The organism is Prosthecodimorpha staleyi (genome assembly GCF_018729455.1).
GTDB lineage: Bacteria > Pseudomonadota > Alphaproteobacteria > Rhizobiales > Ancalomicrobiaceae > Prosthecodimorpha > Prosthecodimorpha staleyi.
In genome coordinates, this window is the sequence record NZ_JAHHZF010000007.1 from 283,447 (window position 1) to 379,258 (window position 95,812).

The 95,812-nt window shown below is 67.3% G+C and carries 84 protein-coding genes and 2 pseudogenes (1 of these 86 cut by a window edge); 46 read left to right on the plus strand and 40 right to left on the minus strand.

The window, feature by feature from the left end:
* The 10 genes and pseudogenes from KL771_RS15915 to argH all read right to left on the minus strand — a co-directional run.
* Positions 1–175, minus strand: the beginning of a protein-coding gene (locus KL771_RS15915; protein WP_261969523.1) for an IS5 family transposase. 650 nt of this gene lie to the left of the window's left edge; only the first 175 of its 825 coding nucleotides appear in the window; it begins with the start codon at positions 173–175; its stop codon lies off the left edge, out of view.
* Positions 176–273: 98 nt separating this feature from the next.
* A complete protein-coding gene (locus KL771_RS15920) occupies positions 274–789 on the minus strand; it encodes a hypothetical protein (RefSeq protein WP_261969524.1) in 516 nt (171 codons plus the stop codon).
* A 138-nt stretch (positions 790–927) separates the two neighbouring features.
* Positions 928–1,936: pseudogene (locus KL771_RS15925) on the minus strand (IS630 family transposase).
* A 58-nt stretch (positions 1,937–1,994) separates the two neighbouring features.
* Positions 1,995–3,131 (minus strand): RHS repeat-associated core domain-containing protein, encoded by a 1,137-nt coding sequence (locus KL771_RS15930; RefSeq protein ID WP_261969525.1) that lies wholly within the window; start codon positions 3,129–3,131, stop codon positions 1,995–1,997.
* Positions 3,038–3,937, minus strand: coding sequence for a polysaccharide deacetylase family protein (locus tag KL771_RS15935; RefSeq protein WP_261969526.1), 900 nt, complete (start codon positions 3,935–3,937; stop codon positions 3,038–3,040). Before KL771_RS15935 ends, KL771_RS15930 begins: the two co-directional genes overlap by 94 nt.
* Positions 3,938–3,958: 21 nt before the next feature.
* Complete coding sequence (locus KL771_RS15940; protein ID WP_261969527.1) at positions 3,959–5,371, minus strand: MmgE/PrpD family protein; 1,413 nt, start codon at positions 5,369–5,371, stop codon at positions 3,959–3,961.
* A gap of 103 nt (positions 5,372–5,474) precedes the next feature.
* Positions 5,475–6,311, minus strand: a complete 837-nt coding sequence (locus KL771_RS15945) for an ABC transporter substrate-binding protein (RefSeq protein ID WP_261969528.1) — start codon at positions 6,309–6,311, stop codon at positions 5,475–5,477.
* A 26-nt stretch (positions 6,312–6,337) separates the two neighbouring features.
* Positions 6,338–7,108 carry an amino acid ABC transporter ATP-binding protein gene (locus tag KL771_RS15950; protein ID WP_315901505.1) on the minus strand — a complete coding sequence of 257 codons (771 nt, stop codon included), beginning with the start codon at positions 7,106–7,108 and terminating at the stop codon, positions 6,338–6,340.
* 11 nt (positions 7,109–7,119) lie between these two features.
* Positions 7,120–7,971, minus strand: coding sequence for an amino acid ABC transporter permease (locus KL771_RS15955; protein WP_261969530.1), 852 nt, complete (start codon positions 7,969–7,971; stop codon positions 7,120–7,122).
* Between the two features lie 49 nt (positions 7,972–8,020).
* Entirely contained in the window at positions 8,021–9,427 is a 1,407-nt protein-coding gene (argH, locus tag KL771_RS15960) for an argininosuccinate lyase (protein ID WP_261969531.1), read from the minus strand.
* Between the two features lie 109 nt (positions 9,428–9,536).
* Here argH and KL771_RS15965 point away from each other — a divergent pair, with 109 nt between their 5' ends.
* Positions 9,537–10,445: a LysR substrate-binding domain-containing protein gene (locus tag KL771_RS15965; protein WP_261969532.1), complete on the plus strand. Its 909-nt coding sequence runs from the start codon at positions 9,537–9,539 to the stop codon at positions 10,443–10,445.
* A gap of 16 nt (positions 10,446–10,461) precedes the next feature.
* On the opposite strand, the gene KL771_RS15970 is transcribed toward KL771_RS15965, so the two are convergent.
* On the minus strand, positions 10,462–10,938 hold the full coding sequence (locus KL771_RS15970; protein ID WP_261969533.1) for a GNAT family N-acetyltransferase: 477 nt from the start codon (positions 10,936–10,938) through the stop codon (positions 10,462–10,464).
* Positions 10,939–10,995: 57 nt separating this feature from the next.
* A pseudogene (locus KL771_RS15975) lies at positions 10,996–12,137 on the minus strand (IS256 family transposase); the annotation flags it as partial.
* 223 nt (positions 12,138–12,360) lie between these two features.
* Here KL771_RS15975 and KL771_RS15980 point away from each other — a divergent pair.
* From KL771_RS15980 to KL771_RS15990, 3 genes are all read left to right on the plus strand, one after another.
* The gene (locus tag KL771_RS15980) at positions 12,361–13,770 is read left to right on the plus strand and encodes an RHS repeat-associated core domain-containing protein (protein WP_261969534.1); all 1,410 of its coding nucleotides are present in this window, start codon (positions 12,361–12,363) and stop codon (positions 13,768–13,770) included.
* Positions 13,771–13,773: 3 nt separating this feature from the next.
* Positions 13,774–14,178: an SMI1/KNR4 family protein gene (locus KL771_RS15985; protein WP_261969535.1), complete on the plus strand. Its 405-nt coding sequence runs from the start codon at positions 13,774–13,776 to the stop codon at positions 14,176–14,178.
* A 352-nt stretch (positions 14,179–14,530) separates the two neighbouring features.
* The gene (locus KL771_RS15990; protein WP_261969536.1) at positions 14,531–15,796 is read left to right on the plus strand and encodes a GspE/PulE family protein; all 1,266 of its coding nucleotides are present in this window, start codon (positions 14,531–14,533) and stop codon (positions 15,794–15,796) included.
* Here KL771_RS15990 and KL771_RS15995 read toward each other — a convergent pair.
* From KL771_RS15995 to KL771_RS16015, 5 genes are read right to left on the minus strand one after another with little or no spacing between them, the layout of a single operon-like run.
* Positions 15,730–16,443, minus strand: a complete 714-nt coding sequence (locus KL771_RS15995; RefSeq protein ID WP_261969537.1) for a ribonuclease activity regulator RraA — start codon at positions 16,441–16,443, stop codon at positions 15,730–15,732. The genes KL771_RS15990 and KL771_RS15995 overlap by 67 nt on opposite strands.
* A gap of 15 nt (positions 16,444–16,458) precedes the next feature.
* Positions 16,459–18,189 carry an L-arabinonate dehydratase gene (gene araD, locus KL771_RS16000; RefSeq protein WP_261969538.1) on the minus strand — a complete coding sequence of 577 codons (1,731 nt, stop codon included), beginning with the start codon at positions 18,187–18,189 and terminating at the stop codon, positions 16,459–16,461.
* 31 nt (positions 18,190–18,220) lie between these two features.
* On the minus strand, positions 18,221–19,075 hold the full coding sequence (locus tag KL771_RS16005) for an ABC transporter permease (protein ID WP_261969539.1): 855 nt from the start codon (positions 19,073–19,075) through the stop codon (positions 18,221–18,223).
* A gap of 4 nt (positions 19,076–19,079) precedes the next feature.
* Positions 19,080–19,892, minus strand: coding sequence for an ABC transporter ATP-binding protein (locus KL771_RS16010; protein WP_390866940.1), 813 nt, complete (start codon positions 19,890–19,892; stop codon positions 19,080–19,082).
* 46 nt (positions 19,893–19,938) lie between these two features.
* On the minus strand, positions 19,939–20,946 hold the full coding sequence (locus KL771_RS16015; RefSeq protein WP_261969541.1) for an ABC transporter substrate-binding protein: 1,008 nt from the start codon (positions 20,944–20,946) through the stop codon (positions 19,939–19,941).
* A gap of 251 nt (positions 20,947–21,197) precedes the next feature.
* Here KL771_RS16015 and KL771_RS16020 point away from each other — a divergent pair, with 251 nt between their 5' ends.
* Positions 21,198–21,893, plus strand: coding sequence for a GntR family transcriptional regulator (locus KL771_RS16020; RefSeq protein WP_261969542.1), 696 nt, complete (start codon positions 21,198–21,200; stop codon positions 21,891–21,893).
* Positions 21,894–22,299: 406 nt separating this feature from the next.
* Here the strand turns inward: KL771_RS16020 and KL771_RS16025 are convergent, their stop codons facing one another.
* From KL771_RS16025 to KL771_RS16050, 6 genes are read right to left on the minus strand one after another with little or no spacing between them, the layout of a single operon-like run.
* Positions 22,300–23,589: an ABC transporter substrate-binding protein gene (locus KL771_RS16025; RefSeq protein ID WP_261969543.1), complete on the minus strand. Its 1,290-nt coding sequence runs from the start codon at positions 23,587–23,589 to the stop codon at positions 22,300–22,302.
* 19 nt (positions 23,590–23,608) lie between these two features.
* A complete protein-coding gene (locus KL771_RS16030) occupies positions 23,609–25,003 on the minus strand; it encodes an FAD-dependent oxidoreductase (protein WP_261969544.1) in 1,395 nt (464 codons plus the stop codon).
* Entirely contained in the window at positions 25,003–26,406 is a 1,404-nt protein-coding gene (locus KL771_RS16035; protein ID WP_261969545.1) for an FAD-dependent oxidoreductase, read from the minus strand. The genes KL771_RS16030 and KL771_RS16035 overlap by 1 nt, the downstream gene beginning before the upstream one ends.
* Before the next feature lie 3 nt (positions 26,407–26,409).
* Positions 26,410–27,510: an ABC transporter ATP-binding protein gene (locus KL771_RS16040; protein WP_261969546.1), complete on the minus strand. Its 1,101-nt coding sequence runs from the start codon at positions 27,508–27,510 to the stop codon at positions 26,410–26,412.
* A 3-nt stretch (positions 27,511–27,513) separates the two neighbouring features.
* A complete protein-coding gene (locus tag KL771_RS16045) occupies positions 27,514–28,407 on the minus strand; it encodes a carbohydrate ABC transporter permease (RefSeq protein ID WP_261969547.1) in 894 nt (297 codons plus the stop codon).
* Positions 28,404–29,339, minus strand: coding sequence for a carbohydrate ABC transporter permease (locus KL771_RS16050; RefSeq protein WP_261969548.1), 936 nt, complete (start codon positions 29,337–29,339; stop codon positions 28,404–28,406). Before KL771_RS16050 ends, KL771_RS16045 begins: the two co-directional genes overlap by 4 nt.
* A gap of 179 nt (positions 29,340–29,518) precedes the next feature.
* On the opposite strand from KL771_RS16050, the gene KL771_RS16055 reads away from it, so the two are divergent.
* On the plus strand, positions 29,519–29,899 hold the full coding sequence (locus KL771_RS16055; RefSeq protein WP_261969549.1) for a hypothetical protein: 381 nt from the start codon (positions 29,519–29,521) through the stop codon (positions 29,897–29,899).
* Here KL771_RS16055 and KL771_RS16060 read toward each other — a convergent pair.
* Positions 29,811–30,410 (minus strand): helix-turn-helix domain-containing protein, encoded by a 600-nt coding sequence (locus KL771_RS16060; RefSeq protein ID WP_261969550.1) that lies wholly within the window; start codon positions 30,408–30,410, stop codon positions 29,811–29,813. The genes KL771_RS16055 and KL771_RS16060 overlap by 89 nt on opposite strands.
* A 307-nt stretch (positions 30,411–30,717) precedes the next feature.
* Between KL771_RS16060 and KL771_RS16065 the strand changes: the two genes are divergently transcribed.
* The 28 genes from KL771_RS16065 to KL771_RS16200 all read left to right on the plus strand — a co-directional run bounded on the left by KL771_RS16065 (position 30,718) and on the right by KL771_RS16200 (position 64,000).
* Entirely contained in the window at positions 30,718–31,818 is a 1,101-nt protein-coding gene (locus tag KL771_RS16065; protein WP_261969551.1) for a mandelate racemase/muconate lactonizing enzyme family protein, read from the plus strand.
* Between the two features lie 97 nt (positions 31,819–31,915).
* Positions 31,916–32,995 carry an extracellular solute-binding protein gene (locus KL771_RS16070; RefSeq protein WP_261969552.1) on the plus strand — a complete coding sequence of 360 codons (1,080 nt, stop codon included), beginning with the start codon at positions 31,916–31,918 and terminating at the stop codon, positions 32,993–32,995.
* Positions 32,996–33,109: 114 nt separating this feature from the next.
* A complete protein-coding gene (locus KL771_RS16075) occupies positions 33,110–34,225 on the plus strand; it encodes an ABC transporter ATP-binding protein (protein WP_261969553.1) in 1,116 nt (371 codons plus the stop codon).
* Positions 34,222–35,091: an ABC transporter permease gene (locus KL771_RS16080; protein WP_261969554.1), complete on the plus strand. Its 870-nt coding sequence runs from the start codon at positions 34,222–34,224 to the stop codon at positions 35,089–35,091. Before KL771_RS16075 ends, KL771_RS16080 begins: the two co-directional genes overlap by 4 nt.
* A gap of 7 nt (positions 35,092–35,098) precedes the next feature.
* Complete coding sequence (locus tag KL771_RS16085) at positions 35,099–35,983, plus strand: ABC transporter permease (RefSeq protein ID WP_261969555.1); 885 nt, start codon at positions 35,099–35,101, stop codon at positions 35,981–35,983.
* Between the two features lie 489 nt (positions 35,984–36,472).
* Complete coding sequence (locus KL771_RS16090; RefSeq protein ID WP_261969556.1) at positions 36,473–38,188, plus strand: OFA family MFS transporter; 1,716 nt, start codon at positions 36,473–36,475, stop codon at positions 38,186–38,188.
* Between the two features lie 108 nt (positions 38,189–38,296).
* Positions 38,297–39,685 (plus strand): sigma-54-dependent transcriptional regulator, encoded by a 1,389-nt coding sequence (locus KL771_RS16095; protein ID WP_261969557.1) that lies wholly within the window; start codon positions 38,297–38,299, stop codon positions 39,683–39,685.
* 19 nt (positions 39,686–39,704) lie between these two features.
* Complete coding sequence (locus KL771_RS16100; protein ID WP_390866946.1) at positions 39,705–41,738, plus strand: sensor histidine kinase; 2,034 nt, start codon at positions 39,705–39,707, stop codon at positions 41,736–41,738.
* A 678-nt stretch (positions 41,739–42,416) separates the two neighbouring features.
* Complete coding sequence (locus KL771_RS16105) at positions 42,417–44,510, plus strand: hydantoinase/oxoprolinase family protein (protein ID WP_261969559.1); 2,094 nt, start codon at positions 42,417–42,419, stop codon at positions 44,508–44,510.
* Complete coding sequence (locus KL771_RS16110) at positions 44,507–46,087, plus strand: hydantoinase B/oxoprolinase family protein (RefSeq protein ID WP_261969560.1); 1,581 nt, start codon at positions 44,507–44,509, stop codon at positions 46,085–46,087. Before KL771_RS16105 ends, KL771_RS16110 begins: the two co-directional genes overlap by 4 nt.
* 258 nt (positions 46,088–46,345) lie before the next feature.
* Entirely contained in the window at positions 46,346–46,996 is a 651-nt protein-coding gene (locus KL771_RS16115) for a TetR/AcrR family transcriptional regulator (RefSeq protein WP_261969561.1), read from the plus strand.
* A gap of 542 nt (positions 46,997–47,538) precedes the next feature.
* Entirely contained in the window at positions 47,539–48,021 is a 483-nt protein-coding gene (locus tag KL771_RS16120; RefSeq protein ID WP_261969562.1) for a thioesterase family protein, read from the plus strand.
* Between the two features lie 51 nt (positions 48,022–48,072).
* On the plus strand, positions 48,073–48,756 hold the full coding sequence (locus tag KL771_RS16125) for a TetR/AcrR family transcriptional regulator (protein ID WP_261969563.1): 684 nt from the start codon (positions 48,073–48,075) through the stop codon (positions 48,754–48,756).
* 88 nt (positions 48,757–48,844) lie between these two features.
* Entirely contained in the window at positions 48,845–49,630 is a 786-nt protein-coding gene (locus KL771_RS16130) for an enoyl-CoA hydratase (protein WP_261969564.1), read from the plus strand.
* 334 nt (positions 49,631–49,964) lie between these two features.
* Positions 49,965–51,224: an ABC transporter substrate-binding protein gene (locus KL771_RS16135; protein ID WP_261969565.1), complete on the plus strand. Its 1,260-nt coding sequence runs from the start codon at positions 49,965–49,967 to the stop codon at positions 51,222–51,224.
* A gap of 55 nt (positions 51,225–51,279) precedes the next feature.
* Positions 51,280–52,035, plus strand: coding sequence for an SDR family NAD(P)-dependent oxidoreductase (locus tag KL771_RS16140; protein ID WP_261969566.1), 756 nt, complete (start codon positions 51,280–51,282; stop codon positions 52,033–52,035).
* Positions 52,036–52,052: 17 nt separating this feature from the next.
* Positions 52,053–52,823, plus strand: a complete 771-nt coding sequence (locus KL771_RS16145; protein ID WP_261969567.1) for an SDR family NAD(P)-dependent oxidoreductase — start codon at positions 52,053–52,055, stop codon at positions 52,821–52,823.
* 44 nt (positions 52,824–52,867) lie between these two features.
* Complete coding sequence (locus tag KL771_RS16150) at positions 52,868–54,133, plus strand: ABC transporter substrate-binding protein (RefSeq protein ID WP_261969568.1); 1,266 nt, start codon at positions 52,868–52,870, stop codon at positions 54,131–54,133.
* Between the two features lie 17 nt (positions 54,134–54,150).
* Positions 54,151–55,797, plus strand: a complete 1,647-nt coding sequence (locus KL771_RS16155; protein ID WP_261969569.1) for an AMP-binding protein — start codon at positions 54,151–54,153, stop codon at positions 55,795–55,797.
* A complete protein-coding gene (locus tag KL771_RS16160) occupies positions 55,794–56,537 on the plus strand; it encodes an SDR family NAD(P)-dependent oxidoreductase (protein WP_261969570.1) in 744 nt (247 codons plus the stop codon). Before KL771_RS16155 ends, KL771_RS16160 begins: the two co-directional genes overlap by 4 nt.
* A 153-nt stretch (positions 56,538–56,690) precedes the next feature.
* Positions 56,691–57,893, plus strand: a complete 1,203-nt coding sequence (locus KL771_RS16165; RefSeq protein WP_261969571.1) for an acyl-CoA dehydrogenase family protein — start codon at positions 56,691–56,693, stop codon at positions 57,891–57,893.
* An 18-nt stretch (positions 57,894–57,911) separates the two neighbouring features.
* Positions 57,912–59,042: an acyl-CoA dehydrogenase family protein gene (locus KL771_RS16170; RefSeq protein WP_261969572.1), complete on the plus strand. Its 1,131-nt coding sequence runs from the start codon at positions 57,912–57,914 to the stop codon at positions 59,040–59,042.
* Positions 59,039–59,833: an enoyl-CoA hydratase/isomerase family protein gene (locus KL771_RS16175; protein ID WP_261969573.1), complete on the plus strand. Its 795-nt coding sequence runs from the start codon at positions 59,039–59,041 to the stop codon at positions 59,831–59,833. The genes KL771_RS16170 and KL771_RS16175 overlap by 4 nt, the downstream gene beginning before the upstream one ends.
* Positions 59,834–59,835: 2 nt before the next feature.
* Positions 59,836–60,663 (plus strand): VOC family protein, encoded by an 828-nt coding sequence (locus KL771_RS16180; protein ID WP_261969574.1) that lies wholly within the window; start codon positions 59,836–59,838, stop codon positions 60,661–60,663.
* Entirely contained in the window at positions 60,654–61,535 is an 882-nt protein-coding gene (locus tag KL771_RS16185) for a branched-chain amino acid ABC transporter permease (protein WP_261969575.1), read from the plus strand. The genes KL771_RS16180 and KL771_RS16185 overlap by 10 nt, the downstream gene beginning before the upstream one ends.
* Positions 61,535–62,536, plus strand: a complete 1,002-nt coding sequence (locus KL771_RS16190; protein WP_261969576.1) for a branched-chain amino acid ABC transporter permease — start codon at positions 61,535–61,537, stop codon at positions 62,534–62,536. Before KL771_RS16185 ends, KL771_RS16190 begins: the two co-directional genes overlap by 1 nt.
* Positions 62,533–63,309: an ABC transporter ATP-binding protein gene (locus KL771_RS16195; protein ID WP_261969577.1), complete on the plus strand. Its 777-nt coding sequence runs from the start codon at positions 62,533–62,535 to the stop codon at positions 63,307–63,309. Before KL771_RS16190 ends, KL771_RS16195 begins: the two co-directional genes overlap by 4 nt.
* Positions 63,296–64,000, plus strand: coding sequence for an ABC transporter ATP-binding protein (locus KL771_RS16200; RefSeq protein ID WP_054359506.1), 705 nt, complete (start codon positions 63,296–63,298; stop codon positions 63,998–64,000). The genes KL771_RS16195 and KL771_RS16200 overlap by 14 nt, the downstream gene beginning before the upstream one ends.
* A 45-nt stretch (positions 64,001–64,045) precedes the next feature.
* On the opposite strand, the gene KL771_RS16205 is transcribed toward KL771_RS16200, so the two are convergent.
* Positions 64,046–64,720 (minus strand): trimeric intracellular cation channel family protein, encoded by a 675-nt coding sequence (locus KL771_RS16205; protein ID WP_261969578.1) that lies wholly within the window; start codon positions 64,718–64,720, stop codon positions 64,046–64,048.
* A gap of 734 nt (positions 64,721–65,454) precedes the next feature.
* Here KL771_RS16205 and KL771_RS16210 point away from each other — a divergent pair.
* Complete coding sequence (locus tag KL771_RS16210) at positions 65,455–67,443, plus strand: heavy metal translocating P-type ATPase (RefSeq protein ID WP_261969579.1); 1,989 nt, start codon at positions 65,455–65,457, stop codon at positions 67,441–67,443.
* Here KL771_RS16210 and KL771_RS16215 read toward each other — a convergent pair.
* The 14 genes from KL771_RS16215 to KL771_RS16280 all read right to left on the minus strand — a co-directional run bounded on the left by KL771_RS16215 (position 67,404) and on the right by KL771_RS16280 (position 83,905).
* Positions 67,404–67,889, minus strand: coding sequence for a RidA family protein (locus KL771_RS16215; protein ID WP_261969580.1), 486 nt, complete (start codon positions 67,887–67,889; stop codon positions 67,404–67,406). The two genes, KL771_RS16210 and KL771_RS16215, sit on opposite strands and share 40 nt — an antisense overlap.
* Before the next feature lie 87 nt (positions 67,890–67,976).
* Positions 67,977–69,533, minus strand: a complete 1,557-nt coding sequence (locus tag KL771_RS16220) for a gamma-glutamyltransferase family protein (protein ID WP_261969581.1) — start codon at positions 69,531–69,533, stop codon at positions 67,977–67,979.
* A 173-nt stretch (positions 69,534–69,706) separates the two neighbouring features.
* Positions 69,707–70,438: an ABC transporter ATP-binding protein gene (locus KL771_RS16225; RefSeq protein ID WP_261969610.1), complete on the minus strand. Its 732-nt coding sequence runs from the start codon at positions 70,436–70,438 to the stop codon at positions 69,707–69,709.
* A 17-nt stretch (positions 70,439–70,455) separates the two neighbouring features.
* Positions 70,456–71,283 carry an ABC transporter ATP-binding protein gene (locus KL771_RS16230; RefSeq protein ID WP_261969582.1) on the minus strand — a complete coding sequence of 276 codons (828 nt, stop codon included), beginning with the start codon at positions 71,281–71,283 and terminating at the stop codon, positions 70,456–70,458.
* 11 nt (positions 71,284–71,294) lie between these two features.
* Entirely contained in the window at positions 71,295–72,200 is a 906-nt protein-coding gene (locus KL771_RS16235; RefSeq protein ID WP_261969583.1) for an ABC transporter permease, read from the minus strand.
* On the minus strand, positions 72,197–73,207 hold the full coding sequence (locus tag KL771_RS16240; protein ID WP_261969611.1) for an ABC transporter permease: 1,011 nt from the start codon (positions 73,205–73,207) through the stop codon (positions 72,197–72,199). The genes KL771_RS16235 and KL771_RS16240 overlap by 4 nt, the downstream gene beginning before the upstream one ends.
* Before the next feature lie 25 nt (positions 73,208–73,232).
* Positions 73,233–74,840, minus strand: a complete 1,608-nt coding sequence (locus KL771_RS16245) for an ABC transporter substrate-binding protein (RefSeq protein WP_261969584.1) — start codon at positions 74,838–74,840, stop codon at positions 73,233–73,235.
* Between the two features lie 286 nt (positions 74,841–75,126).
* The gene (locus KL771_RS16250; protein ID WP_261969585.1) at positions 75,127–76,488 is read right to left on the minus strand and encodes an aminotransferase family protein; all 1,362 of its coding nucleotides are present in this window, start codon (positions 76,486–76,488) and stop codon (positions 75,127–75,129) included.
* A gap of 12 nt (positions 76,489–76,500) precedes the next feature.
* On the minus strand, positions 76,501–77,025 hold the full coding sequence (locus KL771_RS16255; protein ID WP_261969586.1) for a sarcosine oxidase subunit gamma family protein: 525 nt from the start codon (positions 77,023–77,025) through the stop codon (positions 76,501–76,503).
* Positions 77,018–79,945 (minus strand): sarcosine oxidase subunit alpha family protein, encoded by a 2,928-nt coding sequence (locus KL771_RS16260; protein WP_261969587.1) that lies wholly within the window; start codon positions 79,943–79,945, stop codon positions 77,018–77,020. Before KL771_RS16260 ends, KL771_RS16255 begins: the two co-directional genes overlap by 8 nt.
* A complete protein-coding gene (locus KL771_RS16265; RefSeq protein WP_261969588.1) occupies positions 79,942–80,205 on the minus strand; it encodes a sarcosine oxidase subunit delta in 264 nt (87 codons plus the stop codon). The genes KL771_RS16260 and KL771_RS16265 overlap by 4 nt, the downstream gene beginning before the upstream one ends.
* A gap of 3 nt (positions 80,206–80,208) precedes the next feature.
* Positions 80,209–81,465 (minus strand): sarcosine oxidase subunit beta family protein, encoded by a 1,257-nt coding sequence (locus tag KL771_RS16270; RefSeq protein WP_261969589.1) that lies wholly within the window; start codon positions 81,463–81,465, stop codon positions 80,209–80,211.
* Positions 81,462–82,499, minus strand: coding sequence for a D-cysteine desulfhydrase family protein (locus KL771_RS16275; protein WP_261969590.1), 1,038 nt, complete (start codon positions 82,497–82,499; stop codon positions 81,462–81,464). The genes KL771_RS16270 and KL771_RS16275 overlap by 4 nt, the downstream gene beginning before the upstream one ends.
* Positions 82,500–82,501: 2 nt before the next feature.
* Entirely contained in the window at positions 82,502–83,905 is a 1,404-nt protein-coding gene (locus KL771_RS16280; RefSeq protein ID WP_261969591.1) for an aldehyde dehydrogenase family protein, read from the minus strand.
* A gap of 500 nt (positions 83,906–84,405) precedes the next feature.
* On the opposite strand from KL771_RS16280, the gene KL771_RS16285 reads away from it, so the two are divergent.
* The 3 genes from KL771_RS16285 to KL771_RS16295 all read left to right on the plus strand — a co-directional run bounded on the left by KL771_RS16285 (position 84,406) and on the right by KL771_RS16295 (position 88,264).
* A complete protein-coding gene (locus KL771_RS16285; RefSeq protein ID WP_261969592.1) occupies positions 84,406–85,767 on the plus strand; it encodes an aromatic ring-hydroxylating dioxygenase subunit alpha in 1,362 nt (453 codons plus the stop codon).
* A gap of 60 nt (positions 85,768–85,827) precedes the next feature.
* Positions 85,828–87,264, plus strand: a complete 1,437-nt coding sequence (locus KL771_RS16290) for a glutamine synthetase family protein (protein ID WP_261969593.1) — start codon at positions 85,828–85,830, stop codon at positions 87,262–87,264.
* 193 nt (positions 87,265–87,457) lie between these two features.
* Positions 87,458–88,264: an IclR family transcriptional regulator domain-containing protein gene (locus KL771_RS16295; RefSeq protein WP_261969594.1), complete on the plus strand. Its 807-nt coding sequence runs from the start codon at positions 87,458–87,460 to the stop codon at positions 88,262–88,264.
* A 107-nt stretch (positions 88,265–88,371) separates the two neighbouring features.
* On the opposite strand, the gene KL771_RS16300 is transcribed toward KL771_RS16295, so the two are convergent.
* Positions 88,372–88,680: a PepSY domain-containing protein gene (locus KL771_RS16300; protein ID WP_315901503.1), complete on the minus strand. Its 309-nt coding sequence runs from the start codon at positions 88,678–88,680 to the stop codon at positions 88,372–88,374.
* A gap of 138 nt (positions 88,681–88,818) precedes the next feature.
* Here KL771_RS16300 and KL771_RS16305 point away from each other — a divergent pair, with 138 nt between their 5' ends.
* The 8 genes from KL771_RS16305 to KL771_RS16340 all read left to right on the plus strand — a co-directional run.
* On the plus strand, positions 88,819–89,490 hold the full coding sequence (locus KL771_RS16305) for a response regulator (RefSeq protein ID WP_261969595.1): 672 nt from the start codon (positions 88,819–88,821) through the stop codon (positions 89,488–89,490).
* A gap of 65 nt (positions 89,491–89,555) precedes the next feature.
* Positions 89,556–90,854, plus strand: coding sequence for a HAMP domain-containing sensor histidine kinase (locus KL771_RS16310; protein ID WP_261969613.1), 1,299 nt, complete (start codon positions 89,556–89,558; stop codon positions 90,852–90,854).
* A gap of 92 nt (positions 90,855–90,946) precedes the next feature.
* Positions 90,947–91,363 carry a hypothetical protein gene (locus KL771_RS16315; protein WP_261969596.1) on the plus strand — a complete coding sequence of 139 codons (417 nt, stop codon included), beginning with the start codon at positions 90,947–90,949 and terminating at the stop codon, positions 91,361–91,363.
* A gap of 29 nt (positions 91,364–91,392) precedes the next feature.
* A complete protein-coding gene (locus tag KL771_RS16320) occupies positions 91,393–91,863 on the plus strand; it encodes a DUF2271 domain-containing protein (RefSeq protein ID WP_261969597.1) in 471 nt (156 codons plus the stop codon).
* Between the two features lie 17 nt (positions 91,864–91,880).
* Positions 91,881–94,064: a PepSY domain-containing protein gene (locus KL771_RS16325; RefSeq protein ID WP_261969598.1), complete on the plus strand. Its 2,184-nt coding sequence runs from the start codon at positions 91,881–91,883 to the stop codon at positions 94,062–94,064.
* A gap of 8 nt (positions 94,065–94,072) precedes the next feature.
* Complete coding sequence (locus KL771_RS16330; protein WP_261969599.1) at positions 94,073–95,065, plus strand: FAD:protein FMN transferase; 993 nt, start codon at positions 94,073–94,075, stop codon at positions 95,063–95,065.
* A gap of 198 nt (positions 95,066–95,263) precedes the next feature.
* Positions 95,264–95,617 (plus strand): ArsR/SmtB family transcription factor, encoded by a 354-nt coding sequence (locus KL771_RS16335; RefSeq protein ID WP_261969600.1) that lies wholly within the window; start codon positions 95,264–95,266, stop codon positions 95,615–95,617.
* On the plus strand, positions 95,610–95,812 hold a 203-nt coding region (locus KL771_RS16340; protein ID WP_390866963.1), incomplete at its 3' end, for an arsenate-mycothiol transferase ArsC. The genes KL771_RS16335 and KL771_RS16340, both read left to right, overlap by 8 nt.

Consider the following 95,812-nt stretch of genomic DNA (forward strand, 5'->3'; position numbering starts at 1 on the left):
AGCGCACCGCGTTGATAACCTCCCGAAACTCCACCTCGCGCGGACGCCCGGTGCGACCGGGCTTCGGCATCAACGGTGCGATCCGCTCCCACTCCTCGTCCGTCAGATCGGACGGGTAGCGCTTCGTCTTCTTGGCGATCTTGGCCATCCGGCCTCTGGTCTCGGGCGTCCACATCCCTATCGTGAATCACATCCCGACTTCTCTGCAAAGCCGCAACGTCTGTTTCCAAACAACCTTTGAGGATGCTGCGAGAATGGGCCAATGTATAAAAATCACGAATTATATATCATTCCCCTCTTTCGGGTGCGTAAAACTATTCGAGGAACTCCTGGTGTGCGGTCATCATGACTTTCTCCGAGCAAAATTAAATCAAACGTCCATTCTAGCCTATCAGCCATTCCATTAATTACATCTCTTTCCTTCTCTATATATTTCGATTCGGCTCTCATAATTTTTGCAGCTGCTCTTATTTCCCATAGTACAGCCTTGGGGACAAAAGGTTGACTCTTCAACTCGTAAGCCAATTTCTTGCAATCGACGTCCAACCGCTCAAATCCTTGGACATCCAGTGTGCGAGCAGTCTGAATCTGTAGAAGAAAGTTCCCGAGCTCCTTCTTAAATCGCTCAAAAGTCACCCCTGAATCATACATCATGGCCATATTATCCCCTCTCGCGGAATCTTCTGAAGGATCGTTACTTCTTGCGCCCAAAGAGACCGCTGATAGGCCAAACCCGCCACGCCGGATCGTGTCCCGCGATGTGGTATATCTGACGAGAACGGTGGTCATCGGCGGAACGTCGGTATGGTCGGATTTCCGAATCTCAACCCTATCGAGGAACCACCGATGACCGAGATGATGATGAGCCTTCGTTCGCTCGTGGAGAAGAGCCCCGACGCGGATGCGCTGCGGGAGATGATACCAACCTCATAAAATTCTGACCTTTCGGAGGTATGGGTAGTTTGTGAGGGATACGATCCTTCCGGGCTCGGCTGTGAGGTCGTTCCAGGCCTTTGCGCAGGCGTCGACGATGGCGGTGGTATCCGTGAAGACGCGGTGGGAGAGGAAGCGCTCCTTGAGGTAAAGCCAGACGCGTTCGACCGGGTTCAACTCGGGCGAGTAGGATGGCAGGTGGGCGAGGCTGACGTTGGGCGGGATGGCGATCGGCCGGTGACGTGCCAGCCGGCCCTGTCGAGCACCAGAACGGCATGGACCCTTGCGGGCAGGCTCGCGGCGAAGGCGTCGTCGGTGCCGGGGCGGACGGCGCCGTAGAGGTAGGCAGACTTGAAGCGCTTGTCGGTCTTGGCGGTCGGCCGGACAGCTTTCTCGTACCAGACGTGCGCATTGCGGCCCTTCTGGCCCACGCGCGCTTCATCCTGGAACCAGAGCTGGACATCGTCCTCGCGATGGCGGCGCACGATCCGCCTCACGGCCTCGGCCAGCCCCCCTTTTTGAAGGCCTTCTGCGCCTTCGGGTCAGACTGTGGGTGCCGCGCCCGGGTCTTCTGCCAGGACAGGCCGAGCCCGTGCAGCACCTGCAGCATGCCGTTCTCCGAGTAGACGACGCCGAACCGCTCCTCGCAGAGCCGGCAGATGTCGATCACTCGCCAGGTCGAGACGCCGTCCTTCTCCCGATCCGGCCCGCGCAGGACCATGGCCTTCAGCACCGCCTGGCCACCCTCGTCGAGCAGTGGCGGCTGGCCGGAGCGGGGGCGGTCGGACAGTCCGCCGATGCCTTCCGCATTGTAGCGCACCACCCAATCGCGCAGCGTCTGGCGATCCATCCCGGCCGCACGCGCCGCAGCCGCCCGGCTCATCCCCGCCAATGCGTTGGCGGTCGCCAAAAGCCGCGCCGCAACGCGGCCGTCCGCCTCTTCACGGGCCAAGCGCCGCAGCGTCGCCACCTCAATGTCTGTCCTGATGCTGAGAGCTGCCATCGCCGATCCCTCCCCACAAGAGGGAAGCAGCCATCACCTGATTTGGGAATCCCAAGAGTCAGGAATTCACCAGCTCGATATTACTTGAGATTGCTGAATATGATGGCATCAAAATGCTGACCGGATCGATTATCGAAAGTGTTTGAACCTGATGGCCGGCTGCGACAAACTTTGATGCGGTATCTCCACCATAACTATGTGCTATGATGTTAGCTTGGCCATCTTGTGAATCAATCCATTTCCCGAGTGCCTCAGAATGATCCCAGGTGAAATAAGTCGCGTGTTGTCCTCCGGCGCTCATTCCTAAAAATGTAGAATAGGCTGGCCCATTGATAGTTTTGTCAAAAAACAACCTAAAACTGCATTGATTCCACCGTTTCCGCAAAAACCGTAGATGTTTTGGAAGCAAAGGCGCTCTGGATATGCGAGTGATCAATAGGGAACCAACTTGAGTTGCCGCTCCGATCGCTGCAGACGTTATATAAGATTGAAGTGGGCTCAAATTCCCTGCAACCGCATCATGAATTCCCTGTGTGACGACACCGGCGGCAGCAACGGTTAGAGCTGCAATTGCAATATCATCGATAACAAAAATATGCCCTTTCGGATCGCTCTTGTTGATCGGATCATTGTCCGCATAGGCATAGCGATTGGTTCCGACGCCTTCCTTGAGCGGATCCCAGGTGTCGGGTGAGACGAAGCGGCCGATGGCCGGGTCGTAGTAGCGGGCGTGCAGATACATGAGCCCCGTTTCGGGATCGTGCCGCTCGCCGATATAGCCCTTGTCTTCCTCGTGGCCGGTCGACTGTGCGCGCGTGCCATAGGGCGTGAAGGTCTGGCTCTGGGCGAGCGCGCCGGTCGCGTCGGTGACCTGGCGGACGCTCGACAGGTGGTCGCGGTGCAGGAAGTGGGCGGCCGCGCCGGAGCCGTTGCCGACCCGCTTCACGTCCGACTGGACATATTTGGTCCAGGTCGAGGCCGAGACCAAGCTGCCGCTCGAACAGGTCCACTTGGTGTTGCGTTCGAGGTCGGCGCCGAGCGTCAGCGTCACGTCCGTGCGGGTGCCGGTGCAGCCGGCGTCCGAGACCGACTTCGGCTTGGTCAGGCGCTCGCCGTCGGGACCATAAGTGAAGGCGACGGTGACGCCTCGCAGGCAGCGTAGTGGCTGGCGATCTCGGCGCCGGTCGCGATCCACACGTCGTCGCGGGCGGCGACATGGCGCAGGAAGTCGCGCAGCAGATGCCAGCGCATCGGCCGCCCGGACACCTGCGGGTGCAGCACCATGGTGGTGACGCCGCCCCAGCTGTGCGTCGCCTCGAACTCGTCGATCCACAGGTTCAGCACCGCCTCGCGGCCGAAGATCGGGCGCGGATCGACCCGGCTGGTCATCCCGAAATTCCAGTCGTCGAAGGCATAGTTGACCGGGATCTCGATCGGTCCGGGGCGGTCGTCGTGCAGCCGATGGCGATAGGGGCGGATGTCGTCCCGGAAGGAACTCGAATAGGTCAGCCCGCTGTCGGCCAGATAGGCGAGGAGTTCCGGGAAATTCTCGCCCGACGGCGCCCGGTAGCCGATGGGGCGCACGCCAAGTGCCCGGTCGAGCGCCTCGAAGCCCCGGTCGATCTCCTCGCGCGCCGCCTCGAAGGCGCCGCGTTCGGGCCGGCGATGCAGGTAGCCGTGATGGCCGATCTCGTGCCCGGCGTCGACGATCGCCGCACACTGGGGCTGATGGGCGAGTGCGGTCCAGCCGGGAATGAAGAAGGTCGCCTTCAGCTTGAGCTCGTCGAGCAGCATCAGGATGCGCTCGATGCCGACGCGGCCGTCGTAGCCGCCATGCGAGACGGTGACGAGCCGGTCGCCATTGGCCGGCGTGTTGCCGATCCAGGCGGTCTCGCCGTCGACGTCAAAGCCGATGAAGAGCGCGCTGCGGGCGCCGTTCGGCCAGGGAAAGCGCGGCGCCGGGGCGGCGCGGTTGAAGGCGATCGGCGGAAAATCGGTCATCGACACGAACCTTGGGAACGATCAGCGGAAGGGATCGGCGGCAGGGCCCGTTCCGGCCAGGCAGGCGAGCAGCGGTTCGACATCCCGGCTCTCCGGCAGGGCGGCGACGAGGCCGGCGATCTCGGCAACCGCCTCGGGGGAGAGCGCGAGCCCGGCCAGTTCGGCGAATTTCGCATCGATCGCCGCCGGCGTCATCGGCCGTTCCACCGAGCCGGTCGGTCGCGGCACGCGCTTTTCGGCCTGCGTACCGTCCCCGAACCGGAGGGTGACAATCGGCTCGTCGAGCGGGGCGAAGCCGGCGTCGACGGCGAGCGTGATGCGGTCCAGCATCGCGGCGACGCGGGGATCGTGGCGCCGAGCCTGCGCATAGGCCGACAATCCGGGCTCGCCGTGGACGAGCCGCAGGGCCAGCGCCAGCGGCAGGCTCATCTGGGCGGCGGCGAGCGGTTCGACCTCCCGCCGGCCGCACATGCCCATCAGCAGACCGCTGACGCGGACCTCGACCCCGTCAACCGCCTCGGCCGTCCGGCCGGTCTCGGCGAGGAGGTCGCCGACCGCATCGATCGCCGAATGGGTGCCGCGGCAGGCGGCGTAGGGCTTCAGCGAGACGCGCGACAGCTTGTAGACCGCGCCGAGATCGGCGGTGAACCGGCTCGGATCGCCGGCGCCGTGGCCGAAGCTGCGGAAGAAGCCGCCCCACACGTCGTCGAAGACCTGCGCGGGCCCGCGAAAGCCGGCGCGCGCCAACTGGGCGGCAAAGAGCCCCCCCTCCGCGGCGCGGCCCGCATGCACCTTCTTGGTCTGGGCGCCATCGTGGATGAAGGCCCACAGTCCGGAGGAGAAGCTGGTCGCCGCCGTGATGGCATGGGCGGTCGCCGCGGCATCGAGCTGCCACAGGCGGGCGACCGCGGCGGCGGCGCCGACCGTGCCGCAGGTGCCGGTCGAATGCCAGCCGTCGCCGTTGTGGCGATCGTAGCCGCCGGCGGCCTCCAACAGGCGGCGGCCGACCTCGTAGCCGACGACGATCGCAGTCAGGAGCTCGGGCCCGGAGACGCTCCGGCCTTCCGCGGCGGCGAGCACCGCGGGCACCACCACCGCGCCCGAATGGTCGCAGCCGCCGGTGTCGTCGAGTTCGAAGACATGTGCGGCGACGCCGTTGACGAGCGCGGCGTCGCGGGCGCCGGCACGTCGGTCGGTGCCCCAAATGCGCGCGCCGGTGCTGCCGCCCGGCTCGATCGTCCCGAGCACCAGGGCGAATTCCTGCGAGCGGGTGCCGGCGAGGGCCGCGCCGAGGGTGTCGAGAAGATGCACCTTCACCTTGGCGGCGACATCGGCCGGCACCGCGTCCCAGCGCAGCGCCGACGCGAAGGCGGCGAGGCGCGCGAGTTCCGTCGCGCCGGTCGCCGGCGCGTCATCCCGTGGATCGGTGGCCATGATCATTCCTGTCTCGATGCGGCGACGGGACCGCGCCTCAAACGCGATCCCGCAGGCGCTTGGCGTCAACGGCCCGATGCGTCCGCATCCCGGTCCGGCGGCTTCACTTCACCGCTTCGCCGTTGATCAGCACGGTGTCCAGCATGGTGATGCCGAGGCCGTAGCTGTCGAAGATCTTCTTGTATTCGCCCGACGCGATCAGCCGCTTCAGCGCACCCGCATAGGCGTCGCGCAGGCCGGTCTCGGCCTTCGGGAAGGCGATGCCCTGCAGCACGGCCGTGAAAGGCGCGCCGACGATCTGGTAGGTGTCCTTCTCCAGGCCGATCAAATAGGGCAGCGTCTCGGAGCCCTGGACGGCGCCGTCGACGCGGCCCTGCTTGAGCTGCGCGCGGGCATCGGCAGAGCCTTCCGAGCCGACCACCTGGATCGGCGGCTTGCCGTTGGCCTCGCAATTGTTCTTGCTCCAGGTCGCGGTCTCGTCCGGGAAGGACGTACGCCGGCTCATGGCGACCTTCTTGCCGCACAGATCGGTCGGGACCTTGAATTCGTCCTTGCGCTCGTAGGACGTGTAGAACTGCGCGCCGGATTTCATGTAGTCGACGAAATCGAGCGTCTCGCGGCGCTTCGGCAGATCGCTCATGCCGGAGTGGATGAGATCGACGCGGCCGGTGGTCAGCGACGAGATCATCTGCTCGAAACCGATATCGGACCACTCGACCTTGACGCCGAGTTCCTTGGCGAGCGCCAGCCCGAGGTCGATGTCGAGACCCTTGAGCTGGTTGGTCGCCGGGTCCTTGTATTCCATCGGCGGATAGTTCGGCTGGTTGGCGACGATCACCTTGCCGGCCGTCTTGATGCGGGCCGGCAGATCCTGCGCGGCGGCCGGCGTGACGGCCGCACAGGCGAGACCGATGGCAAGGATGGCAAGCTTCGGCGTCATTGGCTTTCTCCCGGGATCGAGATCGTTCACTTGTGGACGGCGCGGATGAACGCCGCGCAGCGGGCATTGTCCGGTTCGGACAACACTTTCTGGGCCGGGCCGACCTCTTCGATCCGGCCGGCTTCCATGAAGGCGACGGTGTCGGCCACCCCGCGGGCGAAGCCCATTTCGTGGGTGACCACCACCATGGTCATGCCGGACTCGGCGAGATCCTTCATCACATCGAGAACCTCGGAGACCAATTCCGGATCGAGCGCCGAGGTCGGCTCGTCGAACAGGATGAGCTCGGGCCGCATGCCCATGGCGCGCGCGATGGCGACGCGCTGCTGCTGGCCGCCGGAGAGTTCGGAAGGATAGTGGTTCATCTTGTCGGAGAGGCCGACCCGGTCGAGCAGTTCGCGCGCATGCTCCGCCGCGGCCTTGCGATCCTCGCCGAGGACGTGGATGGGGCCCTCGGTCACGTTCTGCAGCGCCGTGAGATGGGGAAACAGGTTGAAGCGCTGGAACACCATGCCGGTGCGGCGGCGCTGGCGCGCGATCTCGCTGTCGCGCATCTCATAAAGACGGTCTCCCTCGCGCCGGTAGCCGAGCAGTTCGCCGCCGATCCAGATGGCGCCGCCGTCGATGCGCTCCAGCATGTTGATGCAGCGCAGGAAGGTACTCTTGCCCGAACCGGACGGACCGATGATGCAGCAGACCTCACCCTTGCGGATGTCGAGGCTGGCGCGGTCGAGCGCGGTGAAGCCGGTGAAGCGCTTGGTGACGTCGATCGCCTTGACGAGGATTTCCGACATGATCCGCCTCCCCGTCAGCCCGTCGCTTTCAGACGCTGGATCCCGCGTGCGAAGTAGCGTTCCACATACATCTGCCCGATGGAAAGCACCGTCACGGCCGACAGGTACCAGAAGCTCGCCACCAGCAGCAGTTCCAGGACGCGCGTGTTGGCGTAGTAGATGATCTGGGCGTTGTGCAGGATCTCGGAATACTGGATGACGCTGGCAAGCGAGGTGGTCTTGACCATGCCGATCAGTTCGTTGCCGATCGGCGGTAGGATTACCCGCATCGCCTGCGGCAGGATGATCCGGCGCAGCATCAGCAACTGGCCCATGCCGATCGAACGTGCCGCCTCATACTGGCCGGCATCGACCGAAAGGAGCCCGCCGCGAACCACCTCCGACGTATAGGCGCCCTGCTGGATGCCGAGCGCCAGCATGGCGGCGACGAAGGGCGTCATCACGTCGACCGTGCGCCATTCGAACAGGCCCGGAATGCCGATCTTGGGGAAGACCAGCGCCAGGTTGAACCACAACAGCAGCTGCAACAACGCTGGAGCGCCACGGAAAATCCAGACATAGCCGGTCGCGATGGTCGACAGCACGGGATTCTCGGAGATGCGCATGATCGCGAAGATCACGCCGAGCGTGATCCCGACCGCCATGGCGGCGAAGGTCATCAGGATCGTGTTGACGAGGCCTTCGAGAATGCTCTGCGAGAACAGGAACTGGCCGACATAGCTCCACTCGATCTTGCCGTTGATGAAGGCCCGGACCAGAGCGGCCAGCAGCAGGCAGACCACACCGGCCGCGATCCAACGCCCCCAATGCCGCCGCGGCACGATCCGCAGATGGCTGGTCTGGTACATGTCGCGTTCGTCGGTCATCGCGATCCCTCCCGTCGTGGCATCGAGGCGCTGCGCCGGTTCGATGGCGCTATGCGATCGTCCAGGCCCGCTGACGGGCGAGCGTCGCCGCCAGGCGTTCGATCTGCCCGCGGATGCTGGCCGGGGCCGTGCCGTTGTGGCCCGACCGCGCCGCCACCGCCGCCTCCGGGGTCAGCCGGGTCAGCACGTCGGCGGTCAGTCGCGGGTCGACCGCGGCGAGATCGGCGGCCGACAGTTCGGATAGGTCGCAGCCGCGCGCCTCGCAATGGCGCACCAGCGCGCCCGTGATCTCGTGCGCCTCGCTGAACGGAATGCCGCGCCGGGCCAGCCAGTCGGCAACCTCCGTCGCCAGGGTGAAACCGAGAGTCGCCTGGGCTTTCAGGCGATCCCGGTCGACCGACATGGTGGCGATCATACCGGTCATCGCCGGGAGCACCAGTTCGAGCGTGTCGAGCGCCTCGAAGGCGGCCCATTTATCCTCGGCAAGATCGCGATTGTAGGCGAAGGGGATGCCCTTCAGCGCGATCAGGACGCCCTGCAGCACCGCGATCAGGCGGGACGCCCGGCCGCGCGTCAGTTCGGCGATGTCCGGGTTTTTCTTCTGCGGCATGATCGAGGAGCCGGTCGCATAGCCGTCGTCCAGCTCGACCCAGGCGAACTGCTTGGAGTTCCAGATGAACACCTCCTCGGCCAAGCGCGAGAGGTTGACGCCGATCATGGCGGTGACGAACAGGAACTCGGCGACATGGTCGCGCGCGCCGACGGCATCGATCGAATTCTCGCAGGGGCCGTCATAGCCGAGTTCGACGGCGGAGAGTTCGGGATGGAGCGCGATCGCCGAGCCGGCGAGCGCAGCGGCACCGAGCGGCGACAAGGCCGCGCGGCGATCCCAGTCCATCATCCGGTCGACATCGCGAGCGAGGCCCTGCGCATGGGCCAGCAATTGATGGGCGAAGGACACCGGCTGCGCCGGCTGCAAATGGGTGAAGCCGGGCGCGATGGTGTCGACATGCGCCGTTGCCTGGGCGACGATCGCGTCCTGCAGCGCCAACAGATCGACCGCAACGGCACGGGCCTTGGTCCGGAGATGCAGCTTGAGATCGTTGGCCGCCTGATCGTTGCGCGACCGGCCGGCGCGAAGCTTGCCGCCGAGCGGGCCGAGCCGGTCCTTGAGGACCCGCTCCAGGAAGGTGTGGACATCCTCGTCGGCCGGGATCGGCGCGACCTCGCCACGGGCGAAGGCCTCGGCGACATCCGCAAGTGCGGCCTCGACGGTGGCGCATTCCTCAGCGGTCAGAATGCCGGCCCGAACCAGTTCGCGCGCATGGGCGGCCGAGGATTGCAGGTCTTCCGGCGCCAGGCGGAAATAGTTCGCCGGCGCCCGCGACAGATCGACCAGCGCCCGCGACGGCGCCTTGCTGAACCGGGCGCCCCACAACCCACCTGCGCTCTTCATGTGCAACCACTCCTCTTGCCCATGCATTGGGCATCAGGGTGTTGCCCTCGACAAATGAAATGAAGTCAAGCATACTATTCCATATCGGAATATCCGAGGATCGACGGCCTTGCACCTGCCCTCCACCACCGCGCTGAGGGTGATCGCCGCCCTCGCCCAACACGGCACGGTATCGGCGGCGGCGGTCGCGCTGAACCTGACGCAGAGCGCGGTGAGCAAGCAGTTGAAGGCCGTGGAGGCCCTGATCGGGCTGACCCTGTTCGACCGGGCGCGGCACGGCCTGGTCCCGACCGAGGCGGGCATCGTCTATATCGAACAGGCACGCATCGCGCTCGGCGCACTGGAGACGGCGGCCGTCCGCACGGCGCGGCTGCGCGGCAGCCGGCCGGTCCTGCGCCTGCATGTCCTGCCGATCCTGGGCGACCGCTGGTTCATGCAGCGCCTGATCGGTTTCACGGACCGGCACCCGGATGTCGATGTGCAGTTCGTCACCTATGCGTCGCGGGAGGCGCATCGCGATGTCGATGTGGTCTTCCGGTTCGGCGAGGGGCAGTGGCCCGGTTGGAACGCCGACTACTTTCTCGGCCGCGACGTCGTGCTGGTCGGCTCGCCGATGACGCTCGACCGCGGCGGCGGCATCGCGGACTGGCGCGACATCGCCAGGTTCCGCCTTCTGGTCCATCCGCAGACCCCGCTGCACTGGAACCGGCTGTTCGCGCAGTATGGCGGCCTCGACATCCCGCCCGAGCGGACGATCACCCTGTCCTACTATGCCCTGGTCATCCGGGGCGCGATCGGCGGGCAGGGTCTGGCGCTGGTCCCCAGGACCCTGATCGCGCGCGAGCTTGCCGCCGGCGAACTGGTCAACCCGCTCGGCATCGGCTTCGAGAGCCAGAACTGCTACTGGCTGACGACACCGAACGAACGGCCGCGCGAAGGCGTGCTGAAGCTCTTCTGTGACTGGGCGCTTGCGGAAGCGGCGCGCTCAGAGGTGCCGCAAGACGCCGTCAACGCCTGAGCGGACGCGCAGCGCGTCACCGAGCCCGGCCGGCGGTCTCGGCCAGCGGGGCGCCGGTCAGGCGGTAGAAGAGCTTGCCGGTCTCGCGCCGCGCCCCGAGCGAATCGTAGAAGGCGAGCAGCGCCTCGTCGTCGCGATCGGCGGTCCAGTCGATGCGGCCATAGCCCTCGGCCCGGGCGAGGTCAGCGAGCGCCGCGATCAGCCCGCGGCCGAGACCGTGGCCGCGCCGGGCCTCGGCGACGTAGAGCTCCTTGAGGAACAGCCCCTTGCGCAGACCGGGCCCCGGATAGAGCGCGGCGAAGGCGGCAAAGCCGTCGATCCCATCGCCGGTCTCGGCGACCAGGATGCGGTTGCCCGGCGGCAGGTCCGCCAGATCGGCCAGGATCGTCGCGCGCGGCGGACAGGGCACGCCATAGTGGGCCTGCATCTGCTCGAACAGCGTCGCGAGCGCCTCGCTGTCGCGCGGCTCGCACAGCCTGAACACTGTGGTCATCGAATTTCCCCTGGGACTGTCAGGAATTTCGTGTGTGGGCGTGCGGTTGAACATCACTTACGCCCTTGCGGCCTGGAATCGGTCCGCGAAGAGAATGGCGAACTGGCTCTTGGCCATGGCCCATTCTCTTGGTGGCATCTTCCACTCCTTCTCCGACCTGTTCAAGACGAGGAACAGGAGCTTCATCACTGCTTCGTCGGTCGGGAAGTGGCCCCTGGCCCGGACGGCCCGCCGGAGCTTCGAGTTCAAGGCCTCAATGGCATTGGTGGTGTAGATGATTCGCCGAACGTCCTTCGGGAAGGCAAAGAACGGGATGATTTCCTGCCAGGCGCGGCGCCAGATCTGGCCGATGGCGGGGTATTTCCGGCCCCAGGGCCCGTCTTCGAAGGCCGCCATATCGTAGAGTGCCGCGTAGATCGCCTTCGGGCCGGCGGCCAGCTCCTTGCGGTCCTTCCAGGAGGCGAAGTCGAGCGCGTTTCGCATCAGGTGGACGATGCAGCTTTGCACCGTCGTTTCCGGGAAGACGGCGTTGATCGCGTCCGGAAAGCCCTTCAGTCCGTCGATGACGGCGATCAGGATGTCCTCCATGCCACGGTTCTTCAGCTCGTTCATGACGCGCAGCCAGAACTTTGCGCCCTCGTTCGTTTCGATCCAGAGCCCGAAGATCTCCTTGGCGCCGTCGCCGCGCACGCCGAGCGCCACGTGCACCGCCTTGTTCCGGACATGACCCTCGTCACGGATCTTCACCCGGAGAGCGTCAAAAAGTGAGGAGGATCAGAAAGCGATCCAGTGGATCGCTTTCCCGACGAACAAGGGGATAGACCGATTCCAGCGGTCGGTTCTGCCAGGCGGCGATCTCCTCCAGGACGGCGTCCGTCACCGCCGAGATCAGGTCCGGCGATACGTCGATACCGTAGAGCTCCTGGACATGGCCGACGATCTCGCGCGTCGTCATCTCGCGCGCGTACATCGAGATGATCTTGTCGTCAAAGCCCGGGAAGCGGCGCTGATACTTGGCCAGAAGCTGCGGATCGAAGCTCGATTGCCGATCGCGCGGGATAGGCAGCTCCACCGAGCCGTTCTCCGTCAACACCGTCTTCTTGCCATAGCCGTTGAGCGTGTCGCCCGCGCCCCCCGTCGCCGGCCAGATGATGGTCCATCTCGGCGTTCAACGCCCGCTCGGCCAGCGCCTTCTTCAGCTGGCTGAACGGCCTGACGGTCGTCAAGAGCGGCACCACAATCGAGAACAAGACCTACACGCGCGAGGCCAACGGACGGATCACTCAGGCGCGTTCCAGCGTCACCAACGAGGACTGGAACTACGGCTACGACGCGCTCGACCGTCTGACCTCGGCCGACAATCTCGATACCGACGCGCTCGACCAGAGCTTCGGCTATGACCTCGGCGGCAACGTCACGTCGATGACCGGCCAGGGCAGCTATGTCTATCCGTCGCCGAGCGCGGCCCGGCCGCATGCGCCGACCTCCGTCGGCGGCCAGTCGATCACCTATGACGCCGCCGGCAACACGCTGACCGGGCTCGGTCGCAGCTTCGTCTGGGACGGCGAGAACCGCCCCTCCAGCATCACCAAGGCCGGCGTCACCGTCGCCTTCACCTACGGTCCCGACGGCGAGCGCCTGACCAAGCAGAAGTCGGTCTCGGACGCCGGCTGCACCGGCAGCCGGACAGACGTGACGCTGACGCTCGGCGCCGACCTCGAGCGGGACACCAAGTGGACCTGTTCGAGCGGCAGCTGGGTCTCGACCTCGACCTGGACCAAATATGTCCAGTCAGACGTGAAGCGGGTCGGCAACGGCTCCGGCGCGGCCGCCCACTTCCTGCACCGCGACCACCTGTCGAGCGTCCGCCAGGTCACCGACGCGACCGGCGCGCTCGCCCAGAGCCAGACCTTCACGCCCTATGGCACGCGCGCGCAGTCGACCGGCCACGAGGAGGCCAAGGGCTATATCGGCGAGCGGCACGATCCCGAAACCGGGCTCATCTATCTGCACGCCCGCTACTACGACCCGGCCATCGGCCGCTTCGTCTCACCCGACAGCTGGGACCCGCTGAAAGAAGGTGTTGGCACCAATCGCTACGCCTATGCGGATAACGATCCGATTAACAAGAGTGATCCGAATGGGCATTTTATAAATTTTCTTATCAGCGGGGTAATGAGCGGTGGTATGGAGCTTGCCTCCAAGCTCTATTCCGGAAATCCAGTTAACTGGAGCTTGGTCGCATCTGAAGCAGCAATAGGAGTCGCAACTGGCGGCGTGGGGCCTATATTTAATGCCGCAAAAATTGGTATTGGCGCAGCGAGGACTGCAGTTGCAGTAAAGACGACTGTAACACTTATTGAGGAGGCCGGTGAGGCTGGACTAAGGAGCGGTGTTAAAAGTGCTGTTGAAAAGGAGGCAGCCGAAAGTCTAACTACTGTCGGTGCCAAAATCGCCCCGGGAGTTTCTAGCGAGGCTACCAATGCTGCAAAATTGGCGGCCGGTGAAGCCAAGGATGCAATTCCGCGAGGTGAATTCTCCATTATTGATTGGTCCGGATATCCGCAAGGACTTGCTAAGCCTGAAGGTCCGTTTAGATTGCTAACTGGTTCGGAATATGCGTCTGCGCGATCGGCTGCTAACAACGCAAACAGGGCTATTCGGGAGGCGCAGGGGCTGGTAGGGAAACCGCTTAATATCCACGAACTCAATCCTGTAAAGTTTGGCGGGTCGCCGATTGACATGGCAAACAAGGTGGTCCTGGATCGTGGCTTTCATAGGGGCGTCGTGACGCCATGGTGGAGTCAGCTTGCAAGAGATTTGGCGAGGTAAAAGATGTATCCGTATCCTGATCTTTTGCGAGAATGGCATGGAAATCCGGGGGCCAGCCCAGAAATAATTGATCACGAGATAGAGATTTTAAAATACCCCCTTCCTGATGATTATATTTTATTTATTTCCCGAACAAATGGCGGAATGGGTTATGTTGGAAATGCTTATGTTGATTTCTGGAAAATTGATGAACTCGATGAATTCAACAAGCAATGTGAGACCAGTATATACGCTCCAGGCTTTCTTTTGTTCGGCACCAACGGCGGTAATGATGGGTTTGGATTTGACTTCAGAGGGTCAGAATTGCAGATACTAAGAATGCCGCTGATCGGGATGTCTTATGAGTTGACCGAGCTCCTTGGTCAATCATTCGATCAGTTTATGTATAAAATTGCGGAAGGAGAATGAATCGGTGCTTAAGGAGCGTCCCCGCGATCTTTATGGAAAGATCATCCACCATGTAACGCCTATAATTTTGGGCGGCGATCCTACATCAATGGATAATGTTACCATAATTAGTCGCGATGAGCATTTCCAGCTTATTCGATATTGGAATTCAGTAATTAGAAACATTCGAGTACGCGATTGATTTTGCTCAAACATCTATGTGCTCCTGTTTTTCTTCATGCGATAACAAAATGAGCTATATAATCGTAAGTAGAAATTTCGCGAAGTCCGCTTAGGGGTACTGAATTGGTCTTAGCTTCTCATATCGCGGGGGCATTTGGTTTTTTGAAAGTGAGTTGAGAAGAACTTGTTCGTGTTGGCGACGATTAAGCCGGAGCTTATCGACCGCGCGCGACGCGCTGCCGAGGCGAGCGGCATGCGTCTCGATCAGGTCGTCGTACAGCTTGGCCTGATCTCCGAGGATGCCCTGCGCAGCGCCGCTGCGACGGAGATGGGGCTGGCCGAGGCGGGACCCGACAGCTTTCCCGTTGAGCCGCTCTTCTCCGGGCTGCTCGCCCCCGCCTTTCTGCGCCATGCCGGTCTGGTTCCTCTCATCGATCAGCCGGACTTCGTTGAACTTGCCATCAGCGATCCCTTCGACAGCTTCTCCCCGGGCCTCGTCGCGGCCAAGCTCGGCAAGCCGGTCAGGCTTCGCCTGGCCAAGAAGCGCGACATCGAGCAGGCGATCGACGACCTCTATGGCGGCAAGGAGACCGCGCCCGGTCAGACTCCGGCAGCCGAGCTATCGGCCACCGACCTGGATCGCCTGCGCGACCTCGCCGGCGACGCGCCGACCGTGCAGTTCGTCGACCGGATGATCGACAGCGCGATCGAGCTTGGCGCCTCGGACATCCATCTCAGCCATACGGCGCGCGGGCCGCGACTGCGCTACCGGGTCGACGGCCTCCTGCGCGAGGGCGACGCGCCGCCGGAGAGCCTCTATTCCGGCACGGTCTCGAGGCTGAAGATCATGGCCGGCCTCGACATCGCCGAGCGCCGCCTGCCGCAGGACGGCCATATCGCCGTCGTCTCGCGCGGCCGCGCCGCGGACCTGCGGGGCGCCAAGCAAGTAGAAGATGGCGTTCATGGACGCCCGCGTGTCGGTCTTGCGCGGGCGACCGCCCGGCGAGGCCGGCGGGATCCGCGGGCGGGCTGCTCCCACTCCGCATCTGTCAGAGTGCTCGCGAAGCGCCGGCTCTCCCGCCGATGGATCGATGACTGTTCCTCCGCCCACATCCCAAGTCACCGCTCCGATAGCTTCGGGATCGGTGACTCACGCCACCACGCCGAGCGCAACGATCTGTTGGGTCAGGCTTCTGCGCCACATCGGCGTCTGGGTCCGGCGCCAGACATGAATCCCGGTGGCCACTCCGTCGCGTTCAAGCGCCAAGTCGTCCAGGGGTCTTTGGGCGTCGCGCCGCCTGGACGATCATTCGCGATGAGCCAAAAGAGCCGCTCGACGGTTCTGGACATGCGAGCGCCAGGGAGAGCGCGCGCCGCGATCGATCCTGCTCAGCGACCGTTGCGGGCCCGCCAGTCCGCGAAGTCAATCTTCGATTGTTCGTCGGTCGGTGGGTAGAGACCGAGAATCGAGCGGCCCTCCCGTACCTTTTCGGTGACGAAGTCCTCGAAGGCGGTCATTTCCGTCGCCTCGTCGGCGATTTCGTCGGCCAGATGAGCCGGGACGACGATGACGCCTTCTCCGTCGCCGACGATGATGTCGCCCGGAAACACCGGCGCGTCGCCGCAGCCGATCGGCACGTTGATGTCGATCGCCTGGTGGACGGTCAGGTTCGTCGGCGCCGAGGGACGGTGATGGTAGGACGGCAGCGCCAGATCGGCGATTTCGGGGCTGTCGCGGAATCCGCCATCCGTGACGATGCCGGCGCAGCCGCGAACCATCAGACGCGTGACCAGGATCGAGCCCGCCGAAGCCGCACGCGCGTCGCGGCGGCTGTCGATCACCATCACGGCGCCGGGCGGGCACTCCTCGATCGCCTTCCGTTGCGGGTGCGCGCGATCCTGAAACACCGAGATGGGGTTCAGGTCCTCCCGTGCCGGCATGTAGCGGAGCGTGTAGGCGGGGCCCACCATGTTGTCGCCCTTGAACCTCAGCGGATGGACATCCTGCACATACTGTCGGCGCAGGCCGCGCTTGAAGAGGGCGGTGGCAAGCGTGGCGGTGCTGACATGCTTCAGCTTCTCGCGGGTCGCATCGGACAACATGGCGGTTCCTCGGGATCAGAAGATGACGGGTTCGGTGACGGGCGCGCCGAAATCGGTGCGCAGGAAATCGAAGTCGCAGCCTGCGTCGGCCTGACCGATATGGCGGGAGAACATCCAGCCATAGCCACGCTCGTAACGGGGCGGCGGCGCCGGCAGCGCGGCGCGGCGGCGCGCGAGTTCATCCTCCGGCACGTCGAGCGAAATGCTGCGCGCCGGCACGTCGATCGAGATCACGTCCCCGGTCCGCACCAGCGCGAGCGGGCCGCCGACATAGGATTCGGGCGAGACGTGCAGGATGCAGGCGCCGTAGCTCGTGCCTGACATGCGCGCGTCGGAGATGCGCACCATGTCGCGAACGCCCTGGCGGACGAGCTTTTTCGGGATCGGCAGCATGCCCCATTCGGGCATGCCCGGGCCGCCGAGCGGGCCGGCATTGCGCAGCACCAGCACCGTATCGGGCGTGACATCGAGGTCGTCGCGGTCGATGCCGGCCTTGAGGGCCGGGTAGTCGTCGAACACCAGCGCCGGCCCGGCATGGCGCAACAGGCGCGGATCGGCGGCCGAGGGCTTCATCACGCAGCCGTTCGGCGCGAGATTGCCCTTGAGCAGCGCCAGCGCCCCCTCGGCATAGATCGGCCGGTCGAGCGGCCGGATCACATCATCGTCGTACACGGCCGCACCCTCCAGGCTCTCCGCCCAGGTCTTGCCCGAGGCGTTGATCTGGTCGAGATCGAGATGCGGGGCCAGCCGGGTCAGGAGCCCGAGCAACCCGCCCGCATAGTAGAAATCCTCCATCAGGTAGCGGTCGCCGCTCGGCCGGATGTTGGCGATGACCGGCACCTTTCGGCTCGCGGCGTCGAAATCCTCGAGTCCGATCGGATGGCCCGCGCGGCGTGCCATCGCGATGACGTGGATGACCGCATTGGTCGAACACCCCATCGCCATCGCGACGCTGATCGCGTTGCGGAATGCCGCCTCGGTCTGGATGCGGGCCGGGGTCAGGTCCTCCCAAACCATGTCGACGATCCGGCGCCCGGCGGCGGCACACATGCGGATGTGGTTGGCGTCGGCGGCCGGGATCGACGAGGCTCCCGGCAGCGACATGCCGATCACGTCGGCCAGTGCCGTCATGGTCGATGCGGTGCCCATGGTCATGCAGACGCCGTAGGACCGCGCGATGCCGACCTCCATTTCCGACCAGTCCTTGTCGGAGATGTTGCCCGCTCTGCGTTCGTCCCAGTATTTGAACGCGTCCGAGCCCGAACCCAGCACCTTGCCGTGCCAGTTTCCGCGCAGCATCGGGCCGGCCGGCACGAAGACCGCGGGCACGCCCGCCGAGGTCGCACCGAGCAGGAGACCGGGGGTGGTCTTGTCGCAGCCGCCCATCAGGACCGCGCCGTCGACCGGATGCGAGCGGATCAGTTCCTCGGTCTCCATGGCCAGGAAGTTGCGGTAGAGCATCGTGGTCGGCTTGACCTTGCTCTCCGAGAGGGAGATGGCCGGCAGCTCGACCGGGAAGCCGCCGGCCTGCAGGATGCCGCGCTTCACGTCCTCCACGCGCTGCTTGAAATGGGCATGGCACTGGTTCAGATCCGACCAGGTATTGACGATCGCGATCACCGGCTTGCCGCGATAGTCCTCCGCCGCATAGCCCATCTGGTTCATGCGCGAGCGATGGCCGAAGGAGCGGAAGTCGTCCGGCTCGAACCAACGGGCGCTGCGCAGCTGGTCGGGGGTCTTGGTCACGGGGGCGATCCGGTTGGACGGGGCGGCAGGGTCAATGCTGCAGACCCCACTTGAGGACGGTGCGGCGTTCGACGGTGCGGAACACGAGGTTCTCCACGACGAGGCCGATGACGATCACGGTCAGGAGACCGGCGAAGACGGCCGGGATCTCCAGGAGGTTGCGGTTCTCGAAGATGAACCAGCCGAGCCCGCCCTGGCCGGACGAGACGCCGAACACGAGTTCGGCGGCGACGAGGGTGCGCCAGGCGAAGGCCCAGCCGATCTTGAGGCCGGTCAGGATGGACGGAAACGCGGCCGGGATCAGGATCTTGCGGATATAGGCGAAGCCCCGCAGCCCGTAGTTCCGGCCGACCATCCGGAGTGTCTCCGAGACCGCCCGGAAGCCCGAATGGGTGTTGAGGGCGACCGGCCAGAGCACCGAGTGGACCAGAATGAAGACCAGACTGCCGTTGCCGAGGCCGAACCAGATGAGTGCGAGCGGCAGGAGAGCGATGGCCGGCAGCGGGCTGAGCATTGCCGTAACGGTCTCCAGGAAGTCGGAGCCGATCCGGGTATTGATGGCGAGCACCGTCAGCAGCCCGGCCAGCGTGACGCCGACCCCGTAACCCATCAGCAGAACCTTGATGGACGACCATGCCCGCGCCGGCAGAATGCCGGTCCTGACATTCTCGATCAGCGCCTGCACGGTTTCCGACAAGGTCGGAAACAGGAGCGGATTGTCCAGGATGCGGCCATAGGCTTCCCAGACGAGCGCCAGGACGATCAGGATGACGGCCTTGCGCAAGGCCGGGATGTCCCAGGCGCGTTCCGCAAGGCCGATCTTCCGCTCGACCTCGGTCGAGGCGGTGCCGGCGGCGTCGCGCCGGACGATGCGGGCGGTGCTCATGGGGTTACTCCGCGTGGGCCGGTTCGGCGAAGAGGAGATCGTGGATTTCCCTCTCGAGCCGCCCGGCGCTGCCGTCCGTGATGCTCGCGGTGTCGACGTCGACCACCTCCGCCTTGACCCTGCCGGGATGCGGCGAGAGCAGGAGAATCCGGTTGCCGATCTTGATCGCCTCGGCGATCGAGTGGGTGACGAACAGGACCGTGAAGCGCGTCTCGTCCCACAATTGCAGGAGCTCATCCTGGCAGGTGCGCCGGGTCAGCGCATCGAGTGCGGCGAAGGGCTCGTCCATCAGCAGGATGTCGGGCTCCATCGCCATGCCGCGGGCGATGGCGACGCGCTGCTTCATGCCGCCCGAAAGCGTGTGCGGGTAGCTGTCGAGGGCACGGGTCAGGTTGACCTTTTCGATGTAGTGGCGCGCTTTTTCTTCCGCCTCCCGGCGGCCGAGACGACGGGCGTCGACGAGCGGGAAGGTCACGTTCTCAAGGACGGTCTTCCAGGGTAGGAGCTGGTCGAACTCCTGGAAGACCATCATGCGGTCGGCGCCGGGCTCGGTCACGGTCCGGCCCTTGATGGTGATCGAACCCTCGCTCGGCCGGATGTAGCCACCCACCGCCTTGAGCAGGGTCGACTTGCCGCAGCCCGAAGGCCCGAGCAGGACGAAGCGATCGGAGGTGTCGACCTGGAACGAAACCCGCTCGGTCGCGGTGATCACGACGCCGGGCGTCTTGTAGCGCAACGTGACGCCGGCCACGTCGAGAAGCGGGGTCGCCGCTGTGCGGTGCGCCACGCTCGCCGGCCCGGAGGCTTGGCCGCGCATGGCGGCTGGGGGAGGGGCCCCGCCGTCGCGTTCACCGCCGTCGCGTTCAATTGCCGGGAAGGTCATGGGCCACCGGAAGATAATAGTCCTTCCAGGATGCGGGCTGATTCTTGATCGCGCCGATCTTGGCGAGGTGGGTGGCGAACTTCATCGTACCCTGCGGATAGATGTTCCACTCCATCATGCCGGGCTCTTTCAAAACATCGAGAAGATCGGCCGTCGAGGTCTTGTCGCCGGTCACCTCGCGGTAGATTTCGAGCGCCTCGGCGGTATTCATCTCGACGAAGGCCTTGGCCTCCTCGGCGGCAGCGCGCAGCGCCTGCACGATCTTCGGATTGGCCTCGGCGAAGCCGGTCGTGGTCATGAATTGGCCCTGGCTCAACGGCGAGCCGATGATTTCGGCCGAGCTGGCGACCACATGCGCACCCGGGACCTGCTTCAGGCCATAGGCCTGGAAGGGCGGCGCGGCGAAGTGGCTTTTTACCTCATGGGTCGGATTCTTCAGGGCCACGAAGGCGTCCGGATGGCCGAGCTGGACCGTCATGGCGTCGAAGTGGTTCCACTTGTCCGGCCCGAACATCTGGCTTGCCGCCAGTTGCAGCAGGATCGCCTGCGTGGAGACCCGGACCGTCGGAACCGCGATCTTGTCGCCCTCGCCGAAGTCGGCCAGCGACTTGATGCGCGGATCGCGGCTGATCAGCAGGAGCGGCTGGGCGGAACTGGCGCAGATCCCCTTCACACGGCCCCGGGTCTTGTCCCACAGGACGAGGAGTGGCCCGGTGCCGGTGTTGATGATGTCGACGCTGCCGGACAGCAGCGCGTCCTGCTGGGCGCCGCCGTTGGAGAAGGAGATCCATTTCGTGGACACGCCCGGTATGCCGAGCCGCTCGGCATGCTTCTCCAGGAGCTTCTTCTTCTCGATCACATGCGTCGGCAGATAGAGGATGCCAGGCTGGCGACTGATCGCGATATCCGTCTTGGCCTGTGCGAAGGCACCCCTTGGCGCAGCCACGAGGGCGGCGCCGAGCGCAAGGACATTGCGGCGTGTGAACATCAAGCGTCTCCTCCTGGCCGATCCGGTTTTCGATCGGCCGACAATCTCGTTGTTTTCGCCGCGGTTCTTCCGCGGTCACGGCCTCGCCGACAGGGCTGATCCGCGGACACGAGCCGGCTTTCGCCCTGCCCACGCCGTTTGTGCCTTCAATTCTCGTCGAGTGCCTGGATTGGACTAAAGCACTAATGCATTAGTGCGTCAAGCGCGGTGCCGTGCTATAGACGGAGCGTGTTCGGAAGGAGATCGATTGGATGGTCGATTTGGTTGCGGCGCCGAGCCGAGGCCGGGGGCCGCGCAGCGGGGCGGGGCAGGTCTTCAGCATTCTGCGCGACGAAATCATCACCCTCGCGCTCGCACCGGGGCGCGTGCTGTCCCGGCAAGAGCTTCAGGAGCGTTTCGGCTACTCGTCGACGCCGATCCGTGACGCTTTGATGCGCCTCGAGGAGGAGGGTCTCGTCGAGATCTTCCCGCAGCACGCCACCGTGGTGAGCCCGATCGATCTCGGACGGGCGCGGCAGGGCCAGTTCTTGCGCCGGTCGATCGAACTGGAGATCGTTCGGACGCTCGCCTTCGCGCCCGAGCCGGGACTGGTCGCGCGCTTGCGCAGCCTGATCCGGCAGCAGAAGGCTTTTGCGGAAGTGGGCGAGCACGGCGCCTTCGTGGAGGCCGACCAGGCGTTCCATCGCGCCACCTACGAGGCGGCCGGCGTCCTCGAACTTTGGCATCTCGTGCGCCGGCAAAGCGGCCACATCGACCGCCTGCGCCGGCTACACCTGCCGAAAGCCGGCAAGATCACGGAGATCCTGGAAGCCCACACGGCCATCGTGGACGCCATCGAGGCCGGCAACCCCGACGCGGCCCAGACCGCCCTGCGGGATCACCTGTCCCGCTCGCTGGACTTCGCCGAGTCCCTGAAGGCATCCCACCCGGAGTATTTTCGTGGCTGAGGGTTTGGCCTGATCCTCGCGGATGGACGTGCCGCCTGATGAGCGGCTCGTCCCCGGCGGCGTGGATCATGGCGATGGGCACGTCGAAGCCGTGCGCATCGTCCCGGGCGAGGCGCCTCACACGGATCGTCGACGGAGCGCGGGCCGACGACAACACCCTTCGCCACCCTTCGTGCCGCGGCGGCCTCCCGCTGACTGAGTTCGCCGGCCGGTCCGATCCTGACCCGGTCTCCGCCCGGTCGGGCTTATTGACCCTCGGCAAACGGGACGCACGCCACCCGGCTTGGAGGCGGAGCTGCGACCGTCGCCGGTCGGGACCCCGCCCGTTCGCCATGGCGCGCTCGTGTGATCCGGGCCCCCTTCATCCCCCGGGGAAGGTGGCTCGTGGCCCGGCGCGCCGACCCCCCTACTGGGCGCCGGTGAATTTCTGTTCCGCTTCCGTAAGCGCGTCCTTCGGGGCGATCTTGTCCTGGATCACGCGGGCCAGCGCCTCGTTCAGCCCGGCCTGGAGCGTCCGCGTGTTGCACTCGGTCGGCTCCATCCAACTCGACGCACTCCAGGCGCCGATCATGGTCTTCACCCAGGCCGCCTCCGGCTTGGCGAAGAAGGCATCCGACATCAGCGACTTGCGCGTCGGGACCTGGCCACCGACCGTGGCCCACAGCTTGCCGCCCTCCGAACTCACCATGTATTCGGCGAACCTGGCCGCCTCGGCGAGCCGCGGCGACTTCGCCCAGGCGGCGACCCACCAGCCGGAGACCGGCATGGCGCCGGGCTTCTCGCCGCTCCACGATGGCCAAGGCAGGATGCCGATCTGGTCGGCGCCGAACTTGGCGTTCTTGGCGATCACGCTGTAGCGGAGGTTGGACGAGATCGCCATGGCGTAGCGGCCGGCGATGAACTGATCGGTGACGTCGTCGACATTGGAGACCAAGGCCTCGGTCGGGGTCACCTTGGCGTCGGTGATCATGGCGGCCGTGAAGGTGAGCGCGCGGATCCCGACCTCGTTGGCGTAGTTGGCCTTGCAGTTCTGGAAGACCGGGACGGCCTGATCGAGAAGGCCGATCAGCATCGGTGTGCTTTCGGTCTTGATCGGTGCGAGCGGCATGCCGAAACCCCAGGTCTCGGTGCGTCCGTCCTTGACCACCGTGGTCTTCTTCGCGGCCTCCATCAGCTTCGACCAGCTCGTCAACGAGGCCGGGTCGATGCCGGCGGCGGCGAGCAGGTCCTTGCGATAGTAGATCACGCTGGCGCCATGAAAGAGCGGCAGGGCGACAAGCTTGCCGCCGGCGATGCCGGCATCCCAGCCGGCCTTGACGAAGAAGTCGTCCTTGGCGCCGGCCGGCCATTTCGACACCAGCGCCGCATCGAGATCCGCGCCGGCGCCCGACTTGGCGAGGCCGCCGAGATTCTTGGCGTCGATCCAGACCAGATCGGGATTGCCGCCGGTGCGGTGACCGAGGAAGAATTTCGGCGGCATCTGGGCGAAGTCCTGCGGCTCCACCCGGACCTTGATGGCCGGATTCTGCGCCTCGAACGCCGCGATCATTTGCTTCAGCGCCACCTCGCGCGGCGACGCCTTGTTGGGATCCAGAAAGGTCCACATCGTGATGGTGGTCTCGGCCGCGGCCGTGCCGCCGAGCGCGAGCAGGAGCGGCAGTCCGATTGCGAGGCGTCTGTTCAGGAATGCTGACATCGCTTCCTCCATGGTCGCCTCAGTGATCCGTCTCCAGGATGGCACCCTGTTCGCGGAGGCGGTCGCGAAGGGCTTGGACGGAAAGCTGGCGGATTGAGGTGCCTGATTCGGCTGCAAACGCGGCGGCGGTGCCGGCGGCCTGGCCCATGGCCATGCAGGTGCCCATGACGCGCGCCGAGCCGTGCGCCTCCCGCGTTGCGGAGAGGCAGCGGCCGGCGACGAGCAGGTTCAGGACTTCGCGTGGCACCAGGCAGCCGAACGGGATGTCGTAGGAGCCGCCGGCGCGGATCATCTCGCGCCGGTGCTCTCGGCCGCCGCCGTGGACGTCGAGCTCATGGGCGCCCTTGCCGATCCCGTCGTCGCGCTTGCGGCCGGTTAGCACGTCCTCGCCGGTGAGGACTTCCAACCCCATGATCCGGCGTGTCTCGCGGATGCCGATGCGCGGGGCGAGGCCGGAGAAGACAGCCTGTTCGAAGCCCGGCACGTGGCGCTGCAGGAAGCCGACGCAGGTCCAGACCTGATCGATCAGCCGCGGAAGCGCCCCGCTGAGCGCCGCGGGATCGGTGGCATCGAGATCGGCGAGCCGCGTCGTGTTGAGGCTCACCTCCTGGCGCGCCGGAGAAACCGGACAGATCGCCAGGATTCCGCAAGGGTGCAGTTCGCCGCGCGCGATCGCCTCCGACAGGAAAGGCTTGCGGCCGTCGAAGAAGACGGAGGGCACCGCCTGCTCGCGCAGGCGCCGCGCGCACTCGCGCTTGTCCAGGAGCAGGAGGTCGGGCCGCTCGCCGAGGCCGACATGCTCGGGATGGGCGACCACGAAATCGAGCAGCGGCGCGGTCTCCACCCCTTGCATGCGGAACATCATGGTGACCGGCTGGAAGGCGCCGTCGTCGCCGCCCTTCTCGGACGGTGCTCCGGCCCGCACCGCAATGTCGCCGTCTCCCGAGCAGTCGATGAAGACGTCCGCGGTGACGAGGGTCCGCCCGGACTTGTTGGCGATCACCAGCCCGGTGATCCTGCCGTCCTCGACGGCGACGTCTTCCGCGAAGGTGTTGAGCAGGAGATCGATACCCGCTTCCGCGACCATCAAGGTGCAGGCGATTTTCATGATCTCCGGATCGACGCAGACCAGCCACAGCGAGCGCCAGTCGAAATAGGGGGGCAAAAGGCCGCCCATGGCATCGCAGCGGTCGAGCAGGTCGCGCAGGACGCCACCAACCACCCATTCGCCGCGGGCGCTGAGGCAGGCGTTGAGCGGCAGCCCGCTCAGGAGTTCGCCGCCGACCGATGGACCGGCATCGACGAGCAGCGTGCGCGCTCCGTTGCGGGCGGCCGAGATCGAGGCAGCGAGTCCGGCGCTGCCCGAACCGATCACGACCACGTCATAGGTGCGGGACTGCAGGCGCTGGGCCATCAGGCGGTTCCCTCCAGGATGGCGCCCTGGGCGGCGAGGCGCGCGCGCAGGCGGTCGACCGGCAGAGCACGCAGGTCGTTGAGCGGGTCGTTGTCCTCGCGCAGCATGGCGGCGGCGGTGCCCGCGGCTTGGCCCATGGCGAGGCAGGTGCCCATCACGCGCGCCGAGGAATGGGCAATGCGGGTCGCCGACATGCAGCGGCCGACGACCATCAGGTTGGCGACGCCACGGGCGATAAGCATGCCGAACGGGATGTCGTAAGACCCGCCTCCCTGGATCGGCCGACGGTGGTGGCCCGTACCGGCGAGATGCACGTCGATCTCGTGGGCCCCCTTGGCGATCCCATCGGGTCGCTTGCGGGCGAGCGCAACATCGTCGTCCCCGAGCACCACGTCGCACAGGATGCGCCGCGTCTCGCGGATGCCGATCCGCGGGGCAAGGCCCGAGAAGACGGCTCGCTCGAAACCCGGCACGCAGGCCTTCAGGAAGCCGGCGCAGTCCCAGACCTGGCGCACCAGGTCGGCGAAGGCGGAGCTGAGGCGCGCCGTGTCGGTCGCGTCCAGATGACCGACGCGGGTGGTGTTGACGCTGACTTCGCGGCGGGCGAGCGAGGTCGGGGTGATGCCCATCATGCTCGACCGGTGCAGCAGCCCGCGCGCAATGGCGTCGCGCATCAGGGGACCGTCGCCGACCAGGAAGACCTTCGGCAGGCCCTGTCGGTAGAGCGCCTCGGCGCATTGGCGGCGATCGAGGCCCAGGCCCTCGAACTCGCCGAGGCCGGCATTTTCAGGGTGGTCGCGTACGAAGCGCAGAAGCCGTTCGCCGTCGACGCCGATCATGCGGAACATCAGGGTCACCGGCTGCAATTCGCCGAGCGCGGCATCGCCGATCTCGTGAGGCACACCGGCCGCCACCGCGACGTCCCCGTCGCCGGAGGCGTCGATCACGGTCGCCGCCTCCACCAGCACGCGCCGGCCCTTGGTGACCACGATGACGCCGCGCAGCCGGTCGCCGTCCATCACCACGCCGTCGGCGTAGCTGTAGAGCCGCAGCGCGACGCCGGCCGCCGAGAGCAGATTGACCACCGCCACCTTCATGATCTCGGGATCGACCGCGACGACATGCAGCGACCGGTAGTCGTTGATCGGGCCGATATAGCCGCCGAGCCGTTCGCATTCGGCGAAGAGTTCGCGGCAGACGCCACCGACCACCCATTCGCCGCGGCTCGACAGGCAGCCGTCGACCGGGATGCCGGAGACCAGTTCGCCACCGACCATCGGCCCGGCATCGACCAGCAGGACCCGGGCTCCGTTGCGCGCCGCTGCGATCGCGGCGCCGATCCCGGCTGCACCGGCGCCGACCACCAGCACGTCCCATTTCTCCAGATTGAGTGTCTCGGACATGATCTACGCTCCGGCGCCGAGCGCCGCTCCCGTGGCCGGATCGAACGCGGTCAGGCGCGCGGCGTCGGCACGCAGGCCGATGCGGTCGCCCTTGGCGAAGCCGTCGGACGGGTCGGCGCGGGCGACCACCTCGGCGCCGCCGTCGAGCCGGCAGTAGAGGATCGCGTCGGGGCCGGAGAGCTCGACCTGCGCGACGACGGCCCCATCGGCACCATCCGCCACCCGGGACGGACGCAGCGCCTCGGCCCGGATGCAGAGGACGACGGGCCGGCCGGAGAAGGGTGCGAGGTGGCGGGCGGCGGCGGCGTCGAGCGCGAGCCGGCCGTCGGGGGCCACGAAGGCGAGGCCGCCGCCCGTCTCGAGCCGCCCGGTCATCAGCACCGGCTCGCGTTCGCCGAGGAACCCGGCGACGAACAGGTTGGCCGGCCGGGCATAGATTTCGGCGGGGCTCGCGAACTGCTGCAGGCGCCCCTCGGCGAAGACCGCGATCCGCGTTGCCAGCGTCATCGCCTCGGCCTGATCGTGGGTGACGTAGACGATGGTCGAGCCGATCGCCTCATGAAGCGCCTTGATGTCTCGGCGCATGCGAATCCGAAGGCGGGCGTCCAGGTTGGACAGCGGCTCGTCGAGCAGAAATACCTTCGGATCGCGGATCATCGCGCGGCCGAGCGCGACGCGCTGCTGCTGGCCGCCGGAGAGTTCCTTGGGGTATCGGTGCAGCAGGTCGCCGAGGCCGAGCGTGCCGGCGACGCGGTCGACTTTCGCCTCCACCACCGCAGCGGCGACGCGGCGGTCGCGCGCCCTGAGCGGGAATTCGAGATTTTCGAAGACGGTGAGGTGGGGGTAGAGGGCGTAGTTCTGGAAGACCATGGCGATGTCGCGCCGGTCGGGCGTCACGTCGTTGACGATCCGACCGCCGATCCGGATCTCTCCGTCGTCGGCGTCGATCAGGCCGGCGAGGAGATTGAGGGTGGTGGTCTTGCCGGAGCCGGAGGGTCCGAGCAGGGCGACGAACTCGCCCGGTTCTATGGCGAGATCGAGGCCGGCAAGCGCCACGGCATCGCCGTAGGTCTTGCGCACGCCGGCGAAGGTGACGCTGGTCATGGTTCAGCCCTTGATGCTGCCGCCGGTCATGCCGGACAGGAAATAGCGCTGGAACAGGAGGAAGACGGCGATGACGGGCAGGATGGAGAGCATCGCCGAGGCGGTGAGCGGCCCCCAGTCGCGGCCGTAGAAGCCCAGATAGCCGTAGATGGCGACCGGCAGGGTTTTCACGCTCTCCGACGACACCATCACGACCGCAACGACGAAGTCGTTCCACGCGAAGGTGAGGACGAAGAGGCCGGCCGCCACCAAGCCAGGCCCGGAGAGCGGCAATACGACCTTGCGCAGGGTCTCGATCCGCGAGCAGCCGTCGATGCGGGCGGCCTGCTCCAGTTCGATCGGTAGCGAGCCGAAATATCCGTAGAGCAGCCAAACCACGATCGGCAGCTGATAGGCGGTGTAGAGGAGCGCGAGCCCGGTCAGGCTGTCGGCGAGGCCGACGGAGGTGAGAAGCGTGAAGGTCGGCACCAGGACCGAGGGCAGCGGGATGCTCATCAGCGCCACGACGCCGAAGAGGAGCGCGGTCTTGCCGCGGAAGCGCAGCCGGGCGAGGGCGTAGGCCGCGAGGCTGCCGATCGCCAGCGACAGGAGTACCGCGACGACGGAGACGACGGCGCTGTTCAGCACGAAGCGATGGATGCCGGTGGTGAAGAGGAGCGCGTAATGCTCGAGCGTCGGACGCGACGGAACCAGTTCAGGCGGATAGGCGAGGATCTCGGAGGCCGGCTTCAGCGAGGTGGACAAGCCCCAAAGGATCGGCCCGAGCGCGACCGCGGCGATCAGGAGGTCGGCGGCGAGACCGCCGAGCCTGCGGCCGGCACGCCGGCGGCGCCAGGACCTGGTCCGGTGGGCGGGCGGGGCCGCGGCGGGGCGCGGCGTCGTGCCGGGACGGGTCATGGCGAGAGGCTCCGGCCGCGGCGGAACAGGACGAGGTTCGCGCCGATCATGATGAGATTGAAGACGAAGACCAGGAGCGCCAGCGCATTGGCCTCGCCGATGCGGAAGTCGACGAAACCGAGCCGGTACATGGCGAGGCCGGTCGTCTGGGTGGCATTGTTGGGCCCGCCGCCGGTGAGCACCAAAGCGAAGGTCAGCACATTGACGAAGTGGATCAGGAGCCGGACGACGGCGATCAGGATCGGCACGCGCAGAAGCGGCAGCGTGATGCGTGTGAAACGCATCCATGGTCCGGCGCCGTCCACCCGGGCCGCCGCGTAGAGCTGACCCGGGATCGCCTTCAGGCCGGCGAGCAGGACGATCATCGCGAAGGCGCTGTCGCGCCAGACGGCATTGGAGACGAGCGCCGCCATGGCGGTCGCCGGGTCGGCGAGGAGCGAGAAATCGGCCAGCCCGAAGGGGCCGAGAAGCAAGCCGGAGAGGCCGGCATCGCGGGAATAAATCCAGCGCAGCAGGAGCGAGCCGACCAGCATGCTGATCACGTAGGGCACCAGCACGATCGCCCGCATCCAGGTATTGGTCCGCGTGTCCGCCTCCAGGCGCAGCGCCAGCGCCATTCCGAGACCGACGGTGAACAGCAGCGAGAAGGCGGAGAACAGGAGGGTCGCGACGAGCGACTGCTGCACCATCGTCGAGGTCAGGACGGTCCAGTAGTTGCCGAGGCCGCGAAACTGGGTGAGCTCGAAGTAGTCGACCCGGAACAGGCTGTACCAGGCGCCGAGCGCGAGCGGCGCCGCGACGAAGGCCAATTCGGCGACGACCAGCGGCAGCACAAAGCCCCAGGCCGTGGCGGCCTCCGGCGACCGGCGCGCCTTCGGCGGCCGCCGGAGGCCTTGCCGTTCCTTCGTTTCGATCGCACGCTCGCCGGACACGATGCCCTCCCGCTTTTTCCGGAGTGGACGACGGACGACGCCTCGATTCAATGACGATTTCCCGCAAAACGTTCGCCTGTTGGCCATAACCCTTTGTTGATACGGATTAATCGGCTATACTTGTCGACAAAGCAGTTTTGAAGGAGGGTGCCGTGGGGCAGCGGCCGGACGGGGACGCATTGGACGTCTCAAACATCACCACAGCGGAGGTGACCCGGCGGCTTTCGCTCCAGCTGCGCAAGATGATCGGCCCCGGCCGGCGCTGGTCCTATCGCGGCGTGGCCGACCTGACCGGCATCGACGAACGCTCGCTCAAGGCCTATGCGGCCGGCACGGCCTGTCCCAACCTCGCCAAGTTCAAGCGGCTCCTCCTGGTGCTCGGCCCCGAGCTCGGCCGGGATATTGACCGGATGTACGGCTGGATGCCGCGCAGCGAGAGCAGCCAGCCGGGCGCGATCGACCTCGCCGCCTTCAGGAGCGAGCTGGTCGAGCGGCTGCGGCTGCTCGACCGGATGCTTGCCGAGCCGCGTCCGGCGTCGGAGACGGATCGGACAGGCTGACGCCGTGCGAGAGCGCCCGGTCGATGGCCCCTATGGTCTGGGCGGTGACATCGCGCACGGCGCGGAGATCCTCTGTGACCGGCAGCCGGGAATTGGAGGCGCGCGGCTCCCAGCCGATCATCATGGCAAGCTCCATGCCGACCTCCGGACCAAACACCCTGAGAAGCCGGCCGTAGCGCGCGAGGTTCGGGCAGGCACGCCCCTCGACATAGGCCTTCAGCGTCGTCTCGGAAATGTCGGTGGCTTTCGCGGCCTCCGCGAGTGTCATGCGCCCGCCCGGTCCGATCAGCTTGCGCAGCCGGAACGACAGCCGCTCGCGAACGGCCAGCGGCGTGATCTGGTCCATCGGCAAAGCCGCACGGAAATCGACCGTCCCGTGACCTCGCTTCGTAGCCCTTGGCTTCACGACCGGGAACCTCTTCTTGGCCAGCGCAAAGGCTTGCGTCTGGAGATCGCGCAATCGAGCAACCGAGGGACGCATCCGGACCGCGAAACCGGCCGACTGCAGCATCAAGCCCGAGCAACCTGGTTATAGACCCAGAAAAGGTTGGATCTCAGCTCATTTCCCTCCGGCGGCCGTTCCCAGAAAATTGCCTCCGTTGCTGCTGACATGGCCGCGTTCGTCGGCGACCGGCGTGCCCCCCACCCGGCACCGTCCGTTGCGTCAGGGCCGCCACCCGCCAGCAACTTGAGGATGTTCGGCCGCCGGCTCCGGCGGAGTGGTCTGCCAAAAGGCTTTGGAATGGCCCTCCTCACAAGACCAATGTTGGCCTAGCCCTAGGAACCTGTCCGCATCCTGGTCAGGAAATTCTGCCGCCATGAAGATCGCCCGCATCGAGACCTTCGCCGACCATTTCGTCGGCTTCGTCAAGGTGACTGCCGACACGGGCGATGTCGGCTGGGGCCAGGTCTCCACCTACAATGCCGACATTACCTGCCAGATCGTCCACCGACAGGTGGCGCCCTGGACCCTCGGTCATGACGCCACCGCCATCGAGGCGATCGTCGACATGATCCCGGAGAAGGAACACAAGTTCCCCGGCTCCTATCTCTGCCGCGCCACCTGCGGCCTGGAGACCGCGCTCTGGGATCTGGCCGGCAAGGTCGCCGGCAAAAGCGTCTGCGAGCTGCTCGGCGGTACGCCCGGCCGGCTCAGGACCTATGCGTCCTCGATGAAGCGCGACATCACGCCCGAAGCCGAGGCCGAGCGCTTCCTGCGGCTGCGCGACGCCCATGGCTTCGACGCCTTCAAGTTCCGCGTCGGTGCCGAGTACGGCCACGACCAGGACGAATGGCCCGGCCGTACCGAAGAAATCGTGCCCGCGGTCCGCCGTGCCCTCGGCGACGGCGCCACCCTCCTGGTCGATGCCAACAGCTGCTATTCGCCCCGCCGCGCCATCGAAGTCGGGCGCATGCTGGAGGATCACGGCGTCGTCCATTTCGAGGAGCCCTGCCCCTACTGGGAGCTCGAGCAGACCAAGGAGGTCCGCGACGCGCTCGATCTCGATGTCACCGGCGGCGAGCAGGACTGCTTCATGCCGGTCTGGAAGCAGATGATCGGCATGCGCGCGGTCGACATCGTCCAGCCCGATGTCTGCTACATCGGCGGCATCGTCCGTACCCTGCGGGTCGCCCGCATGGCTGCCGCGGCCGGCCTCCCCTGCACGCCGCACAGCGCCAATCTCGGCATGGTGACGCTGTTCACCATGCATCTTCTCGGCGCTCTCGAGAATGCCGGGGCCTATCTCGAATTCTCCATCGAGGAGGCCGACTACTATCCCTGGCAGTACGGCCTCTACCGCAACGACCCCTACCGGGTCGTCGACGGCCACGTGACCATTCCGGCCGAGCCCGGTTGGGGCGTCGAGATCGCCCCCGAATGGCTCGCCCGCTCCACCCATCAGGTCAGCATGCTCTAAACGAACCTCGGGCTGCGGTCGTCCCGGCGTCGAGCTGCCGGGCCGCCGGGTCCCGATCCACCGGCCGGGAGGCCGCCGACAGACAGGAGACGAAGTCATGAAACGGCATCTCTTCATCCTCGCCGCGACCACCGCCCTCTCGGTCGTCTCGGCCGCGCTGCCGGCCGGCGCCGAGACGTTGCGCCTCCTTACCTGGGGCGGCTACGCCTCCGACGAGGTGATCAAGGCCTTCGAGAAGGAGTATTCCGACATCAAGGTCGAGGTGACCCTCTCCAACAATGAGGAGATGATCGCCAAGCTGCGTGCGACCGGCGGCAGCGGCTTCGATCTCGCCCAGCCGGGCTTCAACCGCATCAAGGCGGCTCATGTCGAGTTCGACATCTACAAGCCGCTCGACCTGTCGAAGATCGAGACCGGCCGGTTCGACCCGATCATGCTCAACCGTGTGGTCGCCTCGACCAGCATCGACGGCAAGGTCTATGCGGTGCCGCATCTTTGGGGTACCTCCGGCATCATGGTCGACAAGACCAAGGCTCCGGACCTGAAGGACTGGCTTGATCTGTGCGACCCGAAATACAAGGGCCGCACCTCGATGCGCCTCGCCCGCACCATCCTGGTCGGCAGCGCCTTCGCGATGGGCGAGGACCCCTACGCGGCCTACGGCGACCTGAAAAAGTATCAGGAGATCATGAGCAAGGTCGCCGACCGGCTGATCGCCTGCAAGGACAACGTCAAGGCCTATTGGCGCGGCGGCGACGACCTGTCCGCCATGATGCTCTCCGGCGAGGCGGTCGCCTCCGATACCTGGGACTCCACCACCTTCAAGATCTTCGCCCAGAACAAGAACATCGTCTACGTGCCGCCGAAGAGCGGCGCTGTCGGCTGGATCGACAGCTTCGCCCTGCCCAAGAAGGGCCGCGCCGACGACGCCGCCTACAAGTGGATCAACTTCGTCACCCGCCCCGAGATCGCGGCCCTGATGGGCGCCAAGACCGGCGCCGTAACGGCCGTCAAGGGGGGCATCGACGTCATGCCGGCCGACAAGAAGGAAGCCATCAAGGCGGCGTTCACGGATGCCGACATCGCCAACATCAAGTGGGCGGCGGTGATCCAGCCCGGCGTCGAGGACATCGAGGGCAAGACCCTGGAGCGCATCAAGGCCGCCACCGCGAAGTGATCCGGCCCGTCGGGGCCCGGCCGATGCCGTGACGTGCGACATCGGCCGCCCCCTCCACCGATACGTCGAGCCAGGGTCGCGGCGATGCCGCCACGACCGAAACCGGGGAGCCCGATGCCTTCAGACCTCGCCTGCCAGGACGTGTCCAAGCGCTTCGGTCGCTTCCTCGCCGTCGACGGGGTGTCCTTCTCGGTGCCGGGCGGATCCTTCTTCTCGATCCTCGGCCCGTCGGGCTGCGGCAAGACCACACTGATGCGGATGATCGCCGGCTTCGAGGAGCCGAGCGGCGGCGATATCCTGATCGACGGCCGCTCGGTGGTCGACACGCCGCCGAACCGCCGTAACGTCAAGATGGTGTTCCAGCACCTCGCCCTGTTCCCGATGATGAATGTCGGTGAGAACATCGCCTACGGCCTGCGCTGCCGCGGCATGGGTCGGGAGGAGATCCGGCGCCGCGTCACGGCGGTGCTCGATCGTATCGGTCTGCCCGGCGTCGCCGAGAAGCAGATTCACCAGCTTTCGGGCGGCCAGAAGCAGCGCATCGCGATCGCACGCTGCATGGTTCTGGAGCCGGACGTGCTGCTGCTCGACGAGCCGCTCGGCGCCCTGGATCTGAAGCTGCGCGAACGGATGAAGATCGAGCTGAAGCTCCTGCAGCATCAGTTCACCACCACCTTCCTCTACATCACCCACGACCAGTCGGAGGCGCTGGTCATGTCCGATCGCGTAGCGGTGATGAATCACGGCCGCTTCGAGCAGATCGGCACGCCACAGGAACTCTATCATGCGCCTGCCACCGCCTTCGTGGCGGGCTTCGTCGGCGATTCCAACCGCTGGGACGCCGCCGTGGTGCGGACCGACGGCGACCGGATCGCCTTCGCCACGACCTCCGGCGAGGGCATGATCGGCCACTGGGCCGAGCGTTCGCGCCGTCCCGCGATCGGCGACCGCATTGCGGTCTTCGTCCGGCCGGAGGCGATCGAGGTCCGGCGCAGCTCGGCCGAACCCGTCGACGGCGGCGAGGTCAACCGCCTCTCGGGCACCGTGGAGAGCATCCTGTTCAACGGCGCAGCGAGCCGCCTTCTGGTCCGCACCGCCAACGGCCAGATCGTCGAGGCCGATCTGCCGCAATCCGGCGCCGCCGCCGGCATCGCGCAGGGCGAGGCCGTCGAGGTCGCCTGGCCGGCCGAACGCGCCCGCTGCTTCCTTGCCGAGGGGCGGGCGCCATGAGGACACGAGACGCCGACCGCCTGGCGCTGTTCCTCCTGCTGACGCCCTTCGTGCTGTGGATCGGGCTGCTGATCGTGCTGCCCCATGTCGGCGTCGTGCTCCTGTCGCTGCGCGAGAAGATCGCGCCGCGCGTATTCGAATACGGCCTCGGCAACTACGTCGCCTTCCTGAAGGAGCCCATCTATCTCAACACGCTGCTGCGCACGGCGGTGATGTCGCTTCTGGTCACCGCGCTGGCGTTGCTGGTCGCCTTCCCGGTCGCCTTCTACATCGCCAAGGTGGCGCGCGCCCGCTCCCGGGCGGCCCTGCTGCTGCTCTGCCTGGTTCCCCTGTGGGTCAGCGACCTCGTGCGCGCCTTCGGCTGGATCGTTCTCCTGCGCGAGACCGGCATCGTCTCCGGAGCCCTGCAGGCGCTGGGCCTCGTCGCCGGGCCAGTCGAACTGCTCTACAACGACGCGACCGTGGTGGTGGGCCTCGTCTACACGGTCGTGCTGTTCATGATCGTGCCGCTGGTCTCCACCCTCGACGGCATGGACGACAGCCTGATCGAGGCCGGCTTCAACCTCGGCGGCTCGCGCCTGACGGTCCTGCGCCGCATCGTGGTGCCCTACGCGATGCCCGGCATCGTGTCCGGCTCGATCATCGTCTTCATGCTGACGGCGGGCAGCTACCTCACCCCCGTCCTGCTCGGTGGCAAGACCAGCATGTGGTTCACCGAGCAGATCTACGACCAGTTCATCACCCGGTTCAACTGGGAGTCCGGTGCCGCCTTCGGCGTCTCGCTCCTGATCTTCACATCCCTCGTGGTGTGGATCGGTCTGCGCCTGACCGGCCAGCAACTGGCCACCACCGTGGCCCGGAGGTGATCGCCCCATGAACGCCGCCGAACCCCGCTCCGCTCTGCTCCGCGTCTGCTATGGCGGCTACGTGGTGCTGTTCTTCGTCTATCTGGTCGCCCCGCTGGCCGCCGCCGGCGTCTTCGCCTTCCACGATTCCGAATTCGCCGCGTTGCCCTGGCGTGGCTTCACGCTCGACTGGTTCTTCGGCACCGCCGAACCCAGGCTCGGCATGTTCCACGACCGACGGCTCCTGGTCGGTCTGGCGAATTCCCTCGTCGTCGGTCTGATCGTCGCCACTGCGGCGACCGCGATCGGCACCACCAACGCCTTCCTGTTCGAGCGCAAGGACTTCCCCGGCAAGCGCATCCTCTTCGTCCTGATGGTGATCCCGCTGGTCATCCCCGGCGTCATCCTGGGCATCTCGATCCTGGTCTTCGCCAGCTCGATCGCCAATGCGCTGGAAGACCGGCTCGATCTCGAGCTGACCTTCCTCAGGCCCGGCCTTGTTCTGGTGGTGCTCGGTCAGCTCTCCTTCCTGACCACCATCACCACGCTGGTCGTCGCCGCCCGCCTGCGCAAGCTCGACGGCGCGCTGGAGGAGGCGGCGCTCAATCTCGGCGCCGGTCGGGCCCGGGTGCTCGCCACGGTGACGCTGCCCTTCCTGCGCCCGGCCCTCGTCGCCGGCTTCCTGGTCGCCTTCCTGGTCTCCTTCGAGAATTTCAACACCACGCTGATGCTGGTCGGCTCCGACGCGCCGCTGACAATCACCATGTACGACCGCATGGTGAAGGGCGGCTCGACTCCAGTCCTGAACGCCGTCTCGCTGTTCCTGATCCTCGGCTCCGGCCTGCTCGCCCTGGCCAGCATCCTGCTCCAGCGCGAGCCGACCCGTCCTGCCGCAACGACGAACGAGGCCTGAACCTCACCCCAATCCGCCGGACGTGCAGCGGCTGCAGACGACCGGGAACCCTTCGCGCCGCCTGGTGGTCGTGACGGGCCAGGGACCGGCGGCACGGATCGTGTGATCGTGTCCCATCGCGTGATGTAGCTGGACGGCAGCAAAGTCGGTCGAACTCTCCTGCATGACGCGACCGTATCGGCGCGCCGTATGGCCTCTCCGGTATGCAGAACCATCGTCCCGAGGCATCCGGCTTCTGATGGGGGCGCCGGGCGCGAGGCTTTCGGACCGGCCGATCGGACTCCGGCCGAGCGCTCACCCCTGCAACGGGCCAAAATGTCTCGGCACGTCGGACCGGGCCTCTTCACCTGGACAAAATGTCTCTCCTCCGCCGCGCTCTACCGAGGGAAATCCTGCCGAATACCCTTGGCCTGCGGTTTGCTCCGTGCGATCGGGGCCCGGCGTTCGACGATCCGGGCCAACCAAGAAAAAAGCTCGGAGGAAACATCGATGTCCGTCGCTGCGGTCTATTCGCCGTCCTTTCTCAGCCGGGAGCGCACCGTCGCGCGATCCGGCTTCAACCGTTGGCTCGTGCCGCCGGCCGCGCTCGCCATCCATTTGTGCATCGGCATGGCCTACGGCTTCTCGGTGTTCTGGCTGCCGCTGTCGCGCGCGGTCGGGGTGACGGCGCCGGTCGCCTGCCCGGCCGACATGAGCTTCGTGCAGACGATCTTCGCCACCGGCTGCGATTGGCAGATTTCCATGCTGGGGTGGATGTACACCCTGTTCTTCGTCTTTCTCGGCTGCTCGGCAGCCGTGTTCGGCGGATGGCTGGAAACGGCCGGGCCGCGCAAGGCGGGTCTGGTCTCCGCGCTCTGCTGGTGCGGCGGACTGGTCATCTCGGCGCTCGGCGTCAAGCTGCACCAGATCTGGATGCTGTGGATCGGCTCGGGCGTGATCGGCGGCATCGGCCTCGGGCTCGGCTACATCTCGCCGGTCTCGACCCTGATCAAGTGGTTCCCGGATCGTCGCGGCATGGCCACCGGCATGGCCATCATGGGCTTCGGTGGCGGCGCGATGATCGGTGCGCCGCTCGCCGACATGCTGATGAAGCACTTCGCCACACCGACCTCGGTCGGCGTCTACGAGACGTTTCTGGCCATGGCGGCGATCTATTTCGTGTTCATGATCGGCGGCGCGCTCGGCTACCGCGTGCCGCGCGAGGGCTGGAAGCCGGCCGGCTGGACCCAACCGGCAGCCAGCACCAATGCGATGGTCACCAGCCGCCACGTCCATCTCGACATCGCCTGGAAGACCCCGCAATTCTGGCTGATCTGGGCGGTGCTGTGCCTCAACGTGTCGGCCGGAATCGGCGTCATCGGCATGGCCTCGCCGATGCTGCAGGAGGTATTCGGCGGCAAGCTGATCGGCGTCGACGTGAAGTTCGCCGAACTGTCGGCCGTACAGAAGGGCCAGATCGCCGCCATCGCGGCCGGATTCACCGGTCTGCTCAGCCTGTGCAACATCGCCGGCCGCTTCCTGTGGGCGTCCTTCTCGGACAAGATCGGCCGCAAGGCGACCTATTCGGTCTTCTTTATCCTGGGCCTGGTGCTCTATGCCTCGGTCCCGACCATCGCCCATCAGGGCAGCGTGCTGCTGTTCGTGCTCTTCTTTTGCATCATCCTGTCGATGTATGGCGGCGGCTTCGCGACCGTGCCGGCCTATCTGGCCGACATGTTCGGAACCCACATGGTCGGCGCAATCCACGGCCGGCTGCTGACCGCCTGGGCCACCGCCGGGGTACTCGGCCCGGTGCTGGTCAACTACCTGCGCGAATACCAGCTCGCGGCCGGCATCCCGCGCGAGGCGGCCTATGACCAGACCATGTACATCATGGCCGGCCTGCTCGTCCTCGGCCTCGTCTGCAACCTGCTGGTCCGGGCGGTCGCCGAGCGGCACTACATGACGGATGCGGACGTGGCGCGCCTGCGCAAGACCTCCGCCGCCGCGATCGCGGCCCGCGAATCCGGCGTCCATGCCGATTTCGAGGACTTCCTGGAGGAAGGCAAGGCCGGCGCCGCCGGCGGCACCCGCCGCGATCCGTCTGTCGCCGGAATGAGGTCGGCCTCTCTGGTCGTGGTCGGCCTCGCCTGGGCGGCGGTCGGTCTGCCGCTCCTGTGGGGCGTGTGGATCACCTTGCAGAAGGCGGTCGTTCTGTTCCATTGAGGGTTGTCGGTCCGGCGGGAGGCGGTCCGGCACGGCTGAGTCCGTCCCGGGTGTCGCCCTTCCGCCGGACGATGCGGCCCGTCCGCGGGCTGCCAGCCAGGGACCGGCATGGACAGATCGACCGCCAGTGAACCCGCCGGGAAGGCTGACGAGGCTTTCAGCCCGCTGCTCGCCGCGGCCAGCATCCTGATCGTCGACGACGAGCCGGGCATGCGCAATTTCATGATGCGCATGCTGGCGCCGCGCTGCCGCCGGGTCGAGGAGGCGGCCGACACGGTCGCGGCCCAGCGGCTGATCGATGCCGCGCCTTTCGATCTCGTGATTCTCGACAACGTGATGGCCGGGCGGACCGGGATCGAATGGCTGGGGGAACTGCGCCAGGGCGGCTTCTTCGGCGAGGTCGTGCTGATCACCGCCTTCGCGGATCTCGAGACGGCCATCCAGGCCCTGCGCGCCGGCGCCAGCGACTTCGTCCTGAAGCCGGCCCGCGCCAACCAGATCCTCAATGCGGTCGCCCGCGCGCTCGATCGCGCCCGGCTGCGCCGCGAGAATTTCGTCCTGCGCCGGCAACTGGCCGCCCAGCCGGTCAGCTCGGCCGGCACCGGCGGCATCGTCGGATGCTCGGCGGCGATCGAGCGGTTACGCGCGGTGGTCGCCCGCGCCGCGCCGCTGCCGACGACGGTCCTGATCACCGGCGAATCCGGCACCGGCAAGGAGGTCACCGCGCGCGCCCTGCATTTCGGCTCGCCGCGTGCCGAAAAGCCCTTCGTGCCGGTCAATTGCGCCGCGATCCCACCCGACATGCTGGAGAGCGAACTGTTCGGCCACCTGAAGGGTGCCTTCACGGGCGCGGCGGCGGCGCGCGAGGGCCTGTTCTCCTATGCCCAGGGCGGCACGCTGTTCCTGGATGAGATCGGCGAACTGCCGCTCGCCATGCAGTCGAAGCTGTTGCGCGTCATCGAGGACAAGCGCGTTCGCCCGGTCGGTGCAGAGCGCGAGGTGCCGATCGACATCCGCCTGGTCGCCGCGACCAATGCCGATCTGCCCGCCACGGTTGCGGCCGGCCGCTTCCGCCAGGATCTGTTCTATCGGCTCAACGTGCTCTCGATCCCGATCCCGCCGCTGCGCGACAGGATCGAAGATATCGAGCCGCTGGCGCGCCTGTTCATGTCGGATCTGTCCGAGCGGCTGGGCATGCCGCCGTTGGCCCTGACCCCGGATGTGCTGGCCGACCTGGAAACTTACCGCTGGCCTGGCAATGCGCGCGAGCTGCGCAGCGTGATCGAGCGGTCGCTGATCATCGGCAGCTTTCCCGGCGACCTCGTGGCCGGTGCGACCCGCCGCCGGCCGGCCAGCGAGGAGACGCTGGAGGCAATCGAGAAGAACCACGTCCTGGCGGTGCTCGATGCGGCGGGCGGCAACAAGGCCGAGGCTGCCCGTCGTCTCGGCGTCTCGCGCAAGACCCTGGACCGGAAAGTGGCCGTCTGGAATGCGTGACCGGGAGCCCGGGCCGATAGTGGCGGCGCGCCGCGGCCTCTCGGTACGGATCCGGCTGATCGCCATCGCCCTGCTGCCGACGGTCCTGGTGCTGCCGCTCCTGCTCCTGCTCGTGGTCGGATGGTGGGCGTCCGGGTTCGACCGCCTCCTGATCGTCAAGGTCAACGGCGACCTGACCATCGCACGGCAATATCTGGAGCGCCTCAAGGAGCGCAGCGACGAGACCCTGCATGCGCTCGGCGACAGCATCGCCTTCGCGCGCATTCTGGAAGCCGGGGATGGGGCAGCGACGCGCCGGTTCCTGGCCGGGCGGCGGGCGGAACTCGGCTTCGACTTCCTGCATCTGGTCGGGGAGGGTGGCCGGCTCGCCGTCGGCGACGAGGACGAACCGGGCCTGACCCTGCCGCCGCACCGGGTCGTGGCCGGCGCGCTGGCGGGGCGTGCCGGCACCGAGATCGACATCATGGCGGCGGACGAACTGGCGCGGGTTGCGCCGGGCAGCGAGGAGCGGGCACGCATCGATCTGGTCGACACGCCGAATGCGGTCCCGACGGACCGGGTGGCGGAGACCCGCGGGATGGTCATCCTGTCGGCGGTTCCGGTGCGGCTGCCGGGCGGCACGCCGGGTGCCCTGGCCGGCGGGCGGCTTCTCAATCAGAATCTCGACTTCATCGATACGATGAACGATCTCGTCTACAAGGATGCCAGCCTTCCGGAGGGGAGCCGCGGTACGGCCACCCTGTTTCTCGACGACGTGCGCATCTCGACCAATGTCCGGCTGTTCGAAGGGCAGCGCGCGCTCGGCACCCGCGTCTCCGCCGCGGTGCGACGGGCGGTGCTGGACGAAGGCCGCATCTGGCTCGACCGTGCCTTCGTGGTCAACGACTGGTACATCTCCGCCTACGAGCCGATTGCCGACGGAGGCGGCCGGCGGATCGGCATGCTCTATGTCGGCTTTCTCGAAAAGCCGTTTCGCCTGCAGAAGCTCGCCTTCGTGGCGGCCGTCGTCGCGGCCTTCCTGGTCGTCGCCGCCCTGTCGATCCCGGTCTTCCTGCGCTGGGCGCGCGCCATCTTCAGCCCGATCGAGCGGATGGACGCGACCATCGAGCAGGTCGAGGCCGGGGATCTCGGAGCCCGCACGGGGCATGTCGCCAACCGCGACGAGATCGGCCGGCTCGCGCATCACTTCGACGGGCTGCTCGACAGCCTCCAGGCGCGCGACCGCGAGTTGCGCGAATGGGCCGAGGAGCTCGATCGCCGCGTCGACCTGCGCACCCGCGAACTGCGCGCGGCCAATCAACGGCTCGCAGAGACTCAACAGCAGCTTGTCATGTCGGAGAAACTGGCGGCGATCGGCGAGATCACGGCCGGGGTCGCGCACGAGATCAACAATCCGGTCGCGGTGATCCAAGGCAATTTGGACGTCGCCCGGGAAATCCTCGGTGCCGCCGCCGATCCGGTCGGTACGGAGTTCGCGCTGATCGACGAGCAGGTCCACCGGATCGACCTGATCGTCGGCAAGCTCCTGCAATTCGCCCGTCCGGCGGAATTCGCCGAAAGTTCGGGCGCCTACCGGCCGGCCGATGTGATCACCGACAGCCTCTTGCTGGTCCGACACAGTTTCGCGCGGGCGGAGGTCGAAATTCGCCGCCGCGACCTGGCCGCCGGTTGGATCGCCATGAACCGGACCGACCTTCAGCAGGTGCTGATCAACCTGTTCGTCAACGCGATTCATGCCATGCCCGACGGCGGCACCCTGTCGATCGCCACCCAGGATACGACCGGGCGCGACGGACCGGCAGTGTCGATCACGGTGTCAGATACCGGCCTTGGCATCGAACCGGACACGCTGCCGCGCATCTTCGATGCCTTCTTCACCACCAAGGCCCGGCAGGGAACCGGCTTGGGTCTGTCCATCTCCTATTCGCTGGTCAGCCAGGCCGGAGGAACGATCACGGCCACATCGTCGCTCGGCTTCGGTTCGGTCTTCACCGTACAACTGCCGTCCGAGGATCCGGTCCGGTCTGCCTTGGGAGCAATTGCCGATATATAGCAAAGCGGAGGCTTGGCGATGCTGATCAAGCCCAAGATTCCGGGCACCCATCCAGATGAGTATATTGAGGCCTGTTCATCGTTGCAGGCATCACGGGATTGAATCGGGCTGCTTCGACGATTGCGATGTGCAGGACTGCATCATTCAATCCTCGGCATTCGATCCCCGACACAGAATTGGGTGTCGCATTCGAAAGTCGCTGGCCGCGACAGAAACACGATTGCGGCCCGTGCCGCTTCGCGTCGCGAACGCGCCTGCCCGTTCGGATCCGCTGCGGTCACGGCCAATCTGTTCGCGATGCTGCTTCTCGCTGCTCATCGCGTCCGGGCCAATGGAAGATGTGTGCAGACGGGACGGCCATCGATCCCGCCGGGGCGGTTGAAGGCGCCCTGCTGCCACCAGGCTTCGCTTCCCTCGGAACGACGGCGGATGGAGCGGCTCGCCGTCGCTCCCCTTCGGCGGGGGTGCCGGCTCGGGATCGTCGGCCCCGTGGGGACGGCTCCACCCGTTCCAGGAGCCCGACGACCGCCGGAGGCGATGGTCTGCCCGACCCCTGACGCGCGCCAGCCGGGCGCTCGGGGATTGCGTTTCGGCCCGGCGTCGTTGCGCCCCTTTACCGGCCGCGGCCCTTGTGGCTATCTGTAACGATAACGTTATAGTTATAGCGAAGGATGCGACATGGCCGGTCGACTGCGGGTGGCGTCTGATGTCGGAGGAACATTCACCGACAGCATCGCTTATGACGAAAGCACCGGAACCATCACGGTTTCGAAGGTCTCGACGACTCCGAAGAACCGTGCCCGCGGCACCGTCGACGGACTGCGTCGCGCCATTGCGCTGGCCGGCGCGGACGGACGCGATGTGGGCTATGTCGGCCACGGGACGACGACGACCACAAATGCGGTAATCCAGCGCAAGGGCGCGCTCACCGCCTTCGTCACCAATCGCGGCTTTCGCGACCTCCTTCTGATCGGCCGCCAGAACCGACCGACACTGTTCGATCTCTCCGTGGTGCGTCCCGCCCAACTCGTGCCGCAGGAGCTGTGCTTCACCGTGGGCGGCCGCCTCGGCCCCGGCGGGGTCGAGATCGATCCCCTCGACGAGGAGGATGTCCGCGCCGTCGCCAAGGACCTGGCGGCCCGGAATGTCGAAGCGGTCGCGATCCTGTTCCTGCATTCCTATGCCAATCCGGCGCACGAAAGACGCACCCAAGCGCTTCTGGAGGCGCTTCTGCCCGGCGTGCCGGTCTGCATATCGACCGAGGTCAATGGCGAATTCCGGGAGTATGAGCGGGCCAGCACCACGGTCCTGAATGCCTATCTGCGCCCCGTGATGCACGACTATCTCGCCTCGCTCGGCACGCTCCTGGCCGATGCCGAGGACGGCCTCGGTCTGGCCGGCGACCGCCCGGTCATGGTGATGGATGCGGCCGGCGGTCTGATGAGCGTCGAAAGCGCCCGGCTGAAGCCGGTCCATACCGTTCTCTCCGGCCCGGCCGGAGGTGTGGTGGCGAGCGCCCATGTCGCTGGCCTCGCCGGTATCGACGACATCGTCACGATGGATATCGGCGGCACCAGCACGGATATCAGCCTGATCCGGAAGGGCCGACCGGAGATCACCCGCACGAATACGCTCGAGACCGTGCCGATCCGCCTGCCCGTCATCGACATCAACGCGATCGGGGCGGGCGGCGGTTCGATCGCCTGGATCGATGAGGGCGGCGCCCTCCGGGTGGGACCGATGAGCGCGGAAGCCGTCCCGGGTCCGGTCTGCTACGGTCGCGGCGGCGACCGTCCGACCGTGACCGACGCCAATCTGGTGCTTGGTCGCTTCGACGGCGAGTCCCGCCTGGGCGGCGATCTCGGTCTCGACGTGGCGGCTGCCCGCACCGCCATCGCTCGCACCATCGCCGAGCCGCTCGGCCTCGACCTCGTCGCGGCGGCGGCCGGCATCCTGCGCGTCGCCCATGCCAACATCGTGCGCGGCATTCGCGTCGTCTCGGTGGAACGGGGCTACGATCCTCGCGACTTCACGCTGGTGCCGTTCGGCGGGGCCGGTCCCATGCACGGCAGCCCGGTTGCGCGCGAGCTGAGAATGCCGCGCGTCATGGTGCCGCCGACGCCCGGCATTCTCTGCGCCCTCGGACAATTGATCTCCGACCTGCACCACACCTTTGCCGAAACCCGTATCGCCCGGTGGCGTGCGGACGGGGTTTCCGATGCCCTGCCGGCGATCCGCGCCCAGGTCGATCGCGCGGTGCATCATCTGGATGCCGACGGCGTTCCGGCGCACCGGCGCCGGATCGAGGTCAAGATCGATGTCCGCTATGTGGGCCAGAGCTACGACCTGCCCATTCCGGTCGACATCGAGACAGCGGATTTCTGGACGGGCCTGCCCGAACGGTTTCATGCGGCGCACCGCGCCCGCTTCGGCCACGCCGACCCGTCGGCACCGATCGAGATCGTCGGCTTCGTGGTGACCGGCATCGGCCGGATCGACAAGCCGGTCCTGCCGACGCTGGCGGCTGGCACCGGGACACCGGCGGAAGCGGCCATCAAGGGGATGAGGGCCATTCATTTCGAGCCCTTCGACCCGACCGCGCCGGTCACGCTGCACGAGGCCGTGGTCTATCACCGCGACGGGCTGAAGGCCGGCGACGTGATCCGGGGACCTGCCGTGATCGAGGAAATATCAGCCACCACGGTCGTCTATCCCGGCGATACCCTCACCGTGCACCCATCCGGCAGTCTTATCGTGGAGGTCGCCCAATGACCGACTTCGACCCGATCCGCCTGGAAGTTCTCAAGAACGCGCTGGAAGCGACCGCCCAGGAAATGGGAGTGGTGCTGAAGCTCACGTCCTTCTCCCCCAACATCAAGGAGCGCATGGACGCCTCCTGCGCCATCTTCGATGCGCGGGCGCAACTGGTCGCCCAGGCCGAGCATGTGCCGGTCCATTTGGGCTCCATGCTGAAGGCGGTGGGGCCGACCCTGGCGCTGATCGAGCCGCTCCAGGACGGCGACGTGGTGATCGTCAACGATCCCTATCTGGCCGGCGCCCATCTGCCCGACATCACCCTGATCGCCCCCGTCTTCGTCGCGGGCCGCGCAGTCGCCTATGTGGCGAGCCGGGCGCATCATTCCGACGTGGGCGGCATGGAGCCGGGCTCGATGCCCGGCCGCTCGACCGAAATCTACCAGGAAGGCCTGATCATCCCACCGGTGCTCCTGTATCGGCGGAGCGTCGAACAGCGCGATATCATGGCGATGGTCCTCGCCAACGTGCGGACACCCGAGGAGCGTAGGGGCGATATCAATGCGCAGTTGGCGGCCTTGCGCATCGGCATAAGGCGGGTCGAAGAAATGGCCGACCGCTTCGGTGCCGACGGGCTCGAGGCCGGCATGAACGCCATCCTGGACTATACCGAGCGGCGCATGCTGAAGCGGCTCGCGGAGTTCCCGACCGGAAGCTGGTCGGCGGAGGATTGTCTGGACGACGACGGAGCCGATCCCGATCCGGTCCCGATCCGGCTGAAAGTCGAGCTTCGGCCCGATCGCATGATCTTCGATTTCGACGGCTCGGCCCCGCTCCGGCGCGGCAACATCAACGCCGTGCAGGCGATGGTGCATTCCGCCGTCTTCTATTCGATCAAGATTCTGATGGACCCGACCTTGCCGCCCAATGCCGGGGTGATGCGGCCGGTGGAGATCCGCGTGCCCGAGGGCTCCTTCCTGGACGCGCGCCGCCCGGCTGCCGTCTGTGCCGCCAACACCGAGACGACGCAGCGACTTGCCGACACGGTACTGAAGGTCTTCGCCCAGTTCGCGCCCGACCGGATCGCGGCCGCCAGCCAGGGCACTATGAACCTCATCGGCATCGGCGGACGCGACCCGCGCAACGGCAAGCCCTACACCTATATCGAGACGATCGGCGGCGGCCAGGGCGGGCGGCCGATGGGGCCGGGCATGAGCGGTGTCCATGCCAACATGTCCAACACCCTCAACACGCCCATCGAGGCCTTGGAGATTAGCTATCCATTCCGGGTCGAGCGCTACGAACTGCGCGAAGGATCCGCCGGTCCGGGCCGCCATCCCGGCGGCGAAGGCATTGTGCGCGCCTTGCGCATCCTCGACCACGAGGCGCGCGTCTCGCTGCAGACCGACCGGCGCATCTTCGCCCCCTACGGCCTTCATGGCGGGAGCGACGGGTCGACCGGCCTCAACTGGATGGAGGACGCGGCCGGAAACCGGCGTGCTCTGCCCGGCAAAGGGTCGCTGACGCTGAAGCCCGGCGAGGTGGTGGCGGTCGAGACGCCGGGCGGCGGCGGCTGGGGCGCGAAGGAAAGCTGAAGGGGGCGGTCCGTCCGGCCGGCCGACGACTTCAGAAGGCCGATCGGGCCTGTCGGCGGTCAAAATCTGACATTCGCATCCTGCAAATGTCAGATTGAATGGGCCGTGCAGAAAAAGAGCTTGTGGTTCGGATTCGCGAGACGGATGGGTAGCATCCATCTCGATCGAACCACTGGCGCCCGTTCGGTGTGGATGAGGACATCCGGCCGGACCGTTTCCGCCCAAGATCGCGCGACGATCGTCTCGAACGGAGAACCGGTGACCGCGTCAGAGAAGCGTACGGCGAGTTACGAGGAGCGGACCGGCCGGACCCGCGAGGCGATCCTGGCTGCGGCGGAGGCTGAATTCGTCGCCAACGGTCTTGCCGGCGCCACCATGGAGAACATCGCCAAGGCGGCGGGCGTCAACAAGGCGCTGGTCTACCGGCATTTCGAGCGCAAGGAACTGCTCTTCCGCCAGGTTCTTGTCCAGGCCTACCGGCGCCTGCGCCGCCTGGAGGCGGAGTTTTGCTTCCCCGACGATCCCGTTGCGGCCTTGGACGAAATGTGCGGCTTCACGCTGCGCTACTACTTGAACAATCCGGATTTCCTGGTGCTGGTCGGGATCGAGAACCTGCATCGCGGCGAGAACCTGCGGGCCGTCTCGCGCGAGGAACTCGGCGTCGCCACGTTGATCGAGATCGTCACCAATCTTCTGGAGCGCGGCGAAAAGGCCGGCGTGTTCCGTGCCGGCCTCGATCCGGTCGATGTCTGGCATTCACTCTCCAGCCTCTGCTGGTTCAGCGTCGCCGGCGCCTATACGGTTGCCATCACCTTCGGCCGCGACATTCATCGGCCCGAGGAAGCCGAGGCACGGCTTGCCGTGATCCGCGACGTGATGCGCCGTTATGTCATGCGGGCCGACATCTGACGGCGGCCGCCGAGGCAAGCCTGCCGCCATGCAATCGGCTTCGGCCCGACCTCGGACGGCGACCGGTTCCGTCTGGCCGGACACCGCTCCGGCGGACCGTCCCGATGTCGGAGGGTATCCCGAATCGCCCCGACACGGCGAGCCCCGCGGCGTCCGCGCGCTCCTGCTCGCCGGCACGGCGCGGCTCGCCCAGACACATTCCGCCCGAACCTCACCCTCGAATCCGGAGGCCGAAGCGGACGGCGGGGCGCCGTCGTCGTCCGCGGGCCGTCGATGCAACATCCCGCTTATCGAAAATGAATTCAGAATCTAATTTATTGACCGGCGCCATTTGGCGGTCTACCGAATTCTCGGTTCGGCAGGGGAGCGCGCTGAGCCCGGGCCCGCGAGGGACAAGAAGGTCCGACGGAGACTCGGTTGGTTTTCAGGCCGGCCGGGCCGTCCGCGCGATCCTGCCCTTCCTATCCCGGCCCCGGCCCGCGCATTCCCTTCGGCAGCCCCTTGCGAAAGACACGGAGTCGGTCGTGCACATAGAGACTGGGATGCCGCGCTCCTATTTGACTGTCGGACCGGATTGGATCGACGGCAACGATCACATGAACGCGTGCTACTATCTTCTGGCCGTTAAGAATGCAGCGCTCGAAGCCCATGATCTGTGGGACTATGGCGTAGCCTTTCGCGAGCGGACCGGGGAATCAAACTTCGTTCTCGAGTCCCATATCCGCCACTTCCGCGAGTTGAAGCTTGGCACTCGGCTCCTGGTGACGACGCGCGTGGCCGATCTGGATGACAAGCGACTGCATCTCGCCTTCGAAATCCACGATGCCGATCGAGATTTCCTCGCGGCCATTGCCGAATTCGTGACCATCCACGTGCGCATGGCGCCGCCCTCGGCCAAACCGATGCCCGATGACCTTCGCGCCCGACTGGCCGCCGTGAAGGCCGTGCATGATGGCATTCCGCTACCGCCGCAAGCCGGCGGATGTCACGCTTTGAACATTCACAGGAGGCCGGCTCGGCAATAGCATGGGCTGCTTTCACCAGTGGATTGGCCCGAAACGGTTGGAAATCGTCCTATGACTCTCGATAGTGCACCGGTCCGCGAGCCGCGTCCCCGAAAAGCAAAGTCGCCCGCGAAACCCGCGCTGAAGAAATCCGAAGCCACGCGCCAGCGCATCCTGGATGCGGCCGCTTTTGTCTTTCGCCGAAAAGGTTACGCTCATGCAAGACTGAGCGATATCGCCCGCAAGTCGCGTACGCAGACAAGCAGCATCTATTATTATTTCGACTCGCGCGAAGCCATTGTCTTTGAAGTCTTGCGCATCGCCAACGAAAAGACGGCGCTCTACGTAACCAATGCCATGGCCGAACTTCCCAGCGGGGCCTCGGCACGCGACCGAATCAGCGCTGCGATTCACGGTCATTTCAGAATTGTCCTCTCGGACAACGATTATACGTCCGCCCACATGAAAATTTTCGACCAGTTGCCCGACAAGGTGCAGCGTCATTTCCTGGAAGTGCTCGATCGCAACGCCGGCTTGTGGCGCGAACTTTTCGAGGCGGCCCGGTCCGAAGGCGTGATCGGGGCCGATGTCGATCTGTCCGTTCTGCGGCTTCTTCTGCTCGGCATGATGAATTGGTCGATCGAATGGTTCAAACCCGGCCGCATGTCGGTCGACCAGATTGCCGATCAGGCGGTCCGGATGCTTTTTGACGGCGTCGGTCCGCGACCGGCGACGGAGCTCGCGGACCGGGCGTGAACTCGAAAAAGAATTCAATTTCGAAAATTGACCTGCTGCCTCTTGGCGCCTTATCGTTCCCGGCCATCGCGCAGGAGGGGACGACACCATGACCGACTTCATTCGGACAGAGCGCCATGATGCCGTTCTGCGCATCGTTCTGAACCGGCCGGAGGCACGCAACGCCCAGAATCGTGAGATGCTGGCGGCCCTCGACGCCGCCTTTGCGGCGGCCGCGGACGATGACGCGGTCCGGGTGGTCATTCTGGCCGGGGCCGGCGCGCATTTCTCGGCCGGCCACGATCTGAAGCAGGCTCAGGCCGAGCGGGCTGATTTCACCGTCGAGCAACGGTGGGATTTCGAATCCCGATACTATTACGATTACTGCCTGCGCATCTTCGACCATCCCAAGCCGGTCATTGCGGAAATCCGCGGCGCCTGTATCGCCGCCGGCTTCATGGTCGCCAATATGTGCGACCTGATCGTCGCCAGCGAAACCGCCTTCTTCGCCGATCCGGTTTGCCATTCGCTCGGCGCGGCCGCCGTGGAGGTGCTGGTGCATCCCTGGGTGCTGGGCTCGCGCAAGGCACGCGAATTTCTCTATACCGGCTCGCGCCTGACCGCGCATGCCGCCGAGGCCGCCGGCATGGTCAATCTGGTGGTGCCCGACACCGAATTGGAGACGCGGACGTTGGATTTCGCCGCGCGGATCGCTGCCGCCCCGCCATTCGCGCTGCGCCTGGTCAAACGCTCCATCAACCGGACGCTCGACGCCCAGGGCTTCCGCACCGCGCTGGCCGCGCATTTCGACACCCACCAACTGTCCCATGTCGGCGAGGCGTTTCGGGCCGCCCGCGAGTCCGGCCTCGCCGGGTCGATCCGCCGGGATGCCTGAATGGCCCGCGCCACCCGCGTCGCGCAAAGCTGGGTTGCCGGGCCGCCAGCGCCCCGGTCCTGCCGCTGGAGAGATGGCCAGGCCATCCCCGGAACCGCTTGTCACTGAAAGCATTCCCGCCAAGGGCGGTCACCCGTGCGCGCCGTTCGCGGCGCCGAAATCGGGGGTATCCAGCCGGACGGCCGGCACAAATTATATTTCGAAATCGAATTCAAAAAAATTGACAGCCCGGCCATGCTGTGATGGAGTTTCGGTCGAGGGCGTCGGCTCAAGAACGGCCCCTTGAGGAAACCACCCCCGCGGTGCCGATGAGCGCCCGACATGAGGGTCGACCATGTCCGCAACCATTTCCCGCCGCGGCCTTCTGGCCGGTGCCGCCGGTCTCGGTGCCGCCGCGCTCGGCGCGCCCGGCCGCGTTCTCGCTCAAGGCAGCGGCCCGATCCGCATCGGCGTCCTTCTGCCGTTGACCGGGTCTCAGGCCACCTACGCGCCGGATTGCCAGCTCTCCGCCCAGATCGCCGCCGATCAGATCAATGCGGCGGGCGGGCTTCTCGGCCGCAAGCTCGAGATCGTCTTCCGGGACGACAAGGCGAACCCGAACGCCGCCATCGCCGCCGCCAAGGAATTGATGGGCGAAGGCATCAATCTCTTCGTCGGCGGCCTCAACACCCCGTCGGCCCTGGCGATTGCCGGCATCATGCCGGACTCCAAGTCGGTGCTGATCACCATCGGCTCGGTGGCGGATTCGCTGACGCACGAATCCTTCAACCGGAATTTCTTCCGCATCACCGACAGCGCCTATACGCGCGCCCAGGCCCAGGCCCGGCTGGCGGCGGAACAATATCCCGATCTGACCCAATGGGGCGGGATGCTGCCGGACGTCGAGTTCGGTCACGCCTTGTGGCGCTCCTATTCGGCCGGGCTGAAGACCTTCTATCCGGCGCTTGCCAAGAAGCCGCCGCAGATTTCCGAGCCGGTGCTGTTCAAGTTCGGGGCGATCGACTTCAAGAACCAGATTTCGGCCGTCATGCGCCAGCCGGTCGAGGGCATCTATCAGTCCCTGACCGGCGAAGATTTCCTGACCATGATCACGCAGGCGCGGCCGCTCGGCTTCACCCGCAAGATCAAGGTGTTCATGGATCTGAGCGGCGAACTGGTCTTCGCTCGGGTGCTGAAGCAGAACCTGCCCGACAATTTCTGGTCCGGCACCCACTGGTACTATGACGCCTATATGGACGTGAAGGCGAGCCGCGACCTCTACGAAGAGTATGTGAAACGGACCGGCGACAAGATGCCGAGCGGCTATGTCGGCCCTGCCCACATGGCGTTGAACGCCTTCGCCAACGCCATCAAGGCGGCCGGGCAGACCGGCACCGATGCTGTGATCGGCGCGCTCGAATCGATCGAGTTCGAAAGCGCGAAGGGTCGGATCAAGTTCCGCAAGGAAGACCATCAGGTCGTGGCCGACGTGAACGTGATCAAACTCGGTCCGAAGGACGGCGAACCGGGCTGGCAGGTTTCGGCCCACGCCAAGGTGCCGGGTGCGGATCTGCTCGGGCGCCCGACGCCCGGCAAGGCCCTCGTGATCGAATGATCGCGGATCGGGGCGGCAGGCGCGGCCGCCGCACCGCAACCGGAGTGGAAGCGCTATGGCCTTGAAGGGTTTGTCGGGACGCGTCGCCCTTGTGACGGGCGGCGCCGGAGCGCTCGGCGTCGCGGTGGTGGATCGGCTCCTGGCGGAGGGGTGCCGGGTGGTGGCGGTCGATCGCGACGCGGCCGCGCTTGCCGATCTCCTGGCCGGCCGCGATGGCGGAAACCTGCACACCATCGCGGCCGATCTCGCCGAGGAGGCGGAGGTCGCGGACTGTGTCGCGGGGGCCGTTTCGCGCTTCGGCCGGGTCGATCTGTTGGCCAACGCGGTCGGCATTCTGGGCCGGTCCGGCCGCATCGTCGATCTCGACGTTGCGGATTTCGATGCCGTCTATCGCGTCAATGTCCGCGCCGTGTTCCTGGTCATGAAACATGTCCTGCGGCGGATGATCGAGCAGGGCGAGGGCGGTTCCCTGGTCAATTTCGCCTCGGTCGCCGCCCTGAAAGGACGGGCCGATCGGTCGCTCTACGGGGCTTCGAAACGTGCGGTCGTGGCCCTGACCGCATCGGCCGCGGCCGAATATGGCGAGCTTGGCATTCGGGTCAATGCGGTCGCTCCCGGGGCGATCGAAAGCCCCATGTTCCACACTCTGGCCGGGACGGCGGGCGCCGGTCCATGGGGCGCGTCCGGCCGGCCGATCGCCAGAACGGGACGGCCGGACGAGGTCGCGGCCCTCGTCGCCTTCCTGCTCAGCGACGAGGCGTCCTACTGCACCGGCGCAGTCCACACCGTCGACGGCGGGTTGCTGGGTTGAAGGGAGACGACACGGGCATGATCGCACCGGCGGCAACGCATACGGATCTGAGCGGCCGGCTGGCCGTGGTGACGGGGGCTGCCAACGGCATCGGCCGGGCCTCCGCCCTTCATCTGGCCCGCAACGGGGCCGACCTGGTTCTGATCGACATCCAGGAGGCGGCGCTGGCCGAGGTCGCCGACGCCATTCTGGGTTTCGGACGCAAGGCCCATCCGATGACGGTCGACTGCCTGCAGCGACCGGCCATCCAGGAGGCCTTCGCCCAGATCGATCGCGATCTCGGAGCGGTCGACATCCTGCTCAACAATGTCGGGCAGAGCGCGCGCGAGCGGGCTTCGGAATTCTGGTGCTCCGAGCCGGAGACCTGGGATTTCATCCTGCAGCTCAACCTCGCCGCGACGATGACCTGCTGCCGGGCCGTGGTTCCGGGCATGCGCGAACGCGGACGCGGCAAGATCGTCTCCATCGCGTCGGAAGCGGCCTATATGGGCTCGCTCGGTGTCGCCGACTATGCCGCCGCCAAGGCGGGGGTCATCGGCCTGACCCGGGCGCTCGCCCGCGAACTGGCGCCGTTTCACGTCAACGTCAACGCCATCTGCCCCGGACCGATCCGAACCGCCGCGGCCGACCGGTTGCCGATCTGGGAGCAGTATCTGAAAGAAACGCCCATGGCCTTTGCGGGTGAACCGCAGGACATCGCCAATGCGGTGGTTTTCTTTGCCAGCGATCAAAGTCGCTACATCACCGGCCAATCCCTGATCGTCAATGGCGGCCGTTGGTGGAGCTGAACGGAATACAGAAGCAGACAACGACGTATCTGGGAGGAGTTTCGATGCAGGGTCTCAATCGCCGGCAGTTGCTGTCGGGCATATCGGGCCTCGCCGTGGCGGGCGTTGCGGGCGCACCCTTCATGCCGGTTTGGGCGCAAGGCGCGCCGATCCGGCTCGGCTTCGTCGGGCCGTTGAGCGGCGCGCAGGAAATTCTCGGCGCGCCGATGCTGCTCGGCGCCCAGATCGCGGCCGAGCAGATCAACGCGGCCGGCGGCGTTCTGGGCCGGCGCCTTGAAATCGTGGCCCGCGACGACAAGGCGGCGGGGCCGGAAGCCGTGAAACAGGCGCAGGGTCTGGTCGGCGAAGGCGTGACGCTGATGTTCGGCGCCATCCAGACCGCCGTGGCCCTGGCCATCATGCCCATGCTGCAGCAAAGCAACGCCTCGCTGATTTCCTGCGCGGCCATTGCGGACAGCCTCACCCACGAAGCGTTCGTTCCGCATTACTTCCGCATCAGCGACAATTCCTACATGCGCTACCGGGCGCTCGCCCATGTGATGGCGCAGAAATATCCGACCGTCACCAAATGGACCGGCATCTTCCCGGATGCGGCCTATGGGCATCAGTCCTGGGACGGCTTCGTCGATGGTCTGAAGCAATATTATCCGGAGATCGCGAAGACGAAAGTCGAGATCGCAGAACCGGTCCTGACCAAGTTCGGCGCCACCGACTTCAAGACGCAGCTGACCAGCCTTGCCCGAACCCCCTCGGAGGGTCTGTTCAACAATACCAACGGGGCGGATGCGGTCACGCTGCTGTCTCAGTATGCTGGCATGGGCCTCGACCGGAAGTTCAAGGTGATCGCCGACGGGGCCAACGAGTTCAACGTTCCCAAGGCGCTCGGCAAGCGGATGGTGCCGAATTTCTGGACCGCCATGCACTGGTACTTCGGCGGCTACCAGGACAGCCCGCTTGGCCGCCAGCTCTATGAGGCCTATGTGTCCAAGACGGGGGACAAGTTCCCGCTCGGCTATGTCGAGCAGGGCCACGCTGCGGTCATCGCCTACGCCAAGGGAATCGAGAAGGCCGGCGGAGCCGATGCGTCCGCGGTGGTGAAGGCGCTGGAAGGCCTGTCGTTCGACACCGCCAAGGGCCGCCGCACCTTCCGGGCCGAGGATCATCAGGCGGTCCTGGACGTGAACTTCGTCAAGTTTGATCTGGACGGCTCGGATGCCGGATGGAAGGTCGGCGATTTCGTCCGGGTCGCGGGAGCGGATGTGATCGAAGCGCCGACGCCGGGCAAGGCCGTCGAGTTCAAGTTCAAGTAAGGCGGAGACTGCAGGCGATGCGTCAGGACGTAAGCGGTTGGTCGGTCCGGTGGGATTCCGAAAGGGCGTCCCAGCTCAAGGCGGAGGGCGCCTGGGCCGACAAGACCATCGCCGACTATGCCGAGGCGATGATGGCGAGCGATCCGGACAGGGTCCTCGTCATCGAGCGGGAGCGCACCTTCACGGTGCGCATGCTTTACACGGAGGCGCAGCGCCTCGCCCGCGCCCTGATCCAGCGCGGCTATCGGCCCGGTGATACGGTCTCGTTCCAGTTGCCCAACTGGTACGAGACGGTGGTGATCAGCCTTGCGGCCGCCATGGCCGGGCTGGTCGTGCATCCGCTGGTGCCGATCTACCGGGACCTCGAAGTCGGCTTCATGCTCGGCGATTCGCGCAGCCGGCTCATCTTCATTCCGGGCTCGTTTCGCAATTTCGACTACAAGGACATGATGCGCCGCCTGGGATCGCGCCTGCCGCGGCCGGTCGACGTGGTGGTCCTGCGCGACGACGAAGACGAATTCATCGGCTATGAAGGCTTGCTGGCCGAGGCCGATCCGGCCACGCCGCTGCCGGGCGCCGATCCGGATGCGGTGAAGATCATCATGTACACGTCCGGCACCACCGGACGCGCCAAGGGCGTCCTGCACAGCCACAATTCCCTGCAGGCCGAGAACCGGATGCGGCTGACGCATCTTTCTTTGACCCCGCGCGACGTGATGTTCAATCCCTCGCCCGTGACCCATGTCACCGGCGCGCTCTACTCGCTCTGTCTGCCTTTCACGGTCGGCGTCACCACGGTCATGCTCGACATTTGGGACATCCCGCTGGCGCTCGACATGATGCGCCGGCGCCAGGTAAACGGCATCGTGGCGGCGACGATCTTTCTGCAAGGGCTGGTGGATGAGGCCAAGCGGCAAGGCGAGAGCCTGCCGCATCTGCGCTTCTTCCTGTGCGGCGGCGCGCAGGTGCCGCCCGACCTCGTCCGCGAAGCGGCGCAGGTCTTCCCCAACTGCATTCCTTCGCGCATCTACGGGTCGACCGAGGTCCCCTGCATCACCGCCGGGGTCAACAGCCGCAGTATGATCGAACAGGGCGCGACAACCGACGGCGAGATATGGCTGGCCGAGGCGCGCATCGTCGATCCGCAATCGGGTGCGCCGGTCGAGGCCGGACAGGAAGGGGAAATCATCGCGCGCGCGCCGCAGATGTTCCTCGGCTATGCGCGCACCGAGGACAACGCCGATGCCTTCGACCCGGACGGCTTCTTCAAGATGGGCGATCTCGGCCGCATCTCCGAGGGTCGCTTCGTTACGGTGACGGGCCGCAAGAAGGACCTGATCATTCGCGCCGGCGAGAATATCAGCCCCAAGGAAATCGAAGACATCCTGTTCAATCATCCGGCCATCGAGGACATCGCCATCGTGGCCATGCCGAACGAGCGGACCGGCGAGGCTGCCTGCGCCTTCGTGATCCCCCGCGAGGGGCAGCGGGTCGATCTGCAGACCCTGAAAAGCTACCTGGTCGAAGCCGGCACGGCGATGCAGAAGATCCCGGAGAGGATCGAGATCGTCACGGAATTTCCACGCACCAGCGTCGGCAAGGTGCGCAAGGATGTCCTCAGGACGATCATCCGCGACAAGCTCCAGGCGGAGACGGCACGATGAGCGGGCGTCTCGCCGGGCGGCGCATCCTGATCACCGGCGCCGCCTCGGGAATCGGACGGGCGACCGCCGAACTGTTCGCCGCCGAGGGCGCGGCCCTTGCGCTGATCGACCGGGACGCGCCACCCGCGCTGGAGACGGTCGCGACGGCCGTCGAACCCGTGCTCCTCGGCGCCGACGTCTCGGACGAGAACTCTGTTCAGGTCGCCGTGGCGGCGGCCGCAGCGGCGCTGGGTGGGCTGGACGGGATCGTCAATGCCGCCGGCATCTTTCCGGTCGCCAAGCTCGAGGACACCACGCTCGAGCTCTGGAACCGGACGCTGGCGGTCAACCTCACCGGACCGTTTCTGGTGATCCGGGCGGCCTTGCCGCATCTGAAGGCGGCCCGTTCGGCGACCATCGTCAATGTGAGTTCCGGCTCGGCCATCGTGCCCTATCCGGATCTGGGCGCCTATGGGGCGAGCAAGGGCGGATTGGCCGTGGCCTCCAAGGTCTGGGCCGCGGAACTGGGCCCCACGATCCGGGTGAATGTGGTGGCGCCCGGCATGACGCGCACCCGGATGGTGACCGACTGGCACCCGGAGCCGGACCGGCTCGCGGACCGCGCCAAGGCGCTCTACGCCCTGCAGCGCATCGCGGAACCGGCGGAGATCGCCGCAGCCATTCTGTTCCTGACCGGCGACGAATCCAGCGTGGTGACCGGCGCCACCTTGGTTGCCGATGGGGGCCGCACCTTCCACTGACGCCTCGCGCCAGAGCGCCGGAGGCGGCGGCGCGTGCATAAAATCGAAATCGAATTAAAATTCGAAAACTGTTGACGGACCGATCCTGTCGCCATACCGTCGGCGACAAGCGAGGGATGCGCGGTCCGCTCCTCCAAATCGTGGGAACGCAAGATGGAGTTCGAGTTCACGGATCAGGACAAGGCCTTCCGCGCGGAGGTGCAGGCCTTTCTGCGCGATGCCGTGCCGGCCGACATCGCGCGCCGCACCCGCAGCCTCGTCCACACGCCGAAGGACGATCTGGTGCGCTGGAACCGCATCCTGTTCGAAAAGGGCTGGGTCGCCCCGCACTGGCCCAAGGCCTTCGGCGGCACCGGCTGGACGCCGATGCAGATCTATATTTTCGAGGAAGAATGCGCGGCGGCGGACGCCCCGTTTCTCAGCTATTTCGGCCTGCGTCTGATCGGACCCCTGCTTTACACCTTCGGCTCGGAGGCCCACCGCGCCGAGCATATTCCGGGCATCCTGTCGGGCGACGTGTTCTGGTGTCAGGGGTTCTCGGAACCGTCATCCGGGTCCGATCTCGCCTCGCTCAAGACCCGCGCGGTCCGCGACGGCGACAGCTGGGTGATCACCGGCCAGAAGCTCTGGACCACCGAGGCTCACTTCGCCGACAAGATGTTCTGCCTCGCCCGCACCGACCCGGATCTGCGGCCGCAGAAGGGCGGTCTGTCGATCCTTTTCCTCGACATGAACCAGCCCGGCGTGACCGTCCGCCCCATCGTGACCATCGATGGCGGCCACAGCGTCAACGAGGTTTTCCTGGACGAGGTCCGGGTGCCGGCCAGCGATGTACTCGGCCGCGTCGGCCAGGGCTGGGACCAGGCGAAGTTCCTGCTCGGCCACGAGCGGGTCACAAACGCTCAGGTGCCCCGCTCCAAGCGTGAACTGGCCCTGCTGCGCACCATCGCCCTGAAGGAAACCCGCGGCGGCATTGCTTTGGCCGAAATGCGGACCGTCCGCGAGCGGATCGCGGAAATCGAGATCGATCTGGCCGCATTGGAATGGTCGGTGCTGCGCGAACTCTTCGCGACCCCCGGCGGCGCGAAGAGCCAGGGCACGGCCTCGGCCCTCAAGATCGTCGGCAGCGAAATTCAGCAACGCATCGCGGATCTCACCGCGGATCTGCTCGGCGCGAAAGCCATGGCGGCCATCGCCGCCGCCTCCGATCGGCCCAACGAACGACCCGGCGATGCCGCCGACCATGCGGTCGGCGTGGTGGAGCGGCAGTTGTTCTTCCGGGCAACCACAATCTACGCCGGCACCAACGAGATTCAGCGCGAGATCATCGCGCGCGAACTCTTTGCCGGCCGCTGAAGGAAAGGTGGGAGGTCCGTGAACTTTGCACTGACCGAAGAGCAGGCCCTGCTGCGCGACAGCATCGGGCGCTATCTGGCGGAGACGCAGGATTTCGAAGCGGCGCGCCGGATCATGCGCATGCCGAACGGCTTCTCGCGATCGCTTTGGCAGGGCCTCGCGGAACTGGGCCTGCCGGGACTTCTCGTTGCCGAGGCCGACGGCGGGCTGGGGGGCAGCCTGACCGACGCTGCGCTCGCCGCCGAGGAACTCGGGCGCCATCTCGCCGCCATTCCCTTCGCCACCTCCGCCGTGCTGGCCGCCCGGCTGCTGTCCGCGGCGCCGTCTGGCTCCGCGGCGCGCAGCCTGCTTGCCCGGATCGCCACCGGCGAAAGGATCGCCGCCGTGGCGCTCGACGAACCCGGCGGCGTCACCGGTCTTCCGCCCGTCGCCACGCGCGCGGTGCGGGTCTCCGGCGGGTACCGGCTGTCGGGGCGCAAGATCGTGGTCATCGACGGCGCCATCGCGGACGATTTGCTCGTCTCCGCCGATCTCGACGGCACCACCGCCCTGTTCCATGTCACCGCGGATGGCTCCGGAAGCGCGCTCAATCGATATGCGACCGTCGACGGTCGCAGCGCGGCGGATCTCGCCATCGATGGCGCCGTTCTGTCGGAGGATGCGCTGGTTTTGGGAATCGGGGCGGCGGTCGCCCTGGACGACGGTCTCGATGCGGCCCGTCTGATGCTCGCCGCCGAGGCGCTGGGTCTGATGGAACGGGCCCTTGAGCTGACGATCGAGCAGCTCAAGACGCGGATGCAGTTCGGCCGGCGCTTGTCGGACTTCCAGGTCCTGACCCATCGGGTTTCCGAAATGGTGGTTCGGCGGGAAAGTGCCCGCTCGATCCTCTACCGCGGTCTCTCCCTGGCGAATGCGGACCCGCTGGACCGCGGACGGGCGATTTCGGCCACCATGGTTCGGGTGCTGCAGAGCGCCGAATTCATCGGCAGTCAGGCCATCCAGCTCCATGGCGGCATGGGCATGAGCGACGAAGGCATGGTCGGCCACATCTACAAGCGGCTGCGGGTGATCGGCAAAACCCACGGCGACCTGATCTGGCACATGGATCGGTTCATCGCAAACACAGCCGACGGGAGGGCGGTGGCATGACGCAGACGACCTATCAATCGGTGACGATCGAGGTTGCGAACCGGATCGCGACGGTCACGCTGAACCGGCCCGAAGTCCTCAACGCGGTCGGGGCGGTGATGCATGCAGAGCTGCGCCATGTATTTCGCGATCTGGCCGAGCGGGAAGATTGCGACGTCGTGGTGCTGACCGGCGCCGGACGGGCCTTTTGTGCCGGGGGCGACCTCGCCTGGCTCCAATCGATGATTGACGAACCCGATCGCTTCCTCGCCATTCTGGAGGAGGCGAAGGGGATCGTCTTCTCCATGCTGGAACTGCCCAAGCCGATGATCTGCCGCATGAACGGCGATGCGATCGGCCTCGGCGCGACCTTGGCGCTGTGTTGCGACATGGTGGTGGCGTCCGAGACGGCCCGGTTCGGCGATACCCATGTCAGGGCCGGCCTCGTGGCCGGTGACGGCGCCGCCGTGATCCTCCCCTATGTGGTCGGCTACATGCGGGCGAAGGAAATGCTGCTGACCGGCGCGCTGATTTCGGCGCAGGAAGGCCGCGAGATGGGGCTGATCAACCACGTGGTTCCGGCCGCGGAGCTCGATGCCAAGGTGGCTCTGCTCGCCGGCCGCCTGGTCGGCGGTGCGACACGCGCCATTCGCTACACCAAGATCGCCCTGAACAGGAAGCTCCGCGCCTATGCGCAAGAGCAGATGGACATGCTCATGGCCTATGAGGCGCTGAGCAGCCGGTCGTCCGACCATGCCGAGGCGATCGACGCCATCCGGTCCGGCCGCAAGCCCGTCTTCAGCGGGCGATGACCATGATGCCACCCGTTCGTCTGCGGCAAATCTGCATGGTCGTCGAGACGCTGGAGCCGGTTCTCGACCGCCTGATCGAGGTCTTCGGTCTGACCGTCTGCCATGGCAAGGGCGATCTCTCCCACTACGGCGTGCCCTATCACGAGCCGCCGGCCTATCAGGCCGCCTTCTTCAAGCAGCATGGCGTGACCGGCGCGCTGCTCCCCATCGGCGACGACTTTCTGGAACTGATCGCGCCCCTGCGTGCCGATACGCCGGCCGCGCGCTACCTCGCCCGTCGCGGGGAGGGCGGCTACATGGTCATCACCGAGACCGACGATACAGGGACGTTTCAGGCGCGGGCGACCCGCGAAGGCCTGCGCCTGGCCGGTATGGCCGATTACCCGACCTACCATGAGGTCCAGATGGATCCCCGCGATATCGGCGGTGCCATCCTGTCCTTTTCGATGCAGCGCGAGGGCCGCCCCTTCGACGGCGGCTGGTTTCCGGCCGGGGCGGATTGGCAGGCACGCCGGGCGCCGGGTTGGGAGGCGATCGCCACCGCGACCCTGACGGTCGCCGACACTGACCGGACCGCAGCCCGCTGGTCGTCGCTGATCGGCGCGCCGGTCGAACCGGATACCGGTCACGGCGCCGCCATCCGGCTCGACAAGGGGCTGATCCGGTTCAGGCCCGGGCACGGGGCGGGCGGGCGGCTGACCGCCATCGGCCTTGCCGGACCCGCCTTCGGGGCCGCCTATGATCGGGCGAAACCGAACGAGCGCGTCGAGAATGGCCGCGCGATCCGGATTGCCGGCCTGACTTTCGAGGAGGCATCCTCATGGCGCTGACCGACATCCTGTTCGCTCTCATCAACGGAGCGGCGACCGGATCGGCCGTCTTCCTGGTCGCAGCCGGGCTGACGCTGATCTTCGGCATCCTGAAGATCCTGAATTTCGCCCATGGCGCCTTCTTCATGATCGGCGCCTATGTGGCCTACACCATCATCGGCAGCAATCCGGGCTCGCTCCATGTCTTCATCGCAGCGGCCTTCGCTGCGGCGGCGGCCGTGGCGGCGCTCGGCTTCGTGGCCGACCGGCTGGTCCTGCGGCGGCTGCGCCATGTCGACGAAGCCTATATGCTCATCGCGACCTTTGCGGTGCTGCTGGTCTGCACGGGCGTGGTGAAACTGATCTGGGGCGTGAACTACGCCTCCATCAACCCGCCGCCCCTGCTCGATGGGGCGGTGACGGCCGGGTCACTGTTCGTTCCGAGCTATTCGCTGTTCGTGATCGCTGCGGGGCTGTTCGTCTTTCTCGGCCTCGAACTGGTCATCCATCGGACCTGGATCGGCAAGCTGCTGCAGGCGGTCGCGTCCGACAGCTGGATGTCGGGCGTGCTGGGCATCAATGTCCCGGCCGCCCTGACCATCACGGTGATCGCCAGTTTCGCGCTGGCCGGACTGGCCGGCGGGCTTCTCCTCGCCAACCAGACGCTGTCCCCGATCCTGGGCGAAAGCTACCTGCTGCTGGCGTTCATGGCCGTCATCATCGGCGGACTTGGCAATGTCCGCGGTGCCTTCATCGCCTCGCTGCTGCTCGGCACGATCGAGAGCGGCAGTTCCCTGGTGATTCCGAACATGCCCGGCATGGCCACCTATGTCTTCGTCATCCTGTTCCTGCTCGCCAAGCCGCAAGGCCTGATCGGAGGGAGGCACATATGATGGCTCTTCGACTTGGCGGCATCCTGTTCGGCGCGGCCCTGTTCCTGGCCCTCCCGACCGTGACCGATCAGGGTATCGTGTTCCTCGCCGGGCTGGTGGTGATCGAGGCCATCTTCGCCCTGTCCTGGAACCTTCTCTTCGGTTTCACCGGACTGGCCAGCTTCGGCCATGCCGCCTTCTTCGCCATCGGCGCCTATCTGACCGGCTACGGCCTGAAGGCCGGGCTCGGCGTGCCGTTTCTCGGGCTGATCGCCGCCTCGGGCCTGTTGGGTGCGCTCGTGGCGGCTCTGACCGGGCTGGTGCTCCTGCGCCGGACGACCGGCATCCATCTCGCCATCTTCACCCTGGCCCTGGCCGAGGTGCTGCGCATCGTGATCGGCTACAGCACCCTGCTCGGTCGCGAGGACGGCCTGGCGTCCATCCCCAAGCCGACGCTCGAACTCGGCTTCGCGACCATTCCGCTGACCAGCGGCACCGCATACTACTACTTCATGTGCGTCGCCGGCCTCGTTATCGGCGCCGTGCTGTGGGTGGTCTGTCACGGTCCCTATGGGCGGCTTCTCGTCAGCATCCGGCAGGATCCCCAGCGCGTGGCCTTCCTGGGCGTGAATGTCGGACGCAAGCGCCTGCAGGCCTTCATCCTGTCCGGCGCCGTCGCCGCCGTCGCGGGCGCGCTCTATGCGCCCTGGGCGCAGATCGTGACCCCGGAATCGGCGCATTGGATCCATTCGACCCAGCCGATGCTGGCATCCCTGCTTGGCGGCGCCCATTCGTTCTGGGGGCCGGTGGTCGGAACGGTGCTGTTCTCGATCATCAACTACCTGACCCGCAACCTGGTCGGTCTTTCCGAACTGGTCATCGGCGCCACCCTGCTGATCATCGTGCTGGCAGCCCCGAGCGGGGTCATCGGCCTCGTCAGGACCGCGCAGCAACGCTGGTCCCGGCGTCGGAAGCGCGGCGCCGGCCCGGACGGCGACGAAGGGGGGAGCTTGCGGTCATGACGGCCATTCTCAGCGTCGAGGGCGTGGACAAGAGCTACGGCACCCATCACATCCTCAAATCCGTATCCCTGACCGTCGCGGATGGCGAAACCTTCGCGGTGATCGGCCCGAACGGTGCCGGCAAGACCACCCTGTTCAAGGTCATGACCGGCGAGATCGGCTTCGAGCGCGGCCGCATCGTCTATGACGGACGGGACGTGAGCCGGGCCCCCGCCCACGAGCGGGCGCGGCTCGGCATGGGCCGGACCTTCCAGGTCGCGCGGATTTTTCCCGACGTGACCGTCGCCGACAATCTCACGGTGGCCGTCGAGGCACGCCGGCGCAGCCACGGCGAGAGCGCCCCGGCCTGGTACCGTGTGGCGACCCGCGCCGACATTCGGGCGGAAGTGGAGGCGCGGCTTCTCGATGTCGGCCTGGCCGACAAGGCGGCCGTGGAGGCGAAATTCCTCTCCCACGGCGACAAGAAGCGTCTCGAATTCGGCATCGCCCTGGCGGGCCGGCCGCGCATCCTCATGCTCGACGAACCCACCGCCGGCATGTCGCCGACGGATCGCATCGCGACCGCCGACCTGATCGCCCGATTGCGGGCCGAGACTGGCATGACCGTGGTGATGACCGAACACGACATGGACGTGATCTTCGGCCTCGCCGATCGGATCCTGGTGATGAACTACGGCGAGATCATCGCGGTCGGATCGATCGAAGAGGTGCGTGCAAATCCGTTGGTGCGTGAAGTCTATCTGGGGCAGGAAATCTACCATGCTGAGCGTTGACCGGATCGACGCCTTCTACGGCGACAGCCAGATCCTGCATGGCGTGAGCCTGACGGTCGGCGAGAAGGAACGCGTCGCGGTCGTCGGCCGCAATGGGGCGGGCAAATCCACCCTGTTCAAGAGCATCCTGAATGCCGGCCCGCGCGTAAGGGGCCGCATCGCCTGGGAAGGCAAGGATCTGGGCGCGATGCCGACCTTCCGGCGCGCCCGGCTCGGCCTCTCCCTGGTGCCCGAGGATCGACGCATCTTCGACCACGTCACGGTGCTCGAAAACATTGCCATGGCCCGGTACGCCGCGCGGCCCGGCGTCGAACTGGAAGCCCCGGAAGCCGTCCTGGCGCGGTTTCCCATGCTGGTGCCTCTGAAGGACCGGATGGGCGGGCGCCTATCGGGCGGCCAGCAGCAGATGGTCGCGGTTGCGCGCGCCATCGCCGGCCGGCCCCGGCTCATGCTGCTCGACGAACCGACAGAAGGCCTGGCCCCGGTCATCGTCGAGCAACTGGCGCGCGACGTGAATACGGTCTGTCGGGAAACCGGTTCGGGCCTTCTCCTCAGCGAACAGAATCTCTGGTTCGCCCGCCAGTGTACCGACCGGCTGTTCCTGATCGATACCGGCCGTATCGTCTTCGACGGCCTTTGGCAGGACCTCGACGACAATCCGGACCTCAAACGCCGGTATCTTGCGCTTTAATTACCGTCCTGTCCGGTTCGAAGCGATCCGTATGCCGGGATCGGCTCAGGGCAGCGTCGCGCCGGACCTCCGGCGGAGCGTTTCGACCTCCTCGGGCGTCCGGCCGCGGCGCGACCGGTAGCGGGGCAGGCTCCAGCCGCGCACCATGGCGGCGGCGCGCAGGAGGAAGGCCACTGCGAAGCCGAAGACGGCGGCAATCGGGGTCGTCGCGCCGAGCGCATCAATCCCGACATAGAGGCCGGCCCCGCACAGCGCCGCCGTGGCGTAGATCTCGCGGCTGAGGATCACCGGCACTTCGCCGCCCAGCACATCCCGGATGATGCCGCCGAAGGTCGCCGTCGCCACCCCCATCGCGACCGCGATGACCGGCCCGGCCCGGGCGGCGAGGGCGATCTCGGCGCCGGTGACCGCGAAGACCGCCATGCCGATCGCGTCGAGCCAGAGCAGGATCCGGTAGCGCGATTGCGGCAGATGCGCCGTGAAGAAGACTGCCGCGGCGACGCCGACGCAGACGAGCAGATAGGCCGGCTGTCGCACCCAGAAGACCGGGGTGAGGCCGAGAACCAGGTCGCGCAGGGTGCCGCCGCCGATCCCGGTTACGGTCGCCAGAAGGGCAAAGCCGACGATGTCCATCTGCTTGCGGGAAGCGACCAGCGCCCCCGTCACCGCGAAGACGACCAGTCCGGCCCAGTCCAGGATGGCGGCGAAAGTGGCGATCATGGCGACCAGACGTGATTGGGCAAGCGGCCGATCCGCCCCCCGACGGGACGCATCCAAACACGGTTTCGGCGCGGGATCTGCCTCGACGATCGGAACGAAACCGTCGCCCTTTGGATCGTCCGGCCGTCCGCGGGACCGGAGGGGAGCTCCTATCGGGTGTCGGATGCGGGCAGCGTCCTATGATACGGGCGCGCCGCGAAGGCGGAACCTGGCGGGATTTTCGGTCAGGCCGGGTCGGCGATCCCGCAATCGGGACCATCTGGCGGTCGAAGTCGCCGGCTGGCGGGCGTCCCGACGGGCGCCGCCGACAGCTCCGAGCCTCGACACGTCCCCGACACCGGACGCGAAGGCCGCCGCAGCGGCCGGCATGCCGAAGGCGGGTTGGCGATCGACTGTCGTTTCATGCCACCAGGCGCATCCCGGCGGTGCTGAAAATATGAATCGCCATCCGACCGGCCGTCGAAGCCGAAAAGGCTGGATCTGCGTCACCAACCGCGGCCAGCCCTTTCGGGAAGCGTTTCCCGGTCTGAAGCGAAGCGCCATATGTGCGCTCGCTTCAAAGGGTATCGACGAAGGCTGCACGGCGGCCGCCTCGCCAATCAAAGTCTCATGCTTCCGTGAGAGAACCTATTCCTCTGGGCCTGCGAATCGGGAGACTTCCGTCCCCTGACCGGGGAATGGCTCGGGTCGCCCGACCGAGAGAACGGCGGGCTGAGGAAGGATGCCGATTCGAAATGACCGAGGAGCGGGTCGAACTGATCCTGGCCGTGCTGTGCGGCCTGTTCCTCGTGACCGGGTTCGCGATCGAGGTCGGCACGGGTGCACCCCGATGGGTATCGCTCGGGCTCTATGCCACAGCCTTCGTCTGCGGCGGGCTCCATCCGCTGCGCGAGGCGATCGACGCACTTGGCCTCGGCCGTTTCGAGATCGACGTCCTGATGCTGGTCGCCGCCGCAGGGGCCGCTTCCTTGGACAAATGGGCCGAGGGCGCGCTGCTCCTGTTCCTGTTCAGCCTCGGCCACGCGCTCGAACACTACGCCATGGGGCGCGCGCGACGGGCCATTGCGGCGCTTGCCGACCTCGCGCCGCCGACCGCAGAGGTGCGGCGCGACGGAATCGTGACCGAGATCCCCGTGGCCGGCCTGGTGCCCGGCGACATGGTCGTGGTGCGCCCCAACACACGCATTCCGGCCGACGGCTTCGTCCGTCTCGGCACCAGCAGCGTCGACCAGGCCCCGGTCACGGGCGAAAGCGTGCCAGTCGATAAGCAGCCCGTCGACGATGCCACGCGCGCCGCCGAGCGTCCGGACGGCATTGCGGCCGCCCATCGCGTCTATGCCGGTACGATCAACGGCAGCGGCGCGCTGGAAATCCAGGTTCTCCGGCTGGCGTCTGACAGCACATTGGCGCGCCTTGTCCGGATGGTCGGCGAGGCGGAGTCCCAGAAATCGCCGACGCAGCGCTTCACCGACCGGTTCGAGCGCATCTTCGTGCCGGTCGTGCTGGCCGGCGTCGGCGTGCTTCTGTTCGCCTGGACGGTGATCGATGAGCCGTTCGGCGCCAGCTTCTACCGCGCCATGGCGGTGCTGGTCGCCGCCAGCCCCTGTGCGCTGGCCATCTCCACACCGAGCGCCGTGCTGTCGGGCATCGCGCGGGCCGCCCGCGGCGGCGTTCTGGTCAAGGGCGGCGGCCCGCTCGAGCGCCTCGGCACCCTGGGCGCCATGGCGTTTGACAAGACCGGGACGCTGACCGAGGGAAAGCCTCGCCTCACCGATGTCAGGACCGAGCCCGGCGTCGCCGAAGGCGACCTCTTGGCCGTGGCCGTCGCGGTCGAGGCCCTGAGCGACCATCCGCTGGCGGCCGCGGTTGCGCGCGACGGGCGCACGCGGCTCGGCGACGGGGTGGCGGTGCCGGCCGCCGACGACCTGCGCAGCCTGACCGGCCGGGGGCTCGAGGCCCGCATCGGCGGCGAGATCGTCCTGGTCGGCAAGGCCGCACTCTTTTCCGAGGCCCCCGGACCGGCCTTGCCGGATACGCTTCGGGCATCCGTCCGCGCGCTGGAGGCCGCCGGACGCACCACCATGATCGTGCGCCGCGGCGACCGGTATCTCGGCGTGCTCGGCCTGATGGACACCCCGCGGGCCGAGGCCGCCGGCGTGATCAAGGCGCTGCGCGCGCTCGGCATCGTCCGGCTGATCATGATCTCGGGCGACAACGGACGCGTCGCCGACGCGGTCGCGCGCGAGGTCGGGCTCGACGAGGCCTGGGGCGACCTGATGCCGGAGGACAAGGTCGCGGCGATCAAGCGGCTGCGGGCGGAACGGGAGGTCGCGATGGTCGGCGACGGCGTCAACGACGCCCCCGCCATGGCGCATGCGACCGTCGGCATCGCGATGGGGGCCGCCGGATCCGACGTGGCGCTGGAGACGGCCGATGTCGCGCTGATGGGCGACGAGCTCGCCCACCTGCCCTTCGTGATCGGCCTCAGCCGGAGCACCAGCCGGATCATCCGGCAGAATCTCTGGATCAGCCTCGGCATGGTCGCCGTGCTGGTGCCCGCGACCCTGCTCGGCCTCCAGCTCGGCGCCGCGGTGATCTTTCACGAGGGCTCGACCCTGCTGGTCGTCGCCAACGCGCTGCGCCTGCTCGCCTATCCGGCCCCCGGCGCGCGCCGGCCCGCCGATCAGTCGATCTCGACGATCAGCGAGGTCTCGAAGCAGTAGTTGTCGGAGAGCGATGGGGCGCCGTAGGTCGCCCGCGCGCCGAGACCGATCTCGGGGCCGAACACCGCGTCGAAGAGGTCGCTCATGCCGTTGGCGACCTTGTAGTGCTCGAAGAAGTCCGGCGTGCAGGCGACGAAGTTGATCGCACTGACCACGGCGGTGACGCGGTCGAGATCGCCGAGCGCGCGCTTGATCGTCGAGATGCAGTTGATGCCGGTCTGCCGGGCGGCCAGATAGCCCTGCTCGATGGTCACGTCATGGCCGAGCCGGCCAGGATAGCGCACCACGCCATTCTCCATGCCGGGGGAATGGCCGCCGAGATGCAGCACCCGTCCGGTGATCACGAAGGGCTTCATCTTGCCGTAGCGCTTGCCGTATTGCCCGGGGCCGGCCATCGGGACCGTGAGGGCGATGCCGAGCTCTTCGAGGCGCTGTTCGATCTTCATGGGTGGGACCTTGCTGGTTGAAGCTGTCGTAGGGCGTGCGGTCGGCGCCGGCCGGAGGCTGCCGCGCGCCTCCGGAGACCCGCGCCGTCACAGGCCGAGCGCGCAGCCGTCCTTGCGCGGGTCGGAGGCCGCGGCCAGAACGCCGCTCACCGGATCGCGCCAGATGATCTGGCCGCCGCCGATCATGGTCGGCGACCAGCGCGCGTCATGGCCGCGCGCGCGCAGGGCCTCGATGAGGCCGGCATCCGGTTGCCGCTCGACATTGAGGACGCCGCGATAGGCGAAGCTGCGCGGCGCATCGAGCGCCTGCTGCACGTCCGTGCCGAGATCGAGAATGTTCGACAGCAGCTCGGCATGGCCGGCCGCCTGATAGGGGCCGCCCATGACGCCGAACGGCGCGACGCAGGCGCCGTCCTTCATCACCATGCCGGGAATCAGCGTGTGCAGCGGCCGCTTGCCGCCCGCAATGGCATTGGGATGGCCGGAAACCAGGCTGAACTGGGCGCCGCGGTTGTGGAACAGGACGCCCGTGCGCGGCGCCATGATGCGGCTGCCGAAGGAATGGAACAGCGAGTTGATGAACGAGATCGCGTTGCCGTCCTCGTCGACCACGCAGGCATAGACGGTGTCGCGCTGGATGACCTCGGGCCACACGATGGGCGCCGCCGCGCGGCTCATGTCGATGCGCCCGCGGGCGAAGGCGGCCCAGTCCGGCGACAGGAGCTCGCGGACCGGCGTCGCGGCGAAATCCGGATCGCCGAACAGGTGGTCGCGGTGGTGATAGGCGAGCTTGGCGAGCTCGGCCAGGATGTGGATGCGGTCGGCCTCGCCGATCGCCGGATCGGACAGATCCATCCCGTCGAGCACGTTCAGCATCATCAGGGCGGCGAGGCCCTGGCCGCTCGGCGGCAGTTCCAGGATGTCGTAGCCCTTGTAGCGGGTCGAGATCGCGGAGACATAGTCGGCCCGCGCCGCCGCGAAGTCCTCCAGGCTGTGCAGGCCGCCATGGGCGCGCAGGCACTCGACCATGTCGGCCGCCACCGGCCCGGCATAGAAGCCGTCATGGCCCTCGCGCGCCAGGATTTCCAGCGTCGCCGCCAGAAGCGGCTGGCGATGCACCGCACCGGACGGGATCGGCCGGCCGTCCGGCAGGAAGACCGAGGCCGCCATCGGATGGCCGGCCAGGATCGGCGCTTCCATCGACCAGTCGAGGCCGACCACGGGCTGCACGACATAGCCGTCGCGGGCGCAGCGGATCGCCGGCTCCAACACGGTCGCGAGCGACAGCCGGCCATGATCGGCGAGGAGCCGGCACCATCCCGCCACCGCCCCCGGCACGGTGACCGCATGGGGCGAATCGAGCGCAAGCTCGGGGATGCCGTGGGCGGCGAACCAGGCCGGATCGGCGGCCTCCGGCGCGCGGCCGGCCCCGCTGAGGCCGATCGGCGCGGCGGCGCCCTTCGGCATGTAGAGGGCGAAGCAATCGCCTCCGATGCCGGTCTGATGGGGCTCGACCACGCATTGCACCGCGATCGCCGCGATCGCGGCGTCGACGGCGTTGCCGCCCCGGCGCAGCATGTCGATGGCGGTCACGCTCGCCAGCGGATGCGACGTGGCCACGGCCGCCCGGGCCGAATACACCATCGAGCGCGTGCGCTGGGTTGGGTCCGGCTGCTTCCGGCCTTGATGGAATCCCACGATCCGTCTGTCCCCGCCTTGCGGCCCGCCGTCGCTCAGTGCCCGGCCGGCTCGAATTCCTCGGATATTCCGCCCGTCCCGCGACCGGCCTTGCGACGCGGCCGGGACGGTGACGGCGTTCAGCCCAGTTCGGTGCTCAGGGCGCGCAGCCGGGTCGTCTGCGGACTGTTCGTCCGACCCGCCCGCAGATCCTCGGCCGACAGGATCTCGACCATCTCGCCATTGCTCATCACCCCGATGGTCGGGCAGAGATGCGCCACCACCGCGAGATTGTGGCTGACCATCAGGTAGGTCAGACCGCGTTCCTCGCGCAGATCCGCCAGGAGGTTGAGGATCTCCGCCTGCACGGACACGTCGAGCGCGCTGGTCGGTTCGTCGAGCAGCAGCACCGACGGCTCGGAGATCAGCGCCCGGGCGATCGCCACGCGCTGGCGCTGGCCGCCCGACAGCTGGTGCGGATAGCGGTAGCGCGCCGTCGCCGGCAGCGCGACATCGTCGAGAATGCGCCGGATGCGCCGGTCGACATCGCCGAGGCCCTGGATAAGGAGCGGTTCGCTCAAGGCGCGGTCGACGGTCTGGCGCGGATGCAGCGAGCCGTAGGGGTCCTGGAACACCATCTGGACGAGACGAAACAGATCCGGCGATGGGCCGCGCCCGAGCGGTCGGCCGGCGACTTCGAGATACCCGTCCCAGACGGTGTTGAGCCCGGCCAGCGCGCGCATCACGGTCGACTTGCCCGAACCGCTCTCCCCGACGATCCCGAAACTGCCGCCCGCCGGCACGCGGAAGCTGACGCCGCGCACCGCATCGAAGTCGGCGAAGCGGACCCTGAGATCGTCGACGACGATCATGCCCTTGGCCGGCGCGCTCATGCCAGCCACGCCGGATCGCGGACCATCACGGGCAGGCGCGGCCGCGGGTGGGTCAGGCTGGGCATGCAGTCGAGCAGGGCGCGCGTATAGGGATGCTGCGCTCTCGCGAGTTCGCTTGCGGCCAGCTCCTCGACCACCCGGCCGGCATACATGACGGCGACGCGGTCGCAGAAATGTCCAACCAGCGGCAGGTCGTGGCTGATCAGCATCAGCCCCATGTTGCGGCGTGACACCAGGTCTTCCATCAGCTTGAGAATCTCCGCCTGCACGGAGGCGTCGAGCGCCGAGGTCGGCTCGTCGGCGATCAGCAGTTCCGGGTCCGGCGCCAGCATCATGGCGATCATCACGCGCTGGCCCATGCCGCCGGACAGTTCGTGCGGATAGGCGTCGGCGACGCGCCGCGGATCGCGGATCTGTACCTGCGCCAGGAGGTCGATCGCCGCCTCCCGGGCCTCGCGCCGCGAGCCCTTGCGGCGGTTGCGCCAGGCCTCGGCGATCTGGGCGCCGGCGGTCATGATCGGATTGAGCGAGAATTTCGGGTCCTGCAGGATCAGGCCGGCGCGCCGGCCGCGGATCTGCCCCATCTGCTTCTCGCTCGCCGCGAGCACGTCGATGCCGTCGAAGCGCAGGGCCTTCGCGGTCGCTTCCGCGGCCGGCGGCAGCAGGCGCAGCAGCGCCCGCGCGGTCAGCGACTTGCCGCTGCCGCTTTCGCCGACGATGCCGAGCTTCTCGGTGCCGAGCGTCATCGAGACATCGCGGACCGCGACATGGCGGCCCTGCCGGGCCGGGAAGGAGACGGTCAGTCCGGAAATCTCCACCAGCATCGCAGCCTCCCTCAGCCCTGCTTGGGATCGAGCGCGTCGCGCAGCCCGTCGCCCATCATGTTGAAGGCGAGCGAGGCGACCAGGATGGCGATGCCGGGGATCAGCGGCACCCACCACTGGTCGAGCAGGAAGCGCCGGGCGGTGGCGATCATGGTGCCCCATTCCGGCGACGGCGCCTGCGCGCCCATGCCGAGGAAACCGAGGCTGGCGGCGAAGATGATGATCGAGCTCATGTCCAGAGTGACGCGCACGATCAGCGAGCCGAGGCACAGCGGCATGATATGGCGCAGGATGATCCGACCCGGCGAGGCCCCGGCCATGCGCACGGCGGCGATATAGTCGGCATCGCGGATGGTCATGGTCTCGGCGCGCGCCAGCCGAGCATAGGGCGGCCAGGTGGTCAGCGCGATGGCGATCACCGCGCTGGTCATGCCGGGCTTGATCGCCGCCACGAAGGCCAGCGCGAGGATGAGCCGCGGAAAGGCCAGGAACACGTCGGTCACGCGCATCAGGACGACATCGGCGATGCCGCGGGTGTAGCCGGCGATGCAGCCGATCGCGAGACCGACCGGCGCCACCAGGGCGACCACCGCCAGAACCATGCCGAGCGTGACGCGCGCGCCGTAGAGGAGGCGGGAATAGACGTCGCGGCCGAGTTCGTCGGTCCCGAGCCAGTGCGCGTTCGACGGCGGAAGCAGCCGCTGGCCGAGATTCTGCGCGATGGGATCGTGGGTGGCCAGCAGCGGCGCGAAGACCGCACACAGGAGCAGCGCGACCACGGTGGCGAAGCCGACGAGGGCCGGCCGGTTGGCCTGGAAGTCGCGCCACAGGCGATAGCGGCGCCCCCAGGCGGCCTGCGCCCGCGATTGCGGGCTGTCGGTCAGCAGCCAGGCGCGATCGAGGAGACGGGCGGTCATACGCGCGGATCCAGAATACGATAGGCGGCGTCGGCGAGCAGGTTCAGCAGCATGTAGACGAAGCCGACCAGGAGGGTGGCGCCGATCACGGCGTTCATGTCCGCATTGAGCAGCGACACCGTCAGATACTGGCCGATGCCCGGCCAACTGAAGATCATCTCGGTCACCACGGCGCCCTCCAGCAGGCCGGCATAAGTCAGCGCCAGCACGGTGACGAGGCGCACCGCGATGTTGCCGAAGGCGTGGCGCCAGATGACCCGCGCCGGCGACAGGCCCTTGGCGCGGGCGGTGATGACATACTCCCCGGCCAGCGCGTCGATCATGAAGGCCCGGGTCATGCGCGAGATATAGGCCATCGAGAAATAGGCGAGCACGCCGGCCGGCAGCATCAGATGCGCGACGGCGTCCCAGAACACCTCGGTATCGCCCGCGATCAGCGCATCCACGGTCAGGAAGCCGGTCACGGTCGGGGTCAGCCCGACATAGCCGACGCCGACGCGTCCCGTGCCGGGCGCCCAGCCGAGCCAGGCGTAGAAAACCAGGAGCGCGCCCAGCCCCAAGACCGGGATCGGGATGGAGTGGCCGACCAGGGAGAAGACCCGCACGAACTGGTCGAGAGCGCTGTTGCGGCGCACCGCCGAGAGCACGCCAAGCGGGATGCCGGCGACGGTGGCGAAGATCATCGCCACCGTGCCGAGTTCCACCGTTGCCGGGAAGTAGAGCCGGATGTCGTCGACGACGCGGTTGGTCGTCATCACCGACCGGCCGAGATCGCCCTGCAGCAGGGCCTTGAGATAGATCCAGAACTGGACCGGCAGCGGCTTGTCCAGTCCGAGTTCCATGCGCAGCTTGTTGACCAGTTCCGGGCGGGCGTGATCGCCGAGGATGGTCAGCACCGGATCGATCGGGATGACCCGGCCGATGAAGAACGTGACCAGCACCAGGCCGAACATGGTGATCGCCAGGCTGGAGACGGTCGTCCCCAACCGGATCAGCCTCTGCACGATCGGATGCCGGGCCACGTCGTTCCCCTCACGCCTTGCGGACGTCGGCATACTGGGTGAAGCCGGTCTGCGGGCCGATCACGAAGCCGGAGACGCCCTTGCCCATCACCGCCGAGGCGATCTTCTGCAGCATCATGGCGAAGGGCGCACGCTCGGCGAATTTCAACTGCATCTCGCGATACATCGCCATGCGCTTGTCGTTGTCGAGCTCCTTGCTCGCGGCCAGCGACATATCGTTCAGCTCCTTGTCGACGAAATGGTTGCGCCAGGCCAGCAGCTTCAGCTTGCCGTCTTCGCCGTCGTCCGGATTCTCGCAGAAGGCCTGGCTGTTGGAATAGGGGTCGAAATAGTCGGTGCCCCAGGCCAGAAGCGCCAGCTGGTGGCCGCGCTTGCGGGTCTTCGTCATGACCTGACGCATCTCGCCGGAAACCAGGGTGACCTTGATGCCGATCTGCGCGAGATCGGCCTGCACGGCCTGGCCGATATCGGCATAAGGCGCCGACGAGGGCACGTCCAGGGTCACCTCGAAACCGTTGGGGAAGCCTGCCTCGGCCAGCAGCTGCTTGGCCTTGGCGACATCCTTCTTGTAGAGGCGGTCCGTCAACCCACCCGGCAGGCCCGGCGGCAGGAAGCCCTGCGCGACCGAATACATGTTCGGCGTGATGTTGGTGGCGATGCCGTCATAGTCGAGCGCCCACTTGATCGCCTGCTGCACCGGCAGCTTCTGCAATTCCGGCACCGCCTGATTCATGGCCAGATAGACCGACACCGCCTGGCCCGACGAGACGACCTTGAAGTCCTTCTCCGCATAGGCCTTCTTCAAGAGGTCGGGGGTCAGGTTGCGGGCGATGTCGGCATCGCCCTTCTGCAGCATCAGAAGCTGGGCCGACGGATCCGGCACATGGCGGATGAAGATGCGGCGCGGCTGGTCCGGCTTGCCGGAATGCGGATTGGCATCGAGCGTGACGTGGTCGCTGGCGACCCACTCGACCATCTGGTAGCCGCCCGCGCCGGCGGAATGCAGTTTCAGCCAGCCGTTGCCGAAGTCGCCGTTGACCTCGTGGGCCAGCGCCGTCGCCTTCTCGACGATGCCGCCGATCGGCGCGGTCAGGCAGAACAGGAGGAAGCTCGGCGCGACCGGGGCCGGCAGTTTCATGACCAGGGTCTCAGCGTCGACCGCCTTGATCAGGTCGTCGACATTGTCCTTGGTGTAGCCGAACTGCGAAAGGATGAAGGCCGGCTGCTTGTTCAGCTTGATGGCGCGCTGGAACGAGAAGGCGGCGTCTTCCGCGGTCACGACCTTGCCGGACGGGAATTTGGCATCCTTCTTCAGCTTGAAGGTGAAGGCGGTACCGTCCTTGCTGACCGTCCAGGACTCGGCGAGATCGCCGACCACCTTGGTGTTGTCGGCCGCATCGGGCGAGATCAGGCCGCGATAAAGGTTCGGCACCACCTCGAGATTGGTGATGTCGTAGGCCTCGGCGGGGTCGAAGCCGCTGACGAGATCGTCGATCTGCTTGGCCATCACGATCACGCCCTTCGGCGTGGCCGCCCTGACCTCTCCCGCCCTGAAGACTCCCGAGGCGAGGATCGGGCTGGCAGCAGTCAATGTGAGCAGTGTACGGCGCGTCAGCATGTCGGTGCTCCCGTCTCTGGTTGAGGGAATTCAAGCACGTCGGACTGCCGACGTGAAGGCTCGTGCTGGCTATAATTTATGAGATGCGAACTTTTGTTTGATTACGCGATGGGCAGACTACCGCCTTTTTGGCCGGTCGGAACCGGCGTCTTCCCGATCCGGCCGCGGCCATTCTGCGACGCGGCGGGGCTGTCGCGCCGCTCCCGAAACCTGCCGGGCCGGAGCAGCGACGGACAACCATTGGACGGCGGCCGTTGTTTTCGCCCGCCGCCGAACGAAACGGCCGTCAAGCGAGCCCGACATCGGCGGCGAAACGCAGGATGGCGCGCTCCAGGCCGGTGATGATCATCTCCACCTCGGCGCGGCCGGCAGTCAGCGGAGGCCCGAATTCGACGACCTGATAGGTGCGCACAAGGACGCCCTCGTCGCGCATATAGTTCGTCATGCGAACGGACATCTGGTCCTGCGGACGGAACGGCTCGCGCGTTTGCTTGTCCCGCACCAGTTCGATACAGGCGAGCAGGCCGCGCCCGCGCACGTCGCCGACCAGCGGCAGCCGGCGCAGCGAGTCGAGCCCGTCGAGCAGGTACCGGCCCATCTCGCGCGAGTTCTCGACCAGCCCTTCCCGCTGCACGATCTCGATATTCTTCAGCGCCGCCGCCGCCGCGACGGCATGCCCGCCGAAGCTCAGGACATGGTTGAGTCCGGCCTCGCGGCCGCTCGCCGCCTCGAAACGGGCCGACACGCGCTTGCTGGCGATGGCCGCGCCCATCGGCACGTAGCCGCTGGTCAGGCCTTTGGCGACCGTCATGATGTCCGGCACCACGCCCCACTGCTGACAGGCGAACATGCTGCCGGTCCGGCCGAAGCCGTCGATGACCTCGTCGATGATCAGCAGCACGCCGTATTTGTCGGCGATCTCGCGCAGCATCGGCAGATAGTCGTCCGGCGCCGGATAGATGCTGGCGGCGGCCGGCACCGGCTCGGCGATGATGGCGGCCACGGTTTCGGGGCCTTCGTGCAGGATCGCCTTCTCGATCATGCTGGCGCAGAGCGTGCGGCAGCCCGGCCGCGACAGACCGTATTCGCAGCGATAGCAGTTGTTGTGCGGGACATGCACGCAACCGGGCACGAGCGGCCCGAAGATCTTGTTGTTGAAGTCGTGGCTCGCCCCGCTGATGCTCATCGCATACTGGGTCGAGCCATGGTACGAGCCGCGCCGGCTGATCACCTTGGTGCGCTTCTGGTCGCCGCCGAGCCAATGGTATTGCTTCGCGATCTTGATCGCCGTCTCGACCGCCTCGGAACCGCCGGAGGTGAAGAACACCCGCTCGAGGTCACCCGGCGCCAGGTCGGCGACCACGCCGGCCAGCTTCACGGTCGCGGGCGCGACGAAATTGTAGGGCGACACATAGGCCAGTTCGCGGGCCTGCGCGGCCATGGCGTCGGCGATCTCGGCCCGCCCATGGCCGACATTGGTGACGAACGCCCCGCCGGACAGGCCGTCCAGATAGCGGCGCCCGTCCTCGTCGATCAGGTAGCAGCCCTCGCCCTTGCTGAAGACGGTCAGGCCGCCTTCGGCACGCAGGGCCTGCGGGCTGGTCGCATGAAACCAGACATGCTTGAGGGCCTCGGCGGCTACGGTCATCGATGCACTCCCTTATGAGCGGTGTTCCAGACAGTCGGTCGATTTTGAAGCAGCGGGCGACCGGACGGCGGCCGCCGCGATCTCCAGCCAGCCGGCCAGCCAGTCGGCATAGCTGGTCGCGACGAACAGCGTGTAGGCCTCGGCGCCGTCGGCGAACAGCAGAACCGGGACGCGCGCGCACAGCGTCGCCGCGGCATCGCCGACCGCGAAATGGCGCGGATCGAGATCGAGCTCGATGCCCCGCTCCAGGAGCGCGCGCGCGCTCGTGCCTTCGATCGTAAAGGGCTGCCAGGCGTGACCGACCGCGACCGACCGACCGCCGGCCTCGGCGATGGCGGCGCCGGCACCGGCCTCGGACCAGGATGCCCGGTCGGCGACCCGGACAACGCGCCGCTCCGGCGACAGCGTCAGCACCGTCGTGCCGCCCGCCAGGGCGCCGACGACAGCCGACAGGGGACCGGCCCAAGCGCGATCGCTGCCGATCACCTCGACGAGCGGGGCCGGCGGCTGGCGTGTGATGCGGCAGGGATCAGGCACGCAGCCGCCTCCCTTCCGGATCGATGAAGACCGGGTCGCACAGCGTCACCGGCACCATCTCGTCGGTCAGCGGCGAGGCCGCCATGCGCGTCTCGCCCAGCGCCGCCCGGCCGCCCGCGACGAGCGCGAGGGCGATCCAGCGATCCAGCTCCGGGCTGAAGGCAACGGAGGTGACATGTCCGTCCATCGGCACCGGCGCCGGCAGCGACGCCGGCCCGTCCCGCACGATCTGCGCGCCGCGCGGGATCGACCGGGCCGGATCGACGGTCATCAGGCCGACCAGCTGCTTGCGATCGGGCGCCGTAAAGGCGTCCCGTCCGAGCGAGCGCCGGCCGACGAACTCCTTCTTGGTGCTGACCATCCGGCCGAGGCCGAGATCGTCGGGCAGCGTCCGGCCGTCGGCCTCGAAGCCGGGCACGAACAGCCCCTTCTCGATGCGCATCGTCATCATCGCTTCCGTCCCGTAGGGCATCAGCCCGAAGGCTTCGCCGGCCGCGACCAGCGCCGTCCACATGGCGGGCGCGTCGCCGGAAGCCGTGTAAATCTCGTAGGCGAGCTCGCCCGAGAAGCTGACCCGCAGCACGCGCGCCGCGATCCCGGCGAGCCGGCCCTCGGCCATGCTCATGAACGGCAGCGCCGCGTTGTCGACCGGGAAATCCGGCCCGAGCGCGGCGAGGAGGAGCCGCGCCCGCGGCCCGGCGATCGCCATCGCGCCCCATTGCTCGGTCACGGGCGTGATGGTCACGTCGAGGCCGGGGAGATCGACCTGCCGGGCGCGCTCCAGATGCGCGAGGATGCGCTCGGCATTGCCGGTGGTGGTGGTCATGAACCAGCGGTCATCGGACAGCCGCGTCGTGGTGCCGTCATCCATCACCACGCCGTCCTCGCGCAGCATCACGCCGTAGCGACAGCGGCCGGGCTGGAGGGTCGACCAGCCGTTGACATAGACATGATCGAGCAGCCGGGCCACGTCCGGCCCCTGCAGGTCGATCTTGCCGAGCGTCGAGACATCGGTCAGCCCGACCTCGCGGCGCACATTGGACGCCTCGCGGACGACCGCCTCCATGTCGCTCTCGCCGGGCCGACGATAGAATTGCGGCCGGCGCCAGCTGCCGACATTGGCGAAGAAGGCGCCCTGCGCCGCGTGCCACCGGTGCATCGGCGTGGTCCGCGCTGGGCTGAGCAGGTCGCCGACGAAGGGCCCGGCCATCGCCCCGAAGGTGACCGGCGAGAAGGGCGGCCGCGGCCGGCTGTTGCCGATCGCCGCTGCCGACTTGCCCTGCGCCGCCGCGATGATCTCGACTCCGTTCAGGCCGATCAGCTTGCCCTGGTCGGTGCCCATGCCGAGCGTGGTGTAGCGCTTGACATGCTCGACCGAGCGATAGCCTTCGCGCACCGCCAGCCCGAGATCGGCGACCGTCACGTCATTCTGCTGATCGACGAACTGTTTGGACGCGGTTCCGACGGGCGCGACCGGCGGCTCGCCCGACGGAGCCGGCATCGGTGCCGCGCCAGCACCGGCCGCGCGCCCGGAGGCGACACAGTCGGCGAGATCGAACAGGCCCGCGCAGGCCCCGACGGCGACCATGCTGCGGGCCGCACCGCCGGTCCCGGTCTGCATATCCGGCACCAGGGCGCCGATGGCTGCGTCGTGGCGCAGCCGTCCGCCGGAATGGGTGAAGAGGTGGGCGGCCGGACTCCAGCCGCCCGAGGTCAGGATGAGATCGCAAGACAGCGCCGTCGTGGCGGCAGGCCGGCCGACCGGATGCACCACGCAGCCCGTCACGCGCCGGCGGCCCCGGCTGCGCGCGACCATGTGGCCGGCGAGATGCCGGATCCCGGCCGTCCGGCAGCGGGCGGCCAGGCTTTCGTCGACCGTCGCACGCGCCTCGACGATCGCCTCGATGGCGACGCCGGCACGCTGAAGGTCGAACGCGGCCTCGTAGGCGCCGTCGTTGTTGGCATAGAGCACGCAGCGGCGCCCCGGCACGGCGGCCTGCCGGTTCAGATAGGCCCGCGCGGCGCCGGCCAGCATGACGCCGGGCCGGTCGTTGGCGCCGAACAGCAGCGGCCGTTCGAAGGCGCCGGTGGCCAGCACGATGCGCTCGGCATCGATCATCCAGCGGCGCAGGCGCACGGCCCCGGAAACCTCCTCGACGAGGCCGACCAGATTGCCGTCATAATGGCCATAGGCCGTGCAACGCGGCAGCAGGGTCACCTTCCCGCTCGCCCGCAGCCGCGCCAGCACCGCCTCGACCCAGGCGCCATGGGGCTGGCCGTCGATCTCGGCATTCTCGCTGGTGCCGAGGCCGCCGAAGGTGTCCAGCGCCTCGACGACGACGAGGCTTTCGACATGGTCGAGCGCGGCTTCGGCCGCGGCCAGACCGGCGACGCCGCCGCCGATGACGAGGCAATCGACATGTCGGTGCACGGTCTCGTAGGCGTCCGGGTCGGGCTCGACCGGCGCCCGGCCCATGCCGGCGGCGCGGCGGATCAGCCGCTCGTAGAAGGGCCAGGCGGCGACCGGCCATTTGAAGGTCTTGTAGTAGAAGCCCGAGGGAATCAGGGGCGCGATCAGATCGTTGACTGCCATCAGGTCGAAGCCGACCGTCGGCCAGCAATTCTGGCTGCGCGCGACCAGGCCGGGCACCAGCCGCACCTGGGTCGCCTTGACGTTCGGCTCGCGCCGCGCGCCCTCGCCGATCTCGACCAGCGCATTCGGCTCGTCGGCCCCGTAGGCGACAAGGCCGCGCGGGCGATGGTACTTGAAGCTGCGGGCCAGGAGATCGACGCCGTTGGCGATCAGCGCGGAGGCGAGCGTATCGCCCTCATAGCCGACATGGCGGCGCCCGTTGAAGCGGAATTCGATCGGCCGGCCGCGCTCGATGCGCCCGCCGCTTGCCGCGCGCCAGCCGCTCATGCCACGGCCTCGCTCAGGAAGGCATTGGTGCGGGTATCGCGCGTGACGGCGAACCAGCGGCGGCACCCGGCGGCGTGGAACCAGAGCTCGCGATGCGGACCGGCAGGATTGTCGCGGCGATAGACGTAGTCGTTCCAGTCCCCGTCCGGGCCGGCGGCCGGATCGAGCGGCAGGGTGGCGGCCGGCCGCTTCAGGTCGGCGCCGCCGTAGCTGAATTCGGCCATGGCGCGCAGGCCGCAACAGGGACAGGGAATGCGCATGGATCAATGCATCCAGGGGCTGGAGCCGGAGCCGCGTTCGTCGAGCAGGTCGCCCGTGTCGAAGCGATCCAGGGTGAAGCGGTCGGCGATCGGATGGGGTCGGTCGGTCGCGACGAGATGCGCCAGCGCCGTGCCGGCGGCGGGCGTGCCCTTGAAGCCGCCGTAGCACCAGCCACCGTTGAGATAGAGACCGGCCAGCGGCAGGCGCGTGATGATCGGGCTGCCGTCCATGGTCATGTCGACCGTGCCGCCCCAGCTGCGCATCATCCGCAGCCGGCGGATGGCGGGGAACAGGGCCGCGGCGGATTCGACGACATGGTCGAGCACATGCGGGTCGCCGCGCTGCGCATAGGAATTGCAGCCGTCGATGTCGCCGCCCATGACCAGCTCGCCCTTGTCGGACTGGTTGATGTAGACATGCAGCGCGCCCGAGACCGCCACGACATCCAGCATCGGCTTGACCGGCTCGGAAACTAGGGCCTGCAGGACATGGCTTTCCATCGGCAGGCGCAGGCCCGCCATGCCGGCGAGCCGGCCGGAATCGCCGGCGACGCAGATCGCCACCTTGTCGGCCGCGATCGGGCCGCGGGTCGTCTCGACGCCGGTGACGCGGTCGCCGTCGCGGCGGAGCCCCGTCACCTCGCAGTTCTGGATGATGTCGACGCCGCGCGCATCGGCGGCGCGGGCATAGCCCCAGGCGACCGCATCGTGGCGCGCCGTGCCGCCGCGCTTCTGGATCAGCCCGCCGAGGATCGGAAAGCGCGCCCCGGCCGACAGGTCGAGCCCCGGCATCAGCCGGCCGAGATCGTCACGCGTCAGGAGTTCCGCATCGACGCCGTTCAGCCGCATGGCGTTGCCGCGGCGGTGCAGGGCGGAGATCTCCGCATTGCTGTGCGCGATGTTGACCATGCCGCGCTGGCTGAACATGACGTTGAAGTTCAAATCGGCGCTGAGGCCCTCCCACAGCTTCAGGGCATGTTCGTAGAAGCGGGAATTGGCCGTGAGCAGGTAGTTGGAGCGCACGATGGCGGTGTTGCGGCCGGTATTGCCGCCGCCGAGCCAGGCCTTCTCGAGCACTGCGACATCCGTGATGCCGTAGGTCTTGGCGAGATAGTAGGCCGTCGCCAGGCCATGGCCGCCGCCGCCGATGACGATCACCTGGTAGCGCGCCCGCGGCGCCGGATCGCGCCAGGCCGCCGCCCAGGAGCGGTGACCGGTGAGCGCCTGCCGGGCCAGGGCGAAGACCGAATAGGGGGTCATGCGGCCGCATCCGGCAGGATGAGCGCGGGATCGTAGGCGAACAGGGCGGGCGAGCCGCCGGTATGCAGGAACACCACGGTCTCGTTCCGGCCGATCCGGCCGCTGCGGATATGGTCGATCAACCCGGCCAGGCACTTGGCCGAATAGACCGGGTCGACCAGCACGCCCTCCAGGCGCGCCAGCAGCGCGAGCGCCTCGCGGCCCGCCTCGGTCGGGGCGCCATATTGCGCGCCGATCTGGTCGTCGATCAGCGACAGGGCCGCGGCGGTCGGCACGCGCGGCAGCCCGAGGATCGGGCCCGCCTCGGCGGTCTCGGCGATCACCTTGTCGACCAGATAGCCGACCTTGCGGCTGACGCTGACGCCGGTGACGCGATAGCCGGGCTGCAGGTTGCATTCGCCGAGGACGAGGCCCGCATAGGTGCCGCCCGAGCCGACCGCGACATAGAGATGCTCCGGCGCGATGCCGGCTTGCGCGAATTGCTGCATCATCTCGGCGGTCGCCATGACGTAGCCGGCCATGCCCTGCGGGCTGGACCCGCCGAGCGGCATGATCATGACCCGGTGCCCCTCGCGCTCGAGCCGTGCGGCGAGATCCGGGATCGCGGTGCCGAAATCCCAGCGCGGCTCGGTTTCGACCAGATGGACATTCGCCCCGAACAGATGGTCGAGCAGCAGGTTGCCGGTGGTCGGATGCGGCTCGCCGGGCACGCCGCCGAGCACCAGTTCGACCCGCAAGCCGGCGCGCGCGCCCATGGCGGCGGCGATCCGGGCGAGGTTCGACTGGTAGCCGCCGCACACGATGACGGTGTCGCAGCCTTCCGCGAGGGCCCGCCCCAGGATGAATTCCAGCTTGCGGACCTTGTTGCCGCCGAGGCCGGCGGCGGTGAGGTCGTCGCGCTTCAGGAAGATGCGCGGCCCGCCGAGATGGCGCGACAGCGCGGGCGCCTCCTCCAGCGGGCTCGGGCCATGCAGGGCGCGCAGCCGCGGCAGGGCGTCCAGGCGGGCAAGGATGTTCGATGCATCGAGTGCCATGATCAGGCCTTCGCGACGGAGATCGTCTGCAGGTCGGTATAGGTGGCGAGGCCCCAGCTGCCGTTCTCGACGCCGATGCCGGACCATTTGTGCCCGCCGACCGGCGCGATCGGCATCAGGGCGAGATGCTGGTTGACCCAGACGGTGCCGCAGTCCATCGCGCCGGCCAGTTCGGCGGCCCGCTCGGCGTTGCCGCTCCAGACCGAACCCGACAGGCCGAAGCGGGTCGCATTGGCCCGCTCCAGCACCTCGGCCTCGTCGCGGAAGCTCAGGATCGGCAGCAGCGGGCCGAACTGCTCCTCGGCGACCAGCCGCGCGCCGTCGTCGAGACCGGTGACGAGCTGCGGCGCCAGGAAATAGCCGCCGGCCTCCGGCAGGATGGCCGCGCCGTGCAGCGTGCCGCCGTCCCGGCGCGCATCCTCGGCGAGGTCCTGCACGCGGGTCCATTGCGGCGCCGTGGAGATCGGGCCGAGATCGACGCCGTCGTCGAAGCCGTTGCCGATGCGCGTGCTGGCGATGCGGGCGACCAGCGCCGCCTTCACCGGCTCGTAGACGTCCTCGTGGACATAGAGCCGCTTGATGGCGCAGCAGACCTGCCCGGTATTCTGGAAGGCACCCCAGAACAGCTTGTCGGCGATCGCCTCCGGCTGCACGTCGTCGAGCACGATGGCGGCGTCGTTGCCGCCGAGTTCCAGGGTCACGCGCTTCAGATCGGCGGCCGCCGCGCCGGCCACGCTCTTGCCGGCCTCGACCGAGCCGGTCAGCGAGACCTTGCGGATCGCCGGATGCGCCGCCAAGGCGCGGCCGAGCGCGTCGCCGCCGGAGACGATGGTCAGCACGCCGGCCGGGATCACGTCCTGCAGCAGGGCGCCGAGGCGCAGCGTGGCCAGCGGCGTGAAGGGCGATGGCTTCAACACGATGGCGTTGCCGGCGAGCAGCGCCGGCGCGATCTTCCAGACCGCCGAGATGACCGGATAGTTCCACGGCGCGATGCCGGCCACGACGCCGAGTGGGCGGCGATGCACCGAGACCCGCATGGCGTCGTCGTCGCGGATCAGCTCGACCGGTATTTCGAGGCCCGCGGTGTGCTCGAACCAGCGCGCCGCGCCCATCACCTCGCCGATCGCCTTCGGCAGCGGGCGTCCCTGCTCGCGACAGATGAGCCGGCCGATCTCCTCGGCATGGGCGCGCAGCGTCTCGGCGCAGGCGACCAGCACGCGGCGGCGGGCGGCAAGGTCGCGCGACCACGGGATGAAGGCGCGCCCGGCGGCGTCGATCGCCGCATCGAGCTGGTCCAGGCCGCATTCCGGCGCCGTCGCGAACACCTTGCCGGTGGCCGGATCGACGACATCGAAGGACTCGCGCGCACCGACCAGTTTGCCGTCGATCAGCATGGCCTCGTTCATTCTGCCCGTTCGCCCCGTGACATGCATTGGTGGATGGAGTGTTCAAAACATACGCATCATGAACATATGTTCGCAAGATCAATTTTTGATCGGCCGACCGGCGCTGGTTTCCTCGGCGCCAAGACCGAATGGGCGCGTCGCATAGCCCATCGGGGCCCGTCGCAGTGCAAGACCTTTGCGATCCCGAACGAAATCGGTCTTGCGCTGGCGCCGGGCCTGCGGACGGCGCGAGGCCGGGACGGCACCGCTGCGATCTCGGCATGGCAGAAGCGCTATTGCGAACTTTAATTCATCATGCGAACGATAGGCATCGTGGGATCGCGGCGCCATCGCGACCCGGCGCAGCAGGACCAGTGACCCGACCTGGGTTGAGCCGGTCCGCGCGCCAGGACCGTGCTCGCCCGCGCATCAATCACGCATATGGTCGAACAAGTGTTCGTCATTTGCACGTCTTTGGGAAGCGATCATTCATCGCGGACGAGCATGAGGGATCCGGCGCTATGATGAGCCAAGAGCAGAACGACCTGATCACCCGGACGGGTCCCAAGGCCCCGGCCGGGAAGCTGATGCGCATGTACTGGCAGCCTGCCGCGCTGGTCGATGAACTGCAGGGCGAGCGCCCGATCCGGCCGGTGCGGCTGCTCGGCGAGAATTTCGTGCTGTTCCGCGACGAGGCCGGCCGCTACGGGCTGCTCGACCGGGACTGCCCGCATCGCGGCGCCGATCTCGCCTTCGGCCGGCTCGAGCATGGCGGCCTGCGCTGCGCGTTCCACGGCTGGCTGTTCGATGTCGACGGCAAGTGCCTGGAGACGCCGGCCGAACCGGCCGATTCCAAGCTCTGCGCCGGCATCCGGCAGCGGTCCTATCCGGTGGTCGAGAAGAGCGGCATCCTGTGGGCCTATCTCGGCGCGGGCACGCCCCCGGCCTTCCCGGAGATCGACTGCTTCACCGCGCCCGGGAGCCACACCTTCGCCTTCAAGGGCATGATGAACTGCAACTGGCTGCAGGCGCTGGAGGTCGGCATCGACCCCGCCCATGCCTCCTTCCTGCACCGCTTCTTCCATGACGAGGACCCGTCGGCCTCCTACGGCAAGCAGTTCCGCGCCGCCTCGGCCGGCAGCGACCTGCCGATGACCCGGATCCTGCGCGAATACGACAGGCCGATCATCAATGTCGAAAAGACCGAATACGGCCTGCGCCTGATCGCGCTGCGCCAGATCGACCAGGACCGCACCCATGTCCGGGTGACCAACCAGCTGTTCCCGCATGCCTTCGTCATTCCGATGAGCGCGGAAATGACGATCACGCAGTGGCATGTGCCGATCGACGACGAGAACTGCTACTGGTACGCGATCTTCACGAGCTTCACTACGCCCGTCGACAAGCAGAAGATGCGCGATCAGCGCCTCGAACTCTACGCGCTTCCGGACTATGTCTCGCGCCGCAACAAGTCGAACGACTACGGTTTCGATCCGCACGAGCAGGCGACCGAGACCTATACGGGCATGGGCCTCGACATCAACGTGCACGACCAGTGGGCCGTCGAATCGATGGGCGCCATCCAGGACCGGACGCGCGAGCATCTCGGCCAGTCCGACAAGGCGATCATCCAGTACCGCCGCCTGCTGCGCCAGGAGATCGAGAAGGCCGCGTCGGGCGGCGGCACGCCGCTCCTGGTGCTCGACGAGGCGCATGCGCGCAGCATCCAGGGCCCGGCGACGATGGACGGCATCGGCCCGACCGCCGGCTGGGAAATCTACTGGATGGAGGTCGACGTGAAGCGCCGCCGCGGCGCGCCCTGGGCCGCCCCGGTTCCCGCCGAGATCGCCGCGCAGGTGCCCCACCTGACCGCAGCCCAGTGATGGCGGCTGCGTGATAGCAGCCCCGAGACCCCGACCGGATCAGCCAGCGGAGTGGCCAACGTGAGTTTTGTCGAACGCCACGGGCTCCAGACCGTGGAGCGCCGGGACGCCGCCCGACGCGTCGCCGAGATCGTCCGCAGCGAGAAGCTCGAACTGGTCCGCCTGTCCTTTCCGGACCAGCACGGCATCCTGCGCGGCAAGACGCTGGTCGCCGAGGAGGCCCTGAAGGCCCTCGACGGCGGCTGCACCCTGTCCACGACGATGTTCGCCAAGGACACCTCGCACCGCTCGGTGTTCCCGGTCTTCACCACCAATGGCGGCTTCGGCATGCCGGAAATGCAGGGCGCGGCGGATGCGCTGATGATCCCGGACCCGGACAGCTTCCGCGTCCTGCCCTGGGCCGAGAAGACCGGCTGGCTGCTGTGCGATGCCCATTTCCACGACGGCCGGCCGGTGCCCTTCGCCACGCGCCATCTCTATCGCACCGTTCTGCAATCGCTCGCCGCGCGCGGCTACGAGTTCATGGCCGGGCTCGAGGTGGAGTTCCACGTCTTCAAGGTCGAAGACGCTCATATGCGGCCGGCCGATGCCGGGCAGCCGGGCGAGCCGCCCGCGGTCAGCCTGCTGTCACACGGCTACCAGTATCTGACCGAGCAGCGCTTCGACCAGATCGCGCCGGTTCTCGATATCGTCCGCCGCGACATCCAGGCCATGGGCCTGCCACTCCGGTCGGTTGAGGTCGAGTTCGGCCCGAGCCAGTGCGAATTCACCTTCCAGCCCACGGCCGGCTTGCTGCCGGCCGATCTCATGGTGCTGTTCCGCAGCGCCGTGAAGCAGATCTGCCGCCGGCACGGCTATCACGCCACCTTCATGTGCCGGCCCCGGATCCCGAACGTGGTCTCGTCGGGCTGGCACCTGCACCAATCGCTGGTCGACCGCACCACCGGCACCAATGCCTTCATGGCCGACGCGCCGGGCGCTCCGCTGTCGGCGGCCGGACAGGGTTATCTGGCCGGCCTCCTCGACCACGCGCGTGCCGCGACGGTGTTCAGCACGCCGACCATCAACGGCTACAAGCGCTATCGCTCCTTCTCGCTGGCACCGGACCGCGCGGTCTGGGCGCGCGACAACCGCGGCGCCATGATCCGCGTGCTCGGCGGCCCCGGCGATCCGGGTACGCGGCTGGAAAACCGCGTCGGCGAGCCGGCCGCCAATCCCTATCTCTACATGGCGTCGCAGGTGCTGGCCGGCATGGACGGCATGGCGCGCGCGCTCGATCCCGGTCCGTCGGCGGACGTGCCCTACGAAGCCGACCGGCCGCTGTTGCCCCGGACGCTGCAGGAGGCGGTGGCCGCTCTCGATGCCGACACCTTCTTCCGTAGTGCGATGGGCGATACATTCGTCGACTACTACGTGCATATCAAGACGGCCGAGATTGCCCGCTTCCAAGCAGAGGTGACGGATTGGGAGCATCGGGAGTATTTCGAGATCTTCTGAAACCGTAGTTCTGTCGGCAGGTCGCCAGTCGGCGGAACGGTCCGGGCGTACATGCCGCGGCACAAGTGGCGCGCGCTCGGGACACGGTTTGTCGGCACTGTGCGATCATGAGATTGACTGATTGCTGGAATGGCCGGAATTGATGGGACGTCCAGGGCCGGCGCACGCCGCCGAGGCCGGGGAGAGGTGAGGCATGCTCGACGAGACTGCAACGACTGACGACAAGCCCCGCGACTTCGTGGCGTCGCTGGAGCACGGATTGAGCGTGCTGATGAGTTTCGATGCCGCCAATCCGAGCATGAGCCTGTCGCAGGTTGCCGACCGTACCGGCATGACGCGCGCCGGCGCCCGGCGCTACCTGCTCACGCTGGCCCATCTCGGCTTCATCGCGCGCGACGGCCGCTCCTTCCGGCTGACCCCCAAAGTCCTCAATCTCGGCTACTCCTACCTGTCGGCCCTGCCTTTCTCGGAATTCGCCATGCCGCTCCTGGAGGCGGCGAGCGCCGCCTCGGAGCAGACGGTGGCGCTGGCGGTCCGCGACGGGACGGAATCGGTCTACACCGCACGTGCCATCGCCCAGCGCGCCCTGGCGGTGACGGTCCCGGTCGGACGGCGGCTGCCGCTGATCTCGACCTCGACCGGCCGGGCGATGTTGGCCTTCGATACGCCGGAGGCGATCGACCGCCTGATCGAGACCAGCCGGCCGGTGCTGCTGACCGACAAGACCACGGTCGACCCGCAACTGCTCCGGCGCGAACTGGAACTGGTGCGCAGCCGCGGCTACGCCCTGGTAGAACAGGAGGTCGAGGTCGGCGTGCGCTCGCTGGCGGTTCCGTTCTTCGACAGCCAGCAGAAGGTCGCCGGGGCGGTGACGGCGCTGACCAGCATGAGCGCGGTCTCGACCCGGCAGCTGCTGTCGGACATCTTCCCGATCGTGCGCCATGTCGCGGTCCAGTTGGAAACCGCCCTCAAGGCCGGTCGGGGCGACGTCTTCACCTGACCGATCGTCTGTGCCCGGCCCCGGGCTTGCCCGCCCTACGTGCGCGGCGCGAGAGGGCGAGAATGCCCGACCGCCGAGGTCCGGTCCGGGCCGGTCGCGTTTGCGGGTCAATCGTGATCATCGTCGCCGTGGCGGTGATCGCGGCCGCGGCCCTCTCCCCTGCGGCCGACCATCGCCAGAGTGGCAGGATCGAACCGGCCCTGCAGCCGCTCTCCGGCGGCGTTGACCGCGTGGACGCGATAGCAGCCGTCATGGGCGCGGATCATTTCGACCGTCCAACCCTCGGCCTCGAGCTTGCGCTGCAAGGCCTCGCGGGGCTGCCAGTCGGCCAGCGGCACCCGACAATAGGAATCCGCCGCCACCGGACCGGAGCCGAGCGCGAGGAAAAGCAGAATGGTGCCGGCGATGCGGATCACGGAGGCGTCTCCAGTAGGGCGACACGAGGCCGATCGGACCACGTCAGGCTGACGATGGGCTGAACGCCGCGAAAAAAATCCCGATCCGCCCTTCGCCCGACCGCGCTAGGTTGCCGAAGCGGCCGAAGCGGGGGCGTGATGCGGATACTTCTCGTCGAAGACGACATGGTGCTCGGCCAGGCCGTGCGCGACCAGCTCGTCGCCGACGGCCATTCCGTCGACTGGACGACCCGCGTTGCCTCGGCTTCCGACGCCGTCCGCGCCGCCATTTTCGACCTCGTCCTGCTCGACCTGATGCTGCCCGATGGCCGGGGGCTCGATTTCCTGAAGGGCCGTCGCGTCGGCGGAGATGTCACCCCGGTGGTCATCCTCACCGCCCGCGACCAGATCTCCGACCGCATTGCCGGCCTCGACGCCGGTGCCGACGACTACATGGTGAAGCCCTTCGACCTCAAGGAACTTTCCGCCCGTGTCCGCGCCGTCGGCCGGCGCTATTCCGGCAATCCGAACCCGCTCGTCACCCACGGCGACCTGGAGATCGATCTCGCCGGACGCACGGTCCGTCGCGGCGGCAAGGTGGTGGCGCTGACCCAGCGCGAGTGGGCACTCTTCGAGGCTTTCGTGGAGCGTCCGAACGCGCTTCTTTCCAAGACGCAGTTGGAGGAACGGCTCTATTCCTTCGACGCCGAGATCGAGAGCAACACCATCGAGGTCTATATCGCGCGGCTGCGCAAAAAGGTCGGTGCTGAGACGATCGAGACGGTGCGCGGCATGGGTTACCGCCTTGGCAGCCCGGGGCGTCGGCCGTGAGAGCCGCGCTCCGCTTCGCCGGACGCAGTCTGCGCCGCCGCCTGGCCTTCGGGATCGGCATCGGCATGGCGATCCTCTGGCTCGCGGCCGCCACCGTCGCGGGCCTTGTCCTGCGCCACGAGATCGATGAGGTGTTCGACAGCGCGCTCCAGGAAGTCGCCCAGCGCGTCCTGCCGCTTGCCTATGCCGAGGTGCTGGCACGCGACAGCGACGAACCGCAGCGCGTGCCCCCAGTCGGCCCGCACCGGGAATATATCACCTACGTGGTGCGCGACGCCGCCGGGACGGTGCTCCTCCAGTCGAGCGACGCCGACCGCTCCGCCATCCCGAAGGACCTCACCCACGGCTTCGCCACCACCGCGACGCTGCGCACCTATACCGAGGCCGCCGTGCAAGGCACCATCCTGGTCACCACCGCGGAGGACCTCGCCCATCGTGGCGCGGCCGTCCGCAAGGCGGTCCTGGCGCTGCTCTGGCCGCTCGCCGCCCTGGTGCCGGTGGCGGTCGCCGGTGTCTGGCTCGCCGTATGGCTCACGCTGCGTCCGGTCCTGGAGTTCAGCAGCGGGCTGGAAGCGCGCGGGCGCGGCAATCTCTCGGCCGTGTCGATCGAGGGCCTGCCGGACGAGATCCTGCCGCTTGCCGATGCGGTCAATGCGCTGATCGCCCGCCTGCGCAGCGCTCTGGAGGCCGAACGCGGGTTCACGGCCAACAGCGCCCACGAACTGCGCACCCCGATCGCCGCTGCGCTCGCCCAGACCCAGCGGCTCGTCGCCGAACTCGCCGACGAACCGCGTCGCGAGCGGGCCCGGGCGATCGAACAGTCCTTGCGCCGGCTGTCGCGGCTGTCCGAAAAGCTGCTGCAACTCGCCAAGGCGGAAGGCGGCGGGCTGGTCTCCGAGCACCCGGCGCCGCTCGGGCCGGTGCTACGCCTGATCGTCGAAGAACTCGACCGCCAGTTCGATTGCAGCGAACGGCTGGATGTCGCGATCCCGCCCGACGGCGGGCCTGCGCTGGACCTCGATCCGGACGCCTTTGCGGTGCTTGCCCGCAACCTGGTCGAAAACGCCGTCCGGCATGGCGATCCGGATGGATCGGTCCGCATTCGGCTCGCCGCCGACCGCTTTGAAGTGACGAATGGCGGTCCGGCCGTGCCGGCCGATCGGCTTTCCGCCCTGACCCGGCCTTTCGAGCGCGGTCCGACTCGTGCCGCCGGGTCCGGCCTCGGCCTCGCCATAGCGGCGGCCATTTGCGAGGGCGCCGGGCTGACGCTGGACCTCGCGTCGCCCGTTCCCGGCGGAAGCGACGGCTTCCGGGCCACCGTCCGCTTCGCTCGCGCGACCGGCTCCGGACGCGCCCGATCCTGACGCCGGGCTGAACGACTTTCGACCGCGCTTTCAGTTGGGCGTCAGCGGAGCGCCCGACAGTGCCCCAGGCCAACGAGCCTGGAGACACCACCATGACCAAGCGCATCATCGTTCTGACGGCCCTTCTCGCTTCGACCGCGGTCGTCGGCTCTGCCTTTGCGGCCGGCCACTTCGCCAGGTTCGCCGGCGACCCCATGGCGGCGATCGCGGGCGCCTTCGACGAGGATTACGGCCGGATCGTCCTGGCCTCGGCTGACGGGCACGACGGCCACCACCGCCGCCGGGAAGAGCATTCCGAACGGCGCCGGCATCACGACAATCGCGACCATCACGGCCGCCGCCACCACGACGATGACGATGACGATGACGACGATCACGGCACCGGTCGCGACGGCACCCACCGCCGCGGCACCGCTTTCTCGCCGACCGGCCCGAGCGATCCGTCCGCCCCGATGCCCCAGAACGGGCTCTTCGGCGGCAAGGGCCGGCCGAAGGTCGAGGTGCAGTGAAGCGATCGGACCGGACAAGGACAGCGACCATGAAGACCACTCTTGCGGCCCTCGCCGCCACCACCGCCCTGATCGCCCCGGGCCTCGCCGAAGCCCGCGACGTCACCTTGGAAACCCAGCTGAAGGCCTATGGCGGGCCGGGGGCCTATGTCGCGCTCTACGTCACCGATGCCGCCGGCAAGTATCAGGGCACGCTCTGGATGGCCGGAGGCAAGGCCAAGTACTACCGCCACCTGTCGGACTGGCAGCGCCTGTCCGGAGGCAGCGCGGCCGAGATCGACGGTATCACCGGCGCCAGCATCGGTGCCGGCAAGACCCTCAAGATCACCGTCGATCTCGCCGACACCCTGATCGACGCCGGCTACCGGTTGCATGTCGACACCTCCGTGGAGGACGGCCGCGACAATCCCTCCGAGATCGTCGCGCCGATCGCAACGGAAGCCTCCGGCAAGGCACTCGCCGGCAAGGGCTATGTGAAGTCCTTCAAGATCACCTTCTGAACCGACCGGTATCCGCCATGCTTCGCCGCCTGCATTCGCTCCCCGGCATCGCGCTCGCCGTGATCCTCTCCGTGACCGCGCTGACCGGTGCCGTCCTGTCGGTCGAGCCGGCCATCGACCGCCTGTCCAACCCGCCCATTTCGGCGTCCGCCACGGTCGCCGACCTCGCCGCCAAGGTGGCGGCGCGCCACGAGACGGTGGAGCGGATCACCGTCCGCCCGACCGGAATCGTGACGGTCGCCTATACGGACGGCGAGGAGGCGGCCGTCGAGCGCGTCGATCCGGCGACCGGGGCCGGCCTCGGCCCCTGGCAGCCCTCCGGCGTCTTCCGTTTCGTGACCGACCTGCACCGCGCCTTCCTGGTCGGCGATGCGGGGCGGATTGCGGCGGCCGGGTCGGCCCTGGCCATGCTGACGATGTCGGTCTCCGGCATCGCCCTGCTGCTCAGGGCGCTGGGCGGCTGGCGGGGGATGTTCGGGGTGGTACGTGGACCGGTCCCGCAGCGCTGGCACCTGCAGGCCGGGCGCTTCGCCGTCGTCGGCCTGCTGGTGAGCTCTCTGACCGGCCTGTGGATGACGGCGGACACGTTCGGCCTGATTGCCCAAGACGCGGTCGGTAGTCCCGCCGTGTCGGCCTCGGGCGGTGCGCCCGCTCCGGTCGGCTCGCTCGAGGCTCTGCGGGAAACGCCGCTGGCCGCGCTGCAACGGCTCGACTTCCCGGCCGCCGACGATCCCAGCGGCGTCTTCACGCTGAAGACATCCGCGGGCGAAGGCCTCGTCGACCCGGCGACCGGCATCCTGGCGGGTTTCACGCCGGCCGGCCTCCCGGAGCGCGTCCAAGCCGTCGTTACGATGCTCCATACCGGCCGCGGCCTGTGGCTTGTCGGTCTTCTCCTCGGCCTTTCGGCCGCCGCCGTGCCGGTCCTCGGCGCCACCGGCCTCGCCGCCTGGTGGCGCCGTCGCCGCGACACCGCCACCGCCGCAACGGTCCTGGCCGGCAATCCCGATACGGTGATCCTGGTCGGCAGCGAGAGCAACGCCACCTGGGGCTTCGCGAAGAGCCTGCAGACGGCTCTCGGCCAGGCCGGCCACGTCGTCCACATCGCCGCGATGAACGCGCTTGGCCCGGAGCATCTTCAGGCCGAGCGGCTCCTGATCCTGACCGCCACCTATGGTGACGGCGACGCGCCGGCCTCGGCGCGCCGGTTCCAGGCCCGGCTGGCGAAGCTCGATGGCCAGATTCCGTATGCGGTGCTCGGTTTCGGCGATCGGACCTTCCCGGATTTCTGTGGCTACGCTGCCGCGGTCTCCGCTGCGCTCGCCGACAAGGGCTGGCCCTGCCTGATGCCGCTGAAGCGGATCGATCGCCAGTCCGCCCAGGAATTCGGCCAGTGGGGCCGCGATCTCGGCATTCTGCTCGGCCATCCGCTGCAACTCGAGCATGTTGCCGATCGGGTCCGGACCACCGTGCTGGAACTCGCCGAACGGGAGGACTACGGCGCCGCCGTCGGCGCGCCGGTCGCCATCCTGCGCTTCCGCGCTCCGCTGCAGGGCGGCCGGCCGGGCCGGCTGCCGAAATTCGAAGCCGGCGATCTTGTCGGCATCGTTCCGCCTGGCAGCGCCATGCCGCGCTTCTATTCTCTCGCCTCCTCGACCCGCGACGGCATCCTCGAAATCTGCGTCCGGCTCCGGGAGGGCGGGCTCTGCTCCACCTTCCTGCACGGACTGCAACCCGGCGGCCGCATCGACGCCTTCATCCGCGACAATCCGAGCTTCCGGCCGGCCGAGGGGACAGCACCGCTGATCCTGATCGGCGCCGGGGCCGGCATCGGTCCGCTCGCCGGCTTCGTGCGGGCGAACGATGCGGGTCGCCCGGTCCATCTCTACTGGGGCGGCCGCAGCCCGGCTTCCGACTTCCTCTACGAGCACGAATTGGCCCAGTACCTGGCCGAAAGACGCCTGACCTCGCTGGTGACGGCCTTCTCCCGGGGGCCCGGCAGCCCGGCCCATATCCAGGACCGCATCGCCGCCGATGCCCCGCGCCTGCGCGAACTGATCCGGCACGGCGCCCAGGTGCTCGTCTGCGGCGGGCGCGACATGGCGCAATCGGTCACGCACGCGCTGGAGCTGGTCGTCCGTCCGCTCGGCCTCGATCTCGCCACCCTGAAATCCACCGGACGCTACGTCGAGGACGTCTATTGAGGCCCGTCATGCCGGATTTCCACGCCGAAGCGTCCGCTCTGCCGGAGACGGACATCCGCCAGGTGCTGAGCGGCCCGACCATGGGTTCGCGCTGGACGGCGGTCTACCACGCGCCCGCCAGTTTCGACGCGGCCGGGCTGCGGACCGCCCTGCAGGCCGCGGTCGATCGGGTCGACGACCAGATGTCCAGCTGGAAGCCCGGTTCCGACCTCAACCGCCTCAATGCCGCGCCGGTCGGGCGATGGATCGACCTGCCGGTCGAACTCGCCACCGTTCTCGACGCTGCGCTCGCCGTCGGGACGGCTTCGGGCGGCGCCTTCGACATCGGCGTCGGTGATCTCGTGAGGGCCTGGGGCTTCGGTGCCGGAGCCGGCATGCCCGATCCGGCGGCCGCCGCGCAGGCGGCGCACCTGCGCCTCGCCTCGCCGCCGCAGAGCCTCGAACTCGATTGCGTCAATCGGCGGGCCCGCAAGCATGCTGCGCTGCGCCTGGATCTCTCGGGCATCGCGAAGGGTTTCGGCGTCGACGAACTCGGGCGCGCCATGGCCGCGGCCGGGCTTCGCTCCTGGCTGGTCGGCATCGACGGCGAGATGCTTGCCCGCGGCACCAAGCCCGGCGGCCGGCCCTGGGCGATCGCCCACGAAAGTCCGCGCGAGGGCCACCGCGAGATTGCCGGCATTCTCGAACTGGTCGACTGCGCGGTCGCCACCTCCGGCGACTACCGCCACGTCCAGGAGGTCGACGGGCGCCGCGTCTCCCACACGATGGACCCCCGCCGCAACGCACCGCTCGCCTCCGACCTGGCTTCGGTCACCGTGCTGGCGGACACATGCATGGCGGCCGATGCCTGGGCGACCGCCATCCTGGTCGCCGGCGCCGCGGCGGGACGCGAGCTCGCCGGCCGACGGGGATTGCGGGTTCTGGCATTCGATCGGAACGGCGCGATGGTTCTGTCTCTGGAGGGACGGTCGCGACAGGATGCCGTTGCTAGGCATCCATGATGACGTTGGCATCCGCCGCGCCTTCGTTCGGTCATGGCGTCAACCCTCCGACCCCGCGATCCGGCGGCGGCACGACAGTCAGGCCCTGGGCGGGCGTCCGACAGGTCCGCATGCCGCAGCCGAGACGACGGCAACCACCTCCCCGGCGACGGCCGGAGCGTCGCAGAATCGTCATGATCTGTCGATAAGTCTCGACTTATGGACCAAGAGCAGACCATACTCGCCTTGGCAGCGCTCGCGCAGCCGACCCGGCTCGACACCTTCAGGATGCTGGTCGCCAGTGCGCCCGCGCCGATTCCGGCCGGCGAACTCGCGCGCCGCTTGGCCGTCCCGCACAACACCATGTCGGCGCATCTGGCCGTGCTGGCCAGGGCCGGCCTGGTCACGGCCGAACGCCGGAGCCGTTCGATCCTCTACCGGGCCGAGATCCCGCAACTTCGCGCCGCACTGGGCTTCCTGCTCGACGACTGTTGCGGCGGACATCCGGAGCTGTGCGGCCTGCTGACAACCACACCCTCTTCATGTTGCACGCCGGAGACCGCCGATGGCTGATCGCGTCTACAACGTCCTGTTCCTGTGCACCGGCAACACGGCCCGTTCGATCCTGGCAGAGTCGATCCTGCGCAGGGACGGCGCCGGCCGGTTCAACGCCTATTCGGCGGGCAGCCAGCCGAAGGGTATGGTCAATCCCTTCGCGCTCAAGGTCCTGAAGGCCTACGAGTATCCGACCGAGGGCTTCTCGTCGAA

Bases quoted from the DNA above. Each gene is read 5' to 3' on its own strand.
- KL771_RS15920 (WP_261969524.1), bottom strand. From the start codon at position 789: ATGACCACCGTTCTCGTCAGATATACCACATCGCGGGACACGATCCGG.
- KL771_RS15935 (WP_261969526.1), bottom strand. From the start codon at position 3,937: ATGACCGATTTTCCGCCGATCGCCTTCAACCGCGCCGCCCCGGCGCCG.
- KL771_RS15940 (WP_261969527.1), bottom strand. From the start codon at position 5,371: ATGGCCACCGATCCACGGGATGACGCGCCGGCGACCGGCGCGACGGAA.
- KL771_RS15945 (WP_261969528.1), bottom strand. From the start codon at position 6,311: ATGACGCCGAAGCTTGCCATCCTTGCCATCGGTCTCGCCTGTGCGGCC.
- KL771_RS15955 (WP_261969530.1), bottom strand. From the start codon at position 7,971: ATGACCGACGAACGCGACATGTACCAGACCAGCCATCTGCGGATCGTG.
- argH (WP_261969531.1), bottom strand. From the start codon at position 9,427: ATGAAGAGCGCAGGTGGGTTGTGGGGCGCCCGGTTCAGCAAGGCGCCG.
- KL771_RS15970 (WP_261969533.1), bottom strand. From the start codon at position 10,938: ATGACCACAGTGTTCAGGCTGTGCGAGCCGCGCGACAGCGAGGCGCTC.
- KL771_RS15980 (WP_261969534.1), top strand. From the start codon at position 12,361: ATGACCGGCCAGGGCAGCTATGTCTATCCGTCGCCGAGCGCGGCCCGG.
- KL771_RS15985 (WP_261969535.1), top strand. From the start codon at position 13,774: ATGTATCCGTATCCTGATCTTTTGCGAGAATGGCATGGAAATCCGGGG.
- KL771_RS15995 (WP_261969537.1), bottom strand. From the start codon at position 16,443: ATGTTGTCCGATGCGACCCGCGAGAAGCTGAAGCATGTCAGCACCGCC.
- KL771_RS16005 (WP_261969539.1), bottom strand. From the start codon at position 19,075: ATGAGCACCGCCCGCATCGTCCGGCGCGACGCCGCCGGCACCGCCTCG.
- KL771_RS16010 (WP_390866940.1), bottom strand. From the start codon at position 19,892: ATGCGCGGCCAAGCCTCCGGGCCGGCGAGCGTGGCGCACCGCACAGCG.
- KL771_RS16015 (WP_261969541.1), bottom strand. From the start codon at position 20,946: ATGTTCACACGCCGCAATGTCCTTGCGCTCGGCGCCGCCCTCGTGGCT.
- KL771_RS16020 (WP_261969542.1), top strand. From the start codon at position 21,198: ATGGTCGATTTGGTTGCGGCGCCGAGCCGAGGCCGGGGGCCGCGCAGC.
- KL771_RS16025 (WP_261969543.1), bottom strand. From the start codon at position 23,589: ATGTCAGCATTCCTGAACAGACGCCTCGCAATCGGACTGCCGCTCCTG.
- KL771_RS16030 (WP_261969544.1), bottom strand. From the start codon at position 25,003: ATGGCCCAGCGCCTGCAGTCCCGCACCTATGACGTGGTCGTGATCGGT.
- KL771_RS16035 (WP_261969545.1), bottom strand. From the start codon at position 26,406: ATGTCCGAGACACTCAATCTGGAGAAATGGGACGTGCTGGTGGTCGGC.
- KL771_RS16040 (WP_261969546.1), bottom strand. From the start codon at position 27,510: ATGACCAGCGTCACCTTCGCCGGCGTGCGCAAGACCTACGGCGATGCC.
- KL771_RS16045 (WP_261969547.1), bottom strand. From the start codon at position 28,407: ATGACCCGTCCCGGCACGACGCCGCGCCCCGCCGCGGCCCCGCCCGCC.
- KL771_RS16060 (WP_261969550.1), bottom strand. From the start codon at position 30,410: ATGCTGCAGTCGGCCGGTTTCGCGGTCCGGATGCGTCCCTCGGTTGCT.
- KL771_RS16065 (WP_261969551.1), top strand. From the start codon at position 30,718: ATGAAGATCGCCCGCATCGAGACCTTCGCCGACCATTTCGTCGGCTTC.
- KL771_RS16070 (WP_261969552.1), top strand. From the start codon at position 31,916: ATGAAACGGCATCTCTTCATCCTCGCCGCGACCACCGCCCTCTCGGTC.
- KL771_RS16075 (WP_261969553.1), top strand. From the start codon at position 33,110: ATGCCTTCAGACCTCGCCTGCCAGGACGTGTCCAAGCGCTTCGGTCGC.
- KL771_RS16080 (WP_261969554.1), top strand. From the start codon at position 34,222: ATGAGGACACGAGACGCCGACCGCCTGGCGCTGTTCCTCCTGCTGACG.
- KL771_RS16085 (WP_261969555.1), top strand. From the start codon at position 35,099: ATGAACGCCGCCGAACCCCGCTCCGCTCTGCTCCGCGTCTGCTATGGC.
- KL771_RS16090 (WP_261969556.1), top strand. From the start codon at position 36,473: ATGTCCGTCGCTGCGGTCTATTCGCCGTCCTTTCTCAGCCGGGAGCGC.
- KL771_RS16095 (WP_261969557.1), top strand. From the start codon at position 38,297: ATGGACAGATCGACCGCCAGTGAACCCGCCGGGAAGGCTGACGAGGCT.
- KL771_RS16105 (WP_261969559.1), top strand. From the start codon at position 42,417: ATGGCCGGTCGACTGCGGGTGGCGTCTGATGTCGGAGGAACATTCACC.
- KL771_RS16110 (WP_261969560.1), top strand. From the start codon at position 44,507: ATGACCGACTTCGACCCGATCCGCCTGGAAGTTCTCAAGAACGCGCTG.
- KL771_RS16120 (WP_261969562.1), top strand. From the start codon at position 47,539: ATGCCGCGCTCCTATTTGACTGTCGGACCGGATTGGATCGACGGCAAC.
- KL771_RS16125 (WP_261969563.1), top strand. From the start codon at position 48,073: ATGACTCTCGATAGTGCACCGGTCCGCGAGCCGCGTCCCCGAAAAGCA.
- KL771_RS16130 (WP_261969564.1), top strand. From the start codon at position 48,845: ATGACCGACTTCATTCGGACAGAGCGCCATGATGCCGTTCTGCGCATC.
- KL771_RS16135 (WP_261969565.1), top strand. From the start codon at position 49,965: ATGTCCGCAACCATTTCCCGCCGCGGCCTTCTGGCCGGTGCCGCCGGT.
- KL771_RS16140 (WP_261969566.1), top strand. From the start codon at position 51,280: ATGGCCTTGAAGGGTTTGTCGGGACGCGTCGCCCTTGTGACGGGCGGC.
- KL771_RS16145 (WP_261969567.1), top strand. From the start codon at position 52,053: ATGATCGCACCGGCGGCAACGCATACGGATCTGAGCGGCCGGCTGGCC.
- KL771_RS16150 (WP_261969568.1), top strand. From the start codon at position 52,868: ATGCAGGGTCTCAATCGCCGGCAGTTGCTGTCGGGCATATCGGGCCTC.
- KL771_RS16155 (WP_261969569.1), top strand. From the start codon at position 54,151: ATGCGTCAGGACGTAAGCGGTTGGTCGGTCCGGTGGGATTCCGAAAGG.
- KL771_RS16160 (WP_261969570.1), top strand. From the start codon at position 55,794: ATGAGCGGGCGTCTCGCCGGGCGGCGCATCCTGATCACCGGCGCCGCC.
- KL771_RS16165 (WP_261969571.1), top strand. From the start codon at position 56,691: ATGGAGTTCGAGTTCACGGATCAGGACAAGGCCTTCCGCGCGGAGGTG.
- KL771_RS16175 (WP_261969573.1), top strand. From the start codon at position 59,039: ATGACGCAGACGACCTATCAATCGGTGACGATCGAGGTTGCGAACCGG.
- KL771_RS16180 (WP_261969574.1), top strand. From the start codon at position 59,836: ATGATGCCACCCGTTCGTCTGCGGCAAATCTGCATGGTCGTCGAGACG.
- KL771_RS16185 (WP_261969575.1), top strand. From the start codon at position 60,654: ATGGCGCTGACCGACATCCTGTTCGCTCTCATCAACGGAGCGGCGACC.
- KL771_RS16190 (WP_261969576.1), top strand. From the start codon at position 61,535: ATGGCTCTTCGACTTGGCGGCATCCTGTTCGGCGCGGCCCTGTTCCTG.
- KL771_RS16195 (WP_261969577.1), top strand. From the start codon at position 62,533: ATGACGGCCATTCTCAGCGTCGAGGGCGTGGACAAGAGCTACGGCACC.
- KL771_RS16200 (WP_054359506.1), top strand. From the start codon at position 63,296: ATGCTGAGCGTTGACCGGATCGACGCCTTCTACGGCGACAGCCAGATC.
- KL771_RS16205 (WP_261969578.1), bottom strand. From the start codon at position 64,720: ATGATCGCCACTTTCGCCGCCATCCTGGACTGGGCCGGACTGGTCGTC.
- KL771_RS16210 (WP_261969579.1), top strand. From the start codon at position 65,455: ATGACCGAGGAGCGGGTCGAACTGATCCTGGCCGTGCTGTGCGGCCTG.
- KL771_RS16215 (WP_261969580.1), bottom strand. From the start codon at position 67,889: ATGAAGATCGAACAGCGCCTCGAAGAGCTCGGCATCGCCCTCACGGTC.
- KL771_RS16220 (WP_261969581.1), bottom strand. From the start codon at position 69,533: ATGGTGTATTCGGCCCGGGCGGCCGTGGCCACGTCGCATCCGCTGGCG.
- KL771_RS16225 (WP_261969610.1), bottom strand. From the start codon at position 70,438: ATGATCGTCGTCGACGATCTCAGGGTCCGCTTCGCCGACTTCGATGCG.
- KL771_RS16230 (WP_261969582.1), bottom strand. From the start codon at position 71,283: ATGCTGGTGGAGATTTCCGGACTGACCGTCTCCTTCCCGGCCCGGCAG.
- KL771_RS16235 (WP_261969583.1), bottom strand. From the start codon at position 72,200: ATGACCGCCCGTCTCCTCGATCGCGCCTGGCTGCTGACCGACAGCCCG.
- KL771_RS16245 (WP_261969584.1), bottom strand. From the start codon at position 74,840: ATGCTGACGCGCCGTACACTGCTCACATTGACTGCTGCCAGCCCGATC.
- KL771_RS16250 (WP_261969585.1), bottom strand. From the start codon at position 76,488: ATGACCGTAGCCGCCGAGGCCCTCAAGCATGTCTGGTTTCATGCGACC.
- KL771_RS16260 (WP_261969587.1), bottom strand. From the start codon at position 79,945: ATGAGCGGCTGGCGCGCGGCAAGCGGCGGGCGCATCGAGCGCGGCCGG.
- KL771_RS16265 (WP_261969588.1), bottom strand. From the start codon at position 80,205: ATGCGCATTCCCTGTCCCTGTTGCGGCCTGCGCGCCATGGCCGAATTC.
- KL771_RS16270 (WP_261969589.1), bottom strand. From the start codon at position 81,465: ATGACCCCCTATTCGGTCTTCGCCCTGGCCCGGCAGGCGCTCACCGGT.
- KL771_RS16275 (WP_261969590.1), bottom strand. From the start codon at position 82,499: ATGGCACTCGATGCATCGAACATCCTTGCCCGCCTGGACGCCCTGCCG.
- KL771_RS16280 (WP_261969591.1), bottom strand. From the start codon at position 83,905: ATGAACGAGGCCATGCTGATCGACGGCAAACTGGTCGGTGCGCGCGAG.
- KL771_RS16285 (WP_261969592.1), top strand. From the start codon at position 84,406: ATGATGAGCCAAGAGCAGAACGACCTGATCACCCGGACGGGTCCCAAG.
- KL771_RS16295 (WP_261969594.1), top strand. From the start codon at position 87,458: ATGCTCGACGAGACTGCAACGACTGACGACAAGCCCCGCGACTTCGTG.
- KL771_RS16305 (WP_261969595.1), top strand. From the start codon at position 88,819: ATGCGGATACTTCTCGTCGAAGACGACATGGTGCTCGGCCAGGCCGTG.
- KL771_RS16310 (WP_261969613.1), top strand. From the start codon at position 89,556: ATGGCGATCCTCTGGCTCGCGGCCGCCACCGTCGCGGGCCTTGTCCTG.
- KL771_RS16315 (WP_261969596.1), top strand. From the start codon at position 90,947: ATGACCAAGCGCATCATCGTTCTGACGGCCCTTCTCGCTTCGACCGCG.
- KL771_RS16320 (WP_261969597.1), top strand. From the start codon at position 91,393: ATGAAGACCACTCTTGCGGCCCTCGCCGCCACCACCGCCCTGATCGCC.
- KL771_RS16325 (WP_261969598.1), top strand. From the start codon at position 91,881: ATGCTTCGCCGCCTGCATTCGCTCCCCGGCATCGCGCTCGCCGTGATC.
- KL771_RS16330 (WP_261969599.1), top strand. From the start codon at position 94,073: ATGCCGGATTTCCACGCCGAAGCGTCCGCTCTGCCGGAGACGGACATC.
- KL771_RS16335 (WP_261969600.1), top strand. From the start codon at position 95,264: ATGGACCAAGAGCAGACCATACTCGCCTTGGCAGCGCTCGCGCAGCCG.